The organism is Catalinimonas alkaloidigena (assembly GCF_900100765.1).
Taxonomy (GTDB): domain Bacteria; phylum Bacteroidota; class Bacteroidia; order Cytophagales; family Flexibacteraceae; genus Mooreia; species Mooreia alkaloidigena.
Map to the genome: position 1 here is coordinate 155,025 of NZ_FNFO01000010.1, position 115,343 is coordinate 270,367.

General features: G+C 57.3%; 71 protein-coding genes, 1 tRNA gene and 1 pseudogene (1 of these 73 only partly in view). 16 read left to right on the forward strand and 57 right to left on the reverse strand.

Features of this window, described 5'->3' with window-relative positions:
• The 5 genes and pseudogenes from BLR44_RS22010 to BLR44_RS22030 form a co-directional block, all read right to left on the reverse strand.
• Positions 1–597 (reverse strand): annotated as a pseudogene (locus BLR44_RS22010) (polysaccharide lyase); the annotation flags it as partial.
• A 103-nt stretch (positions 598–700) separates the two neighbouring features.
• A complete protein-coding gene (locus tag BLR44_RS22015) occupies positions 701–2,407 on the reverse strand; it encodes a RagB/SusD family nutrient uptake outer membrane protein (protein ID WP_089686195.1) in 1,707 nt (568 codons plus the stop codon).
• Between the two features lie 22 nt (positions 2,408–2,429).
• Positions 2,430–5,975 carry a SusC/RagA family TonB-linked outer membrane protein gene (locus tag BLR44_RS22020; protein ID WP_089686196.1) on the reverse strand — a complete coding sequence of 1,182 codons (3,546 nt, stop codon included), beginning with the start codon at positions 5,973–5,975 and terminating at the stop codon, positions 2,430–2,432.
• 18 nt (positions 5,976–5,993) lie between these two features.
• The gene (locus BLR44_RS22025) at positions 5,994–7,019 is read right to left on the reverse strand and encodes a FecR family protein (protein ID WP_089686198.1); all 1,026 of its coding nucleotides are present in this window, start codon (positions 7,017–7,019) and stop codon (positions 5,994–5,996) included.
• 174 nt (positions 7,020–7,193) lie between these two features.
• Complete coding sequence (locus tag BLR44_RS22030) at positions 7,194–7,799, reverse strand: RNA polymerase sigma factor (RefSeq protein WP_089686199.1); 606 nt, start codon at positions 7,797–7,799, stop codon at positions 7,194–7,196.
• 282 nt (positions 7,800–8,081) lie between these two features.
• Here BLR44_RS22030 and BLR44_RS22035 point away from each other — a divergent pair, with 282 nt between their 5' ends.
• From BLR44_RS22035 to galB, 4 genes are all read left to right on the forward strand, one after another.
• Complete coding sequence (locus BLR44_RS22035) at positions 8,082–11,366, forward strand: glycoside hydrolase family 2 TIM barrel-domain containing protein (RefSeq protein ID WP_218127149.1); 3,285 nt, start codon at positions 8,082–8,084, stop codon at positions 11,364–11,366.
• 15 nt (positions 11,367–11,381) lie between these two features.
• The gene (locus BLR44_RS22040; protein WP_089686201.1) at positions 11,382–14,870 is read left to right on the forward strand and encodes a glycosyl hydrolase; all 3,489 of its coding nucleotides are present in this window, start codon (positions 11,382–11,384) and stop codon (positions 14,868–14,870) included.
• Between the two features lie 31 nt (positions 14,871–14,901).
• Positions 14,902–16,068, forward strand: coding sequence for a glycoside hydrolase family protein (locus BLR44_RS22045; protein WP_089686203.1), 1,167 nt, complete (start codon positions 14,902–14,904; stop codon positions 16,066–16,068).
• A 343-nt stretch (positions 16,069–16,411) separates the two neighbouring features.
• Complete coding sequence (gene galB / locus BLR44_RS22050; RefSeq protein WP_245706141.1) at positions 16,412–18,754, forward strand: beta-galactosidase GalB; 2,343 nt, start codon at positions 16,412–16,414, stop codon at positions 18,752–18,754.
• A 61-nt stretch (positions 18,755–18,815) separates the two neighbouring features.
• Here galB and BLR44_RS22055 read toward each other — a convergent pair whose 3' ends face one another.
• Positions 18,816–19,313: a DUF4126 family protein gene (locus BLR44_RS22055; protein WP_089686207.1), complete on the reverse strand. Its 498-nt coding sequence runs from the start codon at positions 19,311–19,313 to the stop codon at positions 18,816–18,818.
• Positions 19,314–19,722: 409 nt separating this feature from the next.
• Between BLR44_RS22055 and BLR44_RS22060 the strand changes: the two genes are divergently transcribed.
• Positions 19,723–20,814, forward strand: a complete 1,092-nt coding sequence (locus tag BLR44_RS22060; RefSeq protein ID WP_089686209.1) for a sensor histidine kinase — start codon at positions 19,723–19,725, stop codon at positions 20,812–20,814.
• Here the strand turns inward: BLR44_RS22060 and BLR44_RS22065 are convergent.
• Positions 20,811–22,847, reverse strand: coding sequence for an aceric acid hydrolase (locus tag BLR44_RS22065; protein ID WP_089686211.1), 2,037 nt, complete (start codon positions 22,845–22,847; stop codon positions 20,811–20,813). The two genes, BLR44_RS22060 and BLR44_RS22065, sit on opposite strands and share 4 nt — an antisense overlap.
• Before the next feature lie 307 nt (positions 22,848–23,154).
• Between BLR44_RS22065 and BLR44_RS22070 the strand changes: the two genes are divergently transcribed.
• Complete coding sequence (locus BLR44_RS22070; protein WP_176956159.1) at positions 23,155–24,216, forward strand: T9SS type A sorting domain-containing protein; 1,062 nt, start codon at positions 23,155–23,157, stop codon at positions 24,214–24,216.
• 547 nt (positions 24,217–24,763) lie between these two features.
• Here BLR44_RS22070 and BLR44_RS22080 read toward each other — a convergent pair.
• Positions 24,764–27,064 carry a DUF5703 domain-containing protein gene (locus BLR44_RS22080; RefSeq protein WP_089686217.1) on the reverse strand — a complete coding sequence of 767 codons (2,301 nt, stop codon included), beginning with the start codon at positions 27,062–27,064 and terminating at the stop codon, positions 24,764–24,766.
• A gap of 345 nt (positions 27,065–27,409) precedes the next feature.
• Here BLR44_RS22080 and BLR44_RS22085 point away from each other — a divergent pair, with 345 nt between their 5' ends.
• On the forward strand, positions 27,410–27,961 hold the full coding sequence (locus BLR44_RS22085) for an REP-associated tyrosine transposase (protein ID WP_089686439.1): 552 nt from the start codon (positions 27,410–27,412) through the stop codon (positions 27,959–27,961).
• A gap of 210 nt (positions 27,962–28,171) precedes the next feature.
• On the opposite strand, the gene BLR44_RS22090 is transcribed toward BLR44_RS22085, so the two are convergent.
• From BLR44_RS22090 to BLR44_RS22140, 11 genes are all read right to left on the reverse strand, one after another.
• Positions 28,172–29,596, reverse strand: coding sequence for a sialate O-acetylesterase (locus BLR44_RS22090; RefSeq protein WP_089686219.1), 1,425 nt, complete (start codon positions 29,594–29,596; stop codon positions 28,172–28,174).
• A gap of 181 nt (positions 29,597–29,777) precedes the next feature.
• A complete protein-coding gene (locus BLR44_RS22095) occupies positions 29,778–31,274 on the reverse strand; it encodes a sodium:solute symporter family protein (protein WP_089686221.1) in 1,497 nt (498 codons plus the stop codon).
• Positions 31,275–31,436: 162 nt separating this feature from the next.
• On the reverse strand, positions 31,437–32,375 hold the full coding sequence (locus BLR44_RS22100; RefSeq protein WP_089686223.1) for a dihydrodipicolinate synthase family protein: 939 nt from the start codon (positions 32,373–32,375) through the stop codon (positions 31,437–31,439).
• A 193-nt stretch (positions 32,376–32,568) separates the two neighbouring features.
• A complete protein-coding gene (locus tag BLR44_RS22105) occupies positions 32,569–34,116 on the reverse strand; it encodes a RagB/SusD family nutrient uptake outer membrane protein (RefSeq protein WP_089686225.1) in 1,548 nt (515 codons plus the stop codon).
• A 12-nt stretch (positions 34,117–34,128) separates the two neighbouring features.
• Entirely contained in the window at positions 34,129–37,497 is a 3,369-nt protein-coding gene (locus BLR44_RS22110) for a SusC/RagA family TonB-linked outer membrane protein (protein WP_089686227.1), read from the reverse strand.
• 75 nt (positions 37,498–37,572) lie between these two features.
• A complete protein-coding gene (locus BLR44_RS22115; RefSeq protein ID WP_089686229.1) occupies positions 37,573–38,607 on the reverse strand; it encodes a FecR family protein in 1,035 nt (344 codons plus the stop codon).
• 89 nt (positions 38,608–38,696) lie between these two features.
• The gene (locus BLR44_RS22120) at positions 38,697–39,329 is read right to left on the reverse strand and encodes an RNA polymerase sigma factor (protein WP_089686231.1); all 633 of its coding nucleotides are present in this window, start codon (positions 39,327–39,329) and stop codon (positions 38,697–38,699) included.
• A 72-nt stretch (positions 39,330–39,401) separates the two neighbouring features.
• On the reverse strand, positions 39,402–40,604 hold the full coding sequence (locus BLR44_RS22125) for an acetylxylan esterase (protein WP_176956160.1): 1,203 nt from the start codon (positions 40,602–40,604) through the stop codon (positions 39,402–39,404).
• Between the two features lie 58 nt (positions 40,605–40,662).
• Positions 40,663–42,252: an alpha-L-fucosidase gene (locus tag BLR44_RS22130; RefSeq protein WP_089686233.1), complete on the reverse strand. Its 1,590-nt coding sequence runs from the start codon at positions 42,250–42,252 to the stop codon at positions 40,663–40,665.
• A 48-nt stretch (positions 42,253–42,300) separates the two neighbouring features.
• Positions 42,301–45,741: a malectin domain-containing carbohydrate-binding protein gene (locus BLR44_RS22135; protein ID WP_245706142.1), complete on the reverse strand. Its 3,441-nt coding sequence runs from the start codon at positions 45,739–45,741 to the stop codon at positions 42,301–42,303.
• A 173-nt stretch (positions 45,742–45,914) separates the two neighbouring features.
• Positions 45,915–46,682: a 3-keto-disaccharide hydrolase gene (locus tag BLR44_RS22140; RefSeq protein WP_089686444.1), complete on the reverse strand. Its 768-nt coding sequence runs from the start codon at positions 46,680–46,682 to the stop codon at positions 45,915–45,917.
• 205 nt (positions 46,683–46,887) lie between these two features.
• Between BLR44_RS22140 and BLR44_RS22145 the strand changes: the two genes are divergently transcribed.
• Positions 46,888–47,865 carry an HNH endonuclease gene (locus BLR44_RS22145; RefSeq protein WP_089686238.1) on the forward strand — a complete coding sequence of 326 codons (978 nt, stop codon included), beginning with the start codon at positions 46,888–46,890 and terminating at the stop codon, positions 47,863–47,865.
• A gap of 107 nt (positions 47,866–47,972) precedes the next feature.
• Here the strand turns inward: BLR44_RS22145 and BLR44_RS22150 are convergent, their stop codons facing one another.
• From BLR44_RS22150 to BLR44_RS22205, 12 genes are all read right to left on the reverse strand, one after another.
• Positions 47,973–50,792, reverse strand: coding sequence for a glycoside hydrolase family 95 protein (locus tag BLR44_RS22150; RefSeq protein WP_089686240.1), 2,820 nt, complete (start codon positions 50,790–50,792; stop codon positions 47,973–47,975).
• Between the two features lie 155 nt (positions 50,793–50,947).
• On the reverse strand, positions 50,948–52,555 hold the full coding sequence (locus BLR44_RS22155) for a DUF5060 domain-containing protein (protein WP_089686242.1): 1,608 nt from the start codon (positions 52,553–52,555) through the stop codon (positions 50,948–50,950).
• 172 nt (positions 52,556–52,727) lie between these two features.
• A complete protein-coding gene (locus BLR44_RS22160; protein WP_089686244.1) occupies positions 52,728–54,341 on the reverse strand; it encodes a glycoside hydrolase family 28 protein in 1,614 nt (537 codons plus the stop codon).
• 15 nt (positions 54,342–54,356) lie between these two features.
• A complete protein-coding gene (locus BLR44_RS22165) occupies positions 54,357–55,961 on the reverse strand; it encodes an MGH1-like glycoside hydrolase domain-containing protein (protein WP_089686247.1) in 1,605 nt (534 codons plus the stop codon).
• Positions 55,962–56,162: 201 nt separating this feature from the next.
• Positions 56,163–58,076, reverse strand: a complete 1,914-nt coding sequence (locus tag BLR44_RS22170; protein ID WP_089686445.1) for a plastocyanin/azurin family copper-binding protein — start codon at positions 58,074–58,076, stop codon at positions 56,163–56,165.
• Positions 58,077–58,259: 183 nt separating this feature from the next.
• A complete protein-coding gene (locus BLR44_RS22175) occupies positions 58,260–60,071 on the reverse strand; it encodes a 3-keto-alpha-glucoside-1,2-lyase-like domain-containing protein (RefSeq protein WP_089686249.1) in 1,812 nt (603 codons plus the stop codon).
• A gap of 113 nt (positions 60,072–60,184) precedes the next feature.
• Entirely contained in the window at positions 60,185–61,501 is a 1,317-nt protein-coding gene (locus BLR44_RS22180) for a glycoside hydrolase family 28 protein (protein WP_176956161.1), read from the reverse strand.
• A gap of 252 nt (positions 61,502–61,753) precedes the next feature.
• Complete coding sequence (locus BLR44_RS22185) at positions 61,754–64,549, reverse strand: glycoside hydrolase family 78 protein (protein ID WP_089686253.1); 2,796 nt, start codon at positions 64,547–64,549, stop codon at positions 61,754–61,756.
• A gap of 227 nt (positions 64,550–64,776) precedes the next feature.
• Positions 64,777–65,244 carry an SMI1/KNR4 family protein gene (locus BLR44_RS22190; protein WP_089686255.1) on the reverse strand — a complete coding sequence of 156 codons (468 nt, stop codon included), beginning with the start codon at positions 65,242–65,244 and terminating at the stop codon, positions 64,777–64,779.
• A 57-nt stretch (positions 65,245–65,301) separates the two neighbouring features.
• The gene (locus BLR44_RS22195) at positions 65,302–66,960 is read right to left on the reverse strand and encodes a glycoside hydrolase family protein (protein ID WP_089686257.1); all 1,659 of its coding nucleotides are present in this window, start codon (positions 66,958–66,960) and stop codon (positions 65,302–65,304) included.
• A gap of 58 nt (positions 66,961–67,018) precedes the next feature.
• Positions 67,019–68,464, reverse strand: a complete 1,446-nt coding sequence (locus BLR44_RS22200) for an alpha-L-fucosidase (protein WP_089686259.1) — start codon at positions 68,462–68,464, stop codon at positions 67,019–67,021.
• Between the two features lie 140 nt (positions 68,465–68,604).
• Positions 68,605–69,024 (reverse strand): DoxX family protein, encoded by a 420-nt coding sequence (locus tag BLR44_RS22205; RefSeq protein ID WP_176956162.1) that lies wholly within the window; start codon positions 69,022–69,024, stop codon positions 68,605–68,607.
• A gap of 141 nt (positions 69,025–69,165) precedes the next feature.
• Here BLR44_RS22205 and BLR44_RS22210 point away from each other — a divergent pair, with 141 nt between their 5' ends.
• The 6 genes from BLR44_RS22210 (at position 69,166) to BLR44_RS22235 (ending at position 75,838) form a co-directional block, all read left to right on the forward strand.
• Positions 69,166–70,011, forward strand: a complete 846-nt coding sequence (locus BLR44_RS22210) for a phosphatase PAP2 family protein (protein WP_089686261.1) — start codon at positions 69,166–69,168, stop codon at positions 70,009–70,011.
• Between the two features lie 173 nt (positions 70,012–70,184).
• Positions 70,185–72,080 carry a T9SS type A sorting domain-containing protein gene (locus tag BLR44_RS22215; protein ID WP_176956163.1) on the forward strand — a complete coding sequence of 632 codons (1,896 nt, stop codon included), beginning with the start codon at positions 70,185–70,187 and terminating at the stop codon, positions 72,078–72,080.
• Positions 72,081–72,327: 247 nt separating this feature from the next.
• Positions 72,328–73,635, forward strand: a complete 1,308-nt coding sequence (locus BLR44_RS22220) for a site-specific integrase (protein WP_089686265.1) — start codon at positions 72,328–72,330, stop codon at positions 73,633–73,635.
• A gap of 147 nt (positions 73,636–73,782) precedes the next feature.
• The gene (locus BLR44_RS22225) at positions 73,783–74,103 is read left to right on the forward strand and encodes a hypothetical protein (RefSeq protein ID WP_143017418.1); all 321 of its coding nucleotides are present in this window, start codon (positions 73,783–73,785) and stop codon (positions 74,101–74,103) included.
• A 23-nt stretch (positions 74,104–74,126) separates the two neighbouring features.
• Positions 74,127–74,408, forward strand: coding sequence for a helix-turn-helix domain-containing protein (locus tag BLR44_RS29430; protein ID WP_410493117.1), 282 nt, complete (start codon positions 74,127–74,129; stop codon positions 74,406–74,408).
• Between the two features lie 56 nt (positions 74,409–74,464).
• Positions 74,465–75,838: a hypothetical protein gene (locus tag BLR44_RS22235; protein WP_089686270.1), complete on the forward strand. Its 1,374-nt coding sequence runs from the start codon at positions 74,465–74,467 to the stop codon at positions 75,836–75,838.
• A gap of 175 nt (positions 75,839–76,013) precedes the next feature.
• On the opposite strand, the gene BLR44_RS22240 is transcribed toward BLR44_RS22235, so the two are convergent.
• The 12 genes from BLR44_RS22240 to gcvP all read right to left on the reverse strand — a co-directional run bounded on the left by BLR44_RS22240 (position 76,014) and on the right by gcvP (position 92,350).
• Positions 76,014–78,995 carry a type I restriction endonuclease subunit R gene (locus BLR44_RS22240; protein ID WP_089686272.1) on the reverse strand — a complete coding sequence of 994 codons (2,982 nt, stop codon included), beginning with the start codon at positions 78,993–78,995 and terminating at the stop codon, positions 76,014–76,016.
• Positions 78,996–79,113: 118 nt separating this feature from the next.
• A complete protein-coding gene (locus tag BLR44_RS22245) occupies positions 79,114–80,181 on the reverse strand; it encodes a type II toxin-antitoxin system antitoxin DNA ADP-ribosyl glycohydrolase DarG (RefSeq protein ID WP_245706144.1) in 1,068 nt (355 codons plus the stop codon).
• A complete protein-coding gene (locus BLR44_RS22250; protein ID WP_089686274.1) occupies positions 80,163–80,816 on the reverse strand; it encodes a type II toxin-antitoxin system toxin DNA ADP-ribosyl transferase DarT in 654 nt (217 codons plus the stop codon). The genes BLR44_RS22245 and BLR44_RS22250 overlap by 19 nt, the downstream gene beginning before the upstream one ends.
• Positions 80,817–80,829: 13 nt before the next feature.
• Positions 80,830–82,029, reverse strand: coding sequence for a restriction endonuclease subunit S (locus BLR44_RS22255; RefSeq protein WP_143017419.1), 1,200 nt, complete (start codon positions 82,027–82,029; stop codon positions 80,830–80,832).
• A gap of 5 nt (positions 82,030–82,034) precedes the next feature.
• Positions 82,035–83,495, reverse strand: a complete 1,461-nt coding sequence (locus tag BLR44_RS22260; protein WP_089686279.1) for a type I restriction-modification system subunit M — start codon at positions 83,493–83,495, stop codon at positions 82,035–82,037.
• Positions 83,492–85,276, reverse strand: coding sequence for a DUF262 domain-containing protein (locus tag BLR44_RS22265; protein WP_089686282.1), 1,785 nt, complete (start codon positions 85,274–85,276; stop codon positions 83,492–83,494). Before BLR44_RS22265 ends, BLR44_RS22260 begins: the two co-directional genes overlap by 4 nt.
• 7 nt (positions 85,277–85,283) lie before the next feature.
• Entirely contained in the window at positions 85,284–86,813 is a 1,530-nt protein-coding gene (locus tag BLR44_RS22270) for a type I restriction-modification system subunit M (RefSeq protein WP_089686284.1), read from the reverse strand.
• A gap of 238 nt (positions 86,814–87,051) precedes the next feature.
• On the reverse strand, positions 87,052–87,606 hold the full coding sequence (locus BLR44_RS22275; protein ID WP_143017420.1) for a hypothetical protein: 555 nt from the start codon (positions 87,604–87,606) through the stop codon (positions 87,052–87,054).
• Positions 87,607–87,624: 18 nt separating this feature from the next.
• On the reverse strand, positions 87,625–88,362 hold the full coding sequence (locus tag BLR44_RS22280; RefSeq protein ID WP_089686288.1) for a hypothetical protein: 738 nt from the start codon (positions 88,360–88,362) through the stop codon (positions 87,625–87,627).
• 526 nt (positions 88,363–88,888) lie between these two features.
• A tRNA-Pro gene (locus BLR44_RS22285) sits at positions 88,889–88,962 on the reverse strand.
• Positions 88,963–89,044: 82 nt separating this feature from the next.
• Positions 89,045–89,302: a hypothetical protein gene (locus BLR44_RS22290; protein WP_143017421.1), complete on the reverse strand. Its 258-nt coding sequence runs from the start codon at positions 89,300–89,302 to the stop codon at positions 89,045–89,047.
• Between the two features lie 129 nt (positions 89,303–89,431).
• Positions 89,432–92,350: an aminomethyl-transferring glycine dehydrogenase gene (gene gcvP, locus BLR44_RS22295; RefSeq protein ID WP_089686292.1), complete on the reverse strand. Its 2,919-nt coding sequence runs from the start codon at positions 92,348–92,350 to the stop codon at positions 89,432–89,434.
• Between the two features lie 290 nt (positions 92,351–92,640).
• On the opposite strand from gcvP, the gene BLR44_RS22300 reads away from it, so the two are divergent.
• Entirely contained in the window at positions 92,641–93,825 is a 1,185-nt protein-coding gene (locus tag BLR44_RS22300; protein ID WP_089686294.1) for a glycosyltransferase family 4 protein, read from the forward strand.
• Positions 93,826–93,901: 76 nt separating this feature from the next.
• Here the strand turns inward: BLR44_RS22300 and sprA are convergent, their stop codons facing one another.
• The 10 genes from sprA to BLR44_RS22350 form a co-directional block, all read right to left on the reverse strand.
• Positions 93,902–101,236 (reverse strand): T9SS outer membrane translocon Sov/SprA, encoded by a 7,335-nt coding sequence (sprA, locus tag BLR44_RS22305; RefSeq protein ID WP_245706145.1) that lies wholly within the window; start codon positions 101,234–101,236, stop codon positions 93,902–93,904.
• A gap of 22 nt (positions 101,237–101,258) precedes the next feature.
• Positions 101,259–101,858 (reverse strand): Holliday junction branch migration protein RuvA, encoded by a 600-nt coding sequence (gene ruvA, locus BLR44_RS22310; protein ID WP_089686296.1) that lies wholly within the window; start codon positions 101,856–101,858, stop codon positions 101,259–101,261.
• 166 nt (positions 101,859–102,024) lie between these two features.
• Positions 102,025–102,621 carry an arylesterase gene (locus BLR44_RS22315; protein WP_089686298.1) on the reverse strand — a complete coding sequence of 199 codons (597 nt, stop codon included), beginning with the start codon at positions 102,619–102,621 and terminating at the stop codon, positions 102,025–102,027.
• Between the two features lie 85 nt (positions 102,622–102,706).
• The gene (locus BLR44_RS22320) at positions 102,707–103,312 is read right to left on the reverse strand and encodes an arylesterase (protein WP_089686300.1); all 606 of its coding nucleotides are present in this window, start codon (positions 103,310–103,312) and stop codon (positions 102,707–102,709) included.
• Between the two features lie 219 nt (positions 103,313–103,531).
• A complete protein-coding gene (locus BLR44_RS22325) occupies positions 103,532–104,680 on the reverse strand; it encodes an NAD(P)/FAD-dependent oxidoreductase (protein ID WP_089686301.1) in 1,149 nt (382 codons plus the stop codon).
• Entirely contained in the window at positions 104,677–105,384 is a 708-nt protein-coding gene (locus tag BLR44_RS22330) for a methyltransferase domain-containing protein (protein ID WP_089686303.1), read from the reverse strand. The genes BLR44_RS22325 and BLR44_RS22330 overlap by 4 nt, the downstream gene beginning before the upstream one ends.
• On the reverse strand, positions 105,377–106,519 hold the full coding sequence (locus BLR44_RS22335; RefSeq protein WP_089686305.1) for a type III polyketide synthase: 1,143 nt from the start codon (positions 106,517–106,519) through the stop codon (positions 105,377–105,379). The genes BLR44_RS22330 and BLR44_RS22335 overlap by 8 nt, the downstream gene beginning before the upstream one ends.
• A gap of 9 nt (positions 106,520–106,528) precedes the next feature.
• A complete protein-coding gene (locus BLR44_RS22340; protein WP_245706146.1) occupies positions 106,529–107,449 on the reverse strand; it encodes a prenyltransferase in 921 nt (306 codons plus the stop codon).
• Positions 107,450–107,635: 186 nt separating this feature from the next.
• Positions 107,636–108,007: a transmembrane 220 family protein gene (locus BLR44_RS22345; RefSeq protein ID WP_176956164.1), complete on the reverse strand. Its 372-nt coding sequence runs from the start codon at positions 108,005–108,007 to the stop codon at positions 107,636–107,638.
• 133 nt (positions 108,008–108,140) lie between these two features.
• The gene (locus BLR44_RS22350) at positions 108,141–110,852 is read right to left on the reverse strand and encodes a M43 family zinc metalloprotease (RefSeq protein ID WP_089686309.1); all 2,712 of its coding nucleotides are present in this window, start codon (positions 110,850–110,852) and stop codon (positions 108,141–108,143) included.
• A 224-nt stretch (positions 110,853–111,076) separates the two neighbouring features.
• On the opposite strand from BLR44_RS22350, the gene BLR44_RS22355 reads away from it, so the two are divergent.
• Positions 111,077–111,676, forward strand: a complete 600-nt coding sequence (locus tag BLR44_RS22355) for a hypothetical protein (protein WP_143017422.1) — start codon at positions 111,077–111,079, stop codon at positions 111,674–111,676.
• Between the two features lie 14 nt (positions 111,677–111,690).
• Here the strand turns inward: BLR44_RS22355 and BLR44_RS22360 are convergent, their stop codons facing one another.
• The 4 genes from BLR44_RS22360 to BLR44_RS22375 all read right to left on the reverse strand — a co-directional run.
• Positions 111,691–112,797 (reverse strand): glycoside hydrolase family 88/105 protein, encoded by a 1,107-nt coding sequence (locus tag BLR44_RS22360; RefSeq protein ID WP_218127150.1) that lies wholly within the window; start codon positions 112,795–112,797, stop codon positions 111,691–111,693.
• A gap of 61 nt (positions 112,798–112,858) precedes the next feature.
• Positions 112,859–113,575, reverse strand: coding sequence for a 3-keto-disaccharide hydrolase (locus BLR44_RS22365; protein WP_089686455.1), 717 nt, complete (start codon positions 113,573–113,575; stop codon positions 112,859–112,861).
• Positions 113,576–113,639: 64 nt separating this feature from the next.
• A complete protein-coding gene (locus tag BLR44_RS22370) occupies positions 113,640–114,695 on the reverse strand; it encodes a sugar phosphate isomerase/epimerase family protein (protein WP_089686314.1) in 1,056 nt (351 codons plus the stop codon).
• A 71-nt stretch (positions 114,696–114,766) separates the two neighbouring features.
• On the reverse strand, positions 114,767–115,343 hold the 3' portion of the coding sequence (locus tag BLR44_RS22375) for a Gfo/Idh/MocA family protein (RefSeq protein ID WP_245706147.1). It continues 593 nt past the right edge of the window; only the last 577 of its 1,170 coding nucleotides appear in the window; its start codon lies beyond the right edge, outside the window; the stop codon is at positions 114,767–114,769.

Sequence of the window (115,343 nt, forward strand, 5' to 3'; positions counted from 1 at the left end):
ACTGGCCGACACGTGGTCGATGATGATGTTGCCCACCGGGTTGCCCCCGATGGCATCGTCCCGCCGCCCCACGTAGGTCTCGCCCCGCCGAAAGCGCATGTGCCGGATCACCACGTCGTGCGTATCGATCCATACCGTCTCTCCGGCGACACAAATGCCGTCGCCCGGGGCAGTCTGTCCCGCAATGGTGATGTAAGGCGCACGGATGATGAGTGGGCTCTTCAGTTTGATGATGCCCGCCACGTTGAAGACGATGATGCGCGCCCCGCCCGTCTCGCAGGCTTCGCGCAAAGTGCCCGGCCCGTGGTCTTCCAGACTGGTCACCACGATGACCTTGCCACCCCGCCCGCCGAACGCGTACATGCCCCCGCCTTCGGCACCCGGAAACGCCGGAATGTCCGCCTGCGGCAGATCCGTCGGACGCGCGGCAAACAGGATGTAGGGCTTGCCCTGCCTGGCTTCCTCTTCGATGATGGGAAGCGCCTTCTCCCAAGCCTCGTCGGAGCGCTGCTCTGCCTCCTTCATATAAGCGGCCGTCGCCTGTTTGACCGAATCGGGAATGGACGGGTACTGGGCAAACGCCGGCGCAACCAGCATTCCTGCGAAAAGAAATCTGAGAAAATGAAAAAATGGTTTCTTCATATTAGGTTTGTCTGTTCTTCAGCCTACCTACGGTTGGGATGGCTGTTTATCATCATCATCATTGTAAAGGGTCGAACGTTCCGCCGTCCCATCCTATAGTCTGTTCCAGTTCGGGATTCTTCTGGATGTCGCTAGGACTGATCGGATCAAAGTAATAGCTGTCCGGAATCGCGATCTCTTGCTGTGTATCTAGGTTATACTCCTGATCTTCGAAGTAAAGTGTGTAGTTGTTGTCCAGATCAACGGTATCGCGAATGGCTTCGAACTGGCTGCGGGTAATGCCACTTTTTAAGGTGGTGCGCAGCCCTTTCCGTCGAGTGCCATTGAGCCTATCGAACATGCGCCAGCGACGGAGGTCCCAATAACGCTTGGCTTCGAACGCAAACTCCACCTGCCGCTCTTGCACAATAATTTCGAACAATTCATCGCGACTCATTCCGGCCGCCAGACCGTAGTTGCCGTCAGCACCTGGCTCGATCCCTGCACGTTCCCGCAGGCGCTTCAGCTGGGTGAGGGCTTCTTCACCCTGTCCCACCTCGTTGGCGGCCTCGGCAAAATTCATCATCACTTCTGCAAAGCGTATTTCAATCCAGTCCATATCACTGTCTTTGGATAGCGCTGGTGTCAGCATTACATTCACAGCTTTGCGGTTGAAAAAGCCAGTTGACGACGAGTTGACCGGCGTCTCTGCCCCTTGATAGGTCCACTGTTGTCGCCCCGACTGTACACCTTCGGCATTGGCCAGTTCCCATACGGCTCCATTGTACACGATGGTCGCGTAAAAACGGGGATCACGATTCTTCCAATAGTAATCTTCGTCGTAACCTGAATTGGGGTCGTCAATCGGCAACCCGTTGGCCATCGGGAACGCTTGCACCAAGTCCCACGTCGGTCGATTGCCATTGCCGCTTCCTTCAGTTAAGTTTCGTGGTCGTGAAGTGCCTTCGAAGCCATGTGTGATTTCGGGCCGCTGAAAGCGCTTCACGAAAATAGCTTCCGGATTGCCGTCGCTTACCTCGGTAAACCACAGGTTGGCAAAATCGGGGAAGAGACCATGGTTTGCTTGCTCCAACTCTGTTAACGCCTGCTTGTTCGCTTCGTAGGCCGCTTGCCACCGTTGCGCATCGTTGCCAGGGTTGAACTGGGGGCTGGCCCAATACAACAACGCACGCCCTTTGAGAGCCAATGCCGCGCCACGGGTAATCCGTCCTGCATCCGAAGCGGGCCATTGCGCAGGAAGGCGCTCAGCTGCCCGATCCAGATCCGCAAAAACTTGTTCAAACGTCGCCGCTGTGGGATCGCGCGTGACGTACAGTTCGTTGGGTTGACCGGGATCTTGGGGTTCCAGAACGATCGGCACGCCCCCCAGTTGTTTCACCAGGTTGAAATACACCCAGGCCCGAAGAAAGTAGGCCTGTCCTTCGATCAAACCCTTTTCTTCGTAATCGGGAGCCCTGTCCATTTCTACGAATAAGGTGTTCAGGTTGCGGATTTTGGTGTAATCGTTCAGGAGCGCAATCCCGGCCCCACTGGTGGTCAGCCGTCCGTACATGTAGGTAGTGGCACCATCTGTCTCATCCGACATAGAAGCCATTCCTCCAAAGCCTGGAAGAATTTCGCCGTACAGGCGGTTCAGATACAATGTAGCCAGCTCAGGATCTTCCCAGACCTGCTCGTTCAGACCGTCCAAGTCATTCTTTTCGAGCACGGACTCGCAACTAAAGAGCAACGTGGTGATTCCCAGCACTATCCAGTATTTTTTCATGTTCTCGGTTGTTTGGTCGTACTTACAAGGTGATGTCAATGCCTAGCGAGATATTCCGCATGAGGGGATAATCGAAGCCCATCGACTGGGCGGGGTCCTTGTACTTGACGTCATCGTACAAAATGAACAGGTTGGTACCCGTCAGCAGCACGCGGATGTCGGGAATGTATTTCGAACTGCTGGAGATAGACTTCGGCAAATTGTAGGACAGGCTCATGTTCCGCATGCGGATTTGTGTCCCGCTACGCATCCAGAAAGTGGAATTCACGTCAGCACCGCTATCAAAGGCACGGGGATATTCCGCATCCGGGTTGCTGGGTGTCCAGTGATCGGCCCAGAAGCTATAGGTGGTTAGCCCCAATCCGTCGCTACGTTCCTTGTCGAAATCCATGATGCCCCGGCGGGCAGGCTTGTCAACGAACTCACGCCCCCCGAGCTGTCCGTTGAAGGTGGTGTTAAAACTAAAGTTGCGCCACGACAAGCTGATACCCAGTCCCATGGGGACGCCCTGCCCAACATAAATGTTATCTTCGTCGTTTTCGTCGATCTTGCCGTCTGGTCCCTCTGAATAGTTCGCACCGCGGATGTCGCGGTAGTTCATCATACCTAGGGCGGGCGTCAGCCCAAAAATGGTGTAGTTCGGATTAGCCGCCAGGAGGGCGTCCAGTTCTTCCTGCGTACGGATGATCCCCGTAGCATAGTAGCCTTGCTCGCGATTTGTGCGTTTACCCACCATGCGCTGATACTCAGGTGCACCGGGGTTCTCTGCTTTGACAATCACTCGGTTGGTACTCAGCGCAAAGTTCCCTGATACACTGTATCTGAATTCTTCGCCGATGCGGCCGTTGTAGCCTAGTGCCATTTCGATGCCTTTGGCATTCATCACACCGTAGTTGATTTCTGGCAGACGCTGCACCCCCGCGGTGGTGGGCGTAGACGATTCCAAGTTGGTCAGGATATCGTACGTATGCTTAAAATAAGCATCCATACTCAGGTTAAACCGATTCTGGAACAGATTGGCGTCGAAGCCAACGTTATACATCTCAGTTTTTTCCCACGTGATAGAACGGTTGACGGCGTCCTTAGACTTTTGCAGCCCCAACACAAAAGCATCACCGAAATAGGCGGCGCTTCCGCTACCTAAGTCGTAGCGTTCACGCCACTGCCATGCTCCCACACCATCGTTCCCCAGCAAACCAGCCGAGGCGCGCAGCTTCAACTGGTTGACGAACGTAAGGGGCCTGAAAAAATTCTCTTCGGAGATGCGCCATCCCACAGAAACCGACGGAAAGAAGCCAAAGCGACTCTCAGGCGCGAAAATCTGGGAGCCGTCGCGACGGAATGTTCCTTCGAATAGGTACTTGTTGGCGAAACTGTAGTTGAGTCGTCCGATATACGACAACCGCCCCCCCTCACTGGCGTTGCCGTAAGCATCGGTATTGTCGTCTTTGGGCGCGGCACGCAGATATGGTACTCCTTTGATCAGGAAGTTTTCCCGACGGGCTCGAAACGTGTTGTACTCGTTTTCGGCTTGTTCGTAAATCAACAGAGCATTGATGCTGTGCTTGCCAAACGCACGGTCGTAGGCAAGCGAGGTATTGAACTGGTAACTGACGTTGTTGTCGTAGATCTCAAGGAGTTGATTTCCCTCTTGGGCTTGTACTTCCTGAACGACCTGATCTCCGATTAGGTGATTATTCTCACCATAGCGATTGAACTGATATAAGGTGTAAGGTACACGGTACTGTTTCGACCACGTGTCCCGGTTGTTGCGGTTGTAACGCATCGATACCTTTAAGCCTTTTACAAAGGGGACGCGGTAGTCGGCCGAGAGGTTCACGTTCATGCCGTTGTTTTTGTTCTTGATAAAGCCTGAAGACTCCTTAAACACTTCAAGTGGGTGCCACGTCCGGTTACGTTCAGTGACGGGTGCATCGGCACTGGGTAGGCCATTTATATAGGTTGGGTACCAGTCGGGCGTCAGCAGCAGGCCTTTGTACGAAATGCTCATTACCCCGCCATCTTCACCGTCTACATTAGGACGCTGGTCCTGGTTGATGTCGCCACTCAGGTTAACGGTTGCCGTCAGATCGCGCGTGATATCGGCTGTGACACTCGCCCGGATGTTGTATTTCCGGTATGTCAGATTGTCGAATGCGCCCGTTTCGTTGTAATAGGCCCCCCCAACAAAGTAGCGAACGTTGTCACTCCCACCGCTAATGTTCAGGGTGTTCCGGTTGGTCATAGGATTTTGCCAGGCGGCAGCTAGCCAGTCAGAACCAGGATGAGTCCGGAAATACTCCAGTTCGTCTTCGGTATAGCGCAACTGGGTCGGATCCTTATCGGGCGTAACACCCGCAATGTCGTAACGATCGTTCAGCATCATCGCCAAATGATAGCCATCCAGCCGCTCGGGTGTCCGGGTGGGCGTTGATAACCCATAAGTTGACTTGACGCTGATTTGTGGTTTGCCCACTTTTCCACGCTTTGTTTCGACCAGCACTACACCGTTGGCGGCCCGCGCGCCATATACCGCGGCGGAAGCATCTTTCAATAAAGAGATACTTTCAACCTCACTAGCATCCAGGGCATTGAAGTCTGCTTCTGTCGCGATTACCCCATTGATAACGTACAAAGGAGCCGTCCCGGTGGTGCCATACGTTCCCTGCTCTCGGATAGTAATTTTTGTTGCTTGTCCGGGACGGCTGGAGCGGGTCGCAAGGTTCAAACCCGGTACTTTTCCGTATAACGCCGCTCCCAGATTACCGACCGGCAAATCATTAATTTCGGCGGCGTCTACACTAGCGACAGAACCTAGCACTTCGGAGCGTTTTTTAGCGCCGTAGCCTACTACCACGACCTCTTCCAAATTCTGGATGTCTTCGTTCAGGACTACGTCGATCGTCGTGCGGCCCGCGACGGGAACTGTCTGTGCAGTGTAGCCAATGGACGAAAAGATCAGGGTATCGCTGGTGTTGGGCACGTTGATGCTGTAATGCCCTTCGACATCGGTGATGGTGCCGAGGGCCGTGCCTTTGACCAGAATGTTGACGCCCGGAATGCCTTCACCATCGGGTTGGGTGACTTTTCCGGCCACGGTCAGTTCGAGCCGGGGCGCCACAGTAGCCTCTTTCTTGTCCAGCAGCTCAACGGTATTGCGCGTGGGTTGCTGAGGCTGTCCCTGAGGTTGGATGGCCGGCAGCAGGGCTGTTTTGGGAAGGATGACGTACGTGTCGTCTTCTAATTTCTGGAAGCGTAATTCCAGGGGCGTGAGCAGATTTTCCAGTACATGCTCAATCTGCACATCGTTGAGGTCGGGCAGGGCGCTCTGCTTGTCTTCGACCAGATCGCTGCGGTAAAAAAAGGTGATCTTGAACTTTTTCGCCACGGCATCCAGCACCTCCGAGAGTTGCCGGTTTTGCTTCACGTCCGGTTGTTGGTCAGGCTTGATGCGTGTGGGAGTTGTCACGTGGGCCAGGGCGGGTTGCTGGGCCTGGAGGGCGAAATTCAGGCAAAACAGAACCACCCAGCCAATCGCATAGACAGGCCAACGGTTGAGTCGATTCATAAAGTAGGTGTTTAAGTACTATTCTTTCAATATCAGGCTATTTTCGTGCTCTTCGATGCGTAGACCAAACGACAGGCGCAGGGCTTCCAGTAGTTGCTCCAGGCGGTCGGATTTAATCGTGCCGGTGATCTGCTTGTTGCCCAGGTCGGGCGTTTCGATGCGGACTTCCATCTTGTAGCGTGCTTCGATAATGCTGGCGACCTCGCTAAGGGGGGTGGCTTCGAAAACGAACTGATGGTCTTTCCAGGCCAGGTAAGGGGCGGGCTTTACCACCTCCTGTTCCAACTGTTTGCTCTGGGCAGAGTACGCAACCCGATCGCCGGGTTGCATCCGCACGAGGTGGGGCTGACCGGCCAGTCGCAATTGTACGTTGCCCGATTCCAGCACAACGTCGGTTTTCTCGGCCGCTTCGCGTACGTTGAAACGGGTGCCGATGACCTCCACCGTAACGTCGCGGGTATGCACCTGGAACTTAACGGGCTTTCCGTCGGCAAGCTCTTCGCGAACGGTGAAATACGCTTCTCCTTCCAGTTGCACTTCGCGTACGGTGGCCTGGCTCCATTGACGGTCGTAGGTCAGTCGTGAGTCGCCGTTCAGCACTACTTTCGAACTGTCGGGCAACCAGAGGGTCAGCATCTCGCCGCGCTTGGTTTCGTAGTGTACGGGTACCTGCAGCCAGGCCCAGTAGCCGGAAGCCAGCAAGAGTAGCGTGGCCGCGATGCCGCCTGCCTGTTTCCAGGGGCGACGTTCCGTACGCCGGGGTGCCATGCGAGCCGTAAGGGACGTAACAGGGAGTTGGCGCCGGTTGATCTGCTGTTGTACACGCGCCAGCGCCTCGTCTAACTCTAGGGAGGTCAGACGCCGACGCTCGAAGTGCAGTTCTTCCACCAAGTGGCGCGCTTCGTCGATGACGGTCTCCTTGTCGGGATTGGCCGCCATCCAGCTTCGCCAGAAAGCCTCCGATACAGGATCGGGTCGTTGGACCCACCGTTGAAAGCTGGCGTCCAGGGCAAAATCTTCTGCCTCGAAATTCCGGTAGTCCATATACCCCTGCCGTTTAAATAGTAAGTAGATGCCGCCTCCTGCTTTATAACCTTTGGGCTCTTACAAAAAGTAAGAAGCCGCAGAATAGCACGGTAAATCTACTAAGCAAGTAAAACCCGAAAAGGTTTTATAACCCTTCCGGTCTAAAAAACTATCGGCAGGACAGCAAAGGGGTTAGAAGGGCAAAAAGCAAAATACAAAGCCACTCATGCCGATGGCCAGGCTGCGCAACAGGCTGGGATGCTTGCGGAGCCGCACTAAGGCTTTGTGCAGAAAATTCCGTACCGATTGTACGCTGACGCCCATCAGGTCCGAAATTTCCTCGAAGCTCATTTGATCGTAATACCGCAGGTAGAGGGCCTCGCGCTGACGCGAAGGCAGGTCGTCGATCGAGCGCTGCAGGGCGGTGTGGCGCTGGTGAAGGGCTTCGGATTCTACCAGCCGCTGCTCTACCGAACGTTCGCCTTCTGCGGGGACGACATTCAACTGCACGTCGCGACGCGACGTTTGCTTAAAAAGTTTGCGCCGTACGATGCGCATCATGTAGAAGCGAATTGACTGCACCTGGGGGTTGAGCGACGCGCGGTAATACCACACATCGGCAAAGGCCTCCTGCACACAATCGGCGACTAGGTCTTCTTCGGAAACGAGTCGTAGGCCATAATTGAGCAACTCTTCGTAGTAGCGACGGAACAAAGTGGTAAACGCCAGTTCATCGCCTTGGTGCAGCGCTTGCCAGAGTTGGCTGTCGCTCGGAGAGGTGGTTCCCTTCAGCATCATTGAGGTGGAAAAATGGTGGTGTATAGGGTTACTGCGTCAAGCAATATATTAAATATTGGGTAATATACTATACAAAAAGGGCATATAACAACTCATTCTGTGCTTATCCCAAGACAAACGTTTGACAAAACATTGCGCGTTGGGCAGGCGCTTTTGCCCGGTAGCGAGACGCTCTACCGGAGGTTTTTTCCGCTCTGTTTTTAGGCTCCCGCCGCCAGATTTTCTCGGGTCGAGAGTTATAAACGACGCGGCCTTTCACTCTACTCTCGTAAAAACGCCGCAGTGAAATCTTTTCTGACCGCCGCGCTTGTCCTGCTCCCTGCCACGCTGGGTTGGGCACAGACGGTGACCGGCGAACCCGCCGCCATCCCCCCGGTTCCTACGATCTACCAGACCGAGCCCTGGGAAGATCCGCTCGTGTGCGGTATTAATAGAGAACCTGCGCGCGCCACGGCATACTCATTTGCCCACGTGGCGGACGCAATTTCTTGCGATCGTACGAAAACCACCCGCCTGATCTCACTCAACGGCACCTGGGACTTCCGCTTTGCGACGCATCCGGGCGAGGCACCGCAGGATTTCTGGCAAGGCCGGGTGCGCGGCTGGGACACGATCACGGTGCCCTCCAACTGGGAACTGAACGGCTACGACATTCCGATTTACAAAAGCGCGGTCTACCCGTTTCGGCCCATTGATCCGCCGCGTGTTCCGAAAGACTACAACGGAGTCGGTTCGTACCAGCGGACCTTCACGGTGCCCGCCGACTGGCAGGGGATGAATGTGACGCTCCACTTCGGCGGCGTGAGCTCTGCCTTCAAAGTCTGGGTGAACGGCAAGTTTCTGGGTTACGGTGAAGATAGTTGCCTCCCGTCGGAGTTTAACGTGACGCCGTATTTGCAGGAAGGCGAAAACGTGGTGTCGATGCAGGTGATCCGCTGGAGCGACGGTGCGTACCTCGAAGACCAGGACCACTGGCGCATGAGTGGCATCCAGCGCGAAGTGCTGCTGCTGGCCGAACCGCCGCTCCGCCTGTTCGATTTCCGCTGGCAGGCGAAACTCGATTCTGCCTACGAAGACGCCGTGCTGAGCATCCGCCCGAAGGTGGAAAACCTGACGGGCGATTCGGTGCCCGGCTACCGGATCAAAGCCCAACTCTACGACGCGCAACAGCAACCCGTTTTTGCCGAACCGATGGACACCACGGTGGAATCGCTGCTGAACGAATCGTACCCCCGCCTCGACAACGTGAAGTTCGGCTTCTTCGAGCGGACGGTGCGCAATCCCCTGAAGTGGAGCGACGAAACGCCGAACCTCTATACGCTGGTGATTTCGTTGGAAGATTCGACAGGTCAGGTGCTGGAAGCGAAAAGCTGCCGCGTCGGCTTCCGGAGCATCGAATTTTCGGACGACGACCGCAAGCTGCTGATCAATGGCAAGGTGACGTATCTCTACGGCGTGAACCGTCACGACCACGATCCGGTGAAGGGCAAGGCGCTGTCGCGGGACGACATCCGCCGCGACGTGGAGACGATCAAACGCTTCAATTTTAACTGCATCCGCACGAGCCACTACCCGAACGATCCGTACTTCTACGACCTGTGCGACGAATACGGCATTCTGGTGATGGACGAGGCGAACCTGGAAACGCACGGCCAGGGTGGGTTGCTGAGCAACGACCCGCAGTGGACCCACGCGTTTATGGAGCGCAGCTCGCGCATGGTGCTCCGCGACAAAAATCATCCGTCCGTCATCATCTGGAGCTTGGGCAATGAGTCGGGGCGCGGCCCGAACCACGCCGCCATGGCCGCCTGGGTGCACGATTTCGACATCACCCGTCCGGTGCATTACGAACCGGCACAGGGCAGTCCGGCCCTGCCGGGTTACATCGCGCCGAACGAGCCGGGCTACCCGAAAGACCACGCCCACCGCGTGCAGGTGCCCGCCGATCAGTACTACGTCGATATGGTCAGTCGCTTCTATCCCGGCCTGTTCACGGTCGATCTGCTGGCGAACCAACCCGGCGACAACCGCCCGATCCTGTTCGTGGAGTACTCCCACTCAATGGGCAACTCGACCGGCAACATGAAAGAATTCTGGGACGCGTTTCGGTCGACGCCCCGGATCATCGGCGGCTGCATCTGGGACTTCAAAGACCAGGGACTGCTGAAAACGGATTCGGCGACCGGCCAACCCTTTTATGCCTACGGGGGCGATTTCGGGGAGCCCCTACACGACGGCAATTTCTGCATCAACGGAATTGTGGCCTCGGACGGACGCCCCAAAGCGGCGCTCTACGAATGCAAGCACGTCTACCAACCTGTTACCAGCGAACTGATCGACGCCACAAAAGGTCTGATCCGGGTCCGGAACCGCCACGCGGCCAAGTCACTGGAGGAGTACAACGTCACCTTTCGGGTGCAGGAAGACGGCAAAGTGGTGGTCGACAAAGCGCTTCCGTCGCTGTCGCTCGCGGCCGGACAAGATACCGTTATGGATGTAAGTCGTTACCTCCCTCGCTTCAAATCGGGGGCGGAATACCTCGCCAGTCTCCACTTCACCCTCTCCCACAACGAACCGTGGGCTCCGCAGGGCCACGAAGTTGCGTACGACCAGTTTGCGCTGACCGGGTTGCCCGTCGCAACGGCTTCTAAAACTAAATCTTCTGTAACAGTCGAAGAAGGAGCCGACGGCTACGTGCTGAGCGGAAAAGGTTTTCAGGTGACGATCTCCAAACGCAACGGGGCGCTGACCTCGTATGTCTGGAACGGGCAGGAACAGATCGAAGCGCCCTTCCTGCCCCACTTCACCCGGCCGCTGACCGACAACGACGACAAAGGCTGGAAGCCGGACGAGCTTCTACACGAATGGTACGCCGCCGAACCAACCCTCGAACGCATCGCGTGCGCCCCTGGTCCCGACGGGCTTACCCAACACGTCACCAGCCACTACACCCTGATTAGCGACAGCGCCACGGTGCAGGTGACCTACACGGTGAACGGCGACGGTGTGCTGAAAGTAGCATACGCACTGACCCCTGATCCGGCTCTGTCGAACCTGCCGAAGGTCGGGATGCAGGGCGGGATTCGTGCTGGTTACGACCAATTGACCTGGTACGGACGCGGGCCGCTGGAGAATTACGTCGACCGCCGCTCGGGTTTTGCCACCGCCGTCTACACGCAGCCGCTTTCCGACTTCATGGAGCCGTACGTCCGCCCGCAAGAAAACGGCAACCGCACCGACGTCCGCTGGATGTTCCTCTCCAATGCAACGGGCAATGGATTGCTGGTGGTGGCCGACAGTCTGCTGAGCATGAGCGCCTGGCCTTATACCGAAGAAAATATCAACGCGGCGAAACACACGTTCGACCTGAAGGACGCAGGTTACCTTACGCTAAACCTTGATCTGGAACAGATGGGCATCGGGGGCAACGACAGTTGGTCGGAAGTGGGTGCGCCGCTGGAACAATACCAGATCCCGCCCCGGCCGTACCGCTACATATTCTACCTCCAACCGATCCGGTCTTCGGGAAAGAACCTCAGTGCCACCGCCCGAAAGATCCGTTTTTAATCGCCCTTCCATTCCATGATCCGTTTCCGACTTTTCTTTCTTTTGCTTCTTCTCCCGCAGGCGTTGTGGGCGCAACCGCTCCGGCTGCTGCAGACCGGGCACGTGCCGCAGACGGCCAAGCCGTGGGTGTTCTGGTACTGGATGAAAGCGTCGGTGTCGAAAGCGGGAATCACGGCCGACCTGGAAGCGATGCAGGAAGCGGGCATCGGCGGGGCGTACCTGATGCCGATCATGGGGCCGACCGATCCGCCCTTGATGGAGCCGCCCGTCAATCAACTTACCCCGGAGTGGTGGGCGATGGTGCGCCACGCGATGCAGGAAGCGAAACGGCTGGGGCTGGAACTTGCCATGCACGAGAGTGACGGCTTTGCCCTGGCCGGAGGGCCGTGGATTACCCCCGAACTGTCGATGCAAAAGGTGGTCTGGACCGAGACGCAGGTAAAAGGCGGACAGACGTTTCAGGATACGTTGGACCAGCCCGAGACACTGGAAGATTATTACCGCGACCTTGCGGTGTTTGCGTTCCCCACGCCGCCCGGGGCCAAGCATTCGACACAAACCCTTAAACCAACCGTAACGACCAGTCAGTCGGACGTGGACGCTACGTTTCTGGCGTACGCCGGTCAGAAACGCCAAAGCCCCGACGCACCCTGGAATCAGGAAGGCGGGAAAGATCAGTTTCGCAGCGACGGTCCGGCCTGGATTCAGTACGCCTTTGCGGAACCCTTCACCGCCCGCTCGGTCCTGATCCGCACGAAAGGCAACAACGTACAGTCGCACCGGCTGCGCATCGAAGCGAGCGACGACGGCCAAACGTTTCGAGCCGTGGCGCAACTGGAACCGCCCCGCCACGGCTGGCAGGACACCGACGCCGACGTCACCCATACCATCCCGCCGACCACCGCCCGCTACTTCCGTTTCCACTTCGATCCGGCCGGTTCCGAGCCGGGGGCCGAAGACCTGGACGCGGCCAAGTGGAAACCAACCCTGAAAATCGCGGGCATCGAATTGTCGGGTGCGCCGCGGATTCATCAGTTCGAAGGAAAAAGCGGGGCCGTCTGGCGCATCAGTCCGCGTACTACCCCAGAACAACTCCCCGATTCGCTGTGCATTCCGCATGAAGCGATGGTGGATCTAACCGATCACCTGGATGCCCAAGGCCGCCTGACCTGGGAAGTACCCGAAGGCAACTGGACGATTCTCCGCATGGGTCATACTTCGACCGGACATACCAACGCAACGGGCGGCGCGGGACAGGGACTAGAATGTGACAAATTCAACCCGGAAGCGATTCGGAAGCAATTCGACGGCTGGTACGGCGAAGCAATCCGGCAAATGGGACCGGAACTGGCCGAAGACGTTTTAAAAGTATTCCACATCGACAGTTGGGAGTGCGGCAGCCAGAACTGGTCGCCGGTGTTCCGAGCCGAGTTTCAGAAGCGGCGCGGCTACGACCTCCTGCCCTACCTCCCCGTGCTGGCGGGCGTCCCCATCGGCAATAGGGACTCGTCCGAGCGGTTTTTGTATGACGTGCGCCAGACCATCGCGGAGCTGGTCACCGATACGTTTTACGAGCTGATGGCCCAGCAAGCCTACGCGAAAGGCGACCGGTTCAGTGCCGAGTGTGTCGCCCCGACGATGCTCGCCGACGGCATGCGCCACTACGAGAAGGTCGACATCCCGATGGGCGAATTCTGGTTGCGGAGCCCGACCCACGACAAACCCAACGACATGCAGGATGCCCTGTCGGGTGCGCACATCTACGGCAAACCGATCGTGCAGGCCGAAGCATTTACCGAACTGCGCATCCTATGGGACGAGCACCCCGCGATGCTGAAAGCCTTGGAGGACCGTAACTATGCCCTGGGCATCAACCGGATGGTCTACCACGTCTTCACGCACAACCCCTGGCTGGACCGCCAACCCGGCATGACACTCAACGGCGTGGGACTTTACTTCCAGCGCGACCAGACTTGGTGGAAGCCGGGACGCGCGTGGGTCGAATACGCACAACGCTGCCAGGAACTCCTCCAGCAAGGCACGCCCGTCGCCGACCTGGCCGTGTTTACGGGTGAAGAGCTGCCGCGCCGCTCCATTCTGCCCGACCGGCTGGTGCCGATTTTGCCGGGGCTATTCGGGCCGGAACGCGTGGCCGCCGAGAAGGAGCGTTTGCAAAACGAAGGACAGCCGCTGCGTGAGTTTCCGAAGGGCGTCACCAGCACCGCCAACTTCGCCGAGCCTGCCGACTGGGTAAATCCGCTGCACGGCTACGCCTACGATTCATTTAACAAAGATGCCTTGATACGACTGGCCGAGGTGCGCGATGGTCGCATTGTGCTGCCCGGCGGTGCGAGCTACGGCATCCTCATTATTCCCGGTGATCGCCGCATGTCGCCCAACGCCGAATTGATGACGCCCGAAGTCGCGACGCGCCTCCTCGCCCTGGTCGAAGCGGGGGCCACGATCCTGATGCAGGAACGGCCGGAACGCTCGCCCAGTCTGGTCGACGCTAGTGCGGCAGACAGCACGGTACGACGAGTGGCCGCGACCCTGTGGGACGGCGAATGGACTCCGTTAGCGGAAGGACTTTCTATGAAAAAAGTCGGCAAAGGGCGGTTGCTGCGCGGGGTCTGTTCCGCCGAAACGCTGGACGCGCTTGGGCTTGCGCGTGACCTGGTGGTGCAGGAAGGAAATCCTGCCTACGCAGAAGACATCGCGTACACCCACCGCACGGGGCCTGACTTTGACATCTACTTCCTCTCCAACCAGCAGGACCAATCCCGTACGCTAACGGTATCGTTGCGGGCGGGCGGGCAGGCACCTGAAGTATATAACCCCGTCACGCAGGACACCTACGCCGCCACCGACGTGCACGAACAATCGGGCAGAACCCAATTCTCGCTTACGCTGGAGCCGCACGGTTCCCGCTTCATTCTGCTTCGCCAATTATCCGCTGACCAATCATTGACTACAGTTCCCGAAACACAAGCTGTCAAGAAACTGGACGGGCGCTGGCAGGTGCAGTTCGACCCCGCTGCCCGGGGGCCGAAAAAAGTGCTCAAAATGAACGAATTACAAGACTGGTCGACCCGCGCCGAGCCGGAAGTAAAATACTACGCCGGTACCGCGACGTATACCCAGAAATTTTCCTGGAAACCGGAGGGTAACGCCTCAACGCGTGTCTGGCTGGACCTGGGCGACGTCGCCAACCTGGCGGAAGTCTGGGTGAACGGAGAAGCGTGCGGCGTGGCCTGGACCGCCCCCTACCGCATCGACATCACGAAGGCCTTACGTCCCGGCAAAAACGAGTTACGGATCGCGGTAACCAACACGTGGGCGAACCGCCTGATCGGCGACCACGCCCTACCCGAAGACGAGCGCCCGACCTGGTCGACCGTCCCGTACATCCTGGAAGGCGAACCCCTTCTGAAAGCCGGGTTGCTGGGACCGGTCCGACTCCTGAAAGCCGCTCCGACCGATTCAGCCGCGCAACGCAGTCGGTAATTCTTTACGCATTCACATTCGACAGCACTACATGTTACGTTCTTCGTTTACGAACCTTTTTCTCCTCAGTGGCCTCCTGGCCCTTGTCGGTGCGGGCTGCGCCGGTTCCAAATCAGACGCCGAAACGGCCGGGCAAGGTCAAGCCGTTGCCTCCACCGACTCGGTGCCCGAGGTCGTGCCGGATTCGGTGATGCAGCGGATCTACGAGACGGTCAAAACGCCGCACAAGTACGGGCTGATACTCACGCCTCCCGCCGACGACAAAAAGCTGGACTGCCCCAGCGTGTTCCGCGAGGGCGATCGGTGGTACATGACCTACATCGTCTACGACGGTCGAGGTTACGAAACCTGGCTGGCCGAAAGCCCCGACTTGTTGCAGTGGACTACGACGGGCAAAATCATGTCGTTCACCGACACAACCGACTGGGACACCAACCAGAAAGCGGCCTACATCGCGCTGGAAGACTACGAATGGGGCGGTAATTATCAGTGGCAGCAGTACGACGGCAAGTACTGGATGTCATATTTCGGCGGATCGAGCCGTGGCTACGAACAGGGACTGCTGTCCATCGGCATTGCCTACTCGGAACAGGACCCGACCCAACCGCACGAGTGGCAGCGCCTGGAAAAGCCGGTGTTGAAGGCTACCGACGAGGACGCCCGTTGGTGGGAAAACAACACGATCTACAAAAGCTCCGTGATCTGGGACAAGGAAGAGCGCCTGGGCTACCCCTTCCTGATGTACTACAACGCGAAGGGCGACAGCCTCAATCCCAAGCGCGGCAAGGAGCGCATCGGGATGGCCGTTTCAAACGACATGCGCACGTGGGAGCGCTACCATCCGGAACCGATCCTCGACCACTTTACCGGCATTACGGGCGACCCGGTCATTCAGAAAATCGGGGATGTCTTCGTGATGTTTTACTTTGGTGCGTTCTGGAAGGATCGCCCCAAAGAGGCGTTCAACCGCTTTGCCTGTTCGTACGACCTGGAACACTGGACCGACTGGCAGGGCGAAGACCTGATCCATTCTTCGGAACCGTATGACGACCTATTCGCGCACAAATCGTTCGTTGTGAAACATGACGGCGTGGTGTATCACTTCTACTGTGCCGTCAACAAAGCCGACCAGCGGGGCATCGCCGTCGCCACGTCGAAAGATCTGGGAGAAAGTACGGTTCACTTCGCCCAGCGATGATCTGGAATCGCCTTTGTTTAGTCCTCTCCCTCCTGTCATTTCGCCCGCAGGGAGAAATCTTCTATCTTCTAGAACGAGATTTCTCACTGACGTTCGAACCGGGTCGCCGGCCACCGTGGCAGCGGGCGATGATAAAAGTGACTGAGGTCATAATTTCTATCTGCTGCAAGCATTCTGCTTGCGGGACTAGACAAGGTATATAGTGACAACCAAGAACTTTGCTTTACTGGCATTTCCAATGCGTTTTCCATTAACCCTTTTCTCTTTTGCCCTCCTCTGCCTTCTTTCCAGCTGTTCTTCCTCGGATTCGGAGCGGGAGGCGGAGCCATCGCCACGGCGGCGGATGAGTTTCAACGACGACTGGCAGTTCTTTTTGGGCGACGATTCGGCAGCAATTGATCCGGCGTTTGACGATGCGGATTGGCGAACCCTACGGTTGCCGCACGACTGGAGCATCGAAGGAGAATTCAGTGAGGACAACCCCGCCAAACCGGAGGGCGGCGGGCTGCCGACAGGCGTGGCGTGGTACCGGAAAACGTTTACGCTGCCGGATTCAGGGGCGGGGCGCCACGTCTTTATCGACTTCGACGGGATTTACCGGAACAGTGAAGTATGGATCAACGGTCATTCGCTGGGCGTGCGGCCGAACGGCTACATCTCGTTTCGCTACGACCTGACGCCTTACCTGCACGCGGACGATCGCGCGAACGTGCTGGCGGTGCGGGTCGATAACGCCGGACAGCCCAATTCGCGGTGGTATTCGGGGTCGGGGATTTACCGGAACGTCTGGCTCGTGACCACCGGCCCGGCGTACGTGGACCACTGGGGCACGTTCGTCACCACGCCGCAAGTCGACTCGGCCGCGGCGCAAGTGGAAGTGGCGATCCGGCTGCAACGTGACGATTCCGTAACCGGCGACCTGACCGTACAGACCGTGTTGCTGGATGCAGAGGGGAATCAGGTCAATGAGGAATCGCTACCCTCGACAGTGGTCGGCGGTTCGTCCATCCGCCTGAAACAGCAACTCACCATTGCCCATCCTACGTGGTGGTCGGTGGATCGGCCGACACTCTACACCGCCGTGACGGAAGTGCGGCTGGACGGAAAACTGACGGATCGTTACGAGACGCTGTTCGGCATCCGCACCTTTCGTTTCGACGCCGAAAAAGGGTTTTTCCTGAACGGACAGCCCCTGAAAATCCTGGGTGTCTGCAACCACCACGACCTGGGCGCGCTGGGCGCCGCCGTCAATACCCGCGCGATGGAGCGGCAACTGGAAATCCTGAAAGCGATGGGCTGCAACGCCATCCGCACGGCACACAATCCACCTGCGCCGGAACTGCTTGACCTGTGTGACCGGATGGGCTTTCTGGTGATGGACGAGTCGTTCGACATGTGGCGGAAGAAAAAAACCAACCAGGATTACCACCTCGACTTCCCCGAGTGGCACGCACGGGATTTGCAGGACATGGTGCTCCGCGACCGCAACCATCCGTCCATCTTTATGTGGAGCATCGGCAACGAAATCCGCGAGCAGTTCGACAGCACCGGCCTGACGATTACGCCGGAACTGGTCCAACTCGTGAAAGACCTCGACACCACCCGGCCCGTCACTTCCGCCCTGACCGAGAATATTCCCGAGAAGAACTTCATCTCCCAGTCGGGGGCGTTGGATGTGCTGGGTTTCAACTACAAACACGAAGCGTACCCCGAACTGCCGCAGCGTTTTCCTGGTCAGAAGTTCATCGCGACGGAGAACAATTCGGCTCTCGCCACGCGGGGTCATTACGACATGCCCTCCGACAGCATCCGCCGCTGGCCTGAGGCGTACAACGTGCCGCTGAAAGGCGCGAACGACGACTGGACCGTTTCGGCGTACGATAACGTCTCGGCCTATTGGGGCTCGACCCACGAGGAGACGTGGCGCGTGATCAAAAAATATCCGTTTCTGTCCGGCATGTTCATCTGGACCGGCTTCGATTACTTGGGCGAACCGATCCCCTACCCCTGGCCCGCCCGCAGCTCCTACTTCGGGGTGATCGACCTCGCCGGTTTTCCGAAGGATGCCTACTACCTCTACCAGAGCGAATGGACGAACGACGAGCCCGTGCTGCACGTCTTTCCGCACTGGAACTGGAAACCCGGCCAAACAGTGGACGTCTGGGCCTACTACAACCAGGCCGACGAGGTGGAACTGTTTTTAAACGGCGAATCGCTGGGCACCCGTGCCAAAGGCGACGACGAATTTCACGTGATGTGGCGCGTCCCATACCAACCCGGTACCATCAAAGCCATCTCCCGCAAGAACGGCGAAACTGTCCTCACCCGTGAGATTCACACCGCTGGAGCACCAGCCAAAATCGAACTCGTGGCGGATCGTGACCGCCTCACTGCCGACGGACGCGACCTGTCGTTCGTGACCGTGAAGATTCTGGATGCGGATGGCAACCTGGTGCCTCATGCCGACCACCTCGTGCAGTTCCAGGTCGAGGGCGAAGGCGAATTGGTCGGCGTCGACAACGGCTACCAGGCAAGTATGGAGTCGTTCAAAGCCGACCATCGGAAGGCGTTCAACGGCTTGTGTCTGGCCATTGTGCAGACGACAGAGAACGCTGGGACGATCACGCTGCAAGCGCAGGCCGAAGGACTGGAATCAGCCTCCGTTACCCTTACCACGAAAAATTGACAATACAGACGTTAGGCGTACCCCTTTTACCTATCCGACACCCAATGAAAGGGGTACGTCTCTATGCGTATTTTTTGAGACCGCTCAGGGCATTGACACCCATGCCGACCGTGATGGCATCTTCGGCCACCGCGAAAATCCAGTCGGGCCAGCCCGATTTCTCAACCAGGGCTTTCCGTACGTAAAAACCCACGAACGTCCCAGCCAGAGCCGCCACGCCGCCCAATACGGCCCCCACAGTTGCCTCTTCTTTTTCGTACTGACTCAGCACCGCACCGGTCATGGCACCCAACGCCACACGTCCGAACAAAGCCGGAGGATCAGTCCGGTTCGGTACGCCGGGCATTTTATCGCCGATCAGTTCTCCGACAGCCAGGGCCGTGAGTGTCCAGGCGACGCCTTCTTTTTGAAACCAGGTGAGGGGAATCTCTGGGGCAGGTTCTGACGTGTGGGCGCTAACGTGCTGTGAGATCAACGCCAATCCGCTAAACGAGCGCAGTCCGGAGATGAAACCCAGGCTTAGCGTCTGGCGCAAAAGTTTGTTTTTCAGGATAGACATACAGATGAAAGACCTGATGTAAAAATGGTTTTCTCCTACTACGCGAACGGGGTGGCGACAGATGTAGATGGGCTGAAATTTTCTCCTGACAGGTTGCCCTCTGTCAATCGAGCGGGGGGCGTAGCGTAACGTGATTTTCAGGAAACGCTGTGCCAACGGGTTGGGGTGCGCTTGCCCGAAGTAACAAATCCACCCGAAAACTACCTTTCCAGAAGCCTTCCCCGCCCCATTTACGTATTGTTACAGTCTGGTTATGAACAACATAAGGCTTCCTGGTTTCTAAACTAGATATTCGCAAGGCATTGGAGAATCTATGGACCTCAAACAACCTTAACCCCTGGTTACGGCCTGCCTTCGCACTTTCAACGGTGCGAAAGGGGCTGGTTAACTTTGCGTGAACACTTTTTCTATGCGTATCTACTCTTCTCTTTCAAAAATCGGCTTTCTGAAACGGTATAGCTACAAATTTCTCTTTGTGGCCTTTCTGGGCATTCACGTCCCGCTGATCGGAGTCATTACACTCTTGCTGGTTCGTGATGGCGAACCCTGGTCACCGGCGTTTCTGTTCTGGCTGACGCTGGCCTTGACGCTGGTAGCAACGGGCGCCACGCTGTGGGTACAATACCACCTGACCGCACCGATCCGACAAGTGAGTTCAGCTCTGCGGGCGTATGCATCGTCGCGGACGCGCCCCACGTTGCCCACGCACCACACCGACGAAGCGGGTGAATTAATGGCCAATGTGCAAGAGACTATTGGGCAATTGGATGCCCTGTTACGCGAAAAAGAAGACCTGATCGGCCTCATTACGCACGACGTGCGCGGACCGCTGGCCTCGGCTATCGAGCTGCTGGACATCATGCAGGAGGAGACCGACCCTACAGAGCTGGCGCAATGTTTCCAGTTGCTGCGGGGTTCGCTTCAGAATCAGTATGATCTGGTCAAAACGATGTTGCAAGCGCTTCATGTAGAGTCCAATGCGCTCCAGAAGCAGCCGGTGGAACTCCAAAGGCTGATCGACCATGTGTTCCAGGAGGTGAGGCCGGTTGCGGCCCCGAAGCAGGTCACGCTGAAAGTAAGCCATTACGAGAACCATCGCCTGATGCTGCACCGGGAGATGTTCTGCGAGCTTTTGAAGAATCTTCTGATCAACGCCATCAAGTTCTCGAATCCGCAGGACGTGGTGTACCTGAACATCCATCACGATCCGGACGAGTTTCGGCTGGAAGTGATCGACGCCGGCATTGGCTTCGACCCCACCGCGGCCGAACGTATCTTCGAACGGTTCACCCGCGAACGGCAGGTAGGCACCGCCGGTGAGCAATCGACGGGTCTGGGCCTGTACCTGTGCCGCAAAATCGTAGCGCTGCACAACGGCACCCTGACGGCCTACAGCGACGGGCCGAACCAAGGTGCCACGTTTACCATTCTGCTGCCCACCACGAGCCTGACGACGACCGAAACACACGCGTACGGCCATACGTCAGACCCCTCGGCCTAACGGCTCAGCGGAAGCCAGACCGACATATCTGATTGCCCGCGGTTGCCCCAAGCATAGTACGGAATCAGGCGAACGGAGGCGGGCTTTGGTTGGCGGGGCGTTACTTCACGGTAAAGCTGATTTTGCCAGGTTGGCTCTTCCAGAAGCTCCGCCTGCCCTTCCAGGCTCATGACCGCACTGCCGTCGATCTGCATCCTTTTGGGCTGGAATTTCATTCCGACGGGTAACGCTACATTGGCCATCTTTTCGCCTTGCGGCAGGTCGGTCGACTCCAGGCAGTACACGATTGGTCCACGCTTGACGGCCACCTGGTTGCGCGTCTCCTCCACTAGCGGATTGGCTTCGACCAGCTTGGCTTCCATCGGCAGACGCAGTTCGATCACATCGCCTTTCTTCCACTTCCGGTTCACTTCCGCATACGTTCCCGCCGTGAGGGGCACTTGCTGCGGCTCGCCGTTGATCTGCAACGTAGCGCCCTGGCTCCAGCCGGGAATGCGCAGGAAAAACGAAAGGTTCTTTTTAGGAGTCTGTTCCAGCGTCAGTCGGATGTTCCCGTCCCAGGGGTACTCTGTCGTTTGGGTCAGTTTCAACCGCGTGCCGTCAGCCAGCTTGGTGTCCAGCCGATTGCCGCCGTACAGGTTCACCCACACGCCCTGATCCGACACACTGTAGAGGTAGTTGCTGACCTCGGCTACGGTACGCACCGCATTCGGCGGGCAGCAGTTGGAGAGGGCAATGTACTCCTGGCGTTGCCCAGCCCACCGCAGCTCGTAAGGCAGGTCCTGACTGACGCGCAGCGGGTTGGTGTAGAAGAAGCGTTGGCCATCTAGACTCACGCCCGACAGCACACTGTTGTAAAGGGAGAGTTCAAGTACGTCGGCAAAGCGGGCTTCGCCGGTTACCTGCAACATGCGCCAGTTCCAAAGCACGTTGCCGATGTTGGCGCACGTCTCGTTATGCGCCGTCAGGTTCGGAAGTTGGTACTCCCGCCCGTAGGCCTGATGCACCTGCTGGATCTCGCTGGGCTGATACGAGGTTCCCTGCGGGGAGACGCCGTCGTACAACGCGCCACATGCTCCGGTGATGTACATTTTGTGCTGCATCAGGTCGTCCCAGATGGCATCGAGCGCGTGCATCAGCGAATCTTCACCGGTTTCGGCATATACGTCGGCTACGCCCGCGTAGAGGTAGTTGGCCCGCACGGCGTGTCCCATGGCTTTGGTCTGCTGCCGGAACGGAACGCGATCCTGGTTATGGTCCGTGCCCACGCCTTCGCCAACCATCCCACGAATGTCGATTAGTCTCTGCGCCAGTTCCAGGTACTTCGCATCGTGGGTGGTACGGTACATTTCCACCACGCCCATGTAGTGCGACGGACAGATGGCGTTGCGTGCCAGCTCGTCGGAAGCACGCTGGTAAAAGTCGTACAGGTAGTCGGTCGCTTTTCGGGCAACGTCCAGCAGCGCGGTTTTGCCCGTCGCCCGGTAATGCACACAGGCGGCCGTCATCAAGTGGCCCAGGTTATAGGTTTCGAAGTTCAGGCGGTCCTGAAATTCGGTCTGTCCAGCTTCCTGTTTTTTCTGTTCGATGATGACGGGCGTATGGATGTAGCCATCGGCGCGCTGCGAAGCGGCAATCACCGGGATGATCCGATCCATCAGGGCATCCAGCTTTTCGTCTTTCGTGAGGGCGTAAGTGTTGGCCATGGCCTCGAACAACTTGTAGAAATCGCCGTCGTGAAAGGGAGGGCCTTCGTGTTCTCCTTGCGCCAACCCCGCTGCAATCTCAAAGTTCCGGAAGGCATGCGCCACATTCGGATCGCTGTAGATCTCCCACAGATGCGGAATCATGGTATCGCGACACACCTGAAAGCGGTCGGCCCAGAAACCCTCGGTCCAGGCCACATCGCCCATGTTGACGCTATGGAGTTGTGCATGGGGACTCGCGGTGGTGTTCACCAGGCTTTTGTCCTGCGCCATCAGCGACGCACTAACGAAAAAACAAAATACCAAAACAGAAAAAGGCCGTCTCATAGGGTGCAGGTTTCCGGGTAAGAGACCAAAATCCTCCGGAAATACCCTGCCGAATAGGGTAAAACTATCCGCTCCTGAACCATCAGATCATCGGCATTGCCACCATCAATATGATTTTAGCATTAAATAATTGTTATCAAGTCAGAAGAAGAAAAAATATTGCCCAACTACTCAACTTTTTTTGAAAACGGAGGTGAGATTTTTCAACACCGATGCTCTTCCCTAGCAACACCTAAAAATGTACGAGGACCGACAGGTAGCCCTGGAGGTCGTCAATGTTTCATCAACCCATTTAAAACATCAATCTATGAAGCGTTTTTCTCTACTGATCTTTTTGTTCTTCATGATGCCCCTCTATCTGATGGCGCAGACGAACGTTTTGTACGTCTCACGTACAGAAGATGGTGGTGCTTTACCAGTCGGTGATCAGGCTATCGTCAACATGCTCGGAACCATGGGCTATACAGTCCAGGCGGTAGATCAGGATACTTATCGTGATGATCGCGAACTCGTAGACGAATCCGTTGATGTTATTGTGCTCAGTGAGTCCATCTCGTCGAACCGAGCAGTAGCGTTCAGCGATTCGCTTCCTACCTATGCTAAGCCGATCGTGAGCATGGAAGGCTTGGTTTTCCGCGACAACATCTGGGGTCCTCTAACGCAGTATGAAGAAACAGGACAGTTTCTTAAAAATGGCAGAGGTCCTAACCTGCCATCACTCGCCCATTACTCCAATACGGTCATCAACGCCGACCATCCGCTTTTCGAAGGCACCAGCATCGATGCAGGAGAAACGTTTGCGTGGGCAACACAATCTAGTGAAGACACATTGCCAGAAGTCGCTTATTTCTATATCGACAACTATTACGCTAACGCTACTACCCTGGCGGTGGTACCAGGTGAAGTTGGCCAAGGCGATGGCTACCCTACACTCGTAGCGGTTGAACCTGGAGATGAAAATGATCCAGACAATCCGTTTATGTACCGGGCTGTAGTATGGGGAGTATACAGCACTGGCTACACCACACTGACAGAGGACTTCTACACGATCTTAGGCAATGCTATTGACTGGGTAACTGAGGTGCCTACTTCAATCAAATCGGACCTGCTGGCCGGACAAGCCCTGCGCGCTTACCCGAACCCGTTCCGCCAGTCGACGACCATTTCGTTCTCGACCAGCAAAGCTGCTGACATCGAGATGCGTGTCTTCAACCAACTGGGTCAGGAAGTGGCTCGTCAGAACGAGTTCTTCACCGCCGGTAAAGGTGAAATGAAATTCCAGAGCAGCGGCATGAAATCAGGCATGTACTACTACAGCCTTTACGCCGACGGCCTGCTGGCCGGCACTGGAAAAATGATGGTGCAGTAATTTGGATTAGATAGCTCGATCAAAGAAGGCCGATGTAGCGATACGTCGGCCTTCTTTATGTTTGTGCCTGATGGGAGAACGGCCCAGTGATATGAAAAGCGTGCGCCTTGATCTTCTGTGCTGGCTGACGGGCCTGGGTTTGTTCCTTTGGAGCGCAGTCGTATGCCCTTCGGCAGCCCTCGACCTCCAGTTTCATGATGTCTATTTTGTAGCCCGGCTCTCGGATCTGTCTGTAGCCTACGGGATTTGGTTTGCGTTGGCCGGAGGCGTTTACTTCCTCTTCAGGAAGCTCCGTAGCCCCTTGCGCCCACACTTGGGGTCCCTCCATGTGGGCTTGTCCACCGCAGCAGCACTCGGTGTGTGGGGGCTATTATGCTCGCCCGCGCTCAGTGGCATCGTGAGGCGTTATGACTCGCTTGCACCTGGCAGTCTTTCTGCATCCTATTCGCTTCTTTATCTGCTTCTCGGTGCCACCGCCCTCTTTCTGGTGGGGCAACTGCTGTTTGTCATCAACGTGATAGGCGCGTTGGTGCGAGGCAAGCGGTAGTTACTCTTCCCACAGGTTCACCACATCCTTCGTGCGGGACTCGGGCAGTACCTTTAACGACACGAGTGTGCCATCTTTGACCATCCCCTCCACAGTGGTCTGATAAGGCGCATGGAGTTTAAAATGCACGTCCCAGTCTTGGGGCCAGGCGGGCAGAAGCATGATTTTCTCGCCGTCGGTTTGCAGCAGCATTTCCTGCAAGCCGATCATCCCCGAGCCGCCCCAGTTGTGGTCGGGCACCCAATCGAAGCCCGGCCCCCAGAACGCCGGAAAGCGCCGACCGGAGTCGCCCAACTTTAGTTTGGTGAGTCGTGCCGCTTCGTCGGTCAGGCCGAGGCGGGCCGCAAAAATGTTGTCTTGTTTCCACCCGACGTGGCTGCGGAACTTGAGCGCGTCGGGGTCGTAGGCCCAGGTATTCCGCGCGATTTCCAGGTCGGGTTTGCCCACCCCGTAGATGCCCCACGGAAAAACGGGGTAGAGTTGCGGCACTTCCGTGTTGTTGACCCGCGCCCATACCTGCGCCGGGGCAATGGTCCGGTGTCCGTCCACCTCCCGAAAGGCCAGCGGCGGAATCCGTGTCGCCATCTCCTCCGCCCACGTCCGTTGCTCTGGGGTCAGGTACGATTCCGGCAAAGCCAGCAGACTTTCGAGCACCGTCCGCAGGGCCGCACTGGTCGAGGACGCGTTGTAGGTCATCTTGTAGGTTTCGACCGCCGAACCGGGATAGAGGATCAGGTGCCCATCGCCGTCCAGCGCCTTGCTGCCCCGTTGCCGGGCGAGGGACTGGTAGTGCTCGTCGAAGAAGCGGAGGCAACTCTCGATCAGCGGCAGGTACTCGGTGATGTCCTGAGCGGCGTAGCGTTGAGTTTCCAGAAGCATCTGGCAAAACTCCAGCACCGTATCCCACTCGTATTCCAGCCACGCGTTGTACTGCAACCCCGGATCGAAATCTGCCGGTCGTTCCCACCCGTATTCCGCGGGATTGGGCAGACCGTAATTCTCCAGTTGCTCCGTAAAACACGCCCCCCCGTGTCCCCAGTAGACTTCGCTCCGCAGCTCGGCATTGCGCAGGGCACGGTGGTAAAATTCGAACTGCGGACGCATCATGGCCCAATCCCCGCTTTTCAGCATCGGCCAGTAAACGAGGCGTTGGTTCTGGGCGGTCATGGTGCCCCCGCCCCAGTTCCGGTGATCGGGTGTCGCGCGGATCGTAGAGTCGGTCAGCGACGGATCGTAGGTGAACAGCCCACCGTTGAACTTAGTCGGCACGTCGCCGAAGGCATTGCAGCCGAGCAGGTAGCGAAAAAGCTGGTAATTCCGCCCGACCTGCCAGGCCGTATCACTCGGGTTGGCCTGAACGGGCTGGACGAACACGAAGCTCCGGTTCCAGTAGTCGTGCCACCAGTCGCGGGTCGCGGTCCACGCCTTGCGCGCCGACACCTGCCCCGCTTCTTTCACCACGCTTTCCAGTCCCGCTTGCCAATCGGCCTGCGTTTCGGTCTGGTCGACGTGCAGGAACAGTTCCAGTTGATGCGAACGCGTTGCCCCGGTGCTGGTCAGTCGCCAGCCCTGAAAGTCGGTATCGAGGTAGGTGCCAGTGTAGGTGCCGGCGGGCTCCATTTTTCGACCACGCAGCACGCCACCGAAGGTGAGGTGTTTCAGCGGATTGAACAGTTCCCCTTTCACGGAATCCAGCTGCTGCCGGTGCACCGTTACGTCGAATACGGTCGTCTCCCGGTTCCGGTGATAGAACTGTACCGCGTTACCCTGAAAATCAATGGAATCCTGATACGTAGTCACTTCGACGGGTGCCCACTTGTACGACGTCGCATTCTTGGCTTTGCCTTCCACTGCGCGGTCGTGGTGTCGCCAGCTCTCGTAGCTCGCCTCCGCCTGTAGTGGTTGTTTACTTGCCACGTCTACGTGCACCACCGGCCGGAACACATCGACCCAGACGTGCACCTGCGTACCGTCGTTCCCCGTCAGATAAATCGAGCCATCCGCCAGCCGAAGCTCCTGCCGAAACGTTTCGCCCGCAAACGGATTGGGTTCCAGTTGCAGCCGGACGCGCCCCATTTTCAGGAACATGTTGTTCTCGTCGAACGTCCCGCTCCGCGACACGTACAGCAGCACCTCCCCTTCTTCCACCCACACGTTCAGTCCCACATCCCCGCCCCCGCACGGCATCGACTCCCCGGAATGCTGGCTTTGCGTCGTCCAAACCGGATGGTACTGACTCAATTCGGCAGGCTGCGCAAAGGCAAAGAAAGGAAGGAGGAACAGGAGGAGGTGTTTGAGCATGGGTGGGTAGTATGAGAACCGACTGCATTTTATGATCAATTTCGAGATCGGTCGGTGGTGGTAGATTTAAGTTAGGGTGGCAGGAAGCCAAGGCTTCCCTGTGTCCGTTTAGCTTCAGGTTGTACCTGAAGCCAGTAAAGGATTAACCGGGGGAAGAACCACCCCGTTGCGACAAACTCTATCTGGCTTAAGATTGTATCTTAAGCCTTTCGACACAAGGAAGTTTTTAACTTCCTGCACGTCTCTTGTTTAGGAAGCCACAGGTTCCTCTGTGCTCGTTCAGCTTCAGGTACAACCTGAAGCCAGGACTGTATCTTGTGAGTGTACTTTGTTTTACTCGTTATTATGCCTTCCAAGTACGCCATTCGTGATCACCAAGCGCCGCACTTTATCACTTTTGCGACGGTGCGCTGGATTGACGCCCTTTCCCGCCCCTACCAGAAAGAGGTGGTCCTCGATAGCCTGCGGTATTGCCAGCAACACAAAGGCTTACGGCTGTTCGCTTACGTCATCATGAGCAACCACGTTCATCTGATCGCGGCCGCTGCCGACAATTTTTCCCTCTCCAATATCCTTCGTGACCTGAAACGCCATACCAGTCGTCAGCTACTCGACTTGCTGCAAAACGATTTGCAGGAAAGTCGCCGGGACTGGATGCTCTGGCTTTGCCAGGAAGCTGCCGCTCGTAACTCCAATAATCAGTTATACCAGTTTTGGCAACAGGACAATCACCCGATTGAGCTTTCCACCAACACCATGATGGACCAAAGATTGGAATACCTTCATCAGAATCCGGTACGCGCTGGCCTAGTCCGCGAGCCGGAGCATTACGTTTACAGCAGTGCCCTCGACTACGCAGGCGGCAAAGGCTTACTTCCCATCGAATTTTTAGAGTAACTTAATGTTTGACTGTTTCTACCTCTCTTTTTTATTTTTATTAACTACACTCCTGGCTTAAGATTTTATCTTGAGCCACACGAACACAAGGAAGTTTTTAACTTCCTACACATCTCTTGATCAGGAAGCCACAGGCTTCCCTGTGTCGGTTAAGCTTCAGGTGCAACCTGAAGCCAGTAAATGAACCACTCCGTCGCTACACATCAGTCCTCATTTCTCCTCCCAGTCGTCGGTGCGGAAGGAGGAGACTGGCAGGCCGTCGGTGCCGAAGAGCTCGCCGACGATGAAGTCTTTGAACGCGTACCGGACGGCGACCGGGTTTTGCACCATGGGCGACGAGACGGCGATGCTGCCGCGTTGCAAAATGGCCTGTGCCGGGTAGAAAATCTGGTCTTCCCCGGCAATCTCAAATTGGGTCAGGGGCTTGCCGTAGGTCGTCAGGCCGTTCGACGGATTAGAGAACTTCACTTCCACCGTGCTGCCTTTTACTTCCATCGCCTCGTAGGTCGGGCTGGCGTACCCGATGCCTTCGATGCCGTAGGTCTTCGCCAGTGCCCAATAGGCCAGCCGGTGCCCGCCCACCTGTTTATTCGCGGGGTGGATGATGTCTTCCTCGCCGATGTCCATCAACACGGCCATCCCGCTGTTTGGAATCACCGCTTCCACCTTGCGTTGGGCATCGCGGAGGTACGCCGAATTGGCCGGATCGTCGGCCCACGGCTGGTCATAATTGTATGGGGCAATCTGCGCGTAGTAGAACGGAAATTCACCCTGCCCCCAGCGGGTGCGCCACTCCTGCACCAGCGCCGGAAACAAAGTTTCGTACTGCTTTGCGCGGTCGGCGTTCGATTCGCCCTGGTACCAGATCACGCCGCGCATTCCGTACCCGATGATCGGATGGATCATGCCGTTGTAGAGCGTGGTCGGCGTCCGGTTCCGCACCTTGATTGAATCGTCTTTGCCCGGAATGCTAACGTCAGGAAAGGGTTTGAGCGACAGGGGCGTCATCCAGGCCTCGGCCGTGGAGCCTCCCCAACTCGTGTGGATCAGCCCGACGGGCACGTCCAGGATTTCCTGCAACAAACTCCCAAAGTAATAGGCCGTCGCGGAGAAGTCGGCGACCGCGGCGGGACCGGCAACCTCCCACGCCGAAGGTTTGCTGTTTTCCTGCGGCTCGGTCCACGACGAGCGCGGCACGGTGTAGAGACGCAGCTGATCGTTCTTTGAATGCAGGATGGTTTCGTTCGCCCCAAGGATCGGTTGGTTTGGATATCCTCGTAAGGGCATCTCCATGTTCGACTGTCCGGAACAGACCCACACCTCCCCGATCAGGACGTTGTGCAGCGTAGCGGGCGTGCCGTCGCTGACCACTAGGTCGTACGGTCCACCGGCGGCGGGCGTCTGGATCTTCACCCGCCAGGCTCCTTTGCGGTCGGCTTTGACTTTGTAGGTTTTACCGTCCCAAGAGGGCGTCACTGTGACTTGCGCACCGGCATCGGCCCATCCCCAGACGGGCACTTCCCCTTCGCGTTGCAACACCATGTTGTCGGTGAACAGCGAAGGAAACCGAACTTCCGCCCGCAGGGAAAGGGGAAGCAGTACAAAAAGGAAAAAAAGAGAACGTGTTCGTATCATGTGTTTGACTATTCTACCGCAAGCATTCTGCCACACCTGGCCGGCCACACCGCGCAGGCTTGTGGCAAATTCTGCATGCCTCCGCGGCGCGGTTTTCAACATGCGCACGTCGGGCCACATAGGCTAAAAACGTGCAAAAATGACAACCACAAGCAGAATGCTTGCGGTCTTAAAGCGACCCTTACTTCACCGGCACATCGGCCGATTTCAATCTGGACGGCACCCACGTCGATATCAGGAAGCCGACCAGGAAAATGACCGAGGTGCCCAGCACAATGGTCAGGTAACTGTGCAGGTGGATGCCCGGCAACGCATCGCCAAACAGCAACGGCCCCGCACTTAACCAGAGGATCACAATCAATCCGGCGATCATCCCGACCAGCGCGCCGGTCGCGTTGCTGGTGCGGACAAACGCGGCCAGGAGGAACAGCCCCAGCATCCCACCGCTGAAAATCGACGCCAGTTGCCACCAGGCGTCCAGCGCGCTCTTCACGTTGATCATCGCAATGCCGATGGCGATGCCCAGAATGCTGATGACCAATGACGCCCCGTACAATACCCGCATCGTGGTTCGTTCCGAGGCATTGGCGTTAATGTAACGTTGGTAATAATCGGTCAGGAAGACGGTGGCCGAACTGTTGAAGCTGGTCGAGATCGTGCTCATGCCCGCCGCAAAGACGGAGGCGATCAACAGCCCCGACAACCCAGCAGGCAGTTCGTGGACGATGAAGTACGGGAAGATGCGGTCGCTGCGGGTGGCGTCCTGCAACTCGGCCGGCAGTTCGCCCGCCGCCGACGTGTAGAAGGCAAACAGCCCCGACCCGATGAAAAGGAACAGGAGCGACACCGGAATGTAGAGCAAGCCGCCGAACAGGGCCGAACGTTTCGCCTCCCGGTCGGTGCGCGAGGCTAAGTAGCGCTGTACGTAGTTCTGGTCGATGCCGTAGTTCTGCAGGTTGATGAAGATACCGTAGACCAGCACTACCCAAAAGGTCGGCTCCGACAGGTTGGCGCTGAAGCTTCCGAGGCTGAATTTATCGTTGGCCGCCGCGATCGAGAACAGTTGCGAGGGACCTTCCGGCATCGCAAACAGGAGGTACACCGCACAGGCCAGCGCCCCGCCGATCAGGATGATGCCCTGAATGGCGTCCGTCCAGACCACCGCCTGCAAGCCGCCGAGCAGTGAGTAAACGGCCACTACGACGCCCGTTACTACAATGATCGTGATGATGCTCCAGCCGAATACGGCGTTCAGCGCAATGGCCATCAGGTAGAGGATCGTGCCGATGCGCATCAGTTGCGTCAGGAGGTAACAGGTCGAGACGTAGACGCGCGCCCACGGCCCGAAGCGCTGCTCCAGAAAGGCGTAGGCTGACGGACTGTTAATGCGCCGGTAAAGCGGCACAAAGAAGAGGACGGCCACCACCGACGCGACCGGAATCGACAGGCTAAAGACGAAAGCGTTCCAGTTGGTGAGGAAGGCGTTGCCCGGCAGGGCCAGAAAGCTGATGCTGCTCACAAACGTGGCGAAGATCGACATCCCCACGACCCACGCCGGAATGCTGCTGTTCCCCAGCGTAAAGGCCGACGCCGTCTTGTTTTTCCGGTAAAACGAGCCCCCATAAACGGTGATGCCCAGCATGTACACAAAAAAAACAAGGAGGTCCAGCAGTTGCATGTGGCAGATAAGCGAGTGAAAAGTTACAGGTTACAAGCGGTCGCCGCGCGATTACAGGGTTAGCGGAAGTAAGTGGCAATAGCCCTTCGCCCAGGTTGCGCTTCGTGCTTCTCAGAGCCCTTCGTGTCTCCGTGTCTCAAACGGGTATGGTCTGCATATCGACTACACACGAACGGAAAGGGTTAGCTCTTCCAGCGTATTTCGGAAGATCGTCATTAGATCGTCCAGACGAATCAACTCCTGGCCCGACAAACTGTGCACAGACGTACGGGTCGTCGCCCCGATGGCAAGTCCCCGCTTTTGCAGAAAGAGCTTGGCCGACAGCGGGTAATTCATGTGCACCAGCGGGTCGATCACGCTCAGCAGCGCGTTCAGCTTTTGAATCGATTCCGCTTTGTCCGGGTCGGCGTAGTGTCGGCAGAGGTAACTGTAGAGTTCGGGGAAGAAGTTTGCCCCGATGGGCGACAGGCCGCGTGCCCCCTGTTGCAACGAAGTCAGCCCGGTCGGGATGTTGGCGTTGAACAGACCGAGCGACGAACCCTGAATGGCCTCCAGCTTTTGTTGAATTTGAGTCGAGTCGCAACTGGTGTCTTTGTGGTACACAAAGCGCCCCGATTGGGCCATCCAGCCGACCAGCTCGGACGACAGCAGACGCTTGTAGGGCACCGGACATTCGTAAATGCCGAGCGGAATGCCGTCCGTTTTATCGACCAGGGCTTCCAGTTGCTGCTGAAACTCCCCTTCCGACGCCTGCGCATCGACCAGTTGGTTGCTGCTGATGATCACCGCCGCTACCCCCAAGTCGTACACCCGCTTGATGAAATCGGCGTTGGTGTCCAGGTCGGCACCGAACGAGCCCGTCGCCACCACCGGCACGCGTCCCGCTGTAGTCTTCAGCACCGTCTCGATCACCTGCAACCGCTCCCCTTCCGTCAGTTGGAACATCTCGCTCGACAAGCAATTGGCAAACAGGCCGTTCGAGCCTTTTTCGAGGTAAAACTCGGTCAGTCGTTCCAGTCCCGGCAGGTCCAATTCGTTGTTGTCCCGGAAGGGCGTCAGCATCACCGGCCACAGTCCGGCCGGTAGTGAAATATCGTTCATGTAGCTCAGTTCTTGATTTGCAGAGGCGCATCCGCCGCCGCAGTGCAACCAGAAAGAGGGCCACACCCGGCGATTATCACCGTCGGCTCACAACTATTTTCCAGCCGCCTTCCTGCGACACAAAAAAGACGTACCACGCCACGCCTCCTCAGACAACGTGACCGTGGTACGTCTACGAACCCACGTGAAGAAATTAATAGCCCGGATTCTGGGACAGACTCGGGTTGGCGTTCAGTTGCGATTGCGGAATCGGGAACAGGTTGCGCGTCTGCGGCGATGCCTGCTCCTTGAAATCCCACGGACGGATGTACTGCCCGAACCGCACCAAGTCGTTGCGGCGCCAGCCTTCACCCGCCAGTTCCCAGCCGCGTTCGGCCAGCATTGCATCGAGCGTCAGCGTGCCCGCGGTATACAGTTTCTCCGGCATGTTGGGAAACGCACGCGCCCGCACCTGGTTCACCAGATCGACCGCTTCGCCGGGGGCCATGCCGCCGTTCTTCCGCATCAGGGCTTCGGCTTTCATGAGCAGAATGTCAGCATAGCGGAAGATCGCAAAGTCGCTTTCCAACTCGAAATTCTTGGCCGCGGTGTAGTCGTACTTCGCCAGCCGGACGCCCTCGTTTTCGTAGGCCGTCTCCAGCCCGGTCAGGTCGGCCGTGTAGATGAGCGGCTCACCGGCCCGCTCCTGGTTGCAATAGAGGATCTCACCGGAAGTCGAGGTCTGTAAGCCTTGCAGCCAGATCTGCCGCCGGATGTCGGTCGAATCGTACGACTTGTAGAACGACGGCACGGCGCACATGCCGTTCCACCCGCCGTTTTCGCCCGCGAAACGCTTCATGCCGTTGAAGTGGATGCCCCACAGGTGATGCTGGAAGCTCCGCGCGGGCACGCCCCCACTGCCCCAGTCGGTCGGAAGGGTTTCGGAATAAGGGATCACGAAGATGTTCTCGGTCGAGCCCTGGTTCTGCTTCGCGAAATTGGCGAAGTAATCGCCCTGCAGCGAGTAGAGGCCCGAGTTGATGATGGCATCGCACGCGGCGATGGCCTCGTCCCACATGGGCTGCCCGGTGTACACCTCGGCGTTGAGGTAGAGCTTGGCGAGGGTCGCGTAGGCGGCCATTTTATGGAAGCGGCCGTACATGTCGGAGCCCGGCGCGGCCAGGTTCGGCAGGATCTCGTTCAGCTCCCCAACGGTGAAGTCGAACACCGCTTTTCGGTCTTCGTTTTCCGGGGCATACCCCTCCGGCACGTCGAAGCGGTCTACCAACGGCACATTGCCGAACATGTCGACGGCGTTGAAGAAGTAGAAGGCGCGCAGCCCCCGCAGCTCGTAGCCGATGTTGGTGACGGTTTCGCTGGGTTCTTCCAGTTGGCTGAACTGATAGAGTGTCCGGTTGCAACTGTTGATGCTGCTGTAGATGAACGTCCAGCTCGCGTTGAAGGCCCCTTCGGAGGTGGTCCATTCGTGGCGGTGGTACCGCTGAAAAATGCCGCCGTTGTACCAGTGAATGCCCCGCGTCGGGATCAGCATCTCGTCGGTCGTCAGCGTATTGAGTCCCCACGGCGAGTCGGGGTTGGTGTAGGCACGCAGGTTGACGTAGGCGGGACCGGCCGAAGCCAGGACCTGCCGTTCGCTCTGGTAGAAATCTTCGTTCTTGATCGAGCTGTAAATGTCCTCGTCCAAGTTGGTGCAGGCGAAAAGACCGCCGCACATCATCAGGATGAATAGGTTCTTTTTCATGGGTCTTCTCGGTTAAAAGGATACGTTAAAGCCCAGCGTGTAGGTCCGGGTGCTGGGGTAATCGAAGCGGTTGTCGTGGCCGGGTTCCAGTCCGCCGATGGCCAGTTCGGGATCGACGCCGCTGTAGCCGGTGAACAGGAAGGCGTTGGTCACAGTTGCATACAAGCGGCCGTTTTTCAGCCACGCGATGTTCCGGAACGGGAAATTGTAGCCGAGCGTGATGTTGTCGATCTTCACAAAATCGCCGTCTTCCACGTAATAGCTCGAAAACTCCGGATCGTCCCACAGCGGCGTGTCCATCGCCGACTTCATGATGTTGCGGGGCAGAAACTTGGGGTTCTCGTGCCAGATGCGCTTGGCGTTGATGATCTGGTGGCCGAACATGCCGCGCGCCATCACCGACAGGTCCCACTGTTTGTACTTGAAGGTGTTGGTCAACCCCGCGTAAAAGTCGGGAATGCCGTTGCCGATGTCGGCGCGGTCGTTGATGTCGATGATGCCGTCGGCCTCGCCGGTACGCGGGTTGTAGTCGCGGAAAATCCACTCGCCGTTTTCGTCCAGCCCCTCGTACACCAGCCCGTGGATGATGCCCAGCGGCGCGCCCTCGCGGTACTGGTGCGTCCAGGCACTGATGCCCGGCGAACCGATGTCGCCTACGTTTCGGTACTCCAGCTTGTAGTATTCGTTCGAAAGCGAGAGGAGCTTGTTCCAGCGGTAGTCGGCGTTGAAGGCGATGTCCCACGTGAAATCCGCTTTCTGTACCGGCGTTACGTTAAGGGTGAACTCAATCCCCGAGTTGCGCAACGACCCGACGTTCGACCAGGTGGTCGGAAACAGGTTGGGCGGCACGGGCACGTCGTATTCGTGCAACAGGTCGCGCGTGTCGCGCACGTACGCATCGACGGTACCGCTCACGCGATTGCCCGTTAGGGCCCAGTCGATCCCCACGTTCCACTCGTGTTTGGTTTCCCACTTCAGGTTGGGGTTCGGGTTGCTAATCGGCTGTACGCTCGGGATGAACTGCCCCTGGTAGAAGAAGTAGCCACCCTGCCCGAGGCGCGTCAACGACAGGTACGGCGGCAAGCCCTGATTGCCCGTGACGCCGTAGCCGGCGCGGAGCTTCAGGAAGCTCAGGCGACCCAGGCTGCTCATAAATCCTTCTTTCGTCAGATCCCACGCCCCGGAAAGGGCCGGGAAGGTTCCCCACTTGTTGTTTGCGCCAAACTTGGTGGAGCCTTCGCGCCGGATGCTGGCCGACAGAAAGTACTTGCCCTGGAAATTGTATGCCAACCGGCCGAAAAAGCCAACCAGGCGACTGTTGTCCTTGAACGACGACATGGACGCGCGGCCGTCCTGCAGCCAGGTACCCGACCCCAGATCGTTGTAGCCCAGCATGTCGGACAGGAAGTTGGTATTCTGCGCCTCAAAGCCTTCGTTCGTAAATTCCTGGAACGAGTAGCCCGCCACCATGTTCAGGTTGTGGTTCGTCCACTGCCGGTCCCAGCGCAGGGTGGTTTCCAGCGTCTGTACGTTACGCACCTCAGCGTAACGGCTGGCCTGCCCGCTCGATCCGGCCGTTTCCTGCGGCAGCGAGTAGCTGGGCTGGTAGTACCCGTTCAGTTGCCGGTTGGCCTGGATGCCGCCCAGCACGCCGACCTGCAGCGACTTCGTGATGTCGAAATTGGCTCCCAGGTTGCCGTAAATCCGCGTGCCGCCGTCGTCGCGCGTCCGCTCGGTCAGCACCCCCACGGGGTTGTCGTACTGCCATGCGCCAATGTATTCGGTCAGGCTGCCGTCTTCGTTGTAGACCGGCTCGGTCGGGTTCCGCTGGATCACCTGCCGCACGGCGTTGTAGTCGACCGGATTGCGGTTGTAGTTGGCCAGCCCCAGTTGCACGTTGAAGTGCAGGCGGTCGTTCAGGGCGTCCTGGTTCAGGTTCAGGTTGACACGATACTCCCGGTTTTTGGAGTTGAGCAGCACGCCCTCTTGATCCACGTAGAAAAACGACATCCGGTACGAGGTGTTCTCTGCCCCGCCGCTGAGCGACAGGTTCTGGATGTGGCTGAAAGGGGTCCGCGTAATTTCGTCGTACCAGTCGGTGTTTTGCCCGTAGTCGGTCATGCTGGCCGCTACGTCGGGATGCGTGGTTTCATAGCGACGCTTTATTTCCCGGTACTCGTCGGCGCTCAGCACTTCGACTTTCCGCAGGGTCGATTCGGTGAAAAAGCGGGAAGAATAATCGACCTGGGTCGAGCCCTTTTTGCCCTTCTTGGTCGTCACCAGAATCACGCCGTTGGTGCCCCGCGTGCCGTAGATGGCCGCCGCCGAACCGTCTTTCAGGATGTCGATCGACTCAATGTCTTCCGGCGCGATGGTCGCCAGGTTGCCGCCGGGAATGCCGTCGACCACGACCAGGGGTGCCTGGTCGGCACTGATGCTGGACGCCCCGCGCAGCCGCACTTCGAAGCCCCCCGTCGGATCACCGCCGTTGGTGCGGGTCACCGAGAGCCCCGCCACTTTCCCTTGCACCAGTTGCATGGCGTCGGTGACCGGACCGGGGTTGAACTCTTCGGGCTTGACCGAGGCCACGGCGCCGGTGAGCTCGCGCTTGGTAGACGTGCCGTAGCCGATCACCACTACTTCGTCGAGCGACCTAGTGTCGGTTTCCAGGGTGACGCTGATCTGCGTCTGGTTGTTGATCGCCACTTCCTGCGGCAAAAATCCGACCGAAGAAAACACGAGTGTGCCGTTACCGGAAGGCAGGGAGAGGGTGTACTTCCCCTCGATGTCCGTGCTGGTGCCGACCGTGGTGCCTTTCAGCACGACGCTGACGCCGGGCAGGGTTTCGCCCAGATCGTCGACCACCTGTCCGCTGACCACGAAGGCCCTCGGCCGATGAAGTTCGGCCCGTATCGGAAAAGCAGTGCGGGCTTTGCGGGTCGCCACGGGCGTATAAAAAGGCGAGTGCTCCAAGCGCGGCAGCAGCGTCTCTTCGGCGGGGCGAATGACGTACAGGTGTGCGTTGATGCGTTTAAACGCCAGCTTCAGCGGCAGCAGCAATTCGGTCAGCTGCTTTTCCAGGTCGTCGGAAGTCGGCAGTTCCCGGCTCACGTACACGTCTTCCAGCAGCGCGGCCTCGTAGACAAAATGGACACGGTGTGCGGTTTCCAGCTCCAGCAGCGTGCGTTTCAGGGTCTGTTGTTGTTGTACGGCCCGTTCGGGCTGGGCCAGGGCCGTGTGACGGGAGGCCAGAAACTGCGCCCGCACCGGTGCAGGCAGAAGTCCGGCTATCAGCAAGGCCAACAGAGGCACCAGGAGCCACTGCGGACCGGTTCGGCGGCCGACCAGCGACCTCCGAGAAGAAGTTAAAGATGAAGACATAGGTGTTTGAGATTAACAGGTTTTTACTAGGGAAGACAGGCAACTGCTACATATGCAAAAGGGTAGGTGGAAGAACTATTCGTGAAGGCGGTAAACGACCTGAGTCGCGTCCCGCTCCAGGGTCAGATCGAAGGTTTCGGCCAACGACACCAGCAGGCCGTCCAGGTCCGAGGTCGGGATCGTGCCGGTGAAGCGTCTTGCTGCCAGTGCAGAATCCGCAAACACGACCCGCAAGCCGTAGGTGTCCTCGATGGTTTGGGCTACGTCGAGCAGCGGGGTCGCCGCAAAAACGAGCTGTTGTCTGCGCCAGGCCGTGTATTGTTCCGGATCGACTTTCCGTTGCGCCAGCGTTTGGGGACCACCGGCATACGCAACCAGGTCGCCGGGGTGCATCTCTACCTGCCGGGTCTGACGCACGTCGCTCACCTTGACTTTCCCTTCCGTCAGCACCACCTCACCGCCACCGCGCCGGTTGTTCACGTTGAACTGCGTTCCCAGCACTTCGATCTGGAGGCTGTCGGCATGGACGATGAACTTCTGATCGGTGGCCGTGTGGCGCACCGAGAAAAACACTTCGCCCTTCACCCACACGTCCCGGTCGTCGGTGGCTTCCCAGCCGGACGCACACGTCAGCGAAGAGTGGGCGTTGAGCACCACCGTCGAGCCATCGGGCAGCGTAACGGTTCGCGTTTCGCCGTAGGCCGTGGTGTAGGCCAGCGGTTCGGGGGTAAACAACGCGGGGGAAGTTTGATACAGATACCCAATTACACTTACCAGGAGGGCCACACAGGCCGCCGCCAGCGCCATCCACCGTTTCCGACGCGGTTGCATTCGCTCCGCAGCGCGCAACCGGGGGGCTGTTCCTTCCTGCCGAATCTGGCGATGAATCTGCTGCAGGCGGGCTTCGACGCGGGATTCGGGCAACCGATGTTCGGGAAAACGCAGGGACTGCAACATCCGGCGGGTTTCCAGCACCAACGCCCGCCGTTCCGGATGGCGCTGCATCCACGCGTCCCAGTACTGATCCAGCGCTTCGTCGCCGCCTTCGACCCATTGCAGGAATCGCGCATCGGCCAGCAGATCGTCTCGGTCAAAGTGTTCGGGGTCCATCGGTGCGTCGTTTGCCTCTATAAAGCAGCCGATGCGCAGAGTACCCCACGGCGTCCGAAATTTTTTTAAAGTTTTTTTGCGAGTAGGTTTTACAGGGCCAGCCAACCGGCGATGACAAAAATGCTGACGTGCTGCATGTGTTCGCGCAGCGTGCCGATGGCGCGGCCCATCAGTTTGTAGGTCGCCTTCACGCTGAGGTTGAGCAGTTCGGCCACTTCCTGAAACGAGAGCTTTTCGTAGTATTTCAAAAAGATGGCTTCTTTCTGACGCGGCGTGAGGGCCGCCAGCGCGCGGGTTAGGCGCTCTTTTTCTTCGCGGGAGATCTGGTCGGTGATGAGCTGAAACTCGTGCGAGTGGGCGACCTCAAAATCGTAAAAGTCCGCACGCGCGTGCCGGGCCAGCATCCGGCGGTCGTGGTCCATGCGCCGCAGGAGTTTTTGTTTAAAGGCTTTCAGCAGGTAAAACTTGACGGACGTAGTCGCACTGAGGTCTTGGCGGCGGCGCCAGAGTTCCACAAACAGATCCTGAATGGCATCTTCCACTACCGTTCCGTCGGCCACAAGTTTCCGCCCGTAGTTATACAGCAACTGCACGTACCGCCGGTAGAGGGCATCCAGCGCGTCCGCGTGGCCTTGCTGCATCTGCGCCCACAGCCGTTCGTCGTTAGGCCGCGCTGTACCCTGTGGGGGAGAGGTGCAATCGGCGGCGGGAAGAACTTGCATGCGTGGTGGTAATCGAATAAAAGAATGAGGTCAGGTTAAGATAAGTGGTTTCCGCAGAGATCGCAACTTTACTTAATGTCGGGCTTTTTGGGCGTAGTTCGTTAGCATTTGCGTCACCGCCTCGTCGCCCATCACGGCGTAGTCGGGGCGCGGATGCTTTGCGTCGAACGCGTGTAATCCTTCCGGCGGCACCACCGTTACGAACGACTCGTCGAGTTCATTCTGCGCGTTGATGACCTGCGACAGGTCCAGACCGAACTCTTTTGCAAAGAACCGGTACGCGCCTTCGCGTTTGCTGGGGCCGTAGTCGTGGCGTTCGTCGGGCAGGTGCAGGTTCCGAACCTGGTCCGCCGCGCCGTAGAGGCGGTAGACGTTTTGGATGTAAGGGAACTCCACCTCGGGCGTATTGTGCGTCCAGTCGTTGCCGTCGGAAATGATCAACGACGGGCGCGGCGCGGCCAGCGCGGCAATTTCCACATTGCTCGTCTGTAGGTTCTCCGTTTTATGAATCGGCATCCCGCTCTCGCAGGTACAGCCACCGAAGTGGAAACTCGACACCATCACCACCGGCACGGAGGCGGCAATGCGCGGCTCGATGGCCGTCAGCACGAAGGTCTGTGTGCCCCCACCCGATTCGCCCGTGATGCCGATTCGCTCCGGATCGACGTTCGGCAGCGAGAGGAGGAAATCGACCGCGCGGCGACTGTTCTGCGTCTGCAACGCCAGCCCCAGCGGATGTTTGTGGGTCGTCTGTTTTGAGTCGCCGACGCCGATCATGTCGTAGGCAAACACCACCGCCCCCATCCGCGCCAGCGACGCACACCGCCGCTGCACGTACTCCGCAAAGCGCTGGTCGCCGCCGTGGCCGTGGGTCGCCAGAATGCCGGGGTAGGATTTCTGTTTTTGGGTGGGCCGATACAGGTTTCCGGTCACGAAAAAGCCGGGCAGGCTCTCGAACGACACGTTCTCGACTGTATAGCCGTCGAAGGTTTTCTTGCTGTGAACAACCGGCTTCAGCGGCGTATCGTGCGGCAGTTCGTCGAGGCCCGTCGCCTGCCTGATGTTTGCCCGGATGCGTTCCGCCCGCTCCTTCCACCCCGCCAAGTCGTGGTAGGTCGACGCGAACCGTTCGAGGGCCGCTTTCCCTTCCTCTTCCGTGTAGTAACGTCCCTGACACAGCATCGTGGTATCGACGTCGAACTGCGCGTAGGCGGGAATACAGGTGCCGGTCCATACGAGGACGAGGGCCAGTAGATTTCGTTTAATACAGATCATACACGTATGTTTTTGGATTTGTAGCGACTTCCTAATCCATCGCTACAAACTATCATTTCTATAACTCCACTTTCAACGCGATTACGTCCTCCTTGCCACGGCGGGCAGGGATCGTGACGTGAAGTCCCGCCGCGTCCTGTTGCCAGGAAAGCGTATCCGGATACCCGAGCATACGCAATGAGTTGACCTTCTCGTCCGAGAAGTCGGGAAGAAGCACGTCCGCATGATTGCCTTTCACAAAGGCGTAGACGGTATCGCCCTTTTGCGTGTAACGCACCGTCTCCTCATCGCCGAAGGTTTTCCAGGGACGGGTGCCATAGATCCCCTCGCCGTGGACCTCCATCCAGTCGCCCATCTCCTGCAGAAAGGTCAGTTCCGTTTCGTTCAGGGTGCCGTTCGGGCGCATCGGCATGCCCAGCAACAGGTTGCCGTTTTTGCTGACTACATCGACCAGGTTCCAGATCACACTTTGCGTCGTGGGGTACTCGGCGTGCTCGTTGTAGTGCCATCCACCGAACGGACGATCTTTCTGCCACGGATAGGCCTGCATCTCCTGTTCGCCGCCGCCGAAGCCGCCCAGTTCCCGGTCAATCACCATGCCTTTTTTGTATCGCTCGGGTACGGAATCGTTGAGGTCGTGGAGTTTCAGGTTCAGCACCGCCTCCTGCTGGCCGCCGTGCCACGTGGGGTTCTGATTGTAATAGTAGGTGATGATGTCGATCCCCGCCTCTTTGAAGGGCGTGCGCTCGATCCGCGCCTTGGTCGCGTCGTCGATGCCTGCGTAGGTGCTGCCGCCGTGGTAGGTAAACTGCCGCCAGCTTTGCCCCATGATGTACGAGTCGAAATAGAGGAGATCGGGATGGTAGTGATCGAGCAGGTCTTTCACCCGGTCGTACCAGTTCTGCACGAACGCCTCGGTCGGAATCGTATCGCTGGCGCGCTGCGCCGGGCCGTAGAGTTGCTGCGGGTCCAGCCCTTCCCACCATTGGCCTTCGCCATCGGCTTTCGTCAGCACGCCGTCGTAGGGTACGCCTGCCTTCGGACCGGCTGAGTCGCTACGAAACGCGGGTAGGTACCAGCCCCACGTGTTGATGTTGTGGACGCTGACGCCGAACCGGATGCCTTGCGCCGTCGCGGCTTGTTGCCATTCGCCGATCACGTCCCGCTTCGGTCCTACGTTGACGGCATTCCACGGCTGTTCCGCCGAGTTCCAAGTGTCGAAGTTGCAATGGTGATTCGCCAGCGCGACGAAGTACCGCGCCCCCGCCCGTCGGTAGAGTTGCATCAGCTTCTCTGGGCTCCACTGGTCGAGCGTCCACTGCCGACATAAGTCCTTGTACCCCACTGCGGACGGATGGCCGTAATGCGCCAGGTGGTATTCGTAATTCTCATGGCCGGGCACGTACAGATTCCGTGCGTACCAGTCGCCCTGCATCGGCACGTCCTGCGGCGAGCTGTGCGCCCAAATCCCGAATTTCGCATCCCGAAACCAGTCCGGACACTCGTACTGACCGAGCGATGTCCAGGTCGGTTCGTACATCGTCGGCTCAGCTACTTCCTGCGCACTCTCCGGCGTGGGACGGGAGGTGCAGGCGATACCCGATACGAGTAGAAGGATCGCAATAGACAGGAAAAAGCGGTGGCGCATGGGTTATTTAACGGTCGTCTCTTTACTAGAGTCCGCAACTCTGAAAATCTACTTCACCGACAGCGCATCGACGAGCACGCCCGCTGCAGTGGTCGAGATGAGAAGGACGGTGTAGTCGCCCGCGTTGATCATGCTGCCCGTCGTGGTGTTGATGTAGTTCCACTTGCCGGGCCGCGTTTCGGTAAACTCCACGTCTTCTGCTTTCATCAGGGAGCCGTCGGCGGAACGGACTTCCAGCCGTCCCGTTCCTGTGGCTTCGTGCGGATTGTGGTACTTCACCTCCAGCGAGTAGATGTCGGCGACGCCCACGTTGATGTGCCACGCCAGCGTATCGCCGGAGGCCCGGTTGTAAATCGCCCGTTCGTTGTCACTGAAGATTTTTTTGCTGATGCCCTCCCCGATCAGTTCGGCTTCAAAAGCTTTGTACTGCGTGGATTCTTTCAGATCGTACGGCGGATCGATGGTCGACGTCTGCTGCACGATCACCAGGAAATCGGTGGCCCCGTCGGGCGCGCCCAGCGTGACGGTAGATCCTTTCGGGAAACGCTTCCGGTAGACGTGGAACCGCCGCCCGTCGCTCAGGTCGATGCATGTATTCAGGTCTTCGTAAGACGACATCCAGTCCGGTCGTTGGAGGATCGTATCGAGGGCGACGTGCACTTCCGATTCGGTCGTCACCGCAAACTGCACCGTCGCTTCCGCATCGGCAGTGGAGGTTTTCTGCAACCATTCTGAGCCGTACAGATCGGGCGGTACATTCAGGAACGTGACGTCACTACCCGCGTAAGGCGCTTGTCCCGCATCCAGCCAGGTCTGCGCCGACCAGCCGGGGGTGGTGAGCTTTCCGATCCAGTTCGGGGCGGCCGGGGCGGGTTCGATATCCGGATTTTCGGTGGCGATGGCGATGCCCGAAATCACCGCCTGCCCGGCCGCCACGTTGGGAAAGGAGACTTCCAGTTGCCCGCCGGTCACCTGCGCCGTCACCACTTTTTTGAGGGCTCCGTCGTGGCCCGCTTCCTTCCAGAGGTCCAGGTCTTTCAAAACCGTGGTTCCATTCACCGCCACGTCGAACAGCCGCCAGCCGGTGCAGTCCTGCCCGCCGCCCGTGCCCAGCCAGGGCTCCGTGAAGTAAAGTTCGACCCGGTACTCGCCGTCGGGCACCGGAAAGCGGTAACGCAATTGATCGCGTCCGTAGCGAAAAGTCTGGAACAACTCCCAGTCGCGCGTGCCCCGGATGGGATCGTACGTCCGGCGCTGGCTGGCGAAATAAGCGGGCATTCCCGGAAACTGGTTCGTCCAGGACAGGGAACCCCAGGCGTCATTATCGGTCCAGGCGCGGTCGGCCTGCCATTGGTTTTCGTATGTATCCACGTACGTGGGGCCGCCGCAGTTGACCCGGTAGAGGTAACGCCACCCTAGTTCTGCGTCCGTGAGCGGCGTAGCATCTTGGTAAAGTTGCTCGAAATGAGGAGCGGGTGGCAGATGGCGCAACACGATCCGGTCGCGTGCCACTTCCTTGCCGTCCACGTAGCCCACAGCTTCCAGTACATTGTATTGCACCTCTAGGCCATCCCATTGAAAGTGCGTCCCAATGCCATTCCGTTTCTTTTTCCCGAGCGACGCCCCGCCCACATCGTTGAAGAGTTCGACTTCGTCGCAGTTGGAATAGACGACAAGGCTGTCTTTCATGCCCGGTTCGGTCCAGCGGTCCGGCCACGTGTGCGACACGAGGTAGACCATCGGCTCGGTGGCGTAGTTGGAGCGAAACATGTGGTAGACGTCGAGCGGCTCCTCCCAGGGCGTCATCAGCCCTTTGTAGTTGACCGGCCCGATCCGGTCCAGTTCGCGGTAGCCTTCGCCCGCCTGCACGCGACCGGGGTTGTCGTGCGACGAGAAGAGCCAGAAGTAATGCCCGGACGCACTGTCGCGCACCGATTCAGCGAGGCGGACTTTCATCTCCATCAGTTGCGTCATCCGGTCTTCGCTGTAGATTCCGTTCTGATCGAACGGGCCTTCCGTGTGCAGATCGAGCGTCCGCCACGCGCCGTATTCCCCAATCAGGACCTGCCGTTTTACGTCTTCGTTGTATGTCGTCGGGTCGCCGCCGTAGGTGCCCGTCCAGTTTTGCGGCACGTCCCAGTCGGTGCCTTCGCCGCCGTTACAGGTCGTCACCAGCCGTTGTGACGAGGTGGTCGGGTCCAGTTGACGGATCAGTTCGGTACACTCCCGCGCAAAATCGGCCGGAAGGTGGCTCTCGTTCTGCAAGCCCCACAACACCACCGACGGGCTGTTGCGCCGTTCCTTCACCCAATCTTTCAGGAGGGTTTTGAAGTTCTCCCGAAACTCGGGTGTGTCGTACCAGATGTGCGCCGAAAGCTGCGTCCACCACAATACACCGAGCGAATCCCAGTAGGTCTGGTAGTCGAGGTTATGGGGCTGGTGGGCATCCCGAAACGAATTAAAGCCCAGGTTTTTCATCTGCAAGGCGCGCGCCCGCACTTCTTCCGCCGTAAAGGCATGGCTTTGCCCGAGGAGGTGTTCGTACTCCGCGATGCCGTGGATAAAGACCGGTTTCCCGTTCAGGTAAAATTGTTGCGAGCCGTCCACCGGGTAGATGGGCCAGCTGATCCACCGGATGCCGTAGGGCGTCTCCGTCCGGTCAATCACATTGCCTTTTGCCACCACTTCCGACACGAGCGTGTAGAGGTACGGATCGTCGACCGACCACAAATGCGGATTTGCAATCACCGGCGGCTGATGGGCGATGGTGTCGATCCCTCCCGGCCGGAGTTTGTGTTTCGTGGTGACCTCAAAAACTAATTTCCCGTCGCGGTCTAGCAAGCGACTCTTGAGTTGCACAGCCTTCGCTTTTGAGCCGTAGTTTTTGAGTTCGGTGGTCAGGTGCAACTGCGCCGCTTGTGCGGAGACGGTCGTGTCGTTCCAGACGTGTACGCCGAACGGTTCGATCCGCACGGGGTCGGTAACGATTAGGTGTACCGGCCGGAAAATCCCCATCGGTTGAGAACCTTCCGAAAAGCCCCGCTCGTCAGAACAGCCCCCGCAGACCCACGGCAAGTCCTCAATGAACGCCGGATGGTCGGCCCGTACCGCCAACACGTTCTCCCCTTCCAGCGAAATGGCGTCGGTCACATCCAGCGTAAACGTCGTGCGTCCTCCCGCATGGTAGCCTACCCGTTGGCCGTTCAGCCAGACCGTCGCGTACGACCCTACACCCTCAAAAAAGAGAAAGTAGCGCTGCCCTTCTTTTTGAGGCGCAACGGTGAAGCGCTTCCGGTACCAGGCGTAGCCGTGGCGGTTGCCGTGCAGTTTCCGGCGGTAGCCTTCGTAACCGTCCCAGTTGTGCGGCACCTCAATTTGCTCCCAATCGCGCGTGATATAGCTGATTTCCTCAAACCCCGCGTACGCTTCCTGGTTCGTATCGTTCGCTACCGTCTGCCACCCTTCGTTCAGCGAAATGTCCTGGCGCACATCGCGTTGCGCAAACGCCGTTGAAGTGAGGAGGAAAAAGAGAACTAACCATCTATTGTCATTTCGAGCACCAGCGAGAAATCTTGCTCCAAAAGTGAGGAGATTTCTCACTGCGTTCGAAATGACATGAAGGGGTGATAAAAGAATCCACATGGTTTGATTAGCTCCTCTCATTACAATTCCCGAATCCAAAGGTTGCGGTACCCGACCCGGCTGTTGTGCTCCTGCAAACGTAACGGTAATTTGGACGCGTGGTACTCGTATTCGGGAAGGCCCTGGTACTTCATCGGACCTTTCAGGGCGACATGGTTCAGGATGAGCACGCTGTTCTGGAATACCGTTAGGTACGCGGGAGTCTTAAGGGACTTATCAGCGTTGAATTCCGGCGCTTCAAACACGATGTCGTAGCTCTGCCACGTGCGGGGCGGCAGCGACGCGTTCACCAGCGGAATGTGCTGCTTGTACACACTGCCCGCCTGCCCGTTGTAGTAAATTTTATTCTCATCGTGATACGACTCGTAAATCTGTAGTTCGTAGAGGCCCATCAGAAACACGCCGCTGTTGCCCATGTTGTTGCTAAAATCCTCCTTCGGATCGGGTGTGCGCCATTCCACGTGCAACTGGCAATCGCCGAATTTCTGTTTCGTCTGGATATCGGTGGCTTTCGGCGTCACGAGCAACTCCTCTCCTTGCACGTCCCAGGTCACGGGGCTACCGTCCAGGTGCTCCCAGTGCCGGAGATCGTCCTTCCCCCGAAATAAGATGATGGCATCCGAAGGGGCGTGCTGCTGCGCGTAGGGATCAACGATCGGCGGCTTCCGCGACCAGTCTTCAGTCTCTTTGGGGGACATTTCTTCCTGCGCCCAGGCCGTAGAAAGGGGGAGCCACAGGAGCGCACCGAGAAGGACTTTATGCAGCGGAGCGATGAGAAAATCAGGCATGTTCATGTACCTTGAAGTGCACCTCACCCCCCGATTATACCCTCTTGTTTTTTCGCTCATCCTTTTTCCTGTCATCTCGACCGAAGGGAGAGATCTTGCTCCAAAAGTTAGAAGATCTTTCACAGTCGCTTTGACTAATAATGCCATAGAAACATTATCTATTCGCTATATTCAGGGATAGTAGATTGCTAATGAAAGAGAAAATATGTCCAGCAATTACGATGCAAAGCGGAAAAGAATCTTTGACATCTATTCACACGATTTAAAGAAGTATCTCCAAGCTAATCGAAAACAAGTGTTCACCTCAGATGGTGAGGTAATTGACCAACCACTCTATGTATGTCCATTATGCCTTACCTTCTTTCCTGAGAATGCTATTCTTGGGCCAGAGCCATTTCTTACACTGGAGCACGTTCCGCCTAAAAGTGTTGGGGGAAAATCAAAAATTCTGACTTGTAAGAACTGTAATAATATAGCAGGAGCTAAGTTGGACAAAACCCTATTGCACCATCTCCAAACTCAGCCATTTTTAACAAAGATGCCTGGGGCTGCAATTGATGCTGTTTTCAAGTTTGAAGAGAATAAGGTATTTAAGGGGACATTAGCCAATCAAGATGACAAGGGTTTTCTTATAACGATCAACCCTCAGGCTTTCCCTCATTTTGATCAGAAAATGAGGAAGGTCTTTTCAGGAGGGAAAGTAGATGTATCATTCCAAGTACCAAGTGAATCTGCAAAGAATCAAGCTTACCTAAGAATCGCGTTCCTAGAATGCTTTTCACTCTTTGGTTATGATTTTCTATTTAATAAAAACACGGAAGAACTATGCAAGCAACTCGTTTATGGAACAGAGTCTATACTTCCTTACTCTACTTATGGGCGCATAAAGCCCTCCGTCCCACTAAAGGATGAGTTGATTAGCTTGCATGTGATTAAAGAACCGCCAGAATTGCAAGCATATTTAGTAGTCTTCCAAATCAAAGAAAGACGTCAAGGAAATAAAGAAAACATAGCCATGATTATTCCTGGTCCAGGTGAGCAAGCATGGGCTAATTATTTGCACTATGGTGCATTTTCAGAATACGGAGGTGATCTTAATATAAAAAAGATAGAGAATTTCACTGGTGTTGCAGATTGCCAACATTTCGGCTACCAGAAGCTTTGGGATGTATTCCTCAAGTAGAAGTAACCTTTTACTGTCATCTCGACCGATGTGAGAGATCTTCCAACTTTTGGAGCAAGATCTCTCACATTCGTTCGAGATGACAAGAGAGGTGGGAGAAGGCTTACTTACAGCCGCATCAGGTTGCCGTCGAGGCGGTAGGTCTGGCCGGTTTCGGTCTCGAAGGCGATTTCCTTGTCGCCGTACCGGAGGACGCAGCCTTCCCCGGCGGTGGACGTCACGTCGATTCCCTTCAACTTGCCTTCCTCCCACATCAGGTGGAGCGTGAAGCCGCCCCGCGCTTTTAGTCCGTCCACATCGCCGAGCGGGAGCGCAGCGGGCAGGGCGGGAAGCAATTCAATGCCGCCGTCGTGGCTCTGGACCAACATTTCGGCGATGCCCACGGCCCCTCCAAAGTTCCCGTCGATCTGGAACGGCGGGTGAGCGTCGAGGAGGCTGGGATAAGAACCGCCCCCATCGGCAGCGGGACTCAGCAGCATCTGGATCATTTTGTAGGCGTGGTTGCCGTCTTTCAGGCGCGCCCAGAAGTTGATTTTCCAGGCGAGGCTCCAGCCCGTGCCTTCGTCGCCCCGGTACTCCAGCGATTGTTGCGCGGCCGCCATCAGTTCCGGCGTCTTCCGCCAGGTGATGTCGTCGCCGGGATGAATGCCCCAGAGGTGCGATACGTGCCGGTGGTGATTGGTCGGGTCGTCCACGTCGGCCAACCACTCCTGCAACTGGCCGTGCTGGCCGATCTGGTTCGGTGCAATCTTGGGCCATAGCGTCGCCAGCGTATCGCGGAAGGCAGCGTCGATCCCGAGGAGTTCGCTGGCTTCAATGGTCTTCTGAAACAGGCTGCGGATGATCTGATGGTCCATCGTCGGTCCGGCGACCAGCCCTCCGTTTTCTGGTGAATTGGAGGGCGTGCTGATCAGCCAGCCCGACGCCGGATCTTCCACCAGAAAATCGACGTAAAATTCGGCGGCCCCTTTCATGGCGGGGTAGGCGCGGTCGCGGAGAAATTGTTTGTCCTGCGTATAGAGGTAATGCTCCCACAGGTGATGGCTCAGCCAACCCGCCCCCGACACCCATATGCCGTGGTTGGCGTTATTGATGGGTGCCGTGCCGCGCCAGAGGTCGGTGTTGTGGTGCAACACCCAGCCGTCGGCCCCGTAATGAACCTTCGCGGTCTTCGCGCCTTGTGCCTCCAGGTCGTCGATCATGTCGAACAGCGGTTCGTGCATCGCGGACAGGTTCAGTTTCTCGGCCGCCCAGTAGATCATCTCGACGTTGATGTTTGTGGTGTACTTGCTGCCCCACGGTGGGTTCAAAAGGTCGTTCCAGATGCCCTGGATGTTGGGCGGACGCGTGCCGGGGCGGGAGGTCGCCAGCAACAGATAACGCCCGAACTGGACGTACAGCGCCATCAGGGCCGGATCGTTGGATGACCCAAACTCAGCGATGCGCTCGTCGGTCGGCAGGTCTTCGTTGGCGGAATGGCCCAGGTCGATGGAAAGCTGGTTGAAGTACTGCTGATAGTCCTGCACATGCGCATCACGCATCTGCGCATAAGTCTTCCCCTGAAGACTCTTCAGCGCTTGCTGACACACCTGCACCGGATCGCCGGAGACGTCGTGGTAGTTCACGTAGTTGGTACCCGCCGTGAGGTAGAGCGTCACTTCGTCGGCCCCCTGCACCTGGATGCCGCTATCCGTCACAGACACCTGCCCGCCTTTCGCCTCCGCCCGCAACTGGCTTTCGCCGCGCAGGGCTCCGTTCTGAACCTGCAACGACAGGGCCAGCGTCCGGTCGTCGAGTTTTCGGGTGGACGATTTCTTGTGCGGACTGGTCAGCGAGGTAGTAAAAGAAAGTTGTCCCGGCGTACTGGCCGTCAGGTGGACGACCATCGTTTGGTTCGGCACGCTGGCGAAGTATTCCCGCGTAAAGGTGACGCCGTTGTGCTGGTATGAAGTACGGGCCACGGCTTCCGAGATGTTCAGTTCCCGGCGGTAGTTGGTCGCTGCTTCGTGCTCCGGAAAGGCGAGGTACAGGTCGCCGAACGGCTGGTAAGAAGCTTCGTACTGCGGATAGGCCGGAGGTTCGTCGTTCTGCACCCAGTACGTCCACGTCCCTTCGATCGAAACCCGCTGGTCGGGTGCGCCTTGCGGATAAACACACAGCGGACGGTCGGTGCCTTTCGGGCCGGTCAGCCCTCCTTTGTCGTAGTAATTTAGAACTTGTACCGCCAGTTGGTTCTTCCCTTTCTTGAGGAGCTTGGCGGGAATCGTATAGCGGCGGATTTCATCTTTTCCCTGCGTCGTGCCGACCTGTTGGCCGTTCACAAACGTAATGTCATCGTCACGGATGCGTCCCAGTTCCAGCATCAGGTCCTTCCGCTTCCAGCCCTTCGGCACCTCGAATTGGGTACGGAACCAGACGGCTCCGTCGACAGCGACCATGTCTTCCAGCCCGATGCGCTCCCATCCCTGCGACACCGGAACCTCCATCGGTTTCCACTGGCTGTCGTCGAAGTCGGCTGTGGCTTCGGGGGGATGGGGTCCGGCTTTCACTTGTTGTATCCAGGCTTCCCGTTGTTGGTCGTAGTCCGCTTCGTGGCTCTTCAGGCCCATGAAGTGCTCATTCGCCAACGCTTCGGCTTCGGCCTGTTTGCCTTCCGCAATGAGTCGCCGAATTTCCGGGAGGTACTGTGCCGCCCCCGGACGGGCGTACTCCCGAGGCTCACCGGTCCAGAGCGTCTCTTCGTTGTATTGCAGGTGCTCTTCTGCCGCCCCGCCAAACACCATCGCACCGAGCCGGCCGTTGCCGATGGGCAGGGCCTCCGTCCATTCCGTGGCGGGTTCGTCGTACCATAAGGTGAGATCAGACTGCGCCCAGGCAGGTGCGCCCACCAGCATCAGTCCGACGGTAATCCATTTTTGTATATGCATGTGTATGCTAAAACCTTGTCGCTAAAATCAACGCTGTCGCTCAAAGGGTCATTCTAGCCAGGGGCTACGACTCTGACCGCTTTGTGTTCCTTCGTGCCCTCTGTGCCTCAGTGGTTATCGGGCTCGCTTATAAACTAGTGTAGCTCCTGCACGATTTATAACTCGTCGGCTTCGTCCCGTTGCGTATCTTTTCCGGAGGGTTGGGTGGCCTCGTCGATCCGCTGGATGCGCAGGGCCATGTAGGGACGGTTCGGGAGTTTCACCTTCGCGCGGTGCTTATCGACGAAGCGGTAATTGTCCAATTCTTCCACTTCAAACACGCGATCTACGGGGGTGATGGTCCTGTTCCACGTGTCGATCACATCGACTTTGAACTTCATTCCGGGAGCCAGGTCCTCGTCGGTCAGGATAAAGTCCCACGTCTTCTGCTGCTCTTTCCCGAAGTAGAACAGGTAGTACTGCGCGTATTTCCCGGCCACATTCGTCAGGTAGTAATGGTCCAGTGGCTCCAATCCTTCCGGGGGGCCGGCCTCCACAATCTCTTTCAGGAAAGCGATCCGACTCGGACTTTCGCCCGTCAGTTCGCCGCCGAGCGAGAGCCACCCACCTTCGATGGCCTCCCCGTGCGTGGCGTACGCGCCCCCGATGTAGGCGACCCAGAAACGGTAGGTCATCTCTTCGCCCGACAACTGCCCCCACCGCCGCTCGATGTTCCCTTCGTAGTTGATCTCGTCGTGCACGATGGGCTTCTGGTAAATGTCGCGCAAGAGGGGCGAGACGCCGAACACCTTCACGGCGTTGTAGTACTGCAGGCTGACGTGCGTGACCCACGGCTTCGTGTAGTCGTAGAGGCGACCGGCGTTGTGGATGGAGCGCAGGTGCTGGTACGGATCGTGCTGCTGCACCGTCTGGAACAGCACGTCCCAATCTTCATCGGTCAGGTGCCGAATGAAGCTGTTCTCGTTGGCGAGGCTCCACCAGATGTTGCGGTACGCGCCCAGCCGGGCGATGACGTAGCGGAGGAAACGCTGGTTCGTCGCCATGTCCATCTGGTCGAAGCCCCACTTGCCCCCGTCGTACGGACGGAAGAGGATCAGGTCGGCCTGCACCCCGATGTCGCGTAGCTCGGCAACCCGCTCCTCCAACGCCTGAAAGTAGGCGGGATTGAAACGGGAGAAATCCCAGTCGGCCTTGGAGGTGCCCTCAAACGGAAACTCTGTGATTTTGAGCGGACCTTCAAGGTAATAGCCTTTGTAAGGCGGCACGGCCAGAAAGCGCGCTTTGTTGAACGGCGAACCTTGCAGCGTCTGGATGGTCTGTTGCTGCCGCTCCGGCGAGGTAAAGGCCCACTCGTAGATCGTCGTGCCGAACGGGTAGAACGGCGTTGCGTCCGCATAGCCAAAATGGAATTGATTCCGCACCTGCACAGGCCCATGGTTGTTGGGCGAGGGGGCGGTGCAGGTAAACGAACCCGTTTTGCCGTCCAGGTCCGCGCGTTTGCTGTGGGTCGTGTAGGTCCAGTTCCCTTCCCGGTCCGGCATAAACCGCACCTTGTACGTTCCGTCCCCGTCGTAAAAGCCGTCGGGGGTGTAAGTGGTATCGTCGTGGACAAACTCCGCCGTCAGCGGCACCTCGATGAACGGATTGCCCGCATCCGATCCCTGCAACGTCACCTCGAACATCCCCCACTGTTCTACCTGCGGCTGCGCCACGACGGTGAATGATACGATCAGACAAAGGAGAAGTAGAGGGAAAGTACGCATAGGGTGGTGGGGTTAAAGTCGTTTTACTCAAATACATTCTTTGTCATCTCGAACGCTAGTGAGAGATCTTCCTGACTTCAAAGTGAAATTATCTTGAAGTGAAAAAAGATTTGGCACGGGCCACCCCGCTCCCTCCGGTCAAAATGACAAAAAGGGTAACAAGAGGAGAACTTCAAGGAATGGAGTAGCTGCTGGCGTTGCTGGTTTCGGCTTGTTCGACGACCTGATCGCCTTTGCGAACCGCCGTCTTGACGTGGCGGAGGTTGTTGCCCTCCACCACAACGCCTTCCGTTTTGGAGCCGTCGAGTTGCAGGAACGTGTCGGTGCCCTCAACCGGAAAACAGCCGTGCACGTAGACATCCTGCGCATCCTTGAGTTGCATCAGGGGCACGCCCGCATGCGGCTCCAGCGTTTTGAAGCCGTCGATTTCCAGGTGCTGTACGTTTTGCGCTTCGAGCGAAGGACCGGCTTCGGTAGTGATCCGCACGTCGTGCAGGGACACGTTGGTAGCGTTCAGGATGTTCACGCCGTCGCGGGTGCGTAAGTTGATGTCGGAGAACGTGACTTCGTCGATGGGCATTTCGTCCAGTCCGCGCAGTACGAAGGCATTTTGCGCATTGCCCGTGATGCCGCTGATGTGAATGTTGCGGAACCGGGGCGTACGCTCCGACACGGGTTCGGGGTCGGTCTTCGTGTACTGCATGTTCATCATCACTGCTTCCTCGCGGATGTCTTTCATGATGATGTTGCTCACGCGGATCTCCTCGACCACGCCACCCCGACCGCGCGCCGTCTTGATCCGGATGCCCCGGTCGGTCCCGTCGAAGACGCAGTTGGCAATGGTGATTTTCTTGACGTCGCCCGACATCTCACTGCCGATCACCACGCCGCCGTGGCCGGACAGCATCGTGCAGTTCGTGATCGTATAGTTTTCGGCCGGGACACCGACCTTCCGACCGTCTTCGTCTTTCCCCGATTTGATCGTGATGCAGTCGTCGCCCACGCTGATGTGGCAGTCGGAGATGTGCACGTAGCGGCACGATTCGGGGTTAATGCCGTCGGTGTTCGGCGAGGGCGGATTGTTGATGGTCACCCCGGTCACCGTCACGTTTTCGCAGAATTCAGGGTTGACGGTCCAGAAGGGCGAGTTCTGAATGGTGATGCCTTCGATCCGCACGTTTTTGCAGTACATCGGCTGGATGAACGGCGGCCGCAGAAAGCCCACGTCGTAGGTGCCGTGCACGTCGGGCTTGATCACGTCCGGGTTGACTCGGTCGAACTCCTGTTGCCATTTGGAACGGGTCTCCTTGTTTTTCCGGGCCTCGAAGAAATAATCCCACCATTTCTTCCCTTGTCCGTCAATGGTACCCCGCCCGACGATGGCGATGTTCTCAGCCTTGTAAGCGTAGAAAAGCGGCGAGAAGTTGGTCACGTTTGTGCCCTCCCAGCGCGAAGGCACCATCGGCAGGTAGTCGTCGAAGTTGTCGCTGAACTTGATCAGCGCCCCCGCATCGATGAAGATCGTGATGTTGCTTTTCAGGTGGATCGGGCCGGTCAGGTACTCGCCCGCGGGAAAGTAGACGGTACCACCTCCCGTCGCTACGGCGGCGTCGATGGCTTTTTTGATGGAGGCCGTCGCCAACTGGCTGCCGTCGCGTTTCGCACCGTAGTCCAGCACGTTGTAGTAGAGCGCCGTCTTTGGCGGGTTCGCCCCTGCCACGACCGACAGCAACGTCAGGAGGCAGGCGATGAGGAGAGGAGTTCGGGATGAAATATGAGTAGACATGATGAAGTCGTATGATTAGCGATGTTGCATTGCGATGGAATGACCAGTTTTCTTCTCCGGTAGGGGGGCCTGGGCATCGGTGAGGTGGTCGGCGTGGAAAATTTCCTGGCCGTCGGCGAAAAGGCGGAAGCCTTTGCCCATCCCGTAATGCTCACCGGTTTTGTCCCACAGTACCGTCACGATCCGGTCGTGGTAGAGCACGTTGTCGAGGCAGAACCAGTCCCACTGCCCTTCGGGCACGAGCGGTGATACTTCCAAGGTATTGTCGGGGCGAGGCCGCAGACCCACCAGATCGTTAATGATTAGGTCGCAGAAACCGGAGTGGTTGTAGTAGCGGCTGCGCGGATTATCGCCCTTCAGCCAGTAACCGGTGCGTTCGTCCTGGTATTCCCCGATGTAGGGTCGGCCATTTTTCTGTTGTGCCTGTGCGTAAGTGTGCAGCGCCTCGAAGAAATCGTCCTTCGTCATCGAATGGTTTTTATACGAATGCAGGAGCGTCGATAGGCCTTTGAGAGTTTGGGTCGTGGCGAAGGGCCAGATAGCACCGTCCCACTCGCAACTGCCGGTACCGTGCGTCCGAAAGGCAGGGTGACGACGCTCGGCGGTGGTGAGGCCCCAGGGCGCAGCAAAGCCGTTGGTGTCGAGCATCTGCTCCCACGCGCGGGCGTACTCCGGTGTGTCGTCGGGCAGTCCGAAGTACCACGGAATGAAGCCGATCTCTTCCCGCACATCCGCGAGGGTGTCGCCTTGCTCCAGCCGCGCCTTGAAGAAGTGGGCTTTCGGGTCCCAGAGCCGTTCCTGCACGAGTTGCTTGAGCGTATCGGCCCGCCGCTCGTAATCTTCGGCCATCGCCTCCCGTCCGACCAGATGCGCCATCTTGGTCATCGCCTTGGCGTTGCCGTACATGTAGCTGTTGATGGTGGGACGTTCGTTTTTGTCGCGACGCGACCCACTGATCGATTCCTCCATGCCGTCGCGCACGTCGAACTGGTAGAAGAGGCCATCGTCCATTCCTTTTTCGGCGACCCACTTGTGGTAATCAGCGTCCAGGCTGTCGAGGAGCGACACCACGAAGGCGGTATCCTGATCGACCAGGAAGCGCTCGTAGACCGCATCGGCGGCCCAGTTACTGAACTTGTGGAAACGCGGCTTCGGCTCGTTCGGATCGATAAAGAACCAGAAATGCAGGAACTGATCCAGGTACGCTTGATCGTGCAACCAGCGCCCTTCGTAAGTCTGGTGTCCCAGCGCACAACTGATGGTCTGGTGCTTGCCACCGTGCCCGACCGGCTGAATAAATTCAGTGAAGACATATCCGTCGGGTGTCTCTTTCAAGTGCTTGCGGTAGGTCCACCACCGGAAATAATACGCCTGTTCGAGCGTAGAATCGGGACATTCGAACCGAGGGACGTTCTTTTCCAGCCAGCCCTCCGCCGCCGCGTTCGGCACCAGATTCCGGACATCTTCCGCCTCCATTGCATTGAAGTAGCTGACGTAGTGCGAAAGCGTTTCGGTAGAAACCAACGGCTGATCGGCCGGAATTTCCTTCGTCCCGGCACAGCCCAGAAGGAAAGCCAGCGTAGCGAGAGAGGTCAGGAAGGAGCGAAACGGAATGTGCATATTGAAAAAGTATCTTGCTTGATGTAGGCCGCTAAGTCATTACTGGTTTCAGGCTTTGCCCGCGCCACGCTGGCCGCGCCACGTCGGCTGAAATCATATGAACACAGGGAAGCTTCAGTTATAAACTGAAGCCAGGAATGAATGAGCTTTACAAACTAGTACACGTCAGACAGCCGCGATACTCATTCTTACTAAAGCTGGCTACTTCGCGGCTTTGGAACTGCCGACGACTTTCATCAGACCACGCATCACGTAATAGTGGCCGGGGAAGGTGCAGACGTAGGGGTAATCGCCCACCTTCGGCGCGGTGAAGTAAATCGCCTGCGAGGTTTCGGGTTGCATGAGGCACGTGTGGTAAAGCACATCGTCCAGGTCGGGAATGTAGCCCAGTTTTGAGCCGTCGATGCCCAGGTCCATGGCGGCTTTCCCGACTTTATCGGCGCTGCCCGGCGTCGTGATGACCAGGTTGTGTAGCATGTCGTCCGAGTTCTGAAACACCACTTTTACGCGGCTGCCTTCTTCGATTTCAAACGCTTCCAGATCGTATTTCAGGCCGGGCTTCGTGCCGATGGTGATGGTCACGTCCGGACCGTTGGCCCAGTCGGCGGGTTGGGTCGAAACGCTCTTGGTCGGATCGGTGCCACAACCTTCGCCGGCTTCGCCCTGCGCCGCCTGTTGCTGCATCATGGCAACGTGGTGCTGGTGATCACCTGCGCCGCCGGGAATGTGGTTCAGCGTGTAGTAGCCCAGCGGGTGGAGCAATTCAGTGCCGTTCTGCGCCGTAATCCCTTTGAGTTTCAGTTCGTGGATGTAGCCCTCGCGCAGGCCGTTTACCGTCAGGGTGACGCGTTTGCCGTCGGCCGACACCTTCGCCTCGGTCACTTCGCAGGTCAACTGGTCGACGATGGGGCTGCCGTAGCGGCGGTGGTAGAGGTACGTGAAGCTGGTCATCTGGTACGCCTTCGGGTCGGCCGCCTGTTGGCGGTTCACGGGTTGTGTAAATTCCAGTTCGAAGCCTTCGTGCAGGGCACGCATCGCTTTGATCTCGAAAGGCGTCTTGCCGGTCCAGACGAGTCGCTGCAACCCGAAGGGCGCTTTGCCGGTCGCGGGCCATCCCCGGCTGGTCATGCCGACAAACAGGGAGTGGTCGCTGCCCCACGCCGTACGGAGGATGCCCGACGAAAAGCCTTCGCGGAAGGGAAAACACGCCCCCTGGTACTCGCCGTCGACTTTTTCGAGGAAGGCGCGCATCACTTTGCTGTGGCCCTGGTCACCCACCAGCAACTGCCCTTTGAACGGCCCAAAGCGTTCGTCCTTGATGGCGAGGATGGCCGAGGTGGAAATGCCCATCAGTGTATGCGGGAACCAGATGGTCGGGAGCTTGACGCGCGGATGTTCCTTCGCGAAATCGTACATCCGCCCGATGGAATCGGGAAAGTCGTCCAGCGTCAGGTCGTCGATGGGCGATTCGGGTTCGCCGGCCCACCGCAGGCTGGCAGGGTGTCCCGCAAAATCGCCTTCGTTCAGATGGGTAATCCGGCCCGAACCGATCCAGTCGCCCTGGTTTTCCGCGAAAAAGACCTCGCCGTTCGCATCGAGTCCAATTCCGGCAGGCGAACGCATCCCGGCGGCAAAGGGCGTCATCTTCCCATCTTCCGTGATTTTCAGCATCCAGCCGTGCCACTTCGAGAGACTCTTGCCTTTCCCCTCCCAGCCCAGGTTGAGGGTGACCAACATGTCGCCGTTCGGCAGGAACAGCGGTCCGTACGAGTACTCATGGTAATTCCCGGCCAGCGGCCAGGCGTAAATGACGTTGAACAGGTCGGCTTTTCCGTCCCCGTCCGTGTCGGTCATTTTGGTCAGTTCCGCCCGCTGCGTCGTGTAGAACGATCCTTTGTTGAACGAAAGAAACAGCGGCTCGTGCAGCCCGGACGCAAAGCGTGTGTATTGCGGACTTTTCCCGTAGGGTTGGTCGATCAGCCAGATTTCGCCGCGCCGTGTCGCCACGCCCAGCTGGTCCCGGTCGTTGAAGGCGATGCCGCCCACTTCCAATTCGACGCTGTCGGGAATCGGCACGTCCTGAATCGCGTAGTAGCGACTTTCCTTCTGCGCCATTTCCGTGTCAATTCCTTCCTGCGCCACCACCGCCAAAGGAAGCAGCAGGAACCAAAAGAAGGCAGGGAGGTGCCAACAGACTCTTTTGCTAGTAGCTACGGGGGGGCCGCCCCCGCGGTTAAACCCGTAGCTACGGGAGCCTTTATATAGTATTTTTTTCACTATTCGTACGTCTAAAGATGCTTACCAGATGATAGAATACCGGACTTGGCTATCGCCCGACACAGGCACGACCAACTCTTCCTGTCCACCGCTCTGGCGGATCTTAGGTTCGTGTCCCGCCGCCTCGATGTTCTCGATATAATAGCGCTTCCCGTCGATGGCGTACGCGCCGTTGGGAAGTTGCTCAATCGTACGGCCGCTGCCCAACAAACACATCAGTTCCTGCTTGTCGGTATCCCCAAAATCAAAACTCACTTCTCGTTGCAGCCCCGTCTGATCGGGCGTGGCGTGCAGAAAATCTTCGACGGCGACGCCCTTGTAGTGATAGAAAAAGATGGGCAGGCCGTTTTGCAGGCGATAGCCGCGTTGGGTGAAGGGATTCTGATCGGCCCCGATGGAGTCGGGCCACGACGGATTTTCACCCGACAGTGCCGCGACGGTCGGCACGCCCACCAGCGGTAAGTTGGCCCCCATGGGCTGTTCCAGTTGCGGCTCGCCCCGGTCACGCCACATGAGCGAGACGTCCAGGAAATCGCCGTGCCAGACCTGCAACGGCGCGTAGGCGTTCACATCGTAAGCGTAATTGAGGCCACCCGGCAGGCCGACTGACATCGCGTACGCGTTTTTGTCTTTGCCGTGCATCATAAACCCACGCTGAATCACCGGCTCGTTTTCCACTACGATGGGCAGCGGATCGACCTCTTTGCTGCGGCGGTACGATGCGACCGTTGTTAGGGTTGTCCACGGAATGCCAGGGCCCTGATACCCGAGCACCAGGCTCTCGTCGCGGTTGGCGTAGACGATCCGAAAGGGATGGGTGCCTTCTTCCAGGTAGCGACCGCCGTAGAAAAACTGCTGGTAGTTGCGGGAGAATTGGTTGTTAACGACCTCCTGGTCATCGATGTAGAGCCAGCTTTCGCCTCCAGTCGACAGCCGGAACAGGTAGTTGCCCGCCCGTGGAATTTCCATCTCGCCGCTGAACACCATGTCGCGGTCCTGAATCCCCACCCGAAACGATAGCGTATCAGTGCTTCCGGTTTCTTCGGGTTGCAGACTCGCCAGCGTATCGGGATTGCGGTACATGCCTTCGTAGACGGCATACTGCATGTTGCGCAACGCCATCTGATCGCCGCCGTACTGCTTGTATTCCAATCTCTTAATGGCGATGCCCTGCCCCTGGATCACGAGCGGGGTGGTAGCGGGAGAGGCGTCCGTCGCGGATGCTTCAGCGAGGGTTACCTCCTGCTGGATGGTTTCGCCGTTCAAGATCACCTGGGCCAACCGGGCATCGGAGACCATGTTGCCGTTATTGTCCAGTTCGGGTGCTTTGAAGCTGATCTGGATATGTTGCCACAAGCCGGGCGCTTTGCAGGCATTTTCGGAGGGCGCTTGCCGGCCTGTTCCACCGCAGGATTCGGGCGTTACTTCCGTTTGTCCCCAGCTATCGTTCAGGCTGACTTCGTAGCGTCCCTGCAGCCGGAGCTTCGCCTGCGCGTCTTTCGCGAGCATAAATTCCAACACGAGGTCCATATCGCCGTGCTCCCACGTCGTACGCAATACCGCGTCCTGCCCCTGACTAACGAGGATGCCTGTTCCTTCAGAGACTGACAAGTCGTGGGATTTCGTACGGTCGGCATAGGCATCGCCGACAACCTGCCAGCCGTTGTTCGAGGCGGGTTGAAAGGCCTCCAGATTGTCCAGTGAAACGGACGTCAGAGGAAGTTCGGTGATGGTCGTTTCTTCGGCAAAAAGATCGGTTTCCTGCGCGCTATCATCGCCTTGACAAGCGACCAACAGGCCAAGCACAGCAACCCCAACAAAAGATTTCCACATGGCAATACTAGCTCCGGCCCCGGCAGTAACGTAGGTTTTGAATGGGGCCGTATTTCTGGTAAAGAGCCTTTCGCAATTGGATTGTACTCTTTGGAAAGGAGAAAGATGGCCGATTACTCAGCCTCAATTTTGTGGGTGACTTCCTGAAATTCCATCTTGTTGTCGTCCGACGTGACCGTCACGTTTTTCAGCAACAGGTTGTCGACGTACTGGAACGTCGCGCCTGATGCGGCCTGGATGTTGACGTTTTCGAGAATGACGTTTTCGGCGTGGGCCAGGGGCCAGCCTAAAAAGCTGATGGCGGTGCGGGCGTCGGTGGCTTCTACGTCACGGATGGTGAGGTTGCGGTAGCGCGGGGTTGCCTTCTCGAACGGTACTTTGATCTCCTGCCACTCGTCGATGTAATCGGAGCCGTCGACGTTCCGCAGCGCGTAGTCGATCACCGTCTTTACATTTTTTACTTTCCAGCCTTCATGCGTGATGTTTTCGATGACACCGCCCCGCCCTGGTCGCGGCTTGAACTTAATCGGGGCCTGATTGCCATCGGCGACGCAGTTTTTCACCAGCACGTTTTTGATGCCTCCGGCCGTCTCGGTACCCATTGATACGCCGCCGTGCCCGCTCCCAAAGGTGCAGTTCTCGATCAGGACATTTTCGGTCGGGATGTTGATGCGCAGGCCGTCCGACCCGCGCCCCGATTTCACAGCAATGCAGTCGTCGTCGCAGGCGATATAACAATCACGAATGGCAATGTCGTGGCTCGAATCCACGTCGATCCCGTCCGAACTCGCCGCCCGTTTTCCCGATTCCAGCACGGGGTTGACGATGTTGACGTTCGTGACGTCAATGTCGTGGCTGTAACAGATGTGTACCGTCCAGAAACCGGAGTTGCGCAGCTTCACGTTCTCCAGGGTACATTCCGACGTATTCTGGAACAGCATCAGCCGGGGTCGCGGCACGTGCCAGTCGATCAGGTCGCCGGGGACTTTACCCGTCAGGCTGTCGCGCTTCTGCCAGTACGGTTCCCACCAGTAGTAACCCGATCCGTCGATGGTGCCATCGCCGGTGATGGTGACATGGCTGGCGTCGATGATGTTGATAAACGCCGAGGGCCAGTCCATCTCGATGCCGGCGATGCGGGTGTTTTTCAGTTCCGGAAAATTTTCCAGTCCCGCCACCGCCCGCAGCTTCGCGCCTTCCTGCACCTCCAGCGTCACGCCTTCTTTCAGAAAAATCGCACCCGACGAAAACACGCCTTTCGGGATCTGGACCGTCCCACCCCCGTTTTCTGCACAGGCGTCAATAGCCTGTTGAATCGCCTCCGTATTCACCGTCACCGAATCGCCCACCGCGCCATACGCCGTGATGAGGTAAGTCGCCGTTTCAGAAGAGGCCGTCTTGGTATCAGCGGGTTGTTCGCAGGAGAACAAGCTGAGGCAGAGAATGCTTACCAGTAGCGACGGAATTAACCGCCCCCTCCTCACTAGTTTCAGCTTATAGCTGAAACTCAGGAACACAGGGAAGCTTGGGGCGGCTCCAGCTACAAGCTGATGCCAGGGTTTGAAAATTAGTAGCGACGGAATCAAACACCCGACAGACGGCCCTGCGGCGTCCTGGTCTGTAACTAGGGATGCAAAAAAACGCTTCTTATGTTTCAATAAACGCATGCAATTCAGGGGAGACTACTGTGCGGCTTTCTGCCACGGATAAGTGAAGACGTACGTGCCGGAACCCAGGTCGACTTTTACAGCATCGTCCTGCGCGGTTACGTTTTTAGCGACTTTGTTGCTACTCAGGGCTTTGCCGTCCATCTGGACTGCTGCGGTGGTGGCGTTCGGCAGGACGACCGTGGCGGTGGTGTTGGCGGGCACTTCGACCGTGTAGGTCATTTGTCCTCCGTCGAGTCGCCAGCCGGAAGCCACTTCGCCGTACATCGTTTTGAGCGTCGCGGTAGCGTTGGTCAGGTCGCCGCCCGGTGTCGGTTGGAAGATCGTGTGTTTATAGCCCGGCTGTTCGGGATCGAGCTGGAGTCCCGCCACGGTCGTGTACATCCAGTCGCCGATGGCCCCGTAGGCGTAGTGGTTGAACGAGTTCATGCCCACCGTCTGGAAGGTGCCGTCGGGGCGTTGGCCGTCCCAGCGCTCCCAGATCGTAGTCGCGCCCTGCGTGACGGGATAGAGCCACGATGGATAGCGCTTGTTGAACAGAAGTTGGTAGGCCAGTTCGGGGTAACCGTTGTCCGATAGGGCTTTGCACAGGACCGGCGTGCCCAGAAAGCCCGTGGTCAGGTGACCGAAGTAGCGTACGTCTTCCGCCAGTCGCTCGGCCGCCATGTCTTTCAGTTCATTAGGAACGAGGCCGAACGCTAACGCCAGTGCGTAGGCCGTCTGCGTGTTGGACGTGAGCCGCCCGGTCGAGGTCATAAATTCTTTATTGAACGCGGCCTTGATCTTCGGCCGGAGGGAGGCCAGTTCCTGCGCTTCCTGATCCTTGCCCAGAAGCCGGGCGACGTTTTCCAGGATGCCGGTCGAGTGATAGAAGTAGGCCGTGGCGATCAGGTCTTTGTCGGTGTGCGCGCCCGCGTAGCCGTAGTCCGGCGCGTTGTAATTGTAGCTTTCGTACTCCGCGAACGAAAGCCAGTCGCCGAAGTGGAATCCGTAATCAAAGATGTAGCGATCACCGGCGTGTTTCCGCATGTAATCGACCCAGCCCTTCATCGTCGGGTACATCGTTTCGAGGATGCGCTGGTCACCGTAGGCCTGGTAGACCGTCCAGGGAATGACGATGACCGCGTCGGCCCAGCCCGTCGCCCCGAAGCCGTCGGACCAGCCCGTGCCGCCGCCGTTTTCCACCATGTTCGGTACGACCCACGGAATGCTGCCGTCTTCCCGCTGATCGACCACAAAATCCTGCATCCATTTCGTGAAGAACGGCGCGGCGTTCATGTTGAAACAGGCCGTCGGGGCGAAGACCTGGGCGTCGCCCGTCCAGCCGAGGCGTTCGTCACGTTGCGGGCAGTCGGTCGGTACGTCGAGGAAGTTCCCCTTCTGCCCCCACTGGATGTTGCTCTGCAACTGGTTGAGGAGCGAGTCGGACGAGGTAAAGTTGCCGATAGGTTCCATGTCGGAATGAATCACGATGCCGGTAATGGCGTCGGGCGTCAGCTCACCGGGATAGCCCTGCACCTGCACGTAGCGGAAGCCGTGGAACGTGAAGTGTGGCTCGTAAACTTCTTCGCCGTCGCCCTTCAGGATGTAGACATCCGTATTTTTGGCGGTGCGCAGGTTGGCGGTGTAAAAATTGCCTTCTTTGTCGAGCACCTCCGCGAACGTCAGCGTCACCTTATCGCCTTTCTGGCCTTTGACGTTCAGCCGCGCCCAGCCGACCATGTTCTGCCCGAGGTCAAAGACTTTCTCTCCCTTCGGGGTGGTGATGAACTCGACGGGTTTCAGTTCCTCTACTTTCCGGACGGGCGATCCGACGGAGGTGACCAACGTGTTTTTCGTGTGATCCAGCGGTTTAACGGCCGTCCAGCCAGAACCGGAGAAAGTAGGTTGCGACCAGCCTTTCTGCTCCAGCCGGGCGTCGTAGGTTTCGCCGTTGTAGAGGTCGGACGCGAGGATCGGGCCTTTGCGGGCCGTCCACGACGGATCGGTGATGATTGTTTCTTTGGAACCGTCCTGGTAGGTGACGTCCAGTTGCAGGAGCAGCGCCAGGTCCTCGCCGTACGTATTGCGGTTTTCCTCTTCCCAGCCGAGGTGCCCCCGGTACCAGCCGTCGCCCAGGATCGCGCCGATGGCGTTGCTGCCCGGTTGCAATTGACGGGTCACGTCGTAGACCTGGTACTGTAGAATCTGGTCGTAGTTGGTCCAGCCGGGCGTAAACACCTCATCGCCGACCTTCTTCCCGTTCAGTTGGAGTTCGTACAATCCCAGCGCGGTGGCGTAGATGCGGGCAGATTTTATCGGCTTGCCAAGCGAAAATTCTTTCCGCAGGTACGGAGCTGGTTCTGCCTTCGTCAGGTCTTCCTGCCAGGCCGGGGTGATCCACTGCGCCTGCCAATCGGCGACGGTCAGCAAGCCCATTTCCCAGGTCGCCACCGGGCTCCAGCCCGATTTCTGATTCTGATTGTCCCACGTCTGTACCTGCCAGTACACTTTTTGGCCGGAGGCAAGCGGTTTCCCTTCGTAGGGCACGTGGAGACTCTGGTCTGAGCTAATTTTACCGCTGTCCCATAACAGGTCCTTGCCGCTTTTCAGCTTCGCTTCTGAATCGGCGACGCGGATCTGGTAGGCGGTCTGCAACACGTCCCGCTTGTTCGAGGTCAGTTGCCAGCTCAGCCGGGGATGTTCCGTGGCGATGCCCAGCGGATTGGTCTTGTACTCGCAGACCAGGTCGGATACCGAGAGCTTGGCCCACGATGGCAGTGCCAGACTCAGGCAGAGGAAAAAGGTTAGTAGGGAAGTTTTGTGTATCACCGGAGTGGATTATTGGGTGGTTCGGTTGATTTCATTTTTTACGTGTAACGCCACAAGCTTGTAGCCGCACCAGGCAGGCTCGTGGTGATTGGTCTGCACGTTTTCAGACGACACGTTTGAGTTTGTAGCCGAAGCTAGTTGCGGACGCATCAGTTGCGGTACCACGATCTTTTTTAGAGAGTGATCTTGATAGGAGTGGACGTTTGTTTTGGATCTTGTTCCATGACTTAACCGTTGATTTTATCTTTTAGCCGCCACTCAAGAAATACCGTTAAGCTTGGCGCGACCCATGTTCTGCTATCATCTTCATGGTTCCAAACGAAAATATCCTGCCGCTCAAAGCTGTTTTGTAAAGTCACAAAACCAAATAGGTCTCCATTTCCTGAGGCTGATATAAAAAGTAGCTGTTCAAATGACATAAAGAGACTTTTGAAATCGAGATTAGCCCGATAGGATTGATTTACTTCTATTACTTTTTCAATGGACCAAACAAGCTCATCTAGCCCATTTCCATCGGTTGATACAGTGATTCCATTCGTCTGCGTATACAACTCTTCCAACGCAGCTGGCAACTCCACCAACGCAAACTGTGCCGCTAACCTGTGTAATTGTGCGGGTGTCCCAGGCGGGTGCAAGCCGAAAGATGCTGGCGTTTCCAGTAGGTCCAGCCTTGATAAAAATTTCTTCCAATTCATCGCTTAACTCCATTACCTGTGTGCAATAGCTGGTTATTCTACGAAATCAAGACAACGTCACTTTGCCTCAAGGGCGGCTTCGGCGTTCGTGAGTTCCTGTAGTTTTTCGGCCAGCACGTCCTGATTCAGTTTGAGTTTGACCATGCCCATCGGATGAAAGCGCTTCTTGGCGTCGATGGCGGCGTAGACCATCGTGTAGGTGCCGTCGTCTTCGGGGATGAGGCAGAGCGGCGTGCGCATGATGTCCCACCACTTTTTCACCTTCGTGCGGATCGGGAAATAGTGTGCCTCCGTCCAATGGTAGCCGTCTTTTGAGAGCGAATAACCCATCATGTTCGGCAGGTGGTGCCCCCAGGCGTCCGGCCCACCGTCGAAGATGGCGATGTACAGATCGTTGGGCAGTTGGCTGACAATGGGGTTTTCGATGAACCACGGATGCATCGACGTGACGGGATTGACGGTCGTGTCGAGGCGCGTCCAGGGTCCTTCGAGGCTGTCAGCTTCCGCGAGGCCCACGTACCAGCCCTTGCCCGTGTTTTTCGGATAATCGTCCCAAGAGGCAAACGGGTAAGCTCCACCGTAAAAAGCGAGCCACTTGTCACCGACTTGATACGGAAAGAACGAATCGACGCCCTGGCGGCCTTCCCACGGCTGCGAATCCAGCCCCGGCTCCATCACGATGCCTTGATCTTGGTACGGTCCGGCGATGCCTTCCTCCCCTTCCTGCGTCGACTCGGTGCGCCAGATGCGACCGAACGAATGGTTGGGGGCAATCTCGAAATGGACGGTGTAAGCGAGGTAGAAGCCGTACCAGCGGTTGTGCGTCTCGCTGAACACAGGCATGTACGACCAGATCGCCCCACGGCGGTCGTTGATCGGGTTGTCGTCTTCCGTGACGGCGTAGGTGCCGCTGGCCTCGTAGATGGCCGACTGGCGCGTCCAGGTTTTGGCGTCTTTGCTGGTCCAATAGCCAATTTTGGTCTTGACCCGGTCGTAGTAAGGTTCGATGCCTTTTTGCCCGGCTCGTTCAGTCGGGAACATGTGGTACGTATCGCCGATCTTCACGCAACGTCCGCCTTCGAAGCCCCCTTGAATCCCTTCCGTGCCCGGCATTCCTTCGTCGATGACCGGTTCGTCAGGGCCACCCATGATTTCGAACAGGGCTTTCTCGTCCGAAAAGCCTTCCACGATGTAGGTGTCCCACTCCCGCCCGTCGAGGCGATGGGCGTCGCGGGGCGTAAGGGTTTCGCTGGCTTTCACCGCACCCAGAAACATCTGCTTCCCGTCGAGGTCAATGGTGTGGGTGCCTTTCGCATACGGAACGGCGTAGACATCGACCGGCGGCAATCCGGTGACGGTCAGTCCCCGCGTCAGGATCTTTTTTCCATTGACGGCAGGTTCGCCCTGCGGTACGCCGATGAGGGCTTGAGCCGCTTCGCGAAAACGGACTTTCACGGGTTGTGCATCTTGTAGCCGGATGCCCGTCAGGCCGTCGATTTCCGGTGCGATGCGGACGATGCAGTTTTTCTCCCCCACGAACGGATGCCCCAGGTCGGCCGTCGTGAACGGCATGGCTCCTTTGGTTTTCAGGTCGAAGGTGGCGGATTCCCAGGCGGTGCTGTCGGTTTGGGCAAAGGCTCCCTGAGCGACGAAGAGTGCGCAACAGAGCGGAATGAGTTTTTGAAAAGAAGATAGAGGCAAGTGGTGGAAGTTCATACAAAATCAAATTTTACCACGGAGGCACAAAGGACACAGAGGTTCACGGAGAAAACGGCTATTCCAGTTCGACGCGGATGACCTGCGCCAGGCTGGAGGGCAGCCGGGTTTTGGCAGGCAGGGTTACGACCAGACCGGCGTCGGTCATTTTGAACGGACACTCCTCCAGCTGCTTCAGTCCCAGCAGGGTGACGGCCTTGACCTTTCCTTTTAGTTGGGCTCCGTTCAGTTGCTTGAGGCAGACCTGTACATCCGCCGCCAGCTTGTCCTGGTCACCGCCGGGCCAGTCGAGGAAGATGCCGTAGACCCGTTTGTCTTTCGTGGTGTAGTGGACGCGCTGGCCTTCGTCGGTGGTTTCGCCGCTGACCACGTAGGGACGGGTTTCGTAAATCGACTCGCCGAAGGTCCAGAGCCAGCGCCCGATTTCGTTGACGACCACGCGCTGATTTTCCGGGATGGTACCGTCCGACTTGGGCGAGAGGTTCAGGAGGAGTTGCCCGTTGTTGCTCACCACTTCGATCAGCTTCTCGACGATGTCTTCCGGAGTGCGAATCTCCATGCCCTCGGTGTAACCCCACGAGAAAGAAAAGCCCGTCCCGATGGAGTAATCACTCAAAAACGGCTGTTCGCTGATCCGATCGGGGTTGGAGTTTTCGTGGTCTTCCATGCCCACGTTATAAGGAATGTCGGCGCCTTTCGAGGTGACCGTCACGTCCTGCCCGCGCTTCTCGGCTTCGGTGAAATAGTGCGCGAGGTACTTGCGGAGGTTGTCCTGATCGACCTGCTCCAGCCAGGCGTCGTGGTAGATGATGTCGGGGTGGTACTTATCGACCACCTCCAGGCACTTGTCCAGCCACATCTGCTGCCATTCGGCGTGATCCATCGTGGAGCCGTAGAGCTTCGCGTATTTTGGGTCGGCCCCGGCCCATTCGGGCTGCAACTGTACGTTCGTGTAGTTAAGTTCGTGGTGCAGCGAGGCGAAAAACTTCATCCCCCGCTTGCGGATCGCCTGTTCCAGTTCGCCCACCACGTCGCGGTGCGGTCCCATGTCCTTCGCATTGAACGGCGTCACGTCGCTGTCCCACATCGCAAAGCCGTCGTGGTGCTCAGCCACCGGCCCGGCAAAGCGCGCCCCGCCTTTCACGAACAGATCGGCCCACGCGTCGGCGTCGAAGTTTTCGCCAGTGAACATCGGAATGAAGTCGTGGTAGTCGAATTCGGTCAGCGGACCATACAGGGCCACATGCCGTTTGTGCGTGCCCAGCTTGCTGTATTCCGCCGTGTTGTGCATGTGCTGGATGTAGTGCTCGTTGTTGTAGGCCGGTACGGAATAGACACCCCAATGGCAATAGATGCCAAACTTGGCGTCGCGCAGCCACTCGGGGACGGGCTGGTGCTGTGCCAGCGACTTCCAGGTGGGTTTGTAGTTGGTACGTTTTTGGGGCTGCGCGACGGCAGCAAGGGTTCCGATGAAGAAAAACAGGAGGTGGGCAGTAATGCGCATAAGTCAAGTAGAGTGGTTGTGACAGGCCCGTGGTGCGGTGAAAGCCCAGGCTTGCCTACTCTACAAGAGCCCACTGCGCTCCGGTTTATAACCTCTCCGGCTTACTTTCGGGAGGGAGAAATCGGCACCGATCCGAATCGTTAGTGCAGCAGACGCCGGTCCCACGACCACGCGCCCCCGCCCTTCCAGATCAGAAATACAGTTCCCAGAAGCATGGCCCAGTCGGTCCGGGCCTCGTGCGCCATCGTCCAGAACCCTTCGTCGGTCAGCAGCGGCAGTTTGGTCGTGGCCAGGGCCACTATCATAATCACCAGCAAGGGAAACGCCGCCACGCGCGTCATCAGTCCCAGGAGCAGCAACAGCCCGCACACCACCTCGCACCCACCGACGAACGCACCCAACAGCTCGGGCGACGGCAACCCGATTTTCGCAAAGCGCCCCGCGCCCCGTGTGGCCGGAAACAAAAACTTCTGAAGGCCTTCGGAGAGGAAAACTGCACCGACCATCAACCGAATGAGCCAGATCGCCGGATCGGCCGCAGTGCGCAGGAGCTGTTTCATGGCAGGCAAGATACCAGATTGGCCAGCCTTGCCCAAGGGGACCGCAAGGGCGGATGAGGAGGTCGCGGGGTAACCTTCTGGTAACATTTCTGTAAACATTCTGTAACACCATCGCTTTTTATACCAGAACCCGTGTTTTCTATGCCCCCCTACCACCTTCTGTTTTCGTTCCGTCTCCACCTCCTGAGCTTGATGCTCGTAACGCTAGTCGGCCAGGCGCAACCACCCGCTCCGGCTGAACCACGCCTCGGCTCGTTCGAATTTCGCTGGGAGCTGGACGTGCCTTTGCTGGTCGGCGGTGGGGGGCTGGCCATTCTGGGCGAATACCTGGCCCAGGAGACCCACCCGCTGACGCTTCAACAGCTTCCTTCTTACGAACGACAGCAGATCAACGGCTTCGACCGGGTTGCTACCTTTCAGAATCATGCGGGGGCCGCTACTGCCACCGACATCTTGGCGGCGGGCGCGGCGGTTACGCCTCTGCTGTTGCTGGCCTCCCGCGAAGTACGGCACGACCTGATACCGGTCCTGGTGGTGTATGCCGAAACCGCGACTACGTCGATGGGATTCACCAACCTCATCAAAGCGTCGGTCCTTCGGGTGCGGCCCTACGTGTACAATCCCGAGGTTCCGTCAGAACGCAAGCGGGTGCCCGACGCGCGCCATTCGTTTTTCTCCGGGCACACCGCCAACACGGCCGCGTTCAGTTTTCTGACGGCCTACATGATTTCGAAGTATTCGGAGCATCCGGCCGTGAAAGCGACCGCCTGGACCGGTGCCGCCCTGTTGCCCGCGACGGTGGGCTTCCTGCGGGTGAAAGCCGGCCGCCATTTTCCGACCGACGTGCTGGTGGGCTATGCCGTCGGAGCGAGCATCGGGGTACTTATCCCGCACCTGCATCGGCTTCAGCTTCCTCCCGATACGGCCGCGCGTCGCCTGCGCCTGCACATGGTGGGCAACGGAGTGGGCTTGGTGTACGCGTTGTAGCGTCCGCAGGCACGAATGTGGTGCCGCTACATGCTTTTTTGCAAAATCTTTTTTTATTGGTGATGACTTCCGCCCGGTAGGTCCGATCTACCGACAAATGCCTGTTGCCTCTCCTGACACGTCACGCGCGTCATCGGCACTACATGTCTCACCGTCCTTTTTCCTCAACACGTATGAAAACCTATGCCCTTTTCTTGTTTCTTCTGCTGGCGCTCTCGTGGTCGTGCCGGGCCGCAGAAGAATCTGAACCCAACGATGCCGCCACGCAGGCCGATCCGGTCGCGGCCAACGAAACCATGGCCGGTCTGATCGGCTACGCCAACGGAGGCACGACCGACGCTGCCGACTGGTTTACCTCGCTGGTGCCCGACGACGGGACGCTGCGGCTCGTTTTCGAAGCCCAAAACACCAGCGGCAATGCCGGAGCCGACTTCTTCGTCCAGATTTTCAACAGCAAGAACGGCAACCTGTTGAGCCAGACCTATGCCAATACCCCCGTGGGCCAAACGGAGCGCGATACGCTTTATGTCTACGGACTCGCCAAAGACTCGATCTTCGTAAAAATCACGTCGGCGTACAGTTACAGCTACAGCTTTCACTACCACCTGTTGCCCGCTGCGGCCAACGATCGCGAGCCTAATGATCTGGTCGAAAACGCTCAGGTAGTCCCTTCAGACGGCTCGGCGGCCGGTCGGATCAGCTACGCCAACGGCGACACGCAAGACCCCGCCGACTGGTTCGCCACGATGTTGGCGGACGACGGCACGCTACGACTCATCTTCGAGGCCGAAAACACCAGCCACAATGCCGGAGCCGATTTCTTTGTGCAAATTCTGAATAGCAAGCGTGCAAATCTGCTGAGCCAGACTTATGCCAACACGCCCATTGACGGCACGGTCCGCGATACGCTCTACGTCTATGGTTTGGCCCACGATACGGTTTTCTTCAAGATTACCTCGGCTTATAGTTACGATTACTCTTTTGCCTACACCCTGCTGCCTGCCGCGGCCAGTGACACTGAACCCAACAACGAAACGGCCGAAGCCCAGTCCATCGCCGCAACCGAACCGACCACCGGCCGGATCAGCTATACCAACGGCGACACGCAAGATCCCGCCGACTGGTTTACCAGCCTGCTTCCCGACGATGGCACCCTGCGGATGATTTTCGAGGCTAAAAACACCAGCCACAACGCCGGGGCCGATTTCTTCGTCCAGATTCTCAACAGCAAAAGCGGTAACCTGCTGAGCCAAACCTACGCCAACACGCCCATCGACGGCACGGTCCGCGATACACTCTATGTATACGGCTTGGCGCAAGAGGCCGTCTATTTCAAGATTACCTCTGCTTACACGTACGACTACACCTTCCACTATGCGCTATTGCCCGCCCATACGCCCGATCGGGAGCCGAACGATGAGCGCGCCCTGGCGCAAAAAATAACGGCTAACGATACGGTGCACGGACGAATCAGTTACCAGAACGGCGATGTGTTCGACGGGGCGGATTGGTTCGGCTCCCTGTTGCCCGATTTCGGGACGGTAGAAGTGGTACTCGAAGCCCGGAATACCAGCCATAACGCCGGTGCGGACTTTTTCTTTCAAATCCTAAGTAGCAACAACACCAACCTGTTGAATAAAACGTACGCCAACACGCCCATCGACGGCACCGTTCGCGATACGCTCTACGTCAATGGTCTGGCGAAAGACTCGCTGTTTTTTAAAGTAACCTCGGCTTATAGTTACGACTACACGTTTACCTACCGCATGTACTCGCCGACCAGCGCTCGTCCCGGCCCGGTCGCCGCGCGCCTCTTTACGGTCTATCCGAATCCGTCGGGCGGCCAGATGACGCTCGCACCTACCATCACCGCGTCGCGGGTCTTCGTCCAGGTGATCGACGCCTACGGCCGTACGGTAGCCGCCCAGACGCTGGACCACACCACACCCTCGACCAACATCCCACTAGACTTGACGATGGAGCACCCCGGCCTGTACTTTGTCTGCCTGACTACGGCTACGGGGCAAACGTATACGCAACGGATTGTTTTGCACCCTACCTTACCCTGACGGGCGTACGTATCCGCTTTACATGAAAAAGCCCTCGCAACGAAGATCGTTACGAGGGCTTTTGCTCGTCGGGGTGGCGGGATTTGAACCCACGACCCCTTGCACCCCATACAAGTGAATACAGTTAGATTTACTTCGAAATGTTGACATAAATGCGTATTTTCGCTTTTTAAGGCAGATACATTTCGATGCATTTTGATCCATTTCACTGAAAACCTTTAAGAAATCACCCTTTAACCTTTAAGGTATGGCTACGTTTTCACCTGTTCTCTGGAGCCAAGGTGGGAAGGACGGAAACCTTCCCATCAAGTTCCGCCTGCACATTGGCAATAAGTCAAAATATTTTGCCACGGATTATGTCTGCAAACCCGAGCAATGGAGTAAAGAAACTCGACTTCTTATCACCACCCTCCCGAAAAAAGAGAAACATCCCCAGGCAGCATATATCAACTCCTTTCTTCAGGATCAAGTTGAGGATGCTGTGGCCATCATCACTCGTCTCCAAACGAAGCAGGCCTTGACCCTGGAGCGGTTCGCGGAGGAGTTTCTGTCTAAAGACAAAAAAGTAGAAGTAAACCCACCCCCGGATCATCGTACCAACGTCGGTGCTTACTTTACCCGCCGAGAAGCCGAATTGAAAAGTGAAGGGCGCATTGAGTACGGCAATACGCACCGGTATGTGAGAAACTCCCTTCTCCGGTTTCACTTCAAGATAAAGAAAGATATTGCCGCAGATTTCAACAAAGATTTTTCCTTCACCCAAATCGATGTCTCCTTTCTGGAAACCTACCTGCGATGGCTGCGCACCTCCTCCTGTACCGACCGAACTATCCGCACCTACCTCTGCACACTCCGCACGGTTTTTAAGCAAGCCATGCGCAACGGCGTAGAAACCGGGGAGTATCCCTTCAACGAATTCCAGTTCGAAAAGCGGTTGAACCTCCGTACCCGCAAACGGGCACTACCAAAGCAACAGATGCTGGCGTTTATCAAGTACGACGCAGCCTCCCTTCCCCTCAGCGAACGAATTTTTTACGAGATGTTTGTCTTCAGCTACATGTGCAACGGCATGAACTTCGTAGACATGGCTTACCTCCAGTGGAAAGACATTTCAGACGGGCACCTAATCTACAGCCGAAAGAAAAATGAACGGAGGCAACATGCTGATAACACCATCATCGTACAACTGTATGAGGAAGTCCAACGCGTCCTCTCTCTTTTCCAGGAATCTGCCTTTGCTGGCAATGGTGGTTATGTTTTTCCAATCATTGATCCAGAGATCCACAAAACTCCTGCGCAAGTCGCCGATCGTATCAAAAGCACGCGGCGGCGTTACAACGCTGCCAACCAGCGCATTGCAAAAGCCGTTGGCATCACCACTAAATTGACCAGTTACGTCACTCGACACACGTTTGCCAGCGTATTGTTCCAGGGTGGATTGCCTATTTCGCAGATCCGCCCTGCAATGGGTCATGCCTCAGAGACGACGACACAGATCTACATCGACGACGTCAGCGCGCTACGTCACGATGAAATTTACAATGCATTGTTGTAGTCTCCGATTTTTTTAGTACATTTGCAGCGCAACCTGATAATTTTTTCGGTTGTCCCGGTGCAACGGCACCGCTACGCCCCTAGTGGGTACTGAAACAGGCGAAAATTATTAAAAACTCATCTACGCCTGGCCTTTACTTTTTTAAACATGTTAAAACTGCCTTCTAATCGAGAGACAGTAGAAACACTGGTGTTTAATCACCACACACTTCAACCCTTCATGCGAGCGGCTTACCGCTTAAGCATGCAAATGCTTGAAATCTCTTCCACTGTACGGCAACAAGTCGCGCTTGATCCTGCCAGAGCCGGTGAAATTTACCGTCGAGTTCAGGACCAGTATGCAAAGATGTGTGTAGACACTCTTTATGATTTATGGAGCGCACATGTGGCCAGCACGACAGCACAGGAATTGTTGTCCCCAGGTGAAAAGCCTGCCCCCGAAACACCGGGCAATGCCGGTGTCGATTAACGACGTACATCATGTACAGTTCAATGTTCGAGGCGTTTCAACTCGAACTGGCCCAGTTTATCGAACAGCTCGTCAACGAGCGTGTAGCTCAGGCGCTGCAACAACACGAGCACAAATGCTCAACCCTTGACAAGAAATCGCTCTTGACCATCGATGAGGCTGCTGCGTACACGGGTTATCAGCGCTCGACTCTATACTCGAAACACAGTATTCCGCGAGTGAAACGCGATGGACGGATTTTTTTCCCTCGTCAAGAGCTTGACGACTGGATGGCGGGGAACGCCCCTCGTTCACGGAGTAAGTAGGCTCCGCTAGCTGAATCGGGGGGCTCACACCCCCCGATTTTTTACTTTAAAACATCATGCAACCTAAGGTTGTACCTGTCGTCGATTGCCTGGTCATCAAACTCGAATTACCGGACATCGACGAACAGTTTTCACATGTAGGTCAGAAACCCCATTTCACAAAAAAGACGATCTCAGCCGGGAATGCGCGCCTCCGTATGTTCAACCTCCATCACGAACTCTACAGTCAGGATGGAAAGGAATTGATCGGAGTAATGGGCATGAGGGGCCGCAGCCCCTCGCTCCGGAATGCTGTGCACCTAGAGGTCGATAACCGGTTGTTTTATACACAGGACTGGCCCACAAAGGTGCAGGAGGCCGTGCATGCAATGGGGTACCGACTGCCTGACGAACTCGTCCCTGTGCAGATAGACCTCGCCTTTGATACGACGCAACCGCTGGAAGATCGGATGCAAGACATTTATGTTCAGTCACGGCTCACGGCTCGGAAGGGGGACTCGTCATACCGGTACCAGCCAAAGTTCACGGCGTTCATCCGCCCGGAGAAAACGGGCGGGTATACGATAGGTTCGGACAGTGCCGGTAGGGCCGTTTCCATCTACAACAAAACGAAAGAGTGTAGCGTCAAACCGAAACCCTATATCTCAGCATTTCATCAATCGGTCGGCCTGTCAACCACGCCCATTTTCCGCTGTGAGGTGCACATGACCAGACGATACCTGAACACTAAGAAGCGCAAACACCCTCCGATCCAGTTCGACCGGTTACATGATCCTAAGTACCTCTTGTCGTTGGGGCTACGCCATGCGCGACCCTGGTTGCAGTGGAGCGACCGGGAGAATATTATCGGACACGATAAACACGGTAATGAACGCTTCGAAGAGGTTGAGGTACTGGACTGGCCCTCCTCCATCGCTCCGTTGCCTGAGTTGCAACCAACAGAGTGTGTCGACGATTTCAAATTTCAGAATGCAAAGCAATCGTTCCGATACGATCTGGAATTATGGCTGCGTACCGGGCTGGTGTCAACGCTACATCACCTCCGCAGCGTCATCGCCACCCAACCCATCGAAGCGGGCCTCCCACAAAGCCAACAGTGGCCGCATTATCAGAAGCGTATCAGGACAATTGCAGAGCGGTTTTCCTACCTGACCCATGACCAACATATCCGGGCACGCTGTGCATATGCCGAGCGTACACTCGATCCTTACCGGGGAAAACGAGTGAAGATGGGGGCGCGCAAAAAGCGGCCTCGGGCAGTCCGACGTACAGGTGAACTATTAAGTAGGGGTACGAAAACGAAAGAGTACGAGCCTGGTCCTGTTGCACATCCCTCCTGCATCAGGTATGTGAGACAACGAAGGGCTTATCTCCTTACCCTAATTACAGTACCCAGAGGCAGACCACCCCCTTTCGTCCGGTCACGATAACCCCTGTTTAACTGTACCATAACCCCCCCCCTCGGGGGGGCCCCCGCCCCCACCCCTGGGGTATCCCCCCACCTGGGACGATCCTAAAAGGTTTTACCAACGCGGGGGGGGCGTATGCATCTAAAGCAAGGCCCTAAAATTTTTTGACAATTTTTTTGGGCGGTTTTCCAGATGCCTAGTAATATGCTTTTATGTAGGCGTACGCTTTTTCAAAGAGCGCCTGCTCCTTGTGCAACTGGTACTTCAGCAACGCCTTACGAAGGGACTTCTGCACCTCCCGCTCACCGCTGCTGGTGGTTTGCCAGCCAGGGAAACGAACGACTTTCACGATGTTATCGATGTCGTTGACGATGCGTTCAGCGATGGCGGGAGTCTGGTCGGTACGGGCCTCCAGGAACAATTCGGTCAGGGCCGCTTTCGCTGTTTTCTGTTCCTGCTGGTCCAGTTCCTCCTTTTCTGCCTCGACGGTTTCCTGGGCCAGTTTACACAGCTCCTTGATGAACTCGATACTGGTGATTAGGCCCGCCTCGGCACGACTGCGTAGGGTTTCCAGGCGTTCACTCAACTCCTGGAACCGCGGTTGACCCGCCCGTTTTTTGAACCGGTTCACCAAGACGCGTTCCAGCTTCTTCACCTCCTTTGGGTCAGGGTTCTGGAACAGATCGTCGATGACGTTAGCGTCAAGCACATATTCGGACAGCTCGTGGTCAATGCCGGTGACGTGGATGTTCTGGTGAATCAGTTCAGTGGTCTTTGCCCCGAGGGCATGCCACCAGAGTTTTCCGATGTTGTCGGAGGCAGGCTTCAACGACTGGTACACCGCAGACAACCACCGGTAATCTTCTTGGTGGGGGTTCAGGACATTATCAGGGGAAAGCGACTCCCAAATTTTGTTCAGGTAGTTGTAATCCTGAGCAAACGCATCCCGCCCCTCGTCAGTAGGAAGTGCGCTCTGAGCAGCTTCCAGGCCTTCAAATCCAACCAGGGTGCGGTCTACGCTTGCGAAGTGTTGCAGGCATTTCGCCACCGCATCTGGCAGCTGTTCACGGAGTTCCTGAAGATTCGAGATGACGGCATGGACGCTCTGTTCATCGAACTGGAGGGCCAGGGCCGCATCGTCAAAGATGCCGAAGTAGTCCACGATCCGCCCGAATTTTTTATTGGGGTACAACCGGTTCGTGCGGCAGATGGCCTGCAACAGGGTGTGATCTTTCAAGGACTTGTCCAGGTACATGGTCTGGAGGATCGGCGCATCGAAGCCCGTTAGCAACTTGGCGGTGACGATGACAAATTTCATGGGGGAGTCTTTGTCCTCGAACAGTTCGATTTTCTTCTCCAGCTGTTCCTTATCCAACCCCCACCGCTGTTTGAACGCCCAGTCGTCGTTGGCCGAGGTCGAGATGACCACCAGACTGGCATCCTCTGGGAAACGCTTGTCCAGTTCTTCCTTGTACTGGATGCAGGCGTAGCGGTCAGGGGTCACGATCATGGCTTTGAATCCGTGGGGCTCGACCTTCTCGCGGAAATGCTGGGCGATGTCTTCCACGATGGTGGCGATGCGTTCCGGTGATTTCAGGAAGGCAGCCATCTTCGCCGCTTTCTTGCTGAGGGCATCGGCCTGTTCATCGCTCAGGGCCGCTTCCTCGATCATCTCCCGAAACAGCTTGTCGAGGTTCACCTTGTCGACGTGGACATTAACCAACCGGGGTTCGAAGTGCAGCTTCAGCGTGGCGTTGTCACGCAGGGAATCCTGGAACGTGTAACGGGTCAGGTAGCCGCCTTCGTCATGTTCGGAGCCGAAGGCCCAGAAGGTATTTTTGTCGGCTTTGTTGATGGGGGTGCCGGTGAGGCCGAAGAAGAACGCGTTGGGCAGGGCGGCACGCATCTTGCGCGCTAGGTCGCCCTCCTGGGTACGGTGCGCCTCATCAACGAGAACGATGATGTTGTGCCGCTCGTTCATGTGGGGTTGAGCGTCCCGGAACTTGTAGATGGTGGTGGTGATGATTTTACGGGTATCGGCTTTCAGCAGCTTGGTCAACTCCTCAATGCTGTCGGTGGCGATGAGGTTGGGTACGTCGGCCGCGTTGAAGGTGCCGGTGATCTGGGTATCGAGGTCCACGCGATCCACCAGAATAATAACCGTCGGGCTCTTCAGCGCCGGGTCCTTGCGTAGTTTCTGGGCGGCAAACACCATCAACAAGGACTTCCCTGATCCCTGGAAATGCCAGATGAGCCCCTTCTTGATCTGCCCCGCTCGCACGCGGTCGACGAGGAGGTTGGTCCCTCCGTACTGCTGGAAGCGGGCCACGATCTTGATTCTCCGCTTCTTCTTATCGGTGGCGAAGATGGCAAAGTGTTGCAGCATGTCCAGCACCGTCCGGGGGTCCAGGAGGCTGCTCAGTTCGGAGCCGATTTCCTGCAAACCGAGAGCCTTGGCCATCCCGCTCGTGTTTTCGTCCTGCAACCGCCAGGGAGCCCAGAATTGAAGCGGCGAGCGTATCCCACCGTAGTAGAGATCTTTCCCTTCCGTGGCGAACGAAAACAGGTTAGGGACGAACAGCTGCGGGATGCTATTCTCGTATACCGAATGCACTTCGTGCGCTCCATCGAGCCAAGACACCGACGGGCGGATCGGCGTTTTCGCCTCCCCGACTATCACCGGCAACCCGTTGATGAACAGCACCACGTCAGGGATCTTGGTCTCATGGGCCGTGACTCGCAGTTGGTTGGTTACGAGGTAGCGGTTCTGATCGGGATCGTCGAAGTCGATAAGACGAACGGGTACATACCGGTTGTTCTCTCCGAAAGGCATGGTTTTTTCGCCCCTGATCCATTTGCTGAACTCTTCGTTGGCCCGCACCAGGCCTACGTGAGTGACTGTCAGGAGAATTGCCCGGAGCTTGTAAATGACCTCATCAGCCAGGGCGGGATTCGCCTGGATTTCGGGGTTTAAGCGGGCCAGAGCGACCTTTAGTTCGCTTTCCAGGAGGACATCCTGCGGCTCACGTTTCAAAGTCTTGGCGGGGCTGTATTTCCATTTTCCTGATCCGTACGCGGGAAGATCCTCGGATACGGGGGGTTGGGGTTGATTCAAGTTAACCCCGCTCAGACGTTGAATAATAAAATATTCAACGCTGTTCAGTTCGTTGAAGGGCATGAGGTGGTTGCTTCGAAAAAGAGAAATTCGTCTCCCAATCTAAACATTACCACTCATTTCCCATGAATTTCCTTCACTCGACGTAACAAATGATCATATATCGGAAGGAAATGGGGGGTTACGCCAGGCTCAGCTCACTGGCGTGGTCACGCAGGTGGTCACGGGCGATCTGGACGAACTCTTCCCGGAACAGGCGGGTTTTGCGGCGTGACCATTCGGTTATCTCCTGAACTACATCCTCGACAGAGGTTTCCGGCGGCCTCTTGTCCAACAGGAAGTCGACGGTGGCGAGGAGTTCGAGGGCAAAGGACGACTCGAAACCCTGAATCAGCCGCATCACGTTCCGCAGGTTGTTACGCTGGGTGGCGTCGAGCTGGGTGTTGACGTAGGCACGGATTTCCTCCCACTTGTCGTAGTTGAGGTGCAGGGGCTCGAAAGGCTTCGCCTCGTTCTGTTCCAGCCCGTGCAGGTAGGTCCCATTCAACCGGTACAGCACATGGTTGAGCTGAACGGTATAAGGCCCGTAGTGGGACTTTTCGAACTTGAGCCGCATGGGTTCCCCGCTGCGTTGCAGGAAGTAGGCCAGCTTGTTGGCGGCGAACAGGCTGACGGGCTCTCCTCCGGCTTCGTACTGAAACAGGAGGTAGAGTAGCATGGCGCGGGCGGGCGTAAGTTTTTCTTCTTTCGGACGCTCTTCCCGTTGCAGGTGGGCCTTGATGGCCTCGTTGGGTTCGTACACCCAGATGTCGGCGGGGGAATCGTGTAGGTACTGTTCGATCAGGGCCTTGACGCGGGGCCACTCCAGGCCACCGTTGCCGCAGCCCAGGGGGGGTAGGGCGACCGATTGAAAACCGCGCGCTTTGATTTCGGCGGTGAGAGCTTGCAGGCCCGACTCGATGTACTCGTACTTCGACTTCCCTTTCCAGTGAGCCTTAGTCGGGAAGTTGATGATCGAACGGCGGCCGTTCAGGGTCTCCTCTTCCACGATCAGGAGCTGCCCCACAGTGAGTTCTTTCTGTTCACAAGCCCGCTTGTACACCTTGAAATTATGAGGGTACTGTTCCTTGAATTGCAAGGCGATGCCCTTCCCCATCACCCCGACGGTGTTGACGGTGTTGACGAGCGCTTCGGCCTTCGATTCCAGTAAGTTTCCTTTGGTGTAGTGAATCACGGCCAATAATACCACTTTTCCCCCTTTTCCCTATGAACGTCGATCGGTAATTGTAAATCTTTCACCACTCCCTGTATATACTCCTGACGCCCTCGACTTTTGACCAGAATGGCCTGGATGCACGAAATGGGCACATAATCCTTCACTAAAAATTCTGCTTGTTTACGGTCGCGCCGGTCAGTGTCCTCCTCGGTGTTCTTCCACTCCTTGCTCTTCACCACATCCCAGTCGATTTTATCCAGATCGGATTCATCCTGATAGGAACGGGCGAGGCGGGTTTTGGCGTGACGGTCGGTAAAGAAAAACTCGCAACCCGCCGCCTTGATCCGACTCAAGCTACTGATCAGGTAGACAAGGTCTTCCTGCGGGCGTTGCTGGATGCCTTTCAATCCCTTTATGATCATGTAGAGCATGGGGGAATGCGGTCCGAAATAGAAGGGCACGTAATCGCCAAGGGAGCCCGCGTAAAGGCGGCCGGGGATAGGGTACTCCGCGCGGTTCTCGATCAGGGAGCGGTCCCCGATGGCGATGTAATTCGGATCAGCCTGGGAATGTTTACGGGTGCAGAGGCCGTGACGCAGGATGTGTTCCACGTTCTGCCAGTGCACCAGCCGATAGAGATAAACTTCCTTGGGTACCTGCCCCGCCATACCGCAACCTACGTTAAAAAATCTGGTTGATCAGAGCTCTCCGCAGTTCCATAGAGTTAGTAATTTTTAATTTCATCAAACTGATGGCGCCGCTAATTTTATCCAGAACCAATACGATTTCATCCTGTACTTCAATTGGTGGCAAACCAATTTTCAATTTTTCCATTCCTTCTTTTGTAATATGAGGCATTGTGGAACCACTCACCTGTCGCATCATTCTTCTGGTAATTTCTTCCAAATTATAGTACATGAATTGTTGACGAATTCTGTCTTCTTTACATTTAACGTTCCATATATGGTAATGAAATATGGCTCTATCCCCACGCCAAATCACTGCTCCAAAAGTTGCAGACCACATGTATAGCAAATCTCCATCTTCGCAGTAGTTTTTTTCAGGAAGCTTTAAATTAGAATAATAAAAATTTTCTCCTGTCCCAGTTAAGTTCTGAAGACGAATAACAGGTACTCCTGATTCTTCCCACTCCTGCTTTTTATAAGCGCGTCCATTAATAAAATCGACAACTTCTTTCTGTTGAACAAGTTGATAGTTGGCAGGCATCCATCCTATTTCTGTCTTGACATACTGCGATTGCCTTTTACTTGAAATCGTTGCCGGAAATTCGAAGTAATTCTTAAGTCTTATTTCCAAAGCAACCTCCGTTTTATTCAATACCTTTTTATCCCTCTCCACCACCTCATCAGCGGCCCAGAGGAGTTCGGCCAGGCGGGCTTGCTGGTCGGGGGGCGGGAGGAGGAATTCTTCCTTTTTCAGCGTACCCCAGTTGATTGTGGGGGAAAGCGAGCCCACGGAGATGTCCACCGCCCGGTGCATGAAGGCATCCGAGTGGAGAAAGAACGGAAAAAGCCGGGGGTCGATCACGTCAGGCTTTGCACGCAACACCAGCGCGTGAGCGGAACAGAAGCCATCGCAGGTGGTCACGGCGGCTTTGCGCTGGTAAGCCCGACGCCGCCCGAAGATCACGTCACCGGGGTAGAAGCGCAACTTCGTACCGCTGACGTCATCGCGCTTGCCAGTGCGCTTGATGTGGATCGACTCGGAATCCAGGTGCTCTAGCCCTACGTACACGTCTAAGTCGGTCTGGGTGGGGTCCACCCGTTCGTTTACGTTCTTCGCGATCTGATCGAACCGGTAGGTCTTCCAGGTACTTTTATCCAGGTGTTTCAGCGTGAGCGTATCAGTAACGGTTTCCATTGGGTTCACTTCAAAATTTCGAATAGAGATTCCATGCTCCGTTTCAGGTCTGCGGATGCATTCTCCCAGTTTTCCAGCACTTCTTCGAAGGGGGTGGCTTCGCCCGTCCGGTCTACGTTGCTCAGGTAAAGCGATATGTTCAGGCTGGCCCCATTGCTCAGGACTTCCCCCGTGTCCACCACCTTGCAGAATCCGTCCTGGTCCTCAAAGGCCCGGTAAGCCTCGTAAATCCGGGTGATGTGGTGCAGGTCCAGGTAGGCCATGTTTTTCTCCTGACGGACCTCTTTCACCGCGTTGATGAACAGGATTTTGCCCTGTTTCTCAGGGGGCTTCTGGTTGCGTGTCATCAGGAGACACGCTTCCATCGGAGAGTTGTAAAACAGGTTCGGCCCCAGCCCGATCACGCACTCCACGCGATCCTCTTCGATCATCCGGCGGCGCATCCCTTCCTCGGCATCGCGGAACAGAATCCCGTGGGGCCAGAGGGCAATGGAGCGTCCGCGTTCCGGGTGCAGGCTCTGCTGGATGTGCTGCTGGAAGGCGTAGTCGGCACAGCCCTGCGGCGGGGTACCCCAGAGGTTCCGCCCGAACGGATCTTTTTCAAAGGTGCTGCGGTTCCATGACTTGATCGAGTACGGGGGGTTGGCCAGCACCACGTCGAACTGCATCAGCGCATCGTTCTCCAGAAAGGCCGGATAACTCAGCGTGTCGCCGCGCACCACATGGAACTCCTCGATGCCGTGCAGGAACATGTTCATGCGGGCAATGGCCGAGGTCAGGAGGTTGATTTCCTGCCCGTAGAGGCGCAGCGTGCGGTACTCCTTCCCTTCCGTTTTCAGGTGGAGGGCGCAGTTCAACAGGAGCCCGCCCGAGCCGCAGGTGGGGTCATACACGCTCTCCCCAGGCTGCGGGTCCATCAGCATGGTCATCAGCTTCACCACCGTGCGGTTGGTGTAAAACTCGGCGGCGGTGTGGCCGCTGTCGTCCGCAAACTGCTTGATCAGGTACTCGTAGGCGTTGCCCAGTTGATCGTCAGGTACACTCTTCAGGTCGAGGGTGTGCTGCGAGTAGTGCTCCATCAGGTTCAGCAACGTCTCGTCACTCAGCCGGTCCTTATTGGTCCAGCTCGCGTCTCCGAAGATGCCGAACAGCGTGTCAGGGTTGGCCTTCTCGATGGCCCGCATGGCGTCCTGCAACGCCAGCCCTACGTTGGTGGTCGTCTCCCGTACGTGCTGCCAGTGCGCCCCTGGAGGCACCTGGAAGTGGTGATGCTCGGCAAAGGCGGCGTACTCCAGGTCCCCGTCACTCTCGTCGAGTGCCCGCTGAAACTCTTCGTCGTACACGTCGCAGATCCGTTTGTAGAACAGAAGCGGGAAGATGTACTGCTTGTAGTCGCCCGCGTCGATGTGGCCACGCAGGTAGGTGGCCGCTCCCCAGAGGTAGCGTTCCAGTTGTTGTTGCGTCATGCTTCGATCTGGGTCTTGGTGTCCGTAGTTACCCCCAGTTGTTTAGACAGGTGTGCTTTCAACAGGGCCTTTCGGGCTTCGTAAAAGGCGACGAAATTATCGAAGGTTAACGACACCTCATCAGGAAAGAGGTGCTGCCGCATGAAGTCCCGTTGTTCGTAGGTGGCCGGATATTTCTCATTCAGCCACTCCTGCAACATCTTCCCGTTTTTCTCGGTGTTCTCCGAGGCGGGCAGAAGCTGAAGGTTAGGCAAGTGATTGAACCGTTGACGGTAAGCCTCCCTCTCATTCGGATCGTCGATGCCCTGGCTGCGGAGTTTGTGGTCGGTGAAGAACCGCTGAGGATGCACATGATCCTGGTGATACCGGACACTCAGGTTCAAGCCCGGATAAAGGAGGGTCAGCGCACTGTACGCCAGTGAACTCCCGTATTCAATTTCCAGGAGGTTTTCGATGTCGTCCTCCGTGAAGACGATGGTTTTGTTGGTTCCCTTGTACCGCTCGATGATTTGAGCCAAGGGAAACGCTCCCAGATGCTCCTTGATCAGGTTGCGGAACGTAGGATACAGCGCATCTGGCGTACCGCTGAAGACCCTTTTCAACAGCGTCCGAACCAACCAATGCCGGATCTGCTTGCGGTCATCGGCATAAACGCCTGCCGACAGGAACGAAGCATCCCGTTCATTATGCATCAGGTAGTAGGCGATGGGGATCACCGCGTTCGTGGAAGTGAGGTTGTCACGGTTGAAGCCGAAACCGGCGATCAGAGTGATGGCGTTGCGGATGGCATCCGAAATGACGTCCCACCGCTCTTCGATGTGCATCATGTTCTTCTTCGTGAAGTTGTCCACCTTGAACCGCACATCGTTGAAGTCACCGAGGACCAGACAAGACTTCAGTACGAAATCCTTGGTGAAGTTAAACCCATCGCCAATGCCGTTGATCTCGTCCACGAAGCGATGAATTTCCTCCCGTGCGTCCTTTTCACGCCATTGGGCAGTCGCCACTGAAAGCAACAGGTCGGAGTAACTCAGCTTGGTCCCGCCGCTGTTGATGCGGATGAAGATCTGCAACACCTTGTCCAGCGCTTCTCCTTCTTCCTGGAAGTAACTGAGCGTCCCCTTCTGGTGAATAATATTGAAAAGTTTGGTCAGCGTGTTCAGCGCGTAACTGGTCTGCTCTACCAGATATATGGAAGTATCCATCAATCCCTGTAGCATCAGGAACTGCATGGTCTTCGATATGTCATCGAAGTCAAGAATTTGGCCTACTTCAAACCACCAGTACCCGTCACGAGCTTTGGCTTCGTCAGACGTCAGGAACTGGAAGTCGTATTCCATTTCCATCTCCTCCGCCGGGCGCAACAGGTTCAAGTAGAGTTTCCGTTTGGGAAACGCGTGAGGACTGTCCCACCGGTAATACGGGATTTTTTTGGCGTAGCTCCCTCGCAAAGCGATGTACAGGGAGGTCAGGCGTTGCTGCCCGTCGAGGATGGCGATCACGTCTTCGTCGGCGCTCAGGTCCGCCTTACTATTATGGGTAGCGTTCTTTTCGTGGTAGTCCTTCAGGAACTCGTAAAACTGGAAATCCTGAATGCGGGATTTATCAACCTTCCAAAGGAGAAATGTGCTGATGGGGTACTCCCGCATCAAGGAGTCAAAGAGCTGTTCGATCTGGTCCGGGTTCCAGACAAATTCGCGCTGAATGGAAGGCAGGACGAATTTGCGCTTCTGGATACGGGTGATGGCATCCTTGATGGTGATGGGTGTCTGGTAGGCCATAAGTCGTTTATGATTGGGTGAATTGTTTGAGCAAGACTCGGAAACGTTCTTCCGCCTGTTGGCTCTCCGTCCAGGCCGCTTTCAGGTCGACCAGTGCTTCTTCGACGGACGGAAGGTTGTCCTCCAGCACCTTCTCCACGTAGAGGGGAATGTTCAGGTTAAAATCGTTTTCGGCGATGTCGTCGAGGGTAGCCACCTTCACGTAGTTCTCCACGTCGGTGAACTGCGTGTACCACCCGAAGAGGCGATCCACCTGGGAGGGCTCCAGGAAGTTCTGCGCCCGTCCCACCCGGATCTGATCCGAACCATCGATGAACAGGACCTTGCCCTGACGTGCCTCGGGCTTCAGCTGACGGAACACCAGGATGCAGGCCGCCAGTTGGGTACCATAGAAAATGTTGGGTCCCAGCCCGATCACCGCCTCCAGCCGGTCCTGTTCGAGCAACGCCTGACGGATGCGTCCTTCGGCTCCCTTCCGGAAAAGGGCTCCATGTGGGAGCACCACCGCCATCCGACCGGTTTCTGGCTTCATGGAGGAAATCATGTGTTGCACCCATGCCATGTCACCATTCCCTTGCGGAGGCACGCCCGCGATGTTTCGACCGTAGGGGTCGTGCAGCCATTCGTCTGCGCCCCAGGCTTTCAGGGAGAACGGAGGGTTTGCGATGACGCAGTCGAACTGCCGGAGTCCATCCGCTTCAAAGAACTGAGGGTTACGCAGGGTATCTCCGCGTACGATGTGAAAGTCTTCTACCCCGTGCAGGAACATATTCATGCGGGCGATGGACGAGGAGGTGAGGTTTTTCTCCTGGCCGTACAGCTTCAGTGTGCGGTAATCCTGTCCATTCTCCTGTAAGTGACCAATAGATTCCAGCAACATCCCCCCGGTGCCGCAGGCCGGATCGTAGATGCTCTCTCCCTCCTGCGGGTCGACGATCAGCCCGATCAGGTGTACCACCGAGCGGGGGGTGTAAAACTCGCCCGCTTTTTTGTTGGTCAGGTCCGCGAAATGCTTGATCAGGTACTCATACGCCCGCCCCAGGATGTCCACGTCCACTTTACTGTTTGACAGATTGTACTGAGAGAAGTGCTCGATCAGGTCGATCAGAAGTTTGTCAGGTAGTTTGTTCTTGTTGCTCCACTGGGCGTCACCAAAGATGCCGTACAGGAACTCCAGGTTAGCTTGTTCAATACCTCGGAACGCTTTTTCCAGCGCCAGCCCTACGTTGGTGGTCGTCTCCCGGACATCTGTCCAGTGACACCCTTCCGGGATGGTAAACCGGTGAAATTCGGGCAGGGAGGCGTATTCCTGGTCGCCGTCCGACTCGGACAGCGCCAGCGCGTACTCTTCGTCGTATACATCCGAGATGCGCTTGAAGAACAGAAGCGGGAAGATGTAGACCTTAAAATCAGAAGCGTCGACAGGGCCTTTCAGAATCCAGGCCGCTTTGGACAGGTACTGTTCGAGTTGGGAAAGGGAGAGTTTCAGATCAGAGGCGGTCTCCTGGCCTTTTCCCAGCGGAATCGGTAGCTGCATGCGTGCAGGGGCGTAGTTATCGGGTGTTGAGTCTGCTAATATAGGCGATTGCACCAAAAAATCCCGCTGGAAAAATGACCTTCTCACCCCGATTTACTCAGTACTTCCTTTCCGTAGAACACTTCCGGAAGCCGGCAATTTTTGAGAGGACAGATTGATCAAGTGGGTATATACACCAGGCTAACACACTTGAACGGGAGTGGACGTAACAATTCGAAGGCGTCCGAACAGTCCAGCCTCATTTGTCTGGTGAAGCACCAATGTACTTTCTAATGTATTGGTGCACCTCTTTCCCTGCTAGGTACATCGGCCAGCGTGTGAAAAAGCTCGTCCGTTCAGCACTCTGCATTACACACTCCGGCTCAGCAACTAGTTTTTCATGCAGCAGGGTATCAAAATCAGGAAGCATGTCCTCAGTCCTTCCACATACGATGAGAAGGGCCTGTTCTCCTTTCGTTCGGAAAACAACCGCAGGTTGTTCGTAGTACCTAGCGATGAGCTGCACGTACTCTGCAAAGTGTGGCAAGTCCTGGTAATTGACGGCCAGCACGGCCTGATGTGCACGTTCGCCTACCCTTGCTACGTAGCCCGGTAGAAAGTCAGCATTGAGTGGCACACATCCAAAATTGTCGTGCATCAGGACCGCCCGCAACTGGCGCAGGCGGGACGCTGTCTCTTCGGCCGCAGTGGAGTGTCCTCCGGGCGAGAAGGCAGAAAGGAGGGCCACATCATGCTGCTGCACCAAAGTAGTTAGCGGAGTAGTGATGATCGGATGTCGCGTCGGTTTGCTCATAACGTGCTGGGTAGGCAATCAGGCAGCGGGCGATTGAGCCACCTGAGCAGCCTGGCGCTCCCGGATCGCTTTTTTCAGGTTTACGATCACCTGCTGCGCCCGCACCGCGTCGATCGTGTTGATCTGCCGTACGGTGCGCTCTTTCTCCTCCGCCGTCACGGCGCGATGGCTCAGCAGCAATAGGATGTCTGACTTTTGTTTAGCTGAAGCGGGCTTCGAAGCAATTGCACCAGAGGGTACCGAACCCTCAGGCGTGGAGGAAACCGCTGCCTGCTGCGTGGCTCCGGTCGGGCGGTTGAGTTCATAGTCCATCTCCTCGGCGGGGGTGGGTTCGTAGCCTGCCGCCCGGATGATCCAGGCCAGCAGGTTCCGGTAGGCTTTGCCGATGGCCCGCGTCTGCGCCATGGAGGCGATGGCAAATTCCTGGTAGAACCGTTTCCCATTCTCCTTGTTGGAGCACACTGCGTAGCCGGTCCCGACGGTCTGCGGGGTAGCGGTGCCTTCGGTACGCAATTGCAAAAGCGTCACCTTCGCTTGGTATTTGATCTCGTCATCCGTCCCGATGCTGAAGAGTTCCTCTACCACCGGCAAGATACCCAGCCGCGCCCCGGCATATTGCCAGCCTTCTACGTTGACGAAAGCTTTGCCCTGGATGGTCATGGAGAGTTTGTTCTCGGCAATAAACTTCTGCAAATCAGTGGCCAAGTGCAGTGTTTCCTGCGTGTTGGTGAGGTCGAGGGTGGAAGGGGTCTTCATAGCTAGAAAGAGAAAGCTTTTTTTAGGATTATTCTTTTATACAAACCAGCACATGCCAGGTCATCTACCAGCATTAAATTTAAGCAATTAATAGGTACATTACAAGCAAAAAAGAGGTATTTTTACGTATTACTGGCATTACCTTTCCTAATCAAAACCCACTTACCCTTGCTTAAAAAATTAGGACTATTTTAACTTTTGCTTACCTTCCTTGTGGTGGCGTACGTTCGGAACAAATCGACACATACGCCCTTGTTTGATCTATGTCCGGACGCTGCTCAGCCCGAAGCTGCGAGTTGGGCGCTAAATACCTGCGGCGAGGTCACCAAGTCAGATCTGAGTTCTCCCTCATGTCTACACCTTACAGGCAGACAGATCGCCCGTCGATTCTACAAAGACGGTGCTGGCCCGGTAGCTAAGGCATCGGCAGCAGTGGAAGGTGACACAAAAAACCTTTACGAAAAACTTTAAGGGCAAAAAAAAAGCACCTACGGATTTTGACCGTAAGTGCTTGATAATCAACTCGTCGGGGTGGCGGGATTTGAACCCACGACCCCTTGCACCCCATGCAAGTACGCTACCAGGCTGCGCTACACCCCGAGCTTGTTAAAAACAAAGTCCGATTCTGACAGGGGTCAAAATCGGACTGCAATATTAGCTAACTTCCTTTACAATTTCAAAATTATTCGGCACGGTTACCGCCTTGTTCTTCCGCATTGACTTTCATCTCGAACTTTTCGACCGCTTCGTTCATTAAGTCGGCCCCTTGCGATGTTGTGCTGAGGATTCTTTCCAGAAACGTCTCCAGATCTTTGTCCGGATGATCAAACAATTCGACCTGAATGGACGCGATTTTCTCTACCAGCGCCTGCTGGCTATGCTGCACGTCCTGCATCTTGCGCAACACGTGTTCCATGATGTCCAACCTAGTATCTTCCATGATGGTATCGTTTTGTGAAAGCGCCCGCCTCCGTTAAAGTTTCTGCTTTGGGAAACGGGCGCGTACCTGGAAGTATATACGTAGGGCGGCAGACCGCTGCGCTGTACTATCTGAAGTACCTCTGGTACTCTAAGAAACCGCCGACGAGACCGCTTGTGCCGCTGTAACGTCGGTCTGGTACTCTTCCACCGGCAGGCAACTGCACACCAGATTCCGGTCACCGTACGCCGAGTCGATGCGACTGACGCTGGGCCAGAATTTGCTGAGGCGGACCCACTCGCGTGGGAAGGCGGCCTTTTCACGGCTATAGGGACGCGTCCAGTTGTCGGCCAGTAACACCGACGCCGTGTGCGGTGCCCGTTTCAGCACGTTGTCGGCTTTGTCGGCTGCGCCTTCCTCCACCTCGCGGATTTCTTCGCGGATGGCGATCATGGCATCGCAGAAGCGGTCCAGTTCTTCTTTGGCCTCGCTTTCGGTCGGCTCGATCATCAGCGTGCCGGGCACGGGGAACGAAAGTGTGGGCGCGTGGTAGCCGTAGTCCATCAAACGCTTGGCGACGTCTTCGGCTTCTACACCAGCTTTTTTGAACGGCCGCAGATCCAGGATCAATTCGTGAGCGTTGCGTCCTTTTTTACCGGTGTAAAGCACCGGGTAGTGTTCTTTCAGGCGCGCCTGTAGATAGTTGGCGCTCAGAATGGCCACTTCCGTAGCGCGGGTCAGCCCTTCGTTGCCCATCATGCGAATGTACGCGTACGAAATGGTCAGGATGGAAGCACTCCCCCACGGCCCTGCCGAAACGGCCGTAATGGCCTGTTCGCTACCCAGGTTCACCATCCGGTGGCCGGGGAGGAACGGCACGAGGTCGGCAACGACGCCAATGGGGCCCATACCCGGTCCGCCACCGCCGTGCGGAATGCAGAAGGTTTTATGGAGGTTCAGGTGACACACGTCGGCCCCGATCTGGCCGGGCGACGTCAGGCCTACCTGGGCGTTCATGTTGGCGCCGTCCATGTACACACGGCCGCCGTGCTGGTGCACCACCGCGCAGATTTCGCGAATGTCCTCTTCAAACACACCGTGGGTCGAAGGATACGTGACCATCAGGGCCGACAAGTTGTCTTTGTATTTCTCGGCCTTTGCGCGCAGATCGTTCAGGTCGATGTTGCCCATGTCGTCGCACTTCACGATGACGACCTGCATGCCCGCCATCACGGCAGAAGCGGGATTGGTGCCGTGCGCCGACGAAGGAATCAGCGCGACGGTGCGGTGGGCTTCGCCGCGGCTTTCGTGGTAGGCGCGAATGACCATCAGGCCGGCGTACTCGCCCTGCGCACCGGAGTTGGGTTGCAAAGAGATGCCCGCAAAGCCGGTGATTTCGCACAGCCAGGCTTCCAGTTCGGAAAAGAGTTGGCGATAGCCCTCGGCCTGTGCGGCCGGCGCAAACGGGTGCAGTCCTCCAAACTCCGGCCAGGTGACCGGAATCATCTCGGTGGTGGCGTTCAGCTTCATGGTGCACGAGCCCAGCGAGATCATCGAATGCACCAGCGAAAGGTCTTTGTTTTCGAGCGACTTGAGGTAGCGCAGCATCTCGTGTTCGCTGTGGTGCGTGTTGAAAACCGGATGCGTCAGGTATGTCGACGTACGAATCAAGCGTTCCGGCCACACCAGTTCCAGCGCATCGGCGGCCGCGTCCAGGTCGAACGAAGACGCGCCTCCAACAAAGACTTCCAGAATGGCCTGCACATCGGCCAGCGTGGTAGTTTCGTCCAGCGACAGGCTCACCGAGCCGTCGGCCCAGTAGCGGAAGTTCATTTCCGCCGCCTCGGCCCGTTGCCGCAGTGCCTCGCTCGTGGTCGTCTCGCCCAAGGTCACCTGGATCGTATCGAAATACTGCTCGGTCACCACCGTGAAACCCGCTTCCGTCAGTCCCTGGGCCAAGACGCGGGTCAGGCCATGTGTCCGGGCGGCAATTTGCTTCAGTCCCTGCGGTCCGTGGTAGACGGCATAGGCCCCGGCCATCACGGCCAGCAGCACCTGTGCCGTACAAATGTTGGAAGTCGCTTTTTCGCGACGGATGTGCTGCTCGCGGGTTTGCAGCGCCATGCGGTACGCTTTGTTGCCTTCGGCATCGACCGATACGCCGATGATCCGTCCCGGAATCTGCCGTTTGAATGCGTCGCGCGTGGCAAAGTAGGCGGCATGTGGCCCCCCGTAGCCCATTGGTACGCCCAGGCGCTGGGCCGACCCGACCACCACATCAGCACCCATCTCGCCCGGCGAAGTCAGCAGCGTCAGGCTCAGCAGATCGGCCGCTACGCTCACCAGCACGTCCTGTTCGTGGGCCGCAGCAATCAGATCTGTATAATCGAACACCGAGCCGTCGGTAGCCGGGTACTGCAACAGCATCCCGAATACGTCACCAGCCGTTACGTCCACCTCGCGGTGGTCGCCGACGCGCAGCTCGATGCCAAGGGGCGTGGCACGGGTCTGCAACACTTCAATCGTTTGCGGATGGCACTTGTCGGAAACAAAAAACACATGCGCGTCTTTCTTGGCCGGTTTCCGCAGGGCGTAGAACATCGACATGGCTTCGGCAGCGGCCGTCCCTTCGTCGAGGAGCGACGCGTTGGCGATTTCCATGCCCGTCAGGTCGGTCACCACCGTCTGAAAGTTCAGCAGCATTTCCAGGCGACCCTGGGCAATTTCGGCCTGGTAGGGCGTATAGGCCGTGTACCAACCCGGATTTTCCAGAATGTTGCGCAGAATCACCCCCGGCACGATGGTGTCGTAATACCCCGCCCCGATGTACGATTTAAACACTTTGTTTTTTTGTGCCAGTTGCCGAAACATCCGCAGAAACTCCCATTCGGTGAGCGGCGCAGGCAAGCGGAGCGGTTGCTCCAGCCGAATGTCGTTCGGAACGGTCTGCCGAATCAGTTCGTCCAGCGACGAAGCACCAATGGCCGCCAGCATTTCTTCCTGCTGGGCAGCATCCGGTCCGATATGACGATTAACAAAAGGTTCACGATGACGGATGTCAAGCTTCATAAAAACGTTGTGAGAAAAGTACGAGCCAATAACACCGGGTGGGGGCCGATGGTTTTTACGGGCGCAAAAATACGTTACACCACGCGGCTTACCGCACGCTGGTCCCGGATTTTTCCAAATGCAACCTGGGCGGTGATCTTGAGCATTTTTGTGCGACAAACCGCTGTTTTCGGACGGCTCGGTACACGTCGATGGGGGGCGGTTACGCTCCACTCGCATAAAAACTCGCTACGCTGCGCGGGCCTTGCTATTTTTGCTCATTCGTTTTCCACCTTTATACCCCTTTCTGCATGAAGATTCTCATGTCCGCTTACGCTTGCGAACCCAACTGGGGCAGCGAACCCGAAGTGGGATGGCGCTGGATGAAGCGTCTGGCCGCCCAGGCGACCGAACTCGTGGTGGTTACCCGCTCGGAAGACCGTTACAAAGATGCGAACGGCAAAACCGGGGTGCGGAACAGCCGCGCGAACATCGAGAAAGCAATGGAAACGGAAAACCTGCCGAACGTGCGTTTTCTCTACTACGACCTGCCGGACCAGATCGCCAACACAGAGCAGTCCTTTATCGGGGCGAACGTTTGCGGGTACCTCTGGGAGCTGGCCGTGTTCCCGTTTTTGTTGCAGCACTTCGGCTACAAAGAGTTCGACCTCGTGCAGCGGGTCACCATCGTCGCCTACCGCTTTCCGACCTCGATCAGCTACTTTGGCAAACGATTTATCTACGGCCCGCTGGCCGGTGGGGAACGCGCCCCGCTGCGGCTGATGCCCATGTTCTCGTTTAAAAACCAGTTGAAAGAGTGGACCCGCCGCCTCATCCAGTACAGCGCCCTGGTCGATCCGCTGGTGCTACTGACGTTGCAACAGGCCGACGAAGTCATTGCCGTGACGCACGACACCTACAGCATTTTACCCGCGTTTGCACGGAAGAAGGCCATCATCGAGCCGGCGACCTCCATCGACGAGAAAGATTTCCGCATTGACGAGACCTACCGCGGAACGCGCGATCGGCAGGACCCGACGCTGCGCCTTCTGTTTGTGGGTCGGTTGCTCGAATGGAAAGGGGTGCTGCTGACGTTGAAGGCTCTGCACTTTCTGGGCGATGCGCTGGATTACGAAATGACCATCGTGGGCGACGGTCCCGACGCAGCCCGGTTCCGGGCCTATGCTGCCCAGCACAACCTGCGGGTGCACTTTACGGGACACATTTCCCGGACGGAACTCAGCCAATATTATTTTTCGCACGATCTGTTCGTGCTGCCCAGCCTGCACGATTCGGGTGGCTTTGTGGTGCTGGAAGCCCATCTGCACGACCTGCCCGTCCTGGTGCTGGCGCTGGGCGGCCCGCGCGAAATTGCCAGCCCCGAAAAGGGCGACATCATGATAGATCCCCAGGGGCTTACGCCCGATCAGCTGGCGGCCGCCATCGCCAATCAGCTGCTGGCGTTTCAGCGCAAGCGCCTCGGCCCCTCGGCCTGAGCGCTCCCGCATTACGACGAAAAAGGCTACTCTCCGCCCGACGGAACGTAGCCTTTTCTGTATCGTGTCTCTTCTGTTAAGACAGCGCGAACCGCAACTGGATGCCAAAGCGGGTGTTGCGCCGCGGATAAGAGGTAGAAATCTTAGGGTTGGTGATGATGCGCTCGAAATACCCTTGCAGGTTGAGGCGCTGGTTCACCTGGTAGTTGATCTGAGGACGGAACTGGAAATCGAAGACGCCCGCTGTGATCTGGTTCAGCCCGTCGATGCTCCGCTGAATGGTGCGGGAATCGCGGAACGTCAGGTCGGTCCGGAATTGCACTTCGTTTTTCAGCACCACTGCTTCGCCGTTCACGCGGAACGGAAGGCGCAGGTTCGATTTGTTGAAGCCGAAGCCGAATACCAGATCCTGGTTGGTTACCTCCGTGATTTGCCGGTTGGTCAGGCTCAGGCCCAGGTTGCGTCCGCGGTTGTAATCGAGGCGGAAAGTCAGTTTGCTTTTGGTACGCAGGTCGATCCCGATCAGCGGGCTGAACTGCTCCTGAATGGTTACCTGCTGCGTGACGTAGAGCGGAATGGCCGCGCCGGTGGTATCGGACGGGTTGCGGATGGTGGCAAACTGCGAGTTGTTGTAGTACTCAATGTTGTTGTCGAGCGTCAGCGCACCAATCGGATAATCGAGCGACGTCTGGAAGCTGCCCACCGCGTAGGTAGATGCATAGCTGTGCTTGATGTTGATGGCCGAGAACGTTTTGCTCAACGCCGGCAGTTTGCTCAGGCCGGCATAATCAAGTCGCCAGTTGGGCAGCGGAATGCGCGGGAACAGCGCCGTGCTGGCCTTGCTTACGTCACGGCCCGAATAGGCCGCCAGGAAGGCCGGGATCAGCACGTCCTGGTGGTTGAGCGAGTAGAACGACTCCCCATCCGACCCCGGATTGTCGCGATTCAGACGATCCAGAATCACGGCCCGGTTGGCTTCGAATTCGCGGAACACCCCCGACACGCGGCCGGTATCTTCCGGACTGAAGGCCGTTTTGATCGAGATGAACGTCATGCTGAAGTTGCCGTTTTTCGACGGACTCTGCGACACGTACGTGCCCTGTTCGGGGTCCCACACGAAATACTCCGAATACGCCGTGGTTTTGGTTTTGCGCAACTGGAGTTGCACGGCAAAGTCTTTGAACGGCTCCATGCGGGTGTTGGCCGTAAAACTCTCGTTCAGCGACTGGTCGAAGGCACGGCTCTGGTCCGGGCTGTTGCCCAACCAGCCGTTGCGCGCCGCCGTGAAACGGATGTCGGGGTCCTGGCTTCCCAGCACAAACGGCCAGCCGGGCGCGCCCGTTGCCCGGTCGATGCCGAAATAGCTCACCGTGGGGAAATAGTCGGGCAGCAGCGTCCCTTCCTGCCGCGAGTAGGTAAAGTTGATGGAACGGGCCGTCATCAGCGCCCGCAGTACGGCCTTCAACCCTTTCAGTTCGGGGCGTTTTTTCTCCGTAGAGTCGGCGGCCGCCTCGGCACCGGGTTTGGGTTGCGGGCGAGGGGGTTGTCCGCCCCGGCCCCGGGCCTGCGGTGTGGGGGAGTTGATCTCTTTCAGGAACTTGACCTTGTTGTACAACTTCAGCATGTCGACGCGGCCGTTCAGCGCTGTGGAGCGGTTGTTCTGGACTACGTTGCCAAAGGTGTTGGAACTGTCGTCGGAAAGTCCGAGCGGCGCCGCCTGCCAGTTGTACCCCGCCGAGTACTGAATATCGGCCGCCACCCAGTCGGTCAGCGGTAGCTTGTCGAGCGGCAGGCGGTAGTTGGCCAGGATGGTCTGGTTGTAGTTTTTGATCCGGCCCAGCTTCTTGACGTTCTGCCAGATGCTGTCGCGCACGGCTTCGGTCACGTCGCCCGGCGGTTCGTCAATCAAGGCCAGCACGTTGGCGTTATAGGTCAGCGACAGGGCCTTGGTCAGCGCCCACGTCACGGCGTAGGTACGGGTAAACGTGAAGGCCTTCTCGAATGTGGGTAGCACCGGCGACACTTCGGCAAAGACGTCGGCACCCCGCAGTTGTTCTTTCTGGAACTGACGCGTCAGCTCTGCGCGGATGGCGACGTTGCTGGGCAACGGTGCAATGTTGAATTCCTTGATCGCCTTCAGGTAAGGCGAACTCAACCACTTGACGTTTTTGAAGGGCTCGAACGGCGGCAGGCTGCTGTTGTAGTTGTAACCGACGGCTCCCATCGTGTTGCGGTAAACGTAGAGTTCGCGCGTGGGGCTTGTGTTGATCTCTTCCGAAAACGCGTAGGTCAAATTCACGTTCTCGATGTCCCACGGGTACGAATTGGCTTCCGGGTTAACCTTTGTCTTCTGTACTCCCGTAAAGTTCAGACTTTTCCGTTCCGTGTGGGTTTGCACAATGCGGCGGTATTCGTCCTGTTTGTCTTCCGGCAGTGACGAAATGGACGCTTCCAAGGGCACGTCGGGGTCGAGCGGGTCGAAGCGCGGCTCTACGTTGCGCACGTCGTAGCTCACAAACATCGGAATGCGCATGCCCAGCCGCTGAGGGGTAAATTTGTCCAGCGCCACGTTCGACGAAATGCTGAACTGCGAGGTGTTGGCCTGCGCCCGCTGGGCAATCTTCTGGTCGATCGACCCGAAGCCGATGGTTTCGTAGCGGCCGGCGGCAGTCACCGTCGCCACGTCGGCAAGCTTCATGTTCAGGCGCGCCACGGCCGCCCAACCCGCCTGTTTGTCGAAGTCGGTTACGCGCAGTTCGTCGGCCCAGATACAGACGGCCTTGTCGAACGGATCGCCCGGTGAGGTCGGATTTCTGATCCCGATCATCATGGTCTGCACCGAACTCAGGTCCGGGTTTCCTTTCACGCGGATGATCTGTTTCAGATCGGAATCTTCGCCGTTTACGGCAAAACCACCGGTGGGGTAGACCGCCAACGGATCGACTCCGTCGCGGTTCCGCTGCGCCTTCAGCCCGTACAGTTCTTCGAAGGCAATGTCGATTTCGTTGGCACGCGGCCAGATGACGTCCGCCTGATCGCCCGAAGTCCCCGGTGGTGTCAGCGTCAGCGGTACTTCAATTTCGTAGTAGTTGTCGGTCAGGTCGGTACCGAGGCGGAAAAATGCCGAGATCTGTTCGTTACCGGTCTGCGCGTCCTGCGCCTCAGCGTGGAGGTACATCTTCAGCCGCTTGTAGTTGCGGAAATCGAAGCTCACGTTTTTGAACGCCGCGCGCGCTTGCGACTCGGCGAGGTCGTCCACACATAACGAAAGCGATTGCTCGTTGAGGCGACGCTGGACAATCGACGTTGCGTCGCGGTCGCGCTGCACGCCCGGCGGCGACACGTAAGGCGTCAGCTGCCCTTCCACAAAATCGCCGTTCTCTTCGATATTGACCGTCGACAGGCGGAACGTGGAGTTGTCTTCCGGCTCAAAACCTTCGCCCTCTTCGCGCAGTTCTTTGGTGTATTCGCGCCACTGGTTGGCCACCATCTGCATCTCGGCCATCCGCAAAATGACCGGTCTGCGGAACCCGGTCATGTACAGACGCATGAACCGGATGGTTTTGAAATCGGAGATGTTGCCCACCTTCGCAGCACCCGGCTGGGACAGGTCGCGGATCGGGATGCGGATCTGGTACCAGTTGACGGGCTGGCCGTTTTCGCTGGTGACCTCTACCTGATCGACCACGTAATTCTGCCCTACCTGCAACCGCCCGGGCTGAAGGTCGAGTCGGTACTGGTAGTACGACTCCAGGCTGTTCACGGTGTTGTCACTGTTCAGGTCCTCGTTATCGGGCAGGTTGGTGTAGGCAGGGGTGTAGAAACTGTTCCCGTCGTTGGCGGGCGAGTTTCCTTCCATGTTGTTGTAATTCTTGTAGCGCTGCAACACCTTGGCCCCGACCTCGTCGTAGCGACCGTCGAGGTAGTGGGTAAAGTCGTCGCGCGAGGGGTCCTGCTCCAGCGCCGACAGGGCCGTGGCGTCGGTTACCCTTCCCCGGGCGTTGTTCAGAAAGTCGCTGAAGTAGCTGGCTTCCTGCGCGGCTCCATCCTGACTTTTCACCCCGTCGAGTCCGATGTCCTGTGCGTCGCGCGCACCGGCGGTATTATTAAAGGCATTGGTCAGAAACTGCTGTTGCGTGACGCGTCCCCATTCGTTTTCGACCACTTCGGCCGGATCGTCCGGCGTCGGCAGCCCGTTTTCGAAGGCGTGCTGGTTGTCTTTCATCACATCCTCCGACACGTTACCGAGGTTGATGTACAACTGCCCGCCGCCTTCCGCGTTGGCATCCGGACCGGCAATTACCTCCCGGCCGTTCGGCCCCGAAATGAACGGATCGAGCAGCCAGAATTCCAGGTACTGAACGTTGGCGTTGTCGAAGTCCGTATCGAAGTTGATGGCCTGGGTAATGCCCGCCCAGTTGCGCTCGGGGGGATAGGCGCTGCCAAACGTGCCGTCGGCATCGAGGTTGGGGTTGTAGTTGTAGGGACCAGGCTCATCGGGATAGTACGCCAGGTCGAAGGTGGTTTGGTTCAGGTTGACGGCCTGCTTGTCGCGCTGCTGGAAAATCTCGTTCCAGCCAATAAACCGGACGTAGTGGTTCGCCATGTCCGCGTCGGAAATCCCTTCGGGACGCCCGCGGGTTGCGTTCGGGAAATAGAAAACGTTATCGATGCTGTACCACGCCAGTTTGGCACGCCGGTAGGCAAACTCCAGCCCGTTGGTTTTCGACTCCGGAAAGACCGAGGGCGTGCTCGACAGCATCCAGTCAAACGGCCGGTTTCCGACGTTGTAGCCGGTTTCCGAGCCTTCGAAATCGTCCAGGAACGAGCGCCCCGAATTGTCTTTCCGGGCCGGGTCGAGCGACTTGGCCGCGCCGGGAAGCAACTGCGCCACTTCGCCGTAGAAACTGATCTGCGAGGGCTCTTTGGTCTGCACGATGGGCAGCTTGTCGATCATGCGCGTCAGGAAGCGCGACTCCCGCTTCCAGTTGATGTCGGCCCCCCAGATGGTGTTGTTGGTCGGTTCGTCGCCCACCGAGACGCGCGAGATGATGGGGCGTTCGTTCAGGTGCATCACCGTTCCGCCGAACAGCAGGTTTTCTGACACCTTGTATTCGGTGCGTGCCCCAAACAGGGAGCGCTGCTGGAAGTTGAACAGATCGGCTTTCTCGAACCGTACGCTTACTTCCTGATTCGACGACAACACGCCCTGGTTCAGGATCGTGACGCGCCCGAGGTTGTAGTCGACGCGGTAATCGGCCCCTTCCTGCAACGGCACGCCCCCCGCCAGCACCACGACCGAACCCTGCGCAATGTTGATGCCGGGCAGGGCAATCTCGTTGGACGACGACGACTGCAACGACCCTTTCAGGAAGAACTTGTTTTTGTCGGCCGACAACAGGGCATCGGAACGCGTCGAGCGGTACAGTTCGTCGAACACATATTTGTCGATCCAGGCCTGGGTCTGCGGTTCGCCGGGAGGGCCCAGCTGCGACGCCAGGTACGAACCGAAGGGCTCCAGTCGCGGGAAATAAACGCGCCCGTTGGTCGGGTCGATCGTCACGCCTTCAATAAAGTCGAAGTTCCCGTCCACCTGCAACTCGCGCGCCGGGTTCAACTGGTCCAGTCCAAATACCTGCAACAGAGGCTTGTCGGCAATGGCGGTTTCGTGGAGGCTTGGGTTGTCGACCCCGGAGGCGTCGTCTTTGTAAATGATCCGCAACTTGAAGTTATCGGCCGAAAGCTGGCTGGCGTTCAGGTTGTAGACGTTTTTCATCATCAGGTTCCACATCGGAACGTCGCGCTGCACGGAAGCGGGCCGCAACAGTTTCAGGATGATGGTCTGGTTGTCGTCGGCGCCCTGGTAGTCTTCGACCGTTTCGCCTACTTTATAAGTCTTGCCCCGGTACGTGTATTCGTACGAGACCGCCAGCACGTCGTCGTTCCGCAGGGGGGTGATCAGCGAGATGTAGCCCAGCTGGCTCTGCAACGTGAAGTCGCGCCCCTCTTCCAGGCGACGCGCGCTTTTGATGAACGAAAAGTCGGTGTTGTTGGCAAAGCCCACTTCTTCCAGATAGCTGGCCGTTGTCTGCGAATTGCGCACCTCCGACCGGGCCTGTAGTGTGCGAAACAGGTCGTTGTTGCCGTTGGCCGTCGGGACGTTGTCGCCGGCTTGCAGCACGTTCACCAGCTGATCGTTGTACACGCTGTCGGTTTCGCCGAGGTCCATCATGCCCACCACGTTGCGCACCGAGTTGGTGACGTTGTTGCGGTTGGTGACGTACACTTCGACGCGGGTAATCTGCACGCTGGAGTTGATCAGCGGCAACCGGCTGAGCCACTTTTCGTAGTTCTGCCGGAAGAAGTGCGACAGGAAAAAGTGGCGGTTGTCGTCGTAATTGTCGGCCCGAATTTCAAACTCGCGCGTTTGCGCTCCGCCCGTGACCGAAATGGTTTCGCTTTTGCCGCGCTGGTTCGAAGCAATGCCCGTCACACTCCAGCGCCCGAACTGCAACTGCGCCTTTACGCCGAACAGGTTTTGCCCGCCGCTGATCAGGCTGCTGCTCATGGGCAGGCTGACGTTCCCGGCCTCGATTTTCTGGATGACCTCGTGATCGAACCCGGTGTATTCCAGGCGGATGTTATTCTCGAAATCGAATGAAGCTTTGGTGTCCCAGTTGATGTTGAGTTGCAGCTTCTCCCCGATCTTCCCGATCACGTTCATGTTGATCTGGTTGTCGAACAAAAAGTTGCCGGAACGTTGCGCCCGAATGGGCAGCGCCGGGTTGTCGACCCGCTGAAACTGCCCGCCAAAGTCGAGCATGACCGAACCGTTGGGGCGAATGTCGACGAAGTTGCCGCCGAAAATCCGGTCAAATACGGGCGAAATGTAAATTTTGGGAATCAGGTTGCGTCCCGACACGGCACTTTCGCCGTCGAGACCTTCGGAGCGGCTGCGCCAGTATTGTTCCGAGAGTTGCTTTTGTCGGTAGCGTTGCAGCTCCTCGAACGTCATGGTCGAAGGAGCACGGTAGTCGGTTTCGCCGAACTTCTCGTCGATCGCGTAACTTTTCAGGCTGTCGTCCACCTCCAGTGTAGGCTCGATGTTGCTCGGCAATTTGAGCATGAAAGGCGAACGCGGCGTCCGGTTGGCGAAAGGATCGCCGTAACGGTCCGAAAGCTTGAACACCGGATGGGCACTGCGCCGGTAGGCGGTATCTTTTCGTTCGTCGGTCGAGTCGGGCAGCAGCGTATCGGGCGGCAGGGTGTCGGGCGGCAACGCCAGCGGCACCTGTGCCAACGGCACCGGCTTGGTGCTATGACCTGGATTTGCAGGTCGGGCCTGCCACAGCCATCCCCATAAACCCGTCAGAATCAGTACAAAAAAAGGTAGTTGTAAGACTGATCGCACCTCGCTGTTTTGCTGTAGTCGTCTAAGCTGATTTAAGCACTAATTTGATGACTTCCTCTACCGAAAGGGCAGATCCTCTGGTTTTTAGGATCTGACTGACGTTCTTTTCTGCGGTAGGTTTAGGAATGCCGAGCGTCATCAAAGCTGCTAACGCCTCCTCCCGAACGGTATTGTGCTCCACGGCCGTATCGGGTGCAAGGAAATCGGCAAAAAGATTTTCTTTCTTCATTTTATCCTTCAGTTCCAGAATGGCACGTTGTGCCGTTTTGGTCCCGATTCCCTTCACCGACTGCAGCGTGCGGTAATCGCCCGAAACAATGGCCTGGTAGATTTCTTCCGGCGTCAGTGACGACAGAATCATCAGGGCCGTGTTCGGACCGATGCCTGTAACCGAAACCAGATGCAGAAACAGATTTTTCTCGGCCGTCTCCGCAAAGCCGTACAGTGTATGCGCATCTTCCTTGATGTGAAGATGAGTAAACAACTTGCACGCGCCTTTGGCCTCTTTCAGCGCCGAAAAGGTGTTGAGTGAAATGCGAATCTGATACCCGACCCCCTGCACATCCAGGATGAAGTACGTGGGATCTTTGTGGGCGATTTTCCCTTCGATGTAGGCGATCATGAGCGCAGTTGTGGCGTCGCAGAAAGGCAAGTAACAAGAATTGCCGCTCTCCTCCTATAGCTTATCCCACAAACTTAGAAGATTTCCCTCACTCCAAAAAAACGGGGTAACTAATTCAATGACAGATTCTTAAGGCAATCAAAACATAACAAATAACACCCCGGAGCTATCGTTTTGGTTCACAGGCACTGACCAGCGGCAACACGATTTTTTCCAATTCTTCCCAAACGGTTTCGGCCACCCGCTGGTACCCCGCCGCGTTCGGGTGCAGCCGGTCCATCAGGTTCAGGTGTGGCTGCCCGGCGACGCCCCGCAACAGAAACGGAACCAGGGGAAGGGCGTTGTCTTCGGCGAGGTAACGGAAGAGGCGATGGAAGGCGTCGACCTGAGGAACGACCACCGGGAGGGTGAGCCCCGCCAGCGGTGCTTCCATCCCAACCAGAAGTTGCCGCGCCTGCGGTTGGGCGACTTTCACACGACTGATGATGGTTTGCAGATTGGCCTGAATCTGTGCCGGCGGCACGGCCCGAAACAGGTCATTGATGCCCAGTTCAAGGACAAAGATGTCGAAGGGTTGCTGAAGCCAGTACGCAAGGCGGCTCAGCCCGCCCTGGGTAGTGTCGCCACTGAGACCCGCGTTGACCACGCGAACTGCCCAGCCGCGCTGGTCGAGTTTCTGCTGAATCAGGGCCGGATACGACTCGTCGTGCTTCACGCCGTATCCGGCCGTCAGGCTATCGCCAAAACAAAGAATGGTTTTCATGCGGATGTTTTCCCTTACCTAAAGGCAAAGCATCCGTAATTTGTTCGTGGGTTCCTCCGCTATTTTACCGCGTTGCCGGTGGGCGTTACCCTTTGCCGTTCAGGACCTTGACCGTTTCCCGGGTTTGCGCCAACACGTCTTCCAGCACGGTCCAGATGTTTTCCGCCACCAGTTGGTAGCCCGCGGCATTGGGATGCACGCCGTCCAACAGATTTAGATGGCGTTGCCCCGCCACCCGGTCCAGCATAAACGGCACAAAAGCCATGTCGTTCGCCTCGGCAAGTTGCCGGTGCATGCGACGAAAACGCTCTACCTGCGGCAGAAAGAAGGGCAGTTGCAGCTGCTCCAGCGGCGCTTCCATCCCCACCATGATTTGCTGCGCCTGCGGGTGGATCAGTTTCACGCGATCGACGATGGCCTGCAAATTGGCCTTGGCCTGCGGAAAAGCCACGCCCCTGAAGAGATCGTTCACGCCCAGCTCCAACAGAAACACATCGATGGGTTCCTGCAGCCAGGTGTGCAGGCGGTTCAGTCCGTCTTGCGTGGTATCGCCGCTGATGCCCGCGTTGACTACCCGAAATTTCCAGTCCAAGGCCTCAATCTTCTGCTGGATCAGGGCCGGGTACGCGTGGGTGGGGGCTACGCCGTATCCGGCCGTCAGGCTGTCGCCAAAACAAAGAATGGTTTTCATAATTCTCCTTTCCTATTTCTAAAAAGGAGAAAGTGTATATTTTATTATACAAAATAAACTTTATCTAGTGCACGAGCTTACATCCGTCGTTTTCCGAATAAGGCACGATGACTTCACAAAGAAAACAGCCGCACCGCTCGTGTCGTCGCGAAGCGTGAAGAAGAATCGGATCGAAAAGCCAGGACTTGGCTGGCCAGCCGGTTTGCTCTCAGTTTCCCATCAAAAAGGCCGGCCGTGGGTCATGCGGACCATGGGCTTGACGGCGAAGGGGAATAGGTTGAGGGCGCTGATGGCCGTTTCGGTGAGGCACTCGCGGCCCAGAATGCGTTGCAGGTAGCGCGAAAAGCGGATGCGCATCCCGAAATGCCGCCGCCACATGGTAGCGTGCTGGTGCTCCAACTGCATGCGGTTGATGCGGCCGTCCAGAAATTCCTGCAACGGTCCGCTGAGCAGGTAGGCTGACCGCAGGGCCATGCTCATGCCGTTGCCGCTGAGCGGCGCCACGAAACCGGCCGCATCGCCGATCATCATGATGTGGTTGTCGACCGCAGGTTTGCTGCCGATCCGCACCTGCGAAACGGTGACGGGCTCAGGAAAAAGGAAACGATTTTTGTGGAAGTATTCGCTCAGAAACGGGTTTTGCGCCAGCACATTTTCCTCCATCTTCCGAATGTTCCCCCGAAACTCGCGGAGGTTGTGGGCAGCCGTCAGGTAACACATGCAGCTTTTGCCCTCTTCGATGCGCGAAATGCCGCAATAGCCATCGCGGAAGCTGTGCAGCTCGATTAAGTCGGGGGGGATGTCGGCTTCCACGTGGTACTTCACGCCCACGTAATTGACTTCCGGGGCGTGGACCGTGGCCTGATACTGTCGCTTTAGTTTCCGGTCCAGGTTGGAGCGTTTGCCAAACGCACCGGCCACCACGCGTGCCCGAAAGGTACCCAGCCCGGTTTCGATGGTCAGGTAGTCTTCGACGTAGCTGACGTCGTCGACACGGCAACTTTCCAGCACCGTTACGCCGCGCGTCCGCGCCAGTTCGGCCAGCGCATGGTCCAGGCGATGGCGGCTGACACCAAAGCCTCCGAGGGGCAGTTCGCGGCTCAGCGTATTGCCACTGGCCGACGAGATGTTCAGGCGGGTAATGCGGGGCAACTCCCACGTATCGAGCGGCAGGCCCAGCCGTTTCAGAAAATCCCACGACTCCATCGAAACGTATTCGCCGCACACTTTGTGGAACGGGTACGTCTGTTTTTCGAAAACGATGGCGCGCGCGCCCTGGTCGGCCATCTGAATCGCGAGCGAAAGGCCCGCCAGCCCGCCCCCGATCACGGCGACATCGAACAGATTGTCGTGCGAAGCGTCACTCATGAAGGAACGATCACCAGGTAACGGAAGGCCCACTTCCAGCGAATGAAGTAGTGCTTAATGCCCGCGCGTTCCAGCAGCGACTTCAGTTCATCGTAACGGAATGAGCGTAATACCGACAGCGGTGCATCGTTGCGCACCAGCGACGAACCGCCCAGCATTCGCGTCAACGCTTTGATGCCGTAATACGCCAGCGGATGGCGGTGCAGGTCGTTGATGATGAAGCCCACACGGGCGTGCCGGTGCATGTATTGCAGCAGCTCGATGTTTTCTTCGTCGGTCAGGTGGTGGCAGAACAACGCACAGTGGATGATGTCCACTTCGGGGCCGTTGCTCAGGTAATTCCGGTAATCGGCCTGAACGGCTTTGATTTCGGGATACTCCTGGCAGTGTTGTTTCAGGAAGTGAATGGCATCGGAATTGATGTCGACGCCGGTCAGCCGGAAAAACAGCTTGCGGCGGCGTCCCCAGTCGGCCATGGCCCGGAGCGTATCGCCCCCGCCACACCCCAGGTCGGCAATGTGGTAGCGCCTGCGCCCCGGCTGGATGAGCTGCTCCAACCCGTGCATGGTGATGGCGTGCCCTCCCAGCCGCTCGTTGATCATGTGCAGTTCCCGCAGGTTTCGGTGCAGGAGATCCGCAGGAATGTCGGGGGCGTCCAGAAGCTCCGCTTCCGACGAACGTTCAGCAAAGGTAAATCTAGTCATACACGTAGGAAAAAATGGCCGATTCCATACTCAACCCAGGTCCAAACCCTACGGCGAACAGCTTGGCGAGTTGCTGCCCGGCCCGCCGGATTTCCAGGCGCGCTTCCAGGTAGTGCCGCAACACGAACAGAATCGTGGGCGACGACATGTTCCCAAAGTGCTGTAATACCTCGCGTGAGGTTTGCATGTCCCGATCCTCGAGCCGAAAAGCTTCCTGTACCGCATCAAGGATCTTTTTCCCGCCGGGATGGATCGCCCAGTGACCGATCTGTTCCCGTTGTAGCCGGAAGCGGGCCAGGGCGCGTTCCAGCATATCGTTACAATGTTTCAGAAGCAGAGATGGAACCCGGTTGCTCAACGTCATCACAAAGCCTTTGGGCGTGACAAACCACCCCATGGCTTCTTTTCCTTCGTGCGCCAGGGTTCCGTAAAACCCGTCGATGTGCAAGCCGGACCAGCCTTTTTGCCGTGCCTGCGTCGTTGAGGTGATCACCGACGCCGCAGCTCCGTCTGCAAACAAAGAGTTTGCCAGCAGATGGTCGGATTGTTCCGAGGGCTGGAAGTGTAATGTACATAATTCTACACAAATTACCAGCACAACTGCCTGATTATCAGTACGACAAATCAGGTCGGCTTGCTTCAGGGCGTGGAAAGCCGCATTGCACCCCAGAAAGTTGACGCTGGTCCGCCAGACGTCGGGCGGCAGGCCAAGCTGTTGCACCAGGGCAACGTCGAGTCCCGGCGCGACGAGTCCGGTGCAACTGACCGTGATCAGGTGGGTAATTTCGTCGGTCTTCAGGGCTTCGCCGACGGTAGCCAGCGACTTTACAGCTTCGTGGATGGCCTCGGTAGCCAGGGGTAAGGCCTGCCGTTCGTACTCTTCCATACGCCGGTCTACTTTCGGTTCCGAGCCATTCATGTGCGGCACCGGAAAAAACAGCCGTTCGCCCAACTGCTGCGAGAAGTCGGCCAGCACCGAATGGCGCGTGTCGATGCCGCTGTGTTCGTGCAGGAACCGCAGCTTCCGAAGTGCCCCGGGGGTTTCCTGGTAGGCATCTTCCATAAACGAAGCGATTGCTGCCTGTTGATTTTTATAAGGAGGCACCGCCGTTCCGATGCTGACAATCAAGCTCATAGCGTTGAGTTAAAAAATAAAACTGGGGCTGTAGACCAGCGTTAGGGTTAAGAAATACAGAATCATGCAACAGGCCGCGATCTGGTTCATGCGCATGGTGTTCCGGAAACTGGCCTGTTGCACATCGCGCCGTACATTAACTAGCCATACGGTAAAGTAGCTGACCACGGGTAACATAAAAAGCAGAAAAAGCCAGAAGGCTCCGAACTGCTCTTTGGTGCGGAACAGCAGCCACAGCCCGACCGTGGCCAGGCCAAACAGCGCCCCCGAAAAGAGGAATGTTCCGCGGAAGCCCAGCAACAGACTCAGGGTCTGATCTCCGTTGGCCCGGTCGGCTTCGTGCTGGTAGACCTGCGTCAGCGGATACACGCCGCCGATAAAGCAACTGCTGACCAGCATAGCATATAACACCGCCGGCGACAATATGTTAGACCAGGCGACCCCGCTAATGCCCTGGTAAGACAACAGGAAGGTAAAAGCGCCCTGAAACACAAAGACGGTCAGAAAACCGAGCACCGGGTATTTTTTGAGGCGAATGCCCCGGTAGCTGTAGGCCCGCGACGCCAGGATGTACAGGAGCAGCATCAGCGCAAAGGTCCAGCCCAGCACCAGCCCCAGGAGTACGGCCGCGGCGTCCATCATGAGGGTAACGTTGTAGAGCTGCCGGGTGGGCAACGGCGGGTGCTCCAGCCCGCCGATCGGCGTTTCGTCCCGGTCCTGGTAGCTGTTGTAGCCGTTGCTGGCCGGATACACGAGCAGGTGCAAGAGTACAAAGACCGTTAGGGCGCGCCACAGGTCGATCTGCGGCGTCTGGCTCAGCGCAAAAAGATAGATCGGCAGCAAGTGTACCGAAAAGGGAAGCCGCAGCAGTCGAAAGGTATCGGTTTTCCAGAAGGGAGGCACGGACGAGGAGCGTAGGGTGTGTGTCAAGATAGGTAAAAAACGGCGCTTTCGCCCCCCGAGTTATCACTCGCTCGCTTTCGCTAGCACTCCTTACGACCGAAGCCCCCACCCCTGCCCTCGAGCGCGTGCTTTCCTACAACCAAAACGAGCCTTCGGAAGAAGCCCATTGGTGCTACTTCCGAAAGCTCGCCTGTTTTGTGATGAGGGGTGCGCTTAGAGGCGCGACATCGCTTCCACGCGCCGAGCCTGCCAGAAAAAGAAGCCCAGGGCTACGGCCGCCATCAGCAGACCGAGGCACTCGCGCGATTCCTCGACGTACATCCGCTCGGCCGACATGCCCGTAATCAGGCTGGCGTCGCTGGAAAGCCACTCCAGCACGCTCGGTGCCAGGTAGAAGACCCCCAGCAGGTACGCGGCTGTCAGCACGCCCGTTCCCCAGGCATTATGACGCCCCAGCGCCGCACCGACGGCCACCGCGGCTACCAGTCCGTAGAGCAGTACCCACAGCAAAGCGTCGGGATCGTTGTATTGCACGACCGCGAACAAGGCAAAGAGCACGGCCAGAATCCAGTTTGCTATTTTCATACGAGTAAATGTAAGGGTTTCCGGATTTTTCTCGCATGACATTTGTCACACTTCGCAGGGCAATGTAATGAAACACAAAAGGCGGCTTTCTTTTCAGAAAACCGCCCTCCCTTGGGGCAATACCGCCGCTCGGCTACTGTTTCAGGTATTTCCGAACGTGTTGCGTTTGTCCGTCGCTAATTCGCACCAAGTACAGCCCGGCCGGCTGGCCGTTCAGATCCAGATGGCGAATCGTCGTGGTTGTATTGCCCTCGTCTCCCCATACACGCTGTCCCAGCAGGTTGACAACTTCTAAGGTGTATGTACCGAGCGGCAGGCCGCTCAGGTCTACGGTAAGCTTTCCGTTACCCGGATTCGGGTAAAGTTTGATGGTGGTATCAATTTCGCCCTCGTCGATTGGCGTCGGGTTGCCGATCCGCACCGTAACGGTCGTAGTAGACGAACAACCGTTGGCATCCGTGCCTGTCACAGCGTAGGTGGTGGTGGTGAGCGGCGACGCTTCTACCTGCGCGCCGGTGCCCTGGCTCAGTCCACGGTCCGGCAGCCACTCGTAATCGATGGCACCGCTGGCCCGCAGCGTCACCACACCTTCCGGCGCGATGGTCACGTCGTTCGGCGTCACGGCTACTTCGGGCAAGGCATTGACTTTCACGTAATTATTCCCAACAACCTGGGTACTACCCCGCCCGTTGGTCACCTTCAGGGTCACAGAATAGGTGCCCGGCTGGCTGTAATACACCATCGGGTTTTGCAGCCTGGACGACGAAGGCGTGCCCCCGGGAAACGACCATTCCCACTGCTGGGGGTATTCGCGGCTAGCGTCCCAGAAACTCACCAGATCGCCCTGGCAGTTGGTCTTCTGTACAGAATAGAAAGCAGCCTGCGGTGCTGAAGTAAGCTGGGGCACCGACATCATAATGTTGTCGAGGTAGAGTTTGTTTCCCCAGCCGGAATAGTTCACAATCGCCAGGTGCACGTTGGATTGCCCTTGCAGAAAGCCCAACGGAATGTGGATGTGCTCCCACTGATTTTTGGTCGGAATAAATTCGTCCTCGGTCGGAGCGGCCGTGGCCAGATCGGCCCCACCTTTGAACCAGAACGGAGCAAAGGTCTGTCCGCAGTCGGTGGAGTAGAACAGCACCAGCGTGTCGGAATATTGCTGGCTGTATTGCGCATAGGCCACGTCGAATTCCAGCGCCGTGGTGGGGTTGGAGGCCAGGTCGAGTTTGCCGCTGAACAGAATGTCGATCGTGCCTGTGGGATCGGTTTCCTCGCTATAGTTGTCGATGACTGCACTGTAGCCGTTGTCTTCTCCGGCGCTCACGTTCGCGAAGAAGTCCCAGGTGCGGTCGCCATCGGGATTAAACAGGACCCAGCCCAGCAAATCCTCGTTGTCCTCGAAGTCTTCGATGAACGGCAGCGGATGTTCAATGCCCGACAGCGCCACGACGCAGCCGTAGCAGGTCGCCGTATCGCTCAGGTTTCCGTTGCGCGAAATCAGTTGCACATCATAGGAACCATTGGTCGAGTAAGTCACCGTCGGGTTGGCCGTTTCGGAAAATTCCACATTCGCTCCGGGGAAGTACCACTGGCGGTTCTGGCCGTTGTTGGAAGCATCCTGAAAATGGACGGTCATGGGCGTGCACCCCACGCTGGCATCCTGGGCAATGCGTGCCAGCGGCTGCGCACCAGGCTCGGTAGGGTCGCCCGGATCGGTATCGACCAGATGCACCCGCGAGGTCAGCAGTTCCTTCCGGCGGGGCGATACTTCCAGCACCGTTCGCATCCGCTGTTTCTGCTGCACCGTCAGGATGTTCATGCAGGCATCGTTGGTGTAATCCATGTAGTTCTCGACCATGTCGGGGGCCGTGCCGTTGCACGAGTGCAACTCGTCGCAGGCGTAGTTGGGACCCGCCGCATTCGGCGTATCGGTGCAGAAATCATCGGCGTCGCAGTCGCCATCGCCCCAGATGTGACGCAACCCCAGCCAGTGGCCGACCTCGTGCGTTGCCGTGCGACCACCGTCGTAAGGCGCGGTTACACTGCCGACGCGTCCAAAAGCCTGATGACGAATCACCACGCCGTCGGTACTGGCCGCGCCCATGTTGTTGTCGAGGCCGTTCAAGCCCGACAGGTTCGGAAACTGGGCGTACCCCAGCAAACTTTCGGCATCCCCACCGAACTGCACGGTCCAGATGTTGAAGTACTGGTTCGGGTTCCACTGGGTCTGGGGTTTCAGCTGCGCTTCGCACCCGCTGTGATCCCAAGCGGACTGATTACCGTTGACGCGATGAATGCCCGGCTCGGCCAGCAGATTGCCGTCCGGATCGACCCGCGCCAGCGCAAACTGAATCAGCGCATCGGCACCGGCTGGGTGCTGGTTGAAGCCCGGGGTGTTGGCCTGCCGCCGGTAGTCTTCGTTCAGCACTTCGATCTGCGAGATCACCTGCGCCTGCGAAATGTTGGCGCCCTGTCCGACGGGCTCTCCGTTGTGGATGACGTGCACAATGACCGGAATGGTGTAGACTTCATTGGCGGCCAGTGGTGTAAACAGGCCGTCCGCCTGTCGCCGGGCCATGGCCTTCTGCAGGTGGACTTCGAATTCCTGTAGCGATCCGAGTTCCGGGTGCCGAATGCGCAGGAGGCTGTCGACCTCCATGGTAGCGCAGGTACGGCGGTCCGGCAGGATGTAGCTGGGACGGATGGATGTACCATTTCGATTCGATTTGTGACGAATTTCCGTAACCACAGACGATTTCCGCTGAAAGATGGGCCGGAACGATTGCGCGAAACTCAGGCAGGGGCTGAGCAGCCCGATCCCGAGCAAAAGGGTACGTATGTTCATATAAAGGTCTGGTGTTGAAAGAGGAACCTGATCTTTCCTGGCATGGACACCCGGAATGTAAAAGCAAAGCTAGCCGGACTTTGAGAGGAGAAATTGTAAAATCCCGACCTGATTCTTACGGGGTAAGGTTATTCACTGCCAGGGTCAATCCTGGAGACATCGGTTTGGCACGATGTCGCGTATTTACAACAGTTGCTTGTGGTTCAGCCTTACTTTTGGCTTATATGAGAGAGATGTTAAAACAGTATTGCGGAGAATGTCGCCTGATTTTAGGCATGGTCTGCTGGTGGAGCGGGGCTTTCCTGTCGTTTTCGGGTGAGGGCTTGGCCGATGTACCCATTCCCACCACGGTTCCGGCTCTCTTGGCTGCCTACCTGTTATTATGGATGGGCGCACTGGCTACCAATTTTGGACTTTTCCAGCTTATCCGCCCGGCACACCGTTACTTTCGCACGTTGTTTTATCTCTTGCTGGGGCTATCCGCCTTTGGGTGGAGCGTCTTTGCCGGAAGTGCGCTGCTGCACCTTTTCCAGGCAGAGGTTCCGACCTGGCCTGCCCTGCACGAAGGATGGACCATTGCTGCACTGGGTACCCTCACGAGCTGGATGCTCATGGGCACATGGCTCATCAGTCGTCAACAGTGGTTTGCGGGTGCCAGTCTGCTGGCCATCAGCGGCTGGCTTCTGTACAGTTGCCTGCACCTGGGCGTCAACATGCCCCCGGTGCTGTTCTACACGCTGGCGGGCCTGCTGAGTTTGTACCCCCTGTTGCACCAAAAAGAAGCGGAGCCTAACGCACCGCTGGCTCCGCAAGAACAGTACTAAGCGGCCGGTTTTGCTTACTTGCCGCCGTTGTACAACGTAATCATCTCGTTGCCTGCCAGCAGGAACGCTCCCGTGCCATACACTTCCCAGCTATCGACAGAAGTCGGACGCGGGTCGGCGCCGATCTGCTGTACCCATCCCAACATGCCGGAAGGCTGCACGGCTCCGTTGAGGGCCTGCCAGGCACGCGTCACGACGGGTTCGTAGCGCCCCCGGTCCAGCACGCCGTGGTTGATGCCCCACGCCAAGGCATAACAGTAAAAACCCGTTCCACTCGCTTCGCCCCCCGGATAGGAATCGGGGTCCAGCAAGCTGGCACGCCAGAAACCGTCGGATTGCTGCAGAGTGGCAATGCGGTCGGCCATTTCACGGTAAGTCTGCAGGTAAAAATCGCGGTTGGGGTAGTTATCAGGAAGTTCTTCCAGCACGCGCACCAGTCCGCCCATCACCCAGCCGTTGCCCCGCGACCAGAAAATGCGCTCGCCGTTGGCTTCGCGCCGCCCTGAGCCATCTTCCGCAATGACGTAATTCAGATCGCGCGCAAACAGGTGCTCCTCCTGATTATAGAGCAGGTCGTACGTTTCGCGGAACAGCTTGTCCATGTAGGTCAGGTACTTCCGGTCGCCGGTTGCCTTGGCCAGCTTGGCGAGGGCGGGTGGTGCCATAAAAAGCGCATCGCACCACCACCAGTCGATCACCTGAATATCGTTCGCGACCACGGGCGTGTTCATCATCTTGTCGATGGTGTCCTTAAATCCCTGGTAATACTTCGGCTCATTTTCCAACGCGTACAAATCCAGGTACGTCTGCGCAATGGCGTGATCGTCGGCGTGGCGCAACCGCGGCCCCGGTTGCCAGTCGTTTGCCTCGACCATCTTCTTGGCGGCTTTCAGGTATTTCTTTTTACCGGTGGCCTCGTAGGTTGCCATAATGCCCGCGTAGAACGCGCCATTAGTCCAGTCGTAAGGCTCGTGTTTCGGATGCTTCAGCTGCCAGTCGGCCACGCGCTGCATCTGCTTTTTAATGTCGGAGGGAGCGGTGGGGGTGTTTTGTGGCTGGGCCGAAACCGTTGCGGACAGCAGCATTACAAACGCCCCAAGGAGGTGTAGAAAGCGGTTCATAGATAGAAAAGGTTCTGCCCCTTATAGAGACAGAACCTGCAAAATTTTTACTCAGTGATGATTACAATTCACGAATGCGGACGTTGCGGAACCACACCTGGTCACCGTGGTCCTGTAGGGCGATGTGGCCGCTGTGGGCTTTGCCGTACATCGGCATCTCAGCGAACTTACTCGCCGCCACCTGCTCTTCCCAAGTAGGCGACCAGAGGTCGTATTCCACGACTTTGGTGCCGTTGAGGTAGTGCTCCACGTGCCCGTTGTTCACCACCAGTTTGGCCTGGTTCCACTCGCCCGCCGGCTTTACGGTCTCGACGGTTGACTTCTGCAGGTCGTAGTTATCGCCGGCACGGTGCTTCTCGATTTTAGCGTCGGCGTGGCGCTCGTTGTCCAGCACCTGCATCTCCGGCCCGGAATAGTAAACCGTTGGGAGCGAGTCGGCTTCGACCACGTTGAAGAAAACGCCGCTGTTGCCGCCTTCCGAAATCTTCCACTCCATCTCCAGTTCGAAGTTTTCGTACTCGTCTTTGGTGATGATGTCGCCGCCGCCTTTGCCTTCCAGGGCAATCATGTTGTCCCCGATTTTCCAGGCACCCGAGAGCGTATCGGCTTTGTAGTTCCGCCACGCGCTGGGCTGGGTCAGGTCGGTCCACGCGTCGGCCGATTCTTCCATCATGGCGTTTTCGGTCGAGTCGCTCGTCGTGTCGGCGTCGGTGTTGGTTTCGCCGTTGCAGGCCGCCAATGCGACGGCCAGTGCCATACAGGCAGTTGTGTATTTCATGTACATAGAATAGGGATTAGATGCGTAAAGAAGCGACGGCCGAATCGGCCGTCGCTGTGAGGAATCAGCGCAGGCCCAAGATTTTACGGTTGGCCTCTTCGTCGGTACCGCTGCTCGCAAAGTCGTCGAACGCGCGCTCGGTCACCTGAATGATGTGGTCTTCGATGAACGGCGCTCCTTCGGCAGCGCCCTGTTCGGGGTGTTTCATGGCGCACTCCCATTCCAGCACGGCCCAGCCGTCGTAATTGTACTGCGTCAGTTTGCTGAACACCGCTCCGAAATCGACTTGCCCGTCGCCCAGCGAACGGAAACGGCCCGGACGGTCGACCCAGTCCTGATACCCGCCGTACACGCCCGACTTGCCCGAAGGGTTGAACTCGGCGTCTTTAACATGGAACATCTTGATGAACTCGTGGTAGAAATCGATGTACTGAAGATAGTCGAGCTGCTGGAGCACGAAATGGCTCGGATCGTACAATAAGTTCACGCGCTTGTGGTTTCCGGTCGCGGCCAGGAAGCGCTCAAACGTCACGCCGTCGTGCAGGTCTTCGCCCGGGTGAATTTCGTAACATACGTCCACGCCCGCTTCGTCGAACGCATTGAGGATGGGCTTCCACCGGTCGGCCAGTTCTTTGAACGCCGTGTCGACCAGCCCGGCCGACCGCTGCGGCCACGGATAGACGTAGGGCCACACCAACGCGCCGGAAAACGTGGCGTGTACGTTGATGCCCATGTTCTGGCTGGCTTTGGCCGCGTACTTGAGTTGTTGCACCGCCCATTCGGTACGGGCTTTCGGGTTGTTGTGGTATTCGCTCGGCGCGAAGGCATCGAACAAATGGTCGTAGGCCGGATGGACGGCCACCAGTTGCCCTTGCAGGTGCGTCGAAAGTTCGGTGATCTGAACGCCCGCCGCTTTGGCAGTGCCTTTCAGTTCGTCACAATAGTCTTTGCTCTCGGCCGCTTTTTTCAGGTCGATGCAGCGGCTGTCCCACGTGGGGACCTGCACGCCGATAAAGCCTTTGTCGGCCGCCCACTCGCAGATGGTCTTGAAGTTATTGAAAGGAGCTTCGTCGCCCAGGAATTGCGCCAGAAAGATGGCGGGGCCTTTGATGGTTCGCATAGGGTAATGAGGTTAAAAATAAAAGGTTTGAATGATAGGAAGCGCGGATTTACAAACGGGGCCGGGCAGCCTTAAGCGCCGGTTTCGCCGAATTTGACCCATTTCTCGTGGCTGCTGCCGGCGTACACCACCGTCTCGATAAACTGCATGCCGCGCACGCCGTCGTCTACCGTCGGAAAATCCAGGTTGTGTTCGGTCGGTTCCTGGCCGTTCATCCGGGCGCGGACGGTGGCGGCGAAGTTACGGTAGATGTTGGCAAACGCTTCGAGGTAGCCTTCGGGGTGGCCGGCGGGGATGCGCGCCGCGGCCTTGGCAGCGGCGGTCGTGTAGCCCAGGTTGGTACGGTACAACTGGGTGGGCTTGTCGAGCCACTTGGCAATGAGCGTGTTGGGCTCCATCTGGAACCACTCCAGCCCGCCTTTTTCGCCATATACGCGAATGCGCAGGGCATTCTCTTCTCCGGCGGCAATCTGGCTGGCGAACAGAACGCCGCGCGCGCCGTTTTCGTAGCGCAACAGTACGCTGCCGTCGTCGTCGAGCGGACGGCCTTCTACAAAAATGTGCAGGTCGGCACACATCTCGACGATCTTCAGGCCAGTGATGAATTCGGCCAGGTTTTCGGCGTGGGTGCCGATGTCGCCCATGCCC

Coding starts and splice junctions, on each gene's coding strand:
- BLR44_RS22360 (WP_218127150.1), bottom strand. CDS start 112,797: ATGAACCGCTTTCTACACCTCCTTGGGGCGTTTGTAATGCTGCTGTCC.
- BLR44_RS22325 (WP_089686301.1), bottom strand. CDS start 104,680: ATGAGTGACGCTTCGCACGACAATCTGTTCGATGTCGCCGTGATCGGG.
- BLR44_RS22105 (WP_089686225.1), bottom strand. CDS start 34,116: ATGAAAAAGAACCTATTCATCCTGATGATGTGCGGCGGTCTTTTCGCC.
- BLR44_RS22155 (WP_089686242.1), bottom strand. CDS start 52,555: ATGCGTACTTTCCCTCTACTTCTCCTTTGTCTGATCGTATCATTCACC.
- ruvA (WP_089686296.1), bottom strand. CDS start 101,858: ATGATCGCCTACATCGAAGGGAAAATCGCCCACAAAGATCCCACGTAC.
- BLR44_RS22260 (WP_089686279.1), bottom strand. CDS start 83,495: ATGACGCAACAACAACTGGAACGCTACCTCTGGGGAGCGGCCACCTAC.
- BLR44_RS22150 (WP_089686240.1), bottom strand. CDS start 50,792: ATGCATATACAAAAATGGATTACCGTCGGACTGATGCTGGTGGGCGCA.
- BLR44_RS22255 (WP_143017419.1), bottom strand. CDS start 82,029: ATGGAAACCGTTACTGATACGCTCACGCTGAAACACCTGGATAAAAGT.
- BLR44_RS22130 (WP_089686233.1), bottom strand. CDS start 42,252: ATGCGCCACCGCTTTTTCCTGTCTATTGCGATCCTTCTACTCGTATCG.
- BLR44_RS22280 (WP_089686288.1), bottom strand. CDS start 88,362: ATGAAGACCCCTTCCACCCTCGACCTCACCAACACGCAGGAAACACTG.
- galB (WP_245706141.1), top strand. CDS start 16,412: ATGAGTTTCAACGACGACTGGCAGTTCTTTTTGGGCGACGATTCGGCA.
- BLR44_RS22290 (WP_143017421.1), bottom strand. CDS start 89,302: ATGGAAGATACTAGGTTGGACATCATGGAACACGTGTTGCGCAAGATG.
- BLR44_RS22160 (WP_089686244.1), bottom strand. CDS start 54,341: ATGTCTACTCATATTTCATCCCGAACTCCTCTCCTCATCGCCTGCCTC.
- BLR44_RS22015 (WP_089686195.1), bottom strand. CDS start 2,407: ATGAAAAAATACTGGATAGTGCTGGGAATCACCACGTTGCTCTTTAGT.
- BLR44_RS22335 (WP_089686305.1), bottom strand. CDS start 106,519: ATGAGCTTGATTGTCAGCATCGGAACGGCGGTGCCTCCTTATAAAAAT.
- BLR44_RS22045 (WP_089686203.1), top strand. CDS start 14,902: ATGTTACGTTCTTCGTTTACGAACCTTTTTCTCCTCAGTGGCCTCCTG.
- BLR44_RS22210 (WP_089686261.1), top strand. CDS start 69,166: ATGCCCCCCTACCACCTTCTGTTTTCGTTCCGTCTCCACCTCCTGAGC.
- BLR44_RS22345 (WP_176956164.1), bottom strand. CDS start 108,007: ATGAAAATAGCAAACTGGATTCTGGCCGTGCTCTTTGCCTTGTTCGCG.
- BLR44_RS22125 (WP_176956160.1), bottom strand. CDS start 40,604: ATGATCTGTATTAAACGAAATCTACTGGCCCTCGTCCTCGTATGGACC.
- BLR44_RS22040 (WP_089686201.1), top strand. CDS start 11,382: ATGATCCGTTTCCGACTTTTCTTTCTTTTGCTTCTTCTCCCGCAGGCG.
- BLR44_RS22195 (WP_089686257.1), bottom strand. CDS start 66,960: ATGAACTTCCACCACTTGCCTCTATCTTCTTTTCAAAAACTCATTCCG.
- gcvP (WP_089686292.1), bottom strand. CDS start 92,350: ATGAAGCTTGACATCCGTCATCGTGAACCTTTTGTTAATCGTCATATC.
- BLR44_RS22090 (WP_089686219.1), bottom strand. CDS start 29,596: ATGATACGAACACGTTCTCTTTTTTTCCTTTTTGTACTGCTTCCCCTT.
- BLR44_RS22240 (WP_089686272.1), bottom strand. CDS start 78,995: ATGCCCTTCAACGAACTGAACAGCGTTGAATATTTTATTATTCAACGT.
- BLR44_RS22140 (WP_089686444.1), bottom strand. CDS start 46,682: ATGCCTGATTTTCTCATCGCTCCGCTGCATAAAGTCCTTCTCGGTGCG.
- BLR44_RS22110 (WP_089686227.1), bottom strand. CDS start 37,497: ATGTCTTCATCTTTAACTTCTTCTCGGAGGTCGCTGGTCGGCCGCCGA.
- BLR44_RS22145 (WP_089686238.1), top strand. CDS start 46,888: ATGTCCAGCAATTACGATGCAAAGCGGAAAAGAATCTTTGACATCTAT.
- BLR44_RS22200 (WP_089686259.1), bottom strand. CDS start 68,464: ATGCGCATTACTGCCCACCTCCTGTTTTTCTTCATCGGAACCCTTGCT.
- BLR44_RS22250 (WP_089686274.1), bottom strand. CDS start 80,816: ATGGCGGGGCAGGTACCCAAGGAAGTTTATCTCTATCGGCTGGTGCAC.
- BLR44_RS22365 (WP_089686455.1), bottom strand. CDS start 113,575: ATGAAATACACAACTGCCTGTATGGCACTGGCCGTCGCATTGGCGGCC.
- BLR44_RS22115 (WP_089686229.1), bottom strand. CDS start 38,607: ATGGACCCCGAACACTTTGACCGAGACGATCTGCTGGCCGATGCGCGA.
- BLR44_RS22355 (WP_143017422.1), top strand. CDS start 111,077: ATGAGAGAGATGTTAAAACAGTATTGCGGAGAATGTCGCCTGATTTTA.
- BLR44_RS22350 (WP_089686309.1), bottom strand. CDS start 110,852: ATGAACATACGTACCCTTTTGCTCGGGATCGGGCTGCTCAGCCCCTGC.
- BLR44_RS22080 (WP_089686217.1), bottom strand. CDS start 27,064: ATGCTCAAACACCTCCTCCTGTTCCTCCTTCCTTTCTTTGCCTTTGCG.
- BLR44_RS22235 (WP_089686270.1), top strand. CDS start 74,465: ATGCAACCTAAGGTTGTACCTGTCGTCGATTGCCTGGTCATCAAACTC.
- BLR44_RS22025 (WP_089686198.1), bottom strand. CDS start 7,019: ATGGACTACCGGAATTTCGAGGCAGAAGATTTTGCCCTGGACGCCAGC.
- BLR44_RS22165 (WP_089686247.1), bottom strand. CDS start 55,961: ATGCACATTCCGTTTCGCTCCTTCCTGACCTCTCTCGCTACGCTGGCT.
- BLR44_RS22205 (WP_176956162.1), bottom strand. CDS start 69,024: ATGAAACAGCTCCTGCGCACTGCGGCCGATCCGGCGATCTGGCTCATT.
- BLR44_RS22070 (WP_176956159.1), top strand. CDS start 23,155: ATGAAGCGTTTTTCTCTACTGATCTTTTTGTTCTTCATGATGCCCCTC.
- BLR44_RS22095 (WP_089686221.1), bottom strand. CDS start 31,274: ATGCAACTGCTGGACCTCCTTGTTTTTTTTGTGTACATGCTGGGCATC.
- BLR44_RS22190 (WP_089686255.1), bottom strand. CDS start 65,244: ATGAATTGGAAGAAATTTTTATCAAGGCTGGACCTACTGGAAACGCCA.
- BLR44_RS22060 (WP_089686209.1), top strand. CDS start 19,723: ATGCGTATCTACTCTTCTCTTTCAAAAATCGGCTTTCTGAAACGGTAT.
- BLR44_RS29430 (WP_410493117.1), top strand. CDS start 74,127: ATGTTCGAGGCGTTTCAACTCGAACTGGCCCAGTTTATCGAACAGCTC.
- BLR44_RS22175 (WP_089686249.1), bottom strand. CDS start 60,071: ATGTGGAAATCTTTTGTTGGGGTTGCTGTGCTTGGCCTGTTGGTCGCT.
- BLR44_RS22370 (WP_089686314.1), bottom strand. CDS start 114,695: ATGCGAACCATCAAAGGCCCCGCCATCTTTCTGGCGCAATTCCTGGGC.
- BLR44_RS22065 (WP_089686211.1), bottom strand. CDS start 22,847: ATGAGACGGCCTTTTTCTGTTTTGGTATTTTGTTTTTTCGTTAGTGCG.
- BLR44_RS22055 (WP_089686207.1), bottom strand. CDS start 19,313: ATGTCTATCCTGAAAAACAAACTTTTGCGCCAGACGCTAAGCCTGGGT.
- BLR44_RS22270 (WP_089686284.1), bottom strand. CDS start 86,813: ATGCAGCTACCGATTCCGCTGGGAAAAGGCCAGGAGACCGCCTCTGAT.
- BLR44_RS22275 (WP_143017420.1), bottom strand. CDS start 87,606: ATGAGCAAACCGACGCGACATCCGATCATCACTACTCCGCTAACTACT.
- BLR44_RS22020 (WP_089686196.1), bottom strand. CDS start 5,975: ATGAATCGACTCAACCGTTGGCCTGTCTATGCGATTGGCTGGGTGGTT.
- BLR44_RS22030 (WP_089686199.1), bottom strand. CDS start 7,799: ATGATGCTGAAGGGAACCACCTCTCCGAGCGACAGCCAACTCTGGCAA.
- BLR44_RS22120 (WP_089686231.1), bottom strand. CDS start 39,329: ATGCAAGTTCTTCCCGCCGCCGATTGCACCTCTCCCCCACAGGGTACA.
- BLR44_RS22330 (WP_089686303.1), bottom strand. CDS start 105,384: ATGACTAGATTTACCTTTGCTGAACGTTCGTCGGAAGCGGAGCTTCTG.
- BLR44_RS22220 (WP_089686265.1), top strand. CDS start 72,328: ATGGCTACGTTTTCACCTGTTCTCTGGAGCCAAGGTGGGAAGGACGGA.
- BLR44_RS22300 (WP_089686294.1), top strand. CDS start 92,641: ATGAAGATTCTCATGTCCGCTTACGCTTGCGAACCCAACTGGGGCAGC.
- BLR44_RS22170 (WP_089686445.1), bottom strand. CDS start 58,076: ATGGCGCAGAAGGAAAGTCGCTACTACGCGATTCAGGACGTGCCGATT.
- BLR44_RS22215 (WP_176956163.1), top strand. CDS start 70,185: ATGAAAACCTATGCCCTTTTCTTGTTTCTTCTGCTGGCGCTCTCGTGG.
- BLR44_RS22085 (WP_089686439.1), top strand. CDS start 27,410: ATGCCTTCCAAGTACGCCATTCGTGATCACCAAGCGCCGCACTTTATC.
- BLR44_RS22100 (WP_089686223.1), bottom strand. CDS start 32,375: ATGAACGATATTTCACTACCGGCCGGACTGTGGCCGGTGATGCTGACG.
- BLR44_RS22320 (WP_089686300.1), bottom strand. CDS start 103,312: ATGAAAACCATTCTTTGTTTTGGCGACAGCCTGACGGCCGGATACGGC.
- BLR44_RS22315 (WP_089686298.1), bottom strand. CDS start 102,621: ATGAAAACCATTCTTTGTTTTGGCGATAGCCTGACGGCCGGATACGGC.
- BLR44_RS22225 (WP_143017418.1), top strand. CDS start 73,783: ATGTTAAAACTGCCTTCTAATCGAGAGACAGTAGAAACACTGGTGTTT.
- BLR44_RS22265 (WP_089686282.1), bottom strand. CDS start 85,276: ATGGCCTACCAGACACCCATCACCATCAAGGATGCCATCACCCGTATC.